The 113,241-nt window shown below is 61.9% G+C and carries 108 protein-coding genes and 1 pseudogene (2 of these 109 only partly in view); 67 read left to right on the forward strand and 42 right to left on the reverse strand.

The window, feature by feature from the left end:
- Positions 1 to 503, reverse strand: partial view of a DEAD/DEAH box helicase gene (locus M5B42_RS20365; RefSeq protein WP_248746826.1) — the beginning only. Its footprint begins 3,808 nt before the window's first position; only the first 503 of its 4,311 coding nucleotides appear in the window; the start codon lies at positions 501 to 503; its stop codon lies off the left edge, out of view.
- Positions 504 to 683: 180 nt separating this feature from the next.
- Here M5B42_RS20365 and M5B42_RS20370 point away from each other — a divergent pair, with 180 nt between their 5' ends.
- The gene (locus M5B42_RS20370; protein ID WP_103495546.1) at positions 684 to 1,568 is read left to right on the forward strand and encodes a sugar nucleotide-binding protein; all 885 of its coding nucleotides are present in this window, start codon (positions 684 to 686) and stop codon (positions 1,566 to 1,568) included.
- A complete protein-coding gene (locus tag M5B42_RS20375) occupies positions 1,561 to 2,490 on the forward strand; it encodes an NAD-dependent epimerase/dehydratase family protein (RefSeq protein ID WP_248746827.1) in 930 nt (309 codons plus the stop codon). The genes M5B42_RS20370 and M5B42_RS20375 overlap by 8 nt, the downstream gene beginning before the upstream one ends.
- 74 nt (positions 2,491 to 2,564) lie before the next feature.
- Here the strand turns inward: M5B42_RS20375 and M5B42_RS20380 are convergent, their stop codons facing one another.
- The 5 genes from M5B42_RS20380 to M5B42_RS20400 form a co-directional block, all read right to left on the reverse strand.
- Positions 2,565 to 3,248 carry an OmpW family outer membrane protein gene (locus tag M5B42_RS20380; RefSeq protein WP_248746828.1) on the reverse strand — a complete coding sequence of 228 codons (684 nt, stop codon included), beginning with the start codon at positions 3,246 to 3,248 and terminating at the stop codon, positions 2,565 to 2,567.
- Positions 3,249 to 3,414: 166 nt separating this feature from the next.
- Entirely contained in the window at positions 3,415 to 3,948 is a 534-nt protein-coding gene (locus tag M5B42_RS20385) for a DUF3299 domain-containing protein (protein WP_152742137.1), read from the reverse strand.
- Positions 3,949 to 3,956: 8 nt separating this feature from the next.
- Positions 3,957 to 5,222, reverse strand: a complete 1,266-nt coding sequence (locus M5B42_RS20390) for an ABC transporter permease (RefSeq protein WP_100944381.1) — start codon at positions 5,220 to 5,222, stop codon at positions 3,957 to 3,959.
- 1 nt (position 5,223) lies between these two features.
- Positions 5,224 to 5,934 (reverse strand): ABC transporter ATP-binding protein, encoded by a 711-nt coding sequence (locus M5B42_RS20395; RefSeq protein ID WP_100944382.1) that lies wholly within the window; start codon positions 5,932 to 5,934, stop codon positions 5,224 to 5,226.
- Positions 5,935 to 6,064: 130 nt separating this feature from the next.
- On the reverse strand, positions 6,065 to 6,676 hold the full coding sequence (locus M5B42_RS20400) for a DUF2796 domain-containing protein (RefSeq protein ID WP_103495550.1): 612 nt from the start codon (positions 6,674 to 6,676) through the stop codon (positions 6,065 to 6,067).
- A gap of 135 nt (positions 6,677 to 6,811) precedes the next feature.
- Between M5B42_RS20400 and M5B42_RS20405 the strand changes: the two genes are divergently transcribed.
- A complete protein-coding gene (locus M5B42_RS20405; RefSeq protein ID WP_177101698.1) occupies positions 6,812 to 7,162 on the forward strand; it encodes a hypothetical protein in 351 nt (116 codons plus the stop codon).
- A 97-nt stretch (positions 7,163 to 7,259) separates the two neighbouring features.
- Here M5B42_RS20405 and trxA read toward each other — a convergent pair whose 3' ends face one another.
- The 3 genes from trxA to M5B42_RS20420 are packed head-to-tail and all read right to left on the reverse strand — an operon-like array spanning position 7,260 to position 9,304.
- Positions 7,260 to 8,132: a thioredoxin gene (gene trxA / locus M5B42_RS20410; RefSeq protein ID WP_103495551.1), complete on the reverse strand. Its 873-nt coding sequence runs from the start codon at positions 8,130 to 8,132 to the stop codon at positions 7,260 to 7,262.
- Between the two features lie 30 nt (positions 8,133 to 8,162).
- Positions 8,163 to 8,849, reverse strand: coding sequence for a 50S ribosomal protein L11 methyltransferase (locus M5B42_RS20415; RefSeq protein ID WP_177101696.1), 687 nt, complete (start codon positions 8,847 to 8,849; stop codon positions 8,163 to 8,165).
- Complete coding sequence (locus M5B42_RS20420; RefSeq protein WP_177101694.1) at positions 8,846 to 9,304, reverse strand: hypothetical protein; 459 nt, start codon at positions 9,302 to 9,304, stop codon at positions 8,846 to 8,848. Before M5B42_RS20420 ends, M5B42_RS20415 begins: the two co-directional genes overlap by 4 nt.
- A 141-nt stretch (positions 9,305 to 9,445) precedes the next feature.
- Here M5B42_RS20420 and nrdR point away from each other — a divergent pair, with 141 nt between their 5' ends.
- From nrdR to M5B42_RS20480, 12 genes are all read left to right on the forward strand, one after another.
- Positions 9,446 to 9,910, forward strand: coding sequence for a transcriptional regulator NrdR (gene nrdR, locus M5B42_RS20425; RefSeq protein WP_177101692.1), 465 nt, complete (start codon positions 9,446 to 9,448; stop codon positions 9,908 to 9,910).
- On the forward strand, positions 9,907 to 11,046 hold the full coding sequence (ribD, locus tag M5B42_RS20430) for a bifunctional diaminohydroxyphosphoribosylaminopyrimidine deaminase/5-amino-6-(5-phosphoribosylamino)uracil reductase RibD (RefSeq protein ID WP_248746829.1): 1,140 nt from the start codon (positions 9,907 to 9,909) through the stop codon (positions 11,044 to 11,046). The genes nrdR and ribD overlap by 4 nt, the downstream gene beginning before the upstream one ends.
- Before the next feature lie 45 nt (positions 11,047 to 11,091).
- Positions 11,092 to 11,754, forward strand: coding sequence for a riboflavin synthase (locus M5B42_RS20435; protein ID WP_152742132.1), 663 nt, complete (start codon positions 11,092 to 11,094; stop codon positions 11,752 to 11,754).
- A 31-nt stretch (positions 11,755 to 11,785) separates the two neighbouring features.
- Positions 11,786 to 12,877 carry a bifunctional 3,4-dihydroxy-2-butanone-4-phosphate synthase/GTP cyclohydrolase II gene (gene ribBA, locus M5B42_RS20440; protein WP_100944390.1) on the forward strand — a complete coding sequence of 364 codons (1,092 nt, stop codon included), beginning with the start codon at positions 11,786 to 11,788 and terminating at the stop codon, positions 12,875 to 12,877.
- Between the two features lie 91 nt (positions 12,878 to 12,968).
- Complete coding sequence (gene ribE / locus M5B42_RS20445; protein WP_040071241.1) at positions 12,969 to 13,445, forward strand: 6,7-dimethyl-8-ribityllumazine synthase; 477 nt, start codon at positions 12,969 to 12,971, stop codon at positions 13,443 to 13,445.
- Positions 13,442 to 13,942 carry a transcription antitermination factor NusB gene (gene nusB, locus M5B42_RS20450; RefSeq protein WP_177101688.1) on the forward strand — a complete coding sequence of 167 codons (501 nt, stop codon included), beginning with the start codon at positions 13,442 to 13,444 and terminating at the stop codon, positions 13,940 to 13,942. The genes ribE and nusB overlap by 4 nt, the downstream gene beginning before the upstream one ends.
- 18 nt (positions 13,943 to 13,960) lie before the next feature.
- Positions 13,961 to 14,926: a thiamine-phosphate kinase gene (thiL, locus tag M5B42_RS20455; protein ID WP_248746830.1), complete on the forward strand. Its 966-nt coding sequence runs from the start codon at positions 13,961 to 13,963 to the stop codon at positions 14,924 to 14,926.
- Positions 14,923 to 15,426, forward strand: a complete 504-nt coding sequence (locus M5B42_RS20460) for a phosphatidylglycerophosphatase A (RefSeq protein WP_248746831.1) — start codon at positions 14,923 to 14,925, stop codon at positions 15,424 to 15,426. The genes thiL and M5B42_RS20460 overlap by 4 nt, the downstream gene beginning before the upstream one ends.
- A 10-nt stretch (positions 15,427 to 15,436) precedes the next feature.
- Positions 15,437 to 16,219: a transporter substrate-binding domain-containing protein gene (locus M5B42_RS20465; protein ID WP_248746832.1), complete on the forward strand. Its 783-nt coding sequence runs from the start codon at positions 15,437 to 15,439 to the stop codon at positions 16,217 to 16,219.
- 99 nt (positions 16,220 to 16,318) lie between these two features.
- The gene (gene ribA, locus M5B42_RS20470; RefSeq protein ID WP_248746833.1) at positions 16,319 to 16,936 is read left to right on the forward strand and encodes a GTP cyclohydrolase II; all 618 of its coding nucleotides are present in this window, start codon (positions 16,319 to 16,321) and stop codon (positions 16,934 to 16,936) included.
- A complete protein-coding gene (locus M5B42_RS20475) occupies positions 16,933 to 17,352 on the forward strand; it encodes an MFS transporter (protein WP_248746834.1) in 420 nt (139 codons plus the stop codon). The genes ribA and M5B42_RS20475 overlap by 4 nt, the downstream gene beginning before the upstream one ends.
- A gap of 192 nt (positions 17,353 to 17,544) precedes the next feature.
- The gene (locus M5B42_RS20480) at positions 17,545 to 17,901 is read left to right on the forward strand and encodes a transcriptional regulator (protein ID WP_103497111.1); all 357 of its coding nucleotides are present in this window, start codon (positions 17,545 to 17,547) and stop codon (positions 17,899 to 17,901) included.
- A gap of 50 nt (positions 17,902 to 17,951) precedes the next feature.
- Here M5B42_RS20480 and dxs read toward each other — a convergent pair whose 3' ends face one another.
- The 3 genes from dxs to M5B42_RS20495 form a co-directional block, all read right to left on the reverse strand.
- Entirely contained in the window at positions 17,952 to 19,850 is a 1,899-nt protein-coding gene (dxs, locus tag M5B42_RS20485) for a 1-deoxy-D-xylulose-5-phosphate synthase (protein WP_248746835.1), read from the reverse strand.
- A 112-nt stretch (positions 19,851 to 19,962) separates the two neighbouring features.
- Positions 19,963 to 20,850: a (2E,6E)-farnesyl diphosphate synthase gene (gene ispA, locus M5B42_RS20490; protein ID WP_248746836.1), complete on the reverse strand. Its 888-nt coding sequence runs from the start codon at positions 20,848 to 20,850 to the stop codon at positions 19,963 to 19,965.
- Positions 20,847 to 21,089, reverse strand: coding sequence for an exodeoxyribonuclease VII small subunit (locus M5B42_RS20495; protein ID WP_100944400.1), 243 nt, complete (start codon positions 21,087 to 21,089; stop codon positions 20,847 to 20,849). The genes ispA and M5B42_RS20495 overlap by 4 nt, the downstream gene beginning before the upstream one ends.
- A 273-nt stretch (positions 21,090 to 21,362) precedes the next feature.
- On the opposite strand from M5B42_RS20495, the gene M5B42_RS20500 reads away from it, so the two are divergent.
- From M5B42_RS20500 to M5B42_RS20535, 8 genes and pseudogenes are all read left to right on the forward strand, one after another.
- On the forward strand, positions 21,363 to 22,817 hold the full coding sequence (locus M5B42_RS20500; protein ID WP_248746837.1) for an MFS transporter: 1,455 nt from the start codon (positions 21,363 to 21,365) through the stop codon (positions 22,815 to 22,817).
- Positions 22,818 to 23,013: 196 nt separating this feature from the next.
- Positions 23,014 to 23,118, forward strand: a pseudogene (locus tag M5B42_RS20505) (transcriptional regulator); the annotation flags it as partial.
- Positions 23,119 to 23,456: 338 nt separating this feature from the next.
- Positions 23,457 to 24,248, forward strand: coding sequence for a DUF2135 domain-containing protein (locus M5B42_RS20510; protein ID WP_100944404.1), 792 nt, complete (start codon positions 23,457 to 23,459; stop codon positions 24,246 to 24,248).
- Between the two features lie 35 nt (positions 24,249 to 24,283).
- Positions 24,284 to 26,008: a DUF2138 domain-containing protein gene (locus tag M5B42_RS20515; RefSeq protein WP_248746838.1), complete on the forward strand. Its 1,725-nt coding sequence runs from the start codon at positions 24,284 to 24,286 to the stop codon at positions 26,006 to 26,008.
- Entirely contained in the window at positions 26,005 to 26,655 is a 651-nt protein-coding gene (locus M5B42_RS20520) for a DUF1175 family protein (protein ID WP_248746839.1), read from the forward strand. Before M5B42_RS20515 ends, M5B42_RS20520 begins: the two co-directional genes overlap by 4 nt.
- Positions 26,652 to 31,223, forward strand: a complete 4,572-nt coding sequence (locus tag M5B42_RS20525) for an alpha-2-macroglobulin (RefSeq protein WP_248746840.1) — start codon at positions 26,652 to 26,654, stop codon at positions 31,221 to 31,223. The genes M5B42_RS20520 and M5B42_RS20525 overlap by 4 nt, the downstream gene beginning before the upstream one ends.
- Before the next feature lies 1 nt (position 31,224).
- Positions 31,225 to 32,871, forward strand: a complete 1,647-nt coding sequence (locus M5B42_RS20530; RefSeq protein ID WP_248746841.1) for a DUF2300 domain-containing protein — start codon at positions 31,225 to 31,227, stop codon at positions 32,869 to 32,871.
- A 3-nt stretch (positions 32,872 to 32,874) separates the two neighbouring features.
- Positions 32,875 to 33,693, forward strand: a complete 819-nt coding sequence (locus M5B42_RS20535; protein WP_248746842.1) for a DUF2135 domain-containing protein — start codon at positions 32,875 to 32,877, stop codon at positions 33,691 to 33,693.
- A 221-nt stretch (positions 33,694 to 33,914) separates the two neighbouring features.
- On the opposite strand, the gene M5B42_RS20540 is transcribed toward M5B42_RS20535, so the two are convergent.
- The 3 genes from M5B42_RS20540 to M5B42_RS20550 all read right to left on the reverse strand — a co-directional run bounded on the left by M5B42_RS20540 (position 33,915) and on the right by M5B42_RS20550 (position 37,551).
- Positions 33,915 to 35,057 carry a DUF3883 domain-containing protein gene (locus M5B42_RS20540; RefSeq protein WP_248746843.1) on the reverse strand — a complete coding sequence of 381 codons (1,143 nt, stop codon included), beginning with the start codon at positions 35,055 to 35,057 and terminating at the stop codon, positions 33,915 to 33,917.
- A 214-nt stretch (positions 35,058 to 35,271) separates the two neighbouring features.
- Positions 35,272 to 35,619 (reverse strand): hypothetical protein, encoded by a 348-nt coding sequence (locus M5B42_RS20545; protein WP_248746844.1) that lies wholly within the window; start codon positions 35,617 to 35,619, stop codon positions 35,272 to 35,274.
- Positions 35,620 to 36,096: 477 nt separating this feature from the next.
- Complete coding sequence (locus M5B42_RS20550; RefSeq protein WP_248746893.1) at positions 36,097 to 37,551, reverse strand: leucine-rich repeat domain-containing protein; 1,455 nt, start codon at positions 37,549 to 37,551, stop codon at positions 36,097 to 36,099.
- A 388-nt stretch (positions 37,552 to 37,939) separates the two neighbouring features.
- On the opposite strand from M5B42_RS20550, the gene M5B42_RS20555 reads away from it, so the two are divergent.
- Both M5B42_RS20555 and M5B42_RS20560 read left to right on the forward strand, forming a co-directional pair.
- The gene (locus tag M5B42_RS20555) at positions 37,940 to 38,206 is read left to right on the forward strand and encodes a helix-turn-helix transcriptional regulator (protein WP_248746845.1); all 267 of its coding nucleotides are present in this window, start codon (positions 37,940 to 37,942) and stop codon (positions 38,204 to 38,206) included.
- A complete protein-coding gene (locus M5B42_RS20560) occupies positions 38,203 to 39,540 on the forward strand; it encodes a type II toxin-antitoxin system HipA family toxin (RefSeq protein WP_248746846.1) in 1,338 nt (445 codons plus the stop codon). Before M5B42_RS20555 ends, M5B42_RS20560 begins: the two co-directional genes overlap by 4 nt.
- Before the next feature lie 49 nt (positions 39,541 to 39,589).
- Here M5B42_RS20560 and M5B42_RS20565 read toward each other — a convergent pair whose 3' ends face one another.
- Entirely contained in the window at positions 39,590 to 40,276 is a 687-nt protein-coding gene (locus tag M5B42_RS20565) for a response regulator transcription factor (protein ID WP_100941570.1), read from the reverse strand.
- Entirely contained in the window at positions 40,251 to 43,628 is a 3,378-nt protein-coding gene (locus tag M5B42_RS20570) for an ATP-binding protein (RefSeq protein ID WP_248746847.1), read from the reverse strand. Before M5B42_RS20570 ends, M5B42_RS20565 begins: the two co-directional genes overlap by 26 nt.
- Positions 43,629 to 43,945: 317 nt before the next feature.
- Between M5B42_RS20570 and urtA the strand changes: the two genes are divergently transcribed.
- The 9 genes from urtA to M5B42_RS20615 all read left to right on the forward strand — a co-directional run bounded on the left by urtA (position 43,946) and on the right by M5B42_RS20615 (position 52,788).
- Positions 43,946 to 45,190, forward strand: a complete 1,245-nt coding sequence (urtA, locus tag M5B42_RS20575) for an urea ABC transporter substrate-binding protein (protein WP_248746848.1) — start codon at positions 43,946 to 43,948, stop codon at positions 45,188 to 45,190.
- 93 nt (positions 45,191 to 45,283) lie between these two features.
- On the forward strand, positions 45,284 to 46,201 hold the full coding sequence (gene urtB / locus M5B42_RS20580) for an urea ABC transporter permease subunit UrtB (protein ID WP_248746849.1): 918 nt from the start codon (positions 45,284 to 45,286) through the stop codon (positions 46,199 to 46,201).
- Positions 46,202 to 46,211: 10 nt separating this feature from the next.
- The gene (gene urtC, locus M5B42_RS20585) at positions 46,212 to 47,399 is read left to right on the forward strand and encodes an urea ABC transporter permease subunit UrtC (protein ID WP_103497668.1); all 1,188 of its coding nucleotides are present in this window, start codon (positions 46,212 to 46,214) and stop codon (positions 47,397 to 47,399) included.
- Positions 47,396 to 48,154 (forward strand): urea ABC transporter ATP-binding protein UrtD, encoded by a 759-nt coding sequence (gene urtD, locus M5B42_RS20590; protein WP_152742110.1) that lies wholly within the window; start codon positions 47,396 to 47,398, stop codon positions 48,152 to 48,154. The genes urtC and urtD overlap by 4 nt, the downstream gene beginning before the upstream one ends.
- Before the next feature lie 10 nt (positions 48,155 to 48,164).
- Entirely contained in the window at positions 48,165 to 48,854 is a 690-nt protein-coding gene (gene urtE, locus M5B42_RS20595; protein WP_248746850.1) for an urea ABC transporter ATP-binding subunit UrtE, read from the forward strand.
- 253 nt (positions 48,855 to 49,107) lie between these two features.
- Positions 49,108 to 50,337 (forward strand): formamidase, encoded by a 1,230-nt coding sequence (gene fmdA, locus M5B42_RS20600; protein ID WP_248746851.1) that lies wholly within the window; start codon positions 49,108 to 49,110, stop codon positions 50,335 to 50,337.
- A 30-nt stretch (positions 50,338 to 50,367) separates the two neighbouring features.
- Positions 50,368 to 50,712: a zinc ribbon domain-containing protein gene (locus tag M5B42_RS20605; RefSeq protein ID WP_248746852.1), complete on the forward strand. Its 345-nt coding sequence runs from the start codon at positions 50,368 to 50,370 to the stop codon at positions 50,710 to 50,712.
- 15 nt (positions 50,713 to 50,727) lie between these two features.
- Positions 50,728 to 51,771 carry an aliphatic amidase gene (locus M5B42_RS20610; protein WP_248746853.1) on the forward strand — a complete coding sequence of 348 codons (1,044 nt, stop codon included), beginning with the start codon at positions 50,728 to 50,730 and terminating at the stop codon, positions 51,769 to 51,771.
- A gap of 3 nt (positions 51,772 to 51,774) precedes the next feature.
- Positions 51,775 to 52,788, forward strand: a complete 1,014-nt coding sequence (locus M5B42_RS20615; protein WP_248746854.1) for an AAA family ATPase — start codon at positions 51,775 to 51,777, stop codon at positions 52,786 to 52,788.
- On the opposite strand, the gene M5B42_RS20620 is transcribed toward M5B42_RS20615, so the two are convergent.
- Positions 52,785 to 53,939 (reverse strand): GGDEF domain-containing protein, encoded by a 1,155-nt coding sequence (locus M5B42_RS20620; RefSeq protein WP_177104644.1) that lies wholly within the window; start codon positions 53,937 to 53,939, stop codon positions 52,785 to 52,787. The genes M5B42_RS20615 and M5B42_RS20620 overlap by 4 nt on opposite strands.
- Positions 53,940 to 54,283: 344 nt before the next feature.
- Here M5B42_RS20620 and M5B42_RS32195 point away from each other — a divergent pair, with 344 nt between their 5' ends.
- The 8 genes from M5B42_RS32195 to M5B42_RS20660 all read left to right on the forward strand — a co-directional run bounded on the left by M5B42_RS32195 (position 54,284) and on the right by M5B42_RS20660 (position 64,956).
- Positions 54,284 to 55,711 (forward strand): colicin D domain-containing protein, encoded by a 1,428-nt coding sequence (locus M5B42_RS32195; RefSeq protein ID WP_248746855.1) that lies wholly within the window; start codon positions 54,284 to 54,286, stop codon positions 55,709 to 55,711.
- Positions 55,708 to 55,986, forward strand: coding sequence for a colicin immunity domain-containing protein (locus M5B42_RS20630; protein WP_152742104.1), 279 nt, complete (start codon positions 55,708 to 55,710; stop codon positions 55,984 to 55,986). Before M5B42_RS32195 ends, M5B42_RS20630 begins: the two co-directional genes overlap by 4 nt.
- 124 nt (positions 55,987 to 56,110) lie before the next feature.
- Positions 56,111 to 57,169, forward strand: coding sequence for a PDDEXK nuclease domain-containing protein (locus M5B42_RS20635; RefSeq protein ID WP_248746856.1), 1,059 nt, complete (start codon positions 56,111 to 56,113; stop codon positions 57,167 to 57,169).
- A 478-nt stretch (positions 57,170 to 57,647) separates the two neighbouring features.
- Positions 57,648 to 58,730 (forward strand): hypothetical protein, encoded by a 1,083-nt coding sequence (locus M5B42_RS20640; RefSeq protein ID WP_248746857.1) that lies wholly within the window; start codon positions 57,648 to 57,650, stop codon positions 58,728 to 58,730.
- A gap of 582 nt (positions 58,731 to 59,312) precedes the next feature.
- Positions 59,313 to 60,416, forward strand: coding sequence for a hypothetical protein (locus tag M5B42_RS20645; protein ID WP_248746858.1), 1,104 nt, complete (start codon positions 59,313 to 59,315; stop codon positions 60,414 to 60,416).
- Between the two features lie 21 nt (positions 60,417 to 60,437).
- Positions 60,438 to 60,926: a hypothetical protein gene (locus tag M5B42_RS20650; RefSeq protein ID WP_248746859.1), complete on the forward strand. Its 489-nt coding sequence runs from the start codon at positions 60,438 to 60,440 to the stop codon at positions 60,924 to 60,926.
- Between the two features lie 39 nt (positions 60,927 to 60,965).
- On the forward strand, positions 60,966 to 61,784 hold the full coding sequence (locus tag M5B42_RS20655; protein WP_248746860.1) for a sulfotransferase: 819 nt from the start codon (positions 60,966 to 60,968) through the stop codon (positions 61,782 to 61,784).
- 40 nt (positions 61,785 to 61,824) lie between these two features.
- The gene (locus tag M5B42_RS20660; RefSeq protein WP_248746861.1) at positions 61,825 to 64,956 is read left to right on the forward strand and encodes an autotransporter domain-containing protein; all 3,132 of its coding nucleotides are present in this window, start codon (positions 61,825 to 61,827) and stop codon (positions 64,954 to 64,956) included.
- A 609-nt stretch (positions 64,957 to 65,565) separates the two neighbouring features.
- On the opposite strand, the gene M5B42_RS20665 is transcribed toward M5B42_RS20660, so the two are convergent.
- The 9 genes from M5B42_RS20665 to M5B42_RS20705 form a co-directional block, all read right to left on the reverse strand.
- On the reverse strand, positions 65,566 to 66,321 hold the full coding sequence (locus M5B42_RS20665) for an XRE family transcriptional regulator (protein ID WP_177099259.1): 756 nt from the start codon (positions 66,319 to 66,321) through the stop codon (positions 65,566 to 65,568).
- A gap of 228 nt (positions 66,322 to 66,549) precedes the next feature.
- Complete coding sequence (gene ppa / locus M5B42_RS20670; protein ID WP_100941554.1) at positions 66,550 to 67,077, reverse strand: inorganic diphosphatase; 528 nt, start codon at positions 67,075 to 67,077, stop codon at positions 66,550 to 66,552.
- Positions 67,078 to 67,275: 198 nt separating this feature from the next.
- Positions 67,276 to 68,115 carry a zinc-dependent peptidase gene (locus M5B42_RS20675; RefSeq protein ID WP_178129989.1) on the reverse strand — a complete coding sequence of 280 codons (840 nt, stop codon included), beginning with the start codon at positions 68,113 to 68,115 and terminating at the stop codon, positions 67,276 to 67,278.
- 4 nt (positions 68,116 to 68,119) lie between these two features.
- Positions 68,120 to 68,776: a DedA family protein gene (locus M5B42_RS20680; protein ID WP_152741720.1), complete on the reverse strand. Its 657-nt coding sequence runs from the start codon at positions 68,774 to 68,776 to the stop codon at positions 68,120 to 68,122.
- 284 nt (positions 68,777 to 69,060) lie between these two features.
- A complete protein-coding gene (locus tag M5B42_RS20685; RefSeq protein WP_152741721.1) occupies positions 69,061 to 69,519 on the reverse strand; it encodes a GNAT family N-acetyltransferase in 459 nt (152 codons plus the stop codon).
- Between the two features lie 103 nt (positions 69,520 to 69,622).
- Positions 69,623 to 70,453 carry an ethanolamine ammonia-lyase subunit EutC gene (gene eutC / locus M5B42_RS20690; RefSeq protein ID WP_152741722.1) on the reverse strand — a complete coding sequence of 277 codons (831 nt, stop codon included), beginning with the start codon at positions 70,451 to 70,453 and terminating at the stop codon, positions 69,623 to 69,625.
- Positions 70,450 to 71,844, reverse strand: coding sequence for an ethanolamine ammonia-lyase subunit EutB (locus M5B42_RS20695; protein WP_152741723.1), 1,395 nt, complete (start codon positions 71,842 to 71,844; stop codon positions 70,450 to 70,452). Before M5B42_RS20695 ends, eutC begins: the two co-directional genes overlap by 4 nt.
- Positions 71,845 to 72,024: 180 nt before the next feature.
- The gene (gene eat / locus M5B42_RS20700; RefSeq protein ID WP_248746862.1) at positions 72,025 to 73,395 is read right to left on the reverse strand and encodes an ethanolamine permease; all 1,371 of its coding nucleotides are present in this window, start codon (positions 73,393 to 73,395) and stop codon (positions 72,025 to 72,027) included.
- 245 nt (positions 73,396 to 73,640) lie between these two features.
- Entirely contained in the window at positions 73,641 to 75,161 is a 1,521-nt protein-coding gene (locus tag M5B42_RS20705; RefSeq protein ID WP_103497281.1) for an aldehyde dehydrogenase family protein, read from the reverse strand.
- A gap of 293 nt (positions 75,162 to 75,454) precedes the next feature.
- Between M5B42_RS20705 and M5B42_RS20710 the strand changes: the two genes are divergently transcribed.
- The 4 genes from M5B42_RS20710 to M5B42_RS20725 all read left to right on the forward strand — a co-directional run bounded on the left by M5B42_RS20710 (position 75,455) and on the right by M5B42_RS20725 (position 79,699).
- Complete coding sequence (locus tag M5B42_RS20710) at positions 75,455 to 77,371, forward strand: sigma-54-dependent Fis family transcriptional regulator (RefSeq protein WP_248746863.1); 1,917 nt, start codon at positions 75,455 to 75,457, stop codon at positions 77,369 to 77,371.
- A 69-nt stretch (positions 77,372 to 77,440) separates the two neighbouring features.
- Positions 77,441 to 78,790, forward strand: coding sequence for a UDP-N-acetylmuramate:L-alanyl-gamma-D-glutamyl-meso-diaminopimelate ligase (gene mpl, locus M5B42_RS20715; RefSeq protein ID WP_248746864.1), 1,350 nt, complete (start codon positions 77,441 to 77,443; stop codon positions 78,788 to 78,790).
- Positions 78,787 to 79,419, forward strand: coding sequence for a flavin prenyltransferase UbiX (ubiX, locus tag M5B42_RS20720; protein WP_103495795.1), 633 nt, complete (start codon positions 78,787 to 78,789; stop codon positions 79,417 to 79,419). Before mpl ends, ubiX begins: the two co-directional genes overlap by 4 nt.
- A complete protein-coding gene (locus tag M5B42_RS20725; RefSeq protein WP_103495796.1) occupies positions 79,412 to 79,699 on the forward strand; it encodes a YceK/YidQ family lipoprotein in 288 nt (95 codons plus the stop codon). The genes ubiX and M5B42_RS20725 overlap by 8 nt, the downstream gene beginning before the upstream one ends.
- Before the next feature lie 60 nt (positions 79,700 to 79,759).
- Here the strand turns inward: M5B42_RS20725 and M5B42_RS20730 are convergent, their stop codons facing one another.
- The 3 genes from M5B42_RS20730 to M5B42_RS20740 all read right to left on the reverse strand — a co-directional run bounded on the left by M5B42_RS20730 (position 79,760) and on the right by M5B42_RS20740 (position 82,705).
- A complete protein-coding gene (locus tag M5B42_RS20730) occupies positions 79,760 to 80,401 on the reverse strand; it encodes an NAD(P)H-binding protein (protein ID WP_103495797.1) in 642 nt (213 codons plus the stop codon).
- A 27-nt stretch (positions 80,402 to 80,428) separates the two neighbouring features.
- A complete protein-coding gene (locus M5B42_RS20735) occupies positions 80,429 to 82,147 on the reverse strand; it encodes a C13 family peptidase (RefSeq protein ID WP_103495798.1) in 1,719 nt (572 codons plus the stop codon).
- A gap of 102 nt (positions 82,148 to 82,249) precedes the next feature.
- Entirely contained in the window at positions 82,250 to 82,705 is a 456-nt protein-coding gene (locus M5B42_RS20740) for a MaoC family dehydratase (RefSeq protein WP_103495799.1), read from the reverse strand.
- A gap of 163 nt (positions 82,706 to 82,868) precedes the next feature.
- Between M5B42_RS20740 and M5B42_RS20745 the strand changes: the two genes are divergently transcribed.
- The 5 genes from M5B42_RS20745 to M5B42_RS20765 all read left to right on the forward strand — a co-directional run bounded on the left by M5B42_RS20745 (position 82,869) and on the right by M5B42_RS20765 (position 85,314).
- A complete protein-coding gene (locus M5B42_RS20745) occupies positions 82,869 to 83,225 on the forward strand; it encodes a CidA/LrgA family protein (RefSeq protein ID WP_103495800.1) in 357 nt (118 codons plus the stop codon).
- A gap of 2 nt (positions 83,226 to 83,227) precedes the next feature.
- Positions 83,228 to 83,944 (forward strand): LrgB family protein, encoded by a 717-nt coding sequence (locus M5B42_RS20750; RefSeq protein WP_103495801.1) that lies wholly within the window; start codon positions 83,228 to 83,230, stop codon positions 83,942 to 83,944.
- A gap of 10 nt (positions 83,945 to 83,954) precedes the next feature.
- Positions 83,955 to 84,545 carry an LON peptidase substrate-binding domain-containing protein gene (locus M5B42_RS20755; RefSeq protein WP_103495802.1) on the forward strand — a complete coding sequence of 197 codons (591 nt, stop codon included), beginning with the start codon at positions 83,955 to 83,957 and terminating at the stop codon, positions 84,543 to 84,545.
- A gap of 184 nt (positions 84,546 to 84,729) precedes the next feature.
- Positions 84,730 to 84,978: a cold-shock protein gene (locus tag M5B42_RS20760; protein WP_152741731.1), complete on the forward strand. Its 249-nt coding sequence runs from the start codon at positions 84,730 to 84,732 to the stop codon at positions 84,976 to 84,978.
- Positions 84,979 to 85,080: 102 nt separating this feature from the next.
- Positions 85,081 to 85,314: a cold shock domain-containing protein gene (locus M5B42_RS20765; RefSeq protein ID WP_152741732.1), complete on the forward strand. Its 234-nt coding sequence runs from the start codon at positions 85,081 to 85,083 to the stop codon at positions 85,312 to 85,314.
- Here M5B42_RS20765 and M5B42_RS20770 read toward each other — a convergent pair.
- Together M5B42_RS20770 and M5B42_RS20775 are read right to left on the reverse strand one after the other, a co-directional pair.
- Positions 85,308 to 86,624, reverse strand: coding sequence for a bifunctional DedA family/phosphatase PAP2 family protein (locus tag M5B42_RS20770; RefSeq protein ID WP_248746865.1), 1,317 nt, complete (start codon positions 86,622 to 86,624; stop codon positions 85,308 to 85,310). The genes M5B42_RS20765 and M5B42_RS20770 overlap by 7 nt on opposite strands.
- A gap of 146 nt (positions 86,625 to 86,770) precedes the next feature.
- Positions 86,771 to 87,457: a DNA-3-methyladenine glycosylase gene (locus M5B42_RS20775; protein WP_248746866.1), complete on the reverse strand. Its 687-nt coding sequence runs from the start codon at positions 87,455 to 87,457 to the stop codon at positions 86,771 to 86,773.
- Positions 87,458 to 87,638: 181 nt separating this feature from the next.
- Between M5B42_RS20775 and M5B42_RS20780 the strand changes: the two genes are divergently transcribed.
- From M5B42_RS20780 to M5B42_RS20840, 13 genes are all read left to right on the forward strand, one after another.
- Positions 87,639 to 88,910, forward strand: coding sequence for a glutamate-5-semialdehyde dehydrogenase (locus M5B42_RS20780; RefSeq protein WP_248746867.1), 1,272 nt, complete (start codon positions 87,639 to 87,641; stop codon positions 88,908 to 88,910).
- Between the two features lie 16 nt (positions 88,911 to 88,926).
- Entirely contained in the window at positions 88,927 to 89,601 is a 675-nt protein-coding gene (gene nadD / locus M5B42_RS20785) for a nicotinate-nucleotide adenylyltransferase (RefSeq protein ID WP_247263181.1), read from the forward strand.
- A gap of 70 nt (positions 89,602 to 89,671) precedes the next feature.
- Positions 89,672 to 90,166 (forward strand): ribosome silencing factor, encoded by a 495-nt coding sequence (gene rsfS / locus M5B42_RS20790; RefSeq protein ID WP_103495809.1) that lies wholly within the window; start codon positions 89,672 to 89,674, stop codon positions 90,164 to 90,166.
- Between the two features lie 9 nt (positions 90,167 to 90,175).
- Complete coding sequence (gene rlmH, locus M5B42_RS20795; protein WP_040071182.1) at positions 90,176 to 90,643, forward strand: 23S rRNA (pseudouridine(1915)-N(3))-methyltransferase RlmH; 468 nt, start codon at positions 90,176 to 90,178, stop codon at positions 90,641 to 90,643.
- Between the two features lie 9 nt (positions 90,644 to 90,652).
- A complete protein-coding gene (gene mrdA, locus M5B42_RS20800; protein WP_248746868.1) occupies positions 90,653 to 92,539 on the forward strand; it encodes a penicillin-binding protein 2 in 1,887 nt (628 codons plus the stop codon).
- Between the two features lie 38 nt (positions 92,540 to 92,577).
- Complete coding sequence (gene rodA, locus M5B42_RS20805; protein ID WP_177099602.1) at positions 92,578 to 93,681, forward strand: rod shape-determining protein RodA; 1,104 nt, start codon at positions 92,578 to 92,580, stop codon at positions 93,679 to 93,681.
- 17 nt (positions 93,682 to 93,698) lie between these two features.
- Positions 93,699 to 94,709, forward strand: a complete 1,011-nt coding sequence (mltB, locus tag M5B42_RS20810; RefSeq protein ID WP_152741736.1) for a lytic murein transglycosylase B — start codon at positions 93,699 to 93,701, stop codon at positions 94,707 to 94,709.
- Positions 94,709 to 95,725: a septal ring lytic transglycosylase RlpA family protein gene (locus M5B42_RS20815; RefSeq protein WP_248746869.1), complete on the forward strand. Its 1,017-nt coding sequence runs from the start codon at positions 94,709 to 94,711 to the stop codon at positions 95,723 to 95,725. Before mltB ends, M5B42_RS20815 begins: the two co-directional genes overlap by 1 nt.
- Positions 95,726 to 95,906: 181 nt before the next feature.
- Positions 95,907 to 97,070 carry a D-alanyl-D-alanine carboxypeptidase family protein gene (locus tag M5B42_RS20820; protein WP_103495813.1) on the forward strand — a complete coding sequence of 388 codons (1,164 nt, stop codon included), beginning with the start codon at positions 95,907 to 95,909 and terminating at the stop codon, positions 97,068 to 97,070.
- A gap of 96 nt (positions 97,071 to 97,166) precedes the next feature.
- Positions 97,167 to 97,442, forward strand: coding sequence for a DUF493 domain-containing protein (locus M5B42_RS20825; protein ID WP_103495864.1), 276 nt, complete (start codon positions 97,167 to 97,169; stop codon positions 97,440 to 97,442).
- A complete protein-coding gene (gene lipB, locus M5B42_RS20830) occupies positions 97,442 to 98,092 on the forward strand; it encodes a lipoyl(octanoyl) transferase LipB (RefSeq protein WP_248746870.1) in 651 nt (216 codons plus the stop codon). The genes M5B42_RS20825 and lipB overlap by 1 nt, the downstream gene beginning before the upstream one ends.
- Position 98,093: 1 nt before the next feature.
- On the forward strand, positions 98,094 to 99,119 hold the full coding sequence (gene lipA, locus M5B42_RS20835) for a lipoyl synthase (RefSeq protein ID WP_248746871.1): 1,026 nt from the start codon (positions 98,094 to 98,096) through the stop codon (positions 99,117 to 99,119).
- Between the two features lie 3 nt (positions 99,120 to 99,122).
- Positions 99,123 to 100,079, forward strand: coding sequence for an LD-carboxypeptidase (locus M5B42_RS20840; RefSeq protein ID WP_248746872.1), 957 nt, complete (start codon positions 99,123 to 99,125; stop codon positions 100,077 to 100,079).
- A gap of 82 nt (positions 100,080 to 100,161) precedes the next feature.
- Here the strand turns inward: M5B42_RS20840 and M5B42_RS20845 are convergent, their stop codons facing one another.
- From M5B42_RS20845 to leuS, 5 genes are all read right to left on the reverse strand, one after another.
- Positions 100,162 to 101,472 (reverse strand): lytic murein transglycosylase, encoded by a 1,311-nt coding sequence (locus tag M5B42_RS20845; protein ID WP_248746873.1) that lies wholly within the window; start codon positions 101,470 to 101,472, stop codon positions 100,162 to 100,164.
- A gap of 79 nt (positions 101,473 to 101,551) precedes the next feature.
- Positions 101,552 to 101,713: an alternative ribosome rescue factor ArfA gene (arfA, locus tag M5B42_RS20850; protein ID WP_103495818.1), complete on the reverse strand. Its 162-nt coding sequence runs from the start codon at positions 101,711 to 101,713 to the stop codon at positions 101,552 to 101,554.
- A gap of 90 nt (positions 101,714 to 101,803) precedes the next feature.
- Positions 101,804 to 102,841, reverse strand: coding sequence for a DNA polymerase III subunit delta (gene holA, locus M5B42_RS20855; protein WP_248746874.1), 1,038 nt, complete (start codon positions 102,839 to 102,841; stop codon positions 101,804 to 101,806).
- A gap of 40 nt (positions 102,842 to 102,881) precedes the next feature.
- Positions 102,882 to 103,487: an LPS assembly lipoprotein LptE gene (gene lptE / locus M5B42_RS20860; RefSeq protein ID WP_152741740.1), complete on the reverse strand. Its 606-nt coding sequence runs from the start codon at positions 103,485 to 103,487 to the stop codon at positions 102,882 to 102,884.
- Positions 103,488 to 103,575: 88 nt separating this feature from the next.
- Entirely contained in the window at positions 103,576 to 106,182 is a 2,607-nt protein-coding gene (leuS, locus tag M5B42_RS20865; protein WP_248746875.1) for a leucine--tRNA ligase, read from the reverse strand.
- 223 nt (positions 106,183 to 106,405) lie between these two features.
- Between leuS and M5B42_RS20870 the strand changes: the two genes are divergently transcribed.
- Positions 106,406 to 106,723, forward strand: coding sequence for a hypothetical protein (locus M5B42_RS20870; RefSeq protein WP_152741742.1), 318 nt, complete (start codon positions 106,406 to 106,408; stop codon positions 106,721 to 106,723).
- A gap of 121 nt (positions 106,724 to 106,844) precedes the next feature.
- Positions 106,845 to 107,606 carry a YdcF family protein gene (locus M5B42_RS20875; RefSeq protein WP_152741743.1) on the forward strand — a complete coding sequence of 254 codons (762 nt, stop codon included), beginning with the start codon at positions 106,845 to 106,847 and terminating at the stop codon, positions 107,604 to 107,606.
- Between the two features lie 127 nt (positions 107,607 to 107,733).
- Here the strand turns inward: M5B42_RS20875 and lnt are convergent, their stop codons facing one another.
- The 5 genes from lnt to miaB form a co-directional block, all read right to left on the reverse strand.
- Positions 107,734 to 109,257, reverse strand: a complete 1,524-nt coding sequence (gene lnt / locus M5B42_RS20880; protein ID WP_248746876.1) for an apolipoprotein N-acyltransferase — start codon at positions 109,255 to 109,257, stop codon at positions 107,734 to 107,736.
- An 8-nt stretch (positions 109,258 to 109,265) separates the two neighbouring features.
- Positions 109,266 to 110,105 carry an HlyC/CorC family transporter gene (locus M5B42_RS20885; protein WP_103495824.1) on the reverse strand — a complete coding sequence of 280 codons (840 nt, stop codon included), beginning with the start codon at positions 110,103 to 110,105 and terminating at the stop codon, positions 109,266 to 109,268.
- A gap of 34 nt (positions 110,106 to 110,139) precedes the next feature.
- Positions 110,140 to 110,598 (reverse strand): rRNA maturation RNase YbeY, encoded by a 459-nt coding sequence (ybeY, locus tag M5B42_RS20890; protein WP_103495825.1) that lies wholly within the window; start codon positions 110,596 to 110,598, stop codon positions 110,140 to 110,142.
- Positions 110,591 to 111,592, reverse strand: a complete 1,002-nt coding sequence (locus M5B42_RS20895; RefSeq protein WP_152741744.1) for a PhoH family protein — start codon at positions 111,590 to 111,592, stop codon at positions 110,591 to 110,593. Before M5B42_RS20895 ends, ybeY begins: the two co-directional genes overlap by 8 nt.
- Before the next feature lie 73 nt (positions 111,593 to 111,665).
- Complete coding sequence (gene miaB / locus M5B42_RS20900; protein WP_103495827.1) at positions 111,666 to 112,994, reverse strand: tRNA (N6-isopentenyl adenosine(37)-C2)-methylthiotransferase MiaB; 1,329 nt, start codon at positions 112,992 to 112,994, stop codon at positions 111,666 to 111,668.
- Between the two features lie 133 nt (positions 112,995 to 113,127).
- On the opposite strand from miaB, the gene M5B42_RS20905 reads away from it, so the two are divergent.
- Positions 113,128 to 113,241: the beginning of a DUF1820 family protein gene (locus tag M5B42_RS20905; RefSeq protein WP_103495828.1), read on the forward strand. It continues 213 nt past the right edge of the window; 114 of the gene's 327 nt are visible here — the first part of the coding sequence; the start codon lies at positions 113,128 to 113,130; its stop codon lies beyond the right edge, outside the window.

Here is a 113,241-nt window from a genome sequence, read left to right on the forward strand (position 1 = left end):
AGCATGCGTCGGCCGGAATCGGAACCGAGCAGCACATAAAGCGATTCCGGCGTGGTCACCAGGATATGCGGCGCGGTCTTGCGCAGGCGCGTACGTTCGTTCTGCGGGGTGTCGCCGGTGCGCACCGCGGTGGTGATGGATAGCGGCGGCAGGCCCAGGCGTTCAAGCTGCGCGGTAATACCCGCCAGCGGGTCCTGCAGGTTGATGCGGATATCGTTGGACAGCGCCTTGAGCGGCGAGACATAGACGATCAGGGTTTCGTCCGGCAGTTCGCCGCCCTGGGCCAGACCCTGCTGAACCAGGTCGTCGATTACCGCGAGAAAGGCCGTCAGGGTCTTGCCCGAGCCGGTGGGCGCGGCGACCAGCGTCGAGCGGCGCTGGCGGATCAACGGCCAGGCGCGGGCCTGGGCGCCGGTCACGTCCGGGAAGGTGTTGCGAAACCAGGCGCTGACGGCCGGGTGGAAACCTGCCAGGGCGTCATGGGCCGATTCGGGAAGATTCATGGGTTTATTTATGCGGTCGTCCGGCCCAAGTTGCAAGCCGATGGGCGCTCTCTGGCACTTTATCCGTGACGGTTGCGCGCAAAACCCGCAAAATGCAAGGATTCTGGCTATTGCCAGCGGTCGGCCACAAGCTGGCCGCCAATCACCATCGTTCTGAACAGACCTGGGCCTGCTGACTCTATGCGAATGCGCCTTATGTTACTGGGCGGCGGAAATGCCCTTGGGCAGGCGCTGATTCGCCTCGGTGCGGAGGAAGACATCGGTTTCCTCGCCCCCCGTCCGCCACAAGATGGCTGGGATGCCGCGAGCCTCACGCAACTGCTCGACGACACCCGTCCGGATGCGTTGATCAACCTCGCCTTCTACTTCGACTGGTTCCAGGCGGAGACGGTCGGCGAGGCGCGCCTGGCCGACCAGGAGCGTGCGGTCGAGCGGCTGGCCGAACTTTGCCAGCACCACAACATCATCCTGCTGCAACCTTCCAGTTATCGGGTGTTCGACGGCTCGCGGGCCACCGCCTACAGCGAAAAAGACGAACCCGTTCCTCTGGGGCTGCGTGGCCAGGCGTTGTGGCGGATCGAGCAGAGCGTGCGCGCCACCTGCCCGCAACATGTGTTGCTGCGCTTCGGCTGGTTGCTCGACGACAGTACCGAGGGCACCCTCGGACGTTTCCTGGCCCGGGCCGAGAAACCCGACGAACTGCTGATGGCCGATGACCGACGTGGCAACCCGACGCCCGTGGACGACGCGGCCCGGGTGATCATCTCGGTGCTCAAGCAACTCGATTGTGCCGCGCCGCTGTGGGGCACCTACCACTACGCCGGCCACGAGGCGACCACGCCGCTGGCCCTGGGCCAGGCGATTCTCACCGAAGCCCGGCAGTTGCACCCGCTGGCGATCGAGGCGCCTACCGCCCAGGCTCATGCCGCGCGTCCAGATGCGGCGGAAGAGCCGCAGCACGCGGTGCTGGCCTGCAAGAAAATCCTCCATACCTTCGGCATCAAGCCGCGTGCCTGGCGTGCGGGGTTGCCGGCGCTACTCGACAGGTTCTATCGTCATGGCTGATGCCCCCATTCTTATCACCGGCGGCGCTGGCTTCATCGGCTCGAACCTGGCCGAAGCACTGCTGGAGCAAGGCTACTCGCTGCGTATCCTCGACGACCTGTCTTCCGGCAAGCGCAGCAACCTGGCCCTGGACAATCCCCGGGTCGAGCTCATCGAAGGCGATGTGGCCGATGCCGCCCTGGTGGCCCAGGTGATGCGCGGTTGTCAGGCCGTGGTGCACCTGGCGGCGGTGGCTTCGGTGCAGGCTTCGGTGGAGGACCCGGTGCGGACCCACCAGAGCAACTTCATCGGCACGCTGAATGTCTGCGAGGCCATGCGTCAGGCGGGCGTCAAGCGGGTATTGTTCGCCTCCAGCGCGGCGGTTTACGGCAATAACGGCGAGGGCGAGTCGATCATCGAGGACACCGCCAAGTCGCCGCTGACACCCTATGCCTCGGACAAGCTGGCCAGCGAGCAGTACCTGGACTTCTACCGCCGCCAGCATGGCCTGGAACCGGTGATCTTCCGTTTCTTCAATGTCTTCGGGCCGCGCCAGGATCCGTCCTCGCCGTATTCCGGAGTGATCAGTATTTTCTGTGAGCGGGCCTTGAAAGGTTTGCCGATCACCATTTTCGGCGATGGCGAGCAGACCCGGGACTTTATCTACGTCGGTGATCTGGTGCAGATCCTGCTGCAGGCGCTCAAGGCTTCGCAGGTGCAGGAAGGCGCGATCAACGTTGGCCTGAACCGGGCGACGACGCTCAAGCAGATGCTGCTGGCGCTGGGCGAGGTGGTGGGTGCGCTGCCGCCAGTGACCTACGAACCGGCGCGCTCTGGGGATATTCGTCATTCGCGGGCGAATAACCAGCGGATGCTGGAACGTTTCGAGCTGGCCGAGCCGACGCCCATGAGTGTCGGCCTGGCGCGTTTGCTGGGGCGTTGAGGTCGATCATCTGAAATGAGAAAGGCGCCTGATCCCGGCGCCTTTTTCATGGGGTGATGGAAAGCGGGTTCTGCCTAGAACTTGTAGCCGATGCCGACCATGTAGACCCACGGATCGACTTTCACATCCACCTTGGTCTGGCCGACGCCCAGGGCGGTCGGGCCGTCGACGGTGGCCTTGGTGTCGATGTCCACGTACCAGACCGAGGCGTTGAGCAGCATGCGATCAGTGAGCATGTAGTCGAAGCCCAGTTGGCCGGCCAGGCCTACCGAGTTCTGCAGCTTCAGGTTGCTGAAGCCTTCATCCTTGCGCTTGCTGGTCAGGTCTTCACCGAAGAACATGGTGTAGTTGATGCCGACACCGGCGTAAGGCTGGAATTTCGAGGTGGCATCCAGTGGGTAGTACTGCAGCGACAGGGTCGGTGGCAGTTGCTTGATATCCCCCAGCTTGCCGTCCAGCGCCGGGCCGAGGCCCTTGACGGCGACTTCGTGGTGGAAAGGCGTCGCGGCCAGCAGTTCCAGGCCGATATGGTCGGTGAACATGTAGGCGAAGGCCAGGCCCAGTTGGGTGTCGCTGTCCACCGTGGCCTTGGTGCCGGAGATTCGAGTGCCGTCGAGCTTCAGGTCGCCGCTGCTGTCGTTCGGTGCGACGGTGGCGGTACCGGCACGGACGATGAAATCACCGGCCTGGTGGGCGTGGGCAAGGGGCGCGGCGAGGGCGAGCGCAACGAGAGAGGCGCTGAGCAGGGACTTGTGCATGGGGGCTCCAAAGGACGTTTTGAATTTACTGTGTCCAATGGTAAAGAGCGCCCCGGGTCGGTCGTTGACTCAGCTCAATGAAAGGCCAATGGCGGGGGCGAGTCGGGAACTTTTGTGGGGGCTTGCCCGCGAAGAGGTCCGACCAGGCACCGCTGAGCGACCAGTCTTACTCCGGTAATTCGTACACGTAGATCTTCTGCGCCTCCATGCTGTACCCCGCATCCGCCAGGTCGCTGGTGCTCTGCTTGACCTGCATGTCACCCTCGATCCAGTACGGCTGGTACAACTCGTCGACCTTGACCCCCAGCTCGCTGGTCACATGCACGATCTGGTTCGACGGCGGCGGCGGCACATGGATGCAGGCGCCGAAGTACGGCACCAGCAGAAACTCCGTGGTCCGCCCTTCCTCGCTCACTTCCAGCGGCACGATATACCCCGGCAGGCGTACATGCTGGCCGTCCAGCGCCTTGACCACTGGCGCATCGGGCAGCGACTGCTTGGCCGCCGGTGCCGCTTCGATGTTCATGCTGCCGATCTTCGACAGATCATGCAGCGGCGTCATCTGCGGGATTTCCGGCGGCGCATCGGGCGGAATCATGTCCTGCCAGGCCAGTTCCTTGGGCTTGTCATCGGCCCACGACGGCGTGGCCGTCACCACGGACAGCGCCAGTAGCACAGCGGCCAGGACTTTATTCTTCATCGCAACACTCATAAACGGATGGACAGGCCATCGGCCAGGGATTGTCGATAGGCGCGCCACGCCGGCACGCTGCCCATCAACAGGGCGGCGACGAGGATACCGCCGAGCAGCGTCCATTCATATTCGCTTGGCCAGGAGAGTGGCAGGTACAGCCCGTAATTCGACTGCACATATCCCTGGGCCAGGGCGATGCACAGGTACAACAGGCCGACCCCGGCCACCACCCCGGACAACGCCAGGGCAAAGGCTTCCAGTATCAGCAGACTGGCAATATGCCAAGGCCGCGCGCCCACCGAGCGCAGGATCGCCATCTCCCGGCGCCGCTCGTTGAGGCTGGTGAGGATCGCCGTGAGCATGCCGATCAACCCGGTCAGGACCACAAACAGTGACACCACGAACAACGCCTTTTCCGCCGTGCCCATCAGGCTCCACAGCTCCTGCAAGGCCACGCCCGGGAGGATCGCCAGCATCGGCTCGCCCCGGAATTCATTGATCTCCCGTTGCAGGGCGAAGGTCGAGACCTTGTTGTTCAGGCCGAGCATGAAGGCGGTGATGGCTTGCGGCGTCAGGTCCATATTGCGGGCCTGATCGGCACTGATGCGCCCGGCACCGTGGGCCGGTACACCATCGTGCCAGTCGATATGGATCGCCTCCATGCCGCCGAGGCTGATATGCAGCGTGCGGTCCACCGGCGTGCCGGTGCGCTTGAGGATGCCGACCACGGTGAAGGGCTTGTCGTCATGCTTGACCAGGCTGATGGCGGCCACGCCATGGGCCAGCACCAGCTTGTCGCCAAGCTTGTAGTGCAGGGCGTCGGCCACTTCGGCGCCGAGCACCACCTCGAACGGATCGGTGGCGAACGGGCGGCCTTCGGCCAGTTGCAGGTTCTGCTGGTGGCCGTACTGGTAATGCTCGAAATAGGCCTCGCTGGTGCCCAGTACGCGGTAGCCGCGGTGGGAGTCGCCGAGGGACATCGGGATCGCCCACTTGACTTTCGGGTTATTGGCGAAGTGCTCGAAGCTGTCCCAACGGATGTTGTTGGTGGCGTTGCCGATGCGAAACACCGAGTACAGCAGCAGGTTCACCGAACCCGAGCGGGCGCCGACAATCAGGTCGGTGCCACTGATGGTGCTGGCGAAGCTGGCGCGGGCTTCGGTGCGCACGCGCTCCACGGCCAGCAGCAGGCAGACCGACAGGGCGATGGCGAAGGCCGTGAGCAGGGCGGTGAAGCGGCGGTTGGCCAGGCTGGCCAGGGCCAGACGAAACAGATACATCTCAGACCTCCGCGGGCGTGGCCGCGCGATTCAATTCGGACAGCGACAGGTGACGATCGAACAGCGGCGCCAGGCTCTGGTCATGGCTGACGAACAGCAGGCTGGAACCGGCTTCGCGGCATTCGGCGAACAGCAGTCGGATAAAGGCTTCGCGGGCATCGTAGTCCAGCGCTGAAGTCGGTTCGTCGGCGATCACCAGTTCGGGTTGGCCGATCAGCGCGCGGGCGGCGGCGACCCGTTGCTGCTGGCCGATGGACAGCGAGTCGGCGCGCCGTTCCAGCAGGGCCGGATCGCTCAGGCCGAGGTGGGCGAGCAGGGTCGCGGCGGCCTGGTCGGCACTGCCGTGGCGCTGGATTGCGCGGCTGGCGCGCAGTTTGGAAAAGTGGCAAGGCAGCTCGACGTTCTCGCGTACCGAGAGGAACGGCAACAGGTTGAACTGCTGGAAAATATAACCGGTGTGATCGACGCGAAAACGGTCGCGGGCACCGGCGCCCAGTTCGGTGAGTTCCTGGCCGAGCAGGCGGATGCTGCCGCGGCTGGGTTTCTGCACGCCGCCGAGCAGGCCGAGCAAGGTGGTCTTGCCGCTGCCGCTGGGGCCTTTGAGGAACAGCGTTTCGCCCGGTTCCAGGCGGAACGCCGGGATGTCCAGCAACTGCGGATGACCGGGCCAGTTGAAGCCCAGGTCGGACAGTTCGATAAGTGCTTGGGTCATAAAGGCCGATTCACAGGTGGTGTGCTCTTGTAGGAGCCGGCTTGCCGGCGATGCGGGCGGCGCAGTGCTTCATGCAGACCGCGTTATCGATCATCGCCGGCAAGCCGGATTCCACAAGGATTGAGGTCGATCAGAATTTCAGGGTGGCAGCCTCAGGCGTGACGTCAACCCCTTGTTGACCACTGCCGGAAATCAACTGCACCTGGATCTTGTGGGTAGCCGGGAACGTCTTGAACACCTGGCCCAGGTCCAGGGTCTTCAGCGCGGCCGGGGTGGTGCAGGTGAACTGGTAGTGGGCGTGGATCTCGCTGTGATCGTGATGATGCTCGGCCACGGCGGGTTGGGTGCCGGCGGCGGCCTCCGGAGCGTGATCGTCGTCATCATCGTCATCGGCCTCTTCAGGCGCCGGATCGCCGAACAGCGGGCTTTCCAGTTCCTGGTTGGCCACTACGCAACCGGCGCCTTTCGGCAGGTTGAACAGCTCCAGCGGCTTGTCCAGCAGCGCGCGTACGGCGGCGACCTTGGCCTTGTCGGCGTCGCTGGTGGCCGGGTGTTCGAAGCCCACCAGGTTCATCGCCGGGCTTTGCAGTTCGAGTTCCAGGGTCTGGCCGTCCAGCGCGGCGTTCAGCCGGCCAACGCCGTGCTCGTGGGCGCCGAGGCTGCCATGTTCGTGGGCTTCATGGGCCTGGGCGGCAACCAGCGGGAGCAGGGCAAAAGGCAGGGCGAGCAGCAGGTGGCGCATGGCGTTTCTCCAGGAACGGCAATAAGGGTGTTTTGTTATGTGATCTTATAACAATTTATGGCTTGTTCGGCCACTGACTTGGCGTCTCGGGTGGCGCGTGGGAGCATGGGTGCCTGCAATCGCGAGGTGAGCATCATGGTGCGAATTCGAGGCACCATTGGCCAATGGCCGGTGGATTTGACGTTGGAGCTGGATGAGAGCGACTGGGCGCGCTTGGGGGCGCAGTTGCAGGTGACGGTGCCGGCCGAGGCGGGCGCTACGGTAGCGGCAAGGCCGGTGAGCCAGGACGACGCGCTGTGGCAGACGGCCAGGGACCTGGTGCGCCAGGCCGGGCAGATCGACGGGCCGCAGTTGCTCGGGCAGTTGGAAGCGTTGGCGGGGAGCACGGCGGCGGCCAAGCGCCTGTTGGTGCGCTTGCGTCATTGCAGCGAGGTCAAGGTGCTGAGCGGAACGGATTCGCCGCTTTACAGCTGGGCTGAGGTCTGAGGGCGGAACAGTCTTTGAGTGTGGGAGCGGAGCTTGCCCGCGAAGCTGTTGACGGCCTCAAGGGCCTCTTCACAGACAAAGCCAGCTCCCCACAAGGTCAGTACAACGCAGCAAACAGCCGGCGACGGTAGGTGGTCACCAACGGATGGTCGTTGCCCAGCAGGTCGAACACCTGCAACAAGGTCTTGTGCGGCAGGCCTTCGCTGTAGCCGCGATTACGGGTAAACAGCTTGAGCAAACCCTCCAGTGCCGCTTCGTACTGCTGGCGCGACAGTTGTTGTACCGCCAACTGATAAGCCGCTTCGTCATCCTGTGGGTTTTGCGCCAGGCGCGCTTTCAAGTCAGCGACCTCCGGCAGGTCAGCCGCCTGACGCAAGAACGTCAACTGCGCCTTGGCCCCGGCCAGCGCGGCCTTGTGCTCGTCGCTCTTCACTGCGTCCAGCACTGCCTGGGCTTCACCCAACTCACCGCGCTCGGCCAGGCAACGGCCATAAAGGATCAGCGCCTTGGCGTTGCTGTTGTCTTCACCCAGCAGTTCCTTGAGCACAGCTTCGGCATCGCCGATCCGACCGTCGGCAAACAGCGCCTCGGCCTGTTCAAGAGGATCGGCCTCCGCCGGCGGTGGCATCTGCACATGGGGTTCAAGCAGTTTGCGCACCGCCGATTCCGGCTGGGCACCCGCAAAACCGTCCACCGGCTGGCCGTCCTTGAACAGCACCACGGTGGGCAGGCTGCGAATGCCGAAGCGGGCGACGATGTCCTGCTCGGCATCGCAATCAACCTTGGCCAGCAGCAGTTCGCCCTGATAGCTCTCGGCAATCTGTTGCAGCATCGGCATCAGGGCCTTGCAGGGGGCGCACCACTCGGCCCAGAAGTCCACCAGCACCGGCTTGTGGAACGAGTTCTCGATTACCGACTGGTCGAAGTCAGCGGTGGTGGCGTCGAAAATGTAGGGGGAGGGCTGAGTCATCGGAATCTCGGAAAACGGGGAATGGAGCCACTATAAAGCCTGGGCCCGATGGCCGGAAGCAGGCTGACGCTGAGCATGGTAAAGGCTGACATGGCGAAACTCTTCCGGCTCCGCCAGGTCCGGCAGGGTGAAGGCTTCGAGCATTTCCAGGCGGCGATACAGCGGATGACGGAAATCCCGTACCCGTGAATCGGCCACCAAGGCCTCCTGGCCGCGACTGAGAAACTGATCGAGCAACGGCAGGTTTTCCCGGTCATAGAGCACATCCGCCACCAGGATCAGGTCGAAGCGATCGCTCTCGGCAAAGAAGTCCTCGCTGTAGCTCAGCTCCACGCCGTTGAGCGTGGCATTCGCCCGGCAGGCCGCGAGGGCCAGCGGGTCGAGGTCGCAAGCCACCACTTCGATTGCCCCGGCCCGGGCTGCGGCAATTGCCGCCACGCCGGAGCCGGCGCCGAAATCCAGCACCCGCTTGCCCGCCACCCAGTGGGGGTTTTCAGCCAGGTAGCGGGCCATGGCCAGGCCGCTCGCCCAGCAGAAGCTCCAGTAGGGCGGCTCATGGAGGATTCGCCGGGTTTCCTCGGGGGTAAAAGCGCGATCCATGTTGTGCGCGTCGATCAGCCACAACTGCAATGCGGTCCCTGGCAACTCACAGGCCACCAATTGCGCATCGCCCAGCAACTCGCTCAAGGAGTGTTGCAGGCTTGGCGGTGCACTCATGGCGCGGTAAAAAATTGCAACTGGCCCAGGGCCTGGGTGGTCGGTTCGGTGATACTTCGCGATGGCAGATGCAGGATCAATTGCCCGGACAGGCTGGCCCGCCCGCGCAATTCCACGCGGCTGCCCACCGGGAACACTTCCGGGTTGAAGCGCAGGCGAAACGGCAGGATCTGGCCGGTGCCGTTGATCTTGCTGCTGGCCAGCAATTGCTGCGGACGACCGCGTTCGTCGATCACCAACAGCGCCAGTTCCACCTCCGCGCCCTTGGGCACGCCCTGCAAGGTGCCGCTCAATTCACGCTGAAAAGCGGGCAAGGGCCCGAGCTCTTCATAGGGACTGACCGGTTTGCTCGCCTGCTGTTGGGCCGGTGCCACCGGAGCAGGCTTGGGCGGCGGGCTGCCGCAAGCGGCCAGGAGGCCGGCGAGACTGAGCAAAACAAGCGGTCGTACTGACATGAACGGCTCCAACGCAAGACGAAATCCGGTGCATCTCTATGGATAAAAGGTAGTCGGGCGACTGTATACCGTAAACCCTATGGCTTGTCTTGCCACGGGGATGCGCTACCATGGCCCTCCCATTTTTTGTTGCCTGCCACCATGCACTGTCCCTTCTGCGGTGCCAACGACACCAAAGTCATCGACTCGCGTCTGGTCGCCGAGGGCGAGCAGGTGCGCCGCCGGCGCGAATGCCTGGCCTGCGGTGAACGTTTTACCACCTTCGAGACCGCCGAACTGGTCCTGCCACGCCTGATCAAACAGGACGGCAGCCGCCAACCCTTCGACGAAGAAAAACTCCGCGCGGGCATGCAGCGCGCGCTGGAAAAGCGCCCGGTCAGTGTCGAACGCCTGGAGGCCGCACTGGTGCACATCAAGCACAAGCTGCGGGCCACCGGCGAGCGCGAGGTCAAGTCGCTGGTCGTCGGTGAACTGGTGATGACCGAGTTGCAGAAACTCGATGAAGTCGCCTATATCCGTTTCGCTTCGGTCTATCGCCGCTTCCAGGACCTCAACGAGTTCCGCGAAGAGATCGACCGCCTTGCCCGCGAGCCCGCCAAAGAATGAGCCTTTCCACCGAGCAGGCCGTCCTCGACGCCCACTACATGGCCCGTGCCCTGGAGCTGGCCCGCAAGGGCCGCTACTCGACGCACCCGAACCCACGGGTCGGCTGTGTGATCGTGCAGGCGGGCGTGGTGGTCGGCGAAGGCTGGCACGTGCGCGCCGGCGAACCCCATGCCGAGGTGCATGCCTTGCGCGAGGCGGGCGAAAACGCTCGCGGGGCCACGGCCTACGTGACCCTGGAGCCGTGCAGCCACTTCGGCCGTACACCGCCGTGTGCCGATGCGCTGGTCAAGGCCGGCGTGGGGCGGGTGGTCGCGGCCATGCAGGACCCCAATCCGGAAGTTGCCGGTCGCGGCCTCAAGCGCCTGGCCGATGCCGGCATCGCCGTACACAGCGGTGTGCTGGAAGGTGAAGCGCGGGCGCTGAACCAGGGTTTTCTCAAGCGCATGGAACACGGCGTGCCGTTTGTGCGGGTCAAGTTGGCGATGAGCCTGGACGGTCGCACCGCCATGGCCAGCGGCGAAAGCCAGTGGATCACCGGCCCCGAGGCGCGTTCCGCCGTGCAGCGCCTGCGGGCCCAGGCCAGCGTGGTGCTGACCGGCGCCGACAGCGTGCTGGCGGACAATGCGCGGATGACCGTACGCCCCGCCGAGCTGGGCCTCGATCCCGAACTGACCGCCCTGGCCGAACGCCGTCCACCCCTGCGGGTGTTGATCGACGGTCGCCTGCGGGTGCCGCTGGATGCCCCGTTCTTCACGGCAGGTCCTGCCTTGGTGGTGACCTGCGTTCCGGGCGCCGCCGAACGCTATCAAGCCCTGGGCCATGAATTGCTGGAAGTCCCCGGCGCCGAAGGTCATGTCGACCTGCGCCGGTTGCTGACGGAACTGGCCGCCCGTGGCATCAACGAAGTGCTGGTGGAAGCCGGCCCACGTCTGGCGGGCGCCTTTGCCCGGCAAGGCCTGGTGGACGAATACCAATTGTTTGTCGCCGGTCAGTTTCTCGGCTCCACGGCGCGCCCATTGTTGGACTGGCCGTTGGAGCGGATGAACCAGGCGCCGCGGCTGAAAATCACCGAAATGCGCGCTGTCGGTAGTGACTGGCGAGTCACCGCAATACCTGATCCCGCACCCGGCGTATAATTTTTGGCTTGCGCCACGCGCGGGCCTGTTCTCGAGGAGGACTTCATGTTTACCGGCATTATCGAATCCATCGGCAGTATCCGTGCCCTGAACCCCAAGGGCGGCGACGTCCGCGTCTACGTGGAAACCGGCAAGCTGGACCTGGCCGACGTCAAGCTCGGCGACAGCATCGCGGTCAACGGCGTCTGCCTGACCGCCGTCGAGCTGCCGGGCGACGGCTTCTGGGCCGACGTCAGCCGTGAAACCCTGGACTGCACCGCCTTCAACCAATTGAAGGCCGGCAGCCGGGTCAACCTGGAAAAAGCCCTGACCCCGACCACCCGCCTGGGTGGGCACCTGGTCAGCGGCCATGTCGACGGTGTCGGCGAAGTCGTCGCCCGTGAAGAAAACGCCCGGGCCATCCAGTTCCGTATCCGCGCGCCGAAAGACCTGGCCAAGTACATCGCCCACAAGGGCTCGATCACCGTCGACGGCACCAGCCTGACGGTCAACGCCGTGAACGGCGCCGAGTTCGAACTGACCATCGTCCCACACACCCTGGCTGAAACCATCATGGCCGACTACCGTCCTGGTCGTGAGGTCAACCTCGAAGTCGACCTGCTGGCCCGTTACCTGGAGCGCCTGCTGCTGGGCGACAAGGCCGCGGAACCGTCGAGCGGCGGTATTACCGAAAGTTTCCTGGCCGCCAACGGCTACCTCAAATCCTGACACTCAAATTTTGAAAGAAGGAGGGTGCCGCGTGGCGCTCAACACGATTGAAGAACTGGTCGAAGACATTCGCCAGGGCAAGATGGTCATTCTCATGGATGACGAAGACCGCGAGAACGAAGGCGACCTGATCATGGCCGCCGAATGCTGCAAGGCCGAACACATCAACTTCATGGCCAAGCACGCCCGTGGCCTGATCTGCATGCCGATGAGCCGCGAGCGTTGCGAACTGCTCAAGCTGCCGCTGATGGCGCCGCGCAACGGTTCCGGTTTCGGCACCAAGTTCACCGTGTCGATCGAAGCCAGCGAAGGGGTGACCACCGGCATCTCCGCCGCCGACCGCGCCCGCACCGTGCAAGCGGCCGCGGCCAAGGACGCCAAGGCTGAAGACATCGTCAGCCCTGGTCATATCTTCCCGCTGATGGCCCAGCCCGGCGGCACCCTGGCCCGCGCCGGCCACACCGAAGCCGCCTGCGACCTGGCGCGCATGGCCGGTTTCGAGCCAAGCGGGGTGATCTGCGAGGTGATGAACGATGACGGCACCATGTCCCGTCGCGCCGAACTGGAAACCTTCGCCGCCGAACACAACATCAAGATCGGCACCATTGCCGACCTGATCCACTACCGGATGATCCACGAACGTACCGTTCAGCGGATTGCCGAGCAGCCGCTGGACAGCGAACTGGGGCATTTCAACCTGGTGACCTATCGTGATTCGGTGGAAGGCGACGTGCACATGGCCCTGACCCTGGGCAGCTTCTGCGCCGAAGAGCCGACCCTGGTGCGGGTGCACAACATGGACCCGCTGCGCGACCTGCTGATGGTCAAGCAACCCGGGCGCTGGAGCCTGCGCGCGGCCATGGCCGCGGTGGCCGAGGCCGGCAGCGGTGTGGTGCTGTTGCTCGGTCATCCGCTGGATGGCGACGTCCTGCTGGCGCATATCCGTGAGACCGCCGAGCAGGTGCCGGCGAAAAAACCGACCACCTACAGCATCGTCGGTGCCGGTTCGCAGATCCTGCGGGACCTGGGCGTGCGGAAAATGCGCTTGATGAGTGCGCCGATGAAGTTTAATGCGATATCCGGTTTCGACCTGGAAGTAGTAGAATACGTGCCCTCCGAATAAAGACTGGCTGCTCGCGGCCCTTGATTCGCGGTTCAAATATCCCTGAGGGGCGCGTACTAGGCGCGCCCCGGCTCTTTAAGAGAATTGTCGAATGACCCTGAAGACCATCGAAGGTACCTTCATCGCCCCCAAAGGCCGTTACGCCCTGGTGGTCGGCCGCTTCAACAGCTTCGTTGTCGAAAGCCTGGTGAGCGGCGCCGTTGACGCCCTGGTTCGCCACGGTGTCAGCGAAAGCGACATCACTATCATCCGCGCACCGGGTGCCTTCGAAATCCCACTGGTTGCGCAGAAAGTCGCCCAGAAAGGCGACTTCTCGGCGATCATCGCCCTCGGCGCGGTCATTCGTGGCGGTACTCCGCACTTCGAATACGTGGCCGGCGAATGCACCAAGGGCCTGGCCCAGGTCTCCATGGAATTCGGCGTGCCAGTGGCCTTCGGCGTGCTGACCGTTGACTCCATCGAACAAGCCATCGAACGTTCCGGCACCAAAGCCGGCAACAAAGGCGCCGAAGCCGCCCTTTCCGCCCTGGAAATGGTCAGCTTGCTGGCGCAATTGGAGGCTGTGTGATTAGCGACGAAAGCGATCGTTTCAACCCGCGCGATCCGAAGCCTGAAGGCGCCGGCAAGCCTTCCAAAAGCGTCAAGCGTCGCGAAGCCCGTCAGCTCGCGACCCAGGCCCTGTACCAGTGGCACATGGCCAAGCAGTCGCTGAACGAGATCGAAGCGCAGTTCCGGGTCGACAACGATTTCAGCGACGTCGATGGCGCCTACTTCCGTGAAATCCTCCACGGCGTTCCGCAGTTCAAGAGCGAGATCGACACTGTTCTCAAGCCGTGCCTGGATATCGAGATCGAGGAACTGGATCCGGTTGAGCTGGCGGTATTGCGCCTGTCCACCTGGGAACTGCTCAAGCGCGTCGACGTGCCCTACCGCGTGGTGATCAACGAAGGGATCGAACTGGCCAAGGTCTACGGTTCCACCGACGGTCACAAGTTCGTCAACGGCGTGCTCGACAAACTGGCGCCGCGCCTGCGTGAAGCTGAAGTGAAGGCGTTCAAGCGCTGATCCGCGCTTGACCTGTGCATGGGCGAGTTCGAGCTGATCCGCAATTTCTTCGCCGCCGCGCCCTGTGCGCAGGCCGGCGAGGGCGTTGCCCTGGGCATCGGCGACGACTGCGCCCTGCTGAGCGTCCCCGCCGGGGAGCAACTGGCGATTTCCACCGACACCCTGGTGGCCGGTGTGCATTTCGCCGATCCCTGCGACCCTTTCCTGCTCGGCCAGCGCGCGCTGGCTGTGGCCGCCAGTGACCTGGCCGCCATGGGCGCCACGCCCCTGGCCTTTACCCTTGCCCTGACCTTGCCGCATAACGATGCCGGTTGGCTGCAAGGCTTTGCCCGTGGTTTGAACCTGATGGCGCAACACTGCGACTTGCGCCTGGTGGGCGGCGACACCACCCGTGGGCCGCTGTGCTTGACGCTGACGGTATTCGGCCGTGTGCCGACGGGCCAGGCGCTGACCCGCAGCGGCGCACGGGTCGGCGACCTGCTGTGTGTCGGCGGCGAGCTGGGCAATGCGGCGGGCGCCTTGCCGCTGGTGCTGGGGCAGCGTACGGCGGAGCCAGCGATTGCCGGGCCGCTGCTGGACCACTACTGGTCGCCCAAGCCGCAACTGGCCCTGGGTCAGTTCCTGCGCAACAAGGCGACCTCGGCACTGGATATCTCCGATGGGCTATTGGCCGACTGCGGGCATATCGCGGCGGCATCCTCCGTCAGATTGCAGGTGGAACGCGACGCGCTGCCCTTGTCTTCGGCGCTGCAGGCCTTTCTCGGCCAGGACGACGCCCGCGAGGCGGCCCTCAGCGGTGGCGATGACTACGTATTGGCCTTCACCCTACCACCTGTCGAGTTGCCCGGGTTGCTGGCGGTGCACGGCTCGGTGCGGGTAATCGGACAGGTGCTGGCCGGGCAGGGCGTGGTCCTGGTGGACAGCGTCGGTCGCGATATCACGCCGGCACGCCGGGGCTACCAACATTTTCCGGAGACACCGTGACAGATCATCCCAAGCAGGTCCCGGCCGAGTTCGTGCCGCCCTCGGTGTGGCGCAATCCCTGGCATTTCCTGGCCTTCGGCTTCGGTTCCGGGACCTTGCCCAAGGCGCCGGGCACCTGGGGGTCGCTGGTTGCGCTACCCTTTATACCGTTATGGCAGATGTTGCCCGACTGGGGCTACTGGCTGATGCTTGGCGTCACCATGCTGTTCGGCTTCTGGCTGTGCGGCAAGGTCGCCAACGATCTGCGGGTACACGACCACGAAGGCATCGTCTGGGACGAGATGGTCGGGATGTGGATCACCCTCTGGCTGGTGCCGGACGGTTGGTACTGGTTGCTGGTGGGTTTTGCGCTGTTCCGCTTTTTCGACATCCTCAAGCCCTGGCCGATCCGCTGGATCGACCGGCATGTCCATGGCGGTGTCGGCATCATGCTCGACGACGTCCTGGCCGGGGTTTTTGCCTGGTTGGCCATGCAAGGGCTGGTGCACCTCTTTAGCTGAGGATTCAGGCATGTCTGGCTGTCGGTTGTGGGTCGTGCTGCTCTGTCTGTGGGCGGGTAGCGTTGTAGGCAATGTCGTTCAGGCCCGTGAGGAAACCTCTCTGCCAGGTGTGATCCATCTTGCCAGTGAGGAGTGGGTCGATTACACCGGCGCCGACGGACGTGGCATGGCCTGGGATATCATGCGCGAGATCTTCGAGCCCAAGGGCGTCAAGGTGCTGATCAGTACCGAGCCCTACGTTCGGGCCATCGGACTGGTGCAGCGGGGGGAGGCGGACGCCTGGGTCGCGGCTTATCGGCGCGAGGTGAAGGGCGCTCTTTATCCGCGCTGGCATTTCGACGTCGATCATCTCTATGCCCTGGGGCTGGCGAGCAACCCGCAGCCGAGCCTGGAAACCCTGGGTGTTTATCGTCTGGCCTGGATGCGCGGCTACAAATACCAGGATTACCTGCCCAACGTCCGCCATTACAACGAAATCGTGCGGCGTGACGGTGTCCTGTCGATGCTGGCCCACAGTCGTGCCGACTATTACATCGATGCGTTGTCCGAGGTGAACGAGGTACTGGGGCATGCCGCGCACCCTGAAATGTTCCGGAGCAGCCATGTGCTCGACCTGCCGCTGTACCTGGGGTTTGCCGACAATGCGCGGGGGCGTGCACTGATGGCCCTGTATGATCAGCGTATGGAAGAACTGGTCAAAAGTGGCGAGTTGCGGGCCATTTTCAAGCACTGGACGCAACCTTATCCGTTTGACACCCTGCCGGCACCGGTGCCGACGAATCAAACTTATTGATAGTTATCATGGACAATTCAGCCTAAGCGTCTGTAGGAACCTACTGTTACAATGCGACCTCTGCGAATTTCCAGTCCTCATACTGATCAGGAGCACACGGTGCCCGTCGTTTTCGTCGCCGCTTCCAAGCTGCCAACCCCCTTTGCGACCTTCACCATGAATGGCTTTCTCGAAGAAGCCACCGGCCGTGAACACGTCGTGCTGACCCTCGGGAATGTGGCGGATGGCGCACCGGTTCTTGGCCGCGTGCATTCCGAATGCCTGACTGGCGATGCCTTGTTCAGCCAGCGCTGCGATTGCGGCTCCCAGCTCGAGGCGGCCCTGCGAGCGATTGCCCGTGAAGGTCGTGGTGTCTTGCTGTACCTGCGTCAGGAAGGGCGTGGCATCGGCTTGATGAACAAGATCCGCGCTTATGAATTGCAGGACGGCGGCGCCGACACCGTCGAGGCCAACGAGCGCCTGGGCTTTGCTGCCGACCTGCGGGACTACGCTATCTGCCGGCCAATGCTCGAACATCTGGGCATCCAGTCCCTGCGATTGATGACCAACAACCCGCGCAAGGTCAAGGCCTTGACCGATATGGGCATCACCGTGGCCGAGCGCGTGCCGCTGCAAACCGGACAGAACCCGCACAACAAACTCTACCTGGCGACCAAGGCCGGCAAGCTCGGCCATATGATGGGCAACGAGCACCAGAGCGAGGCCGACCCGGCGTGACCCGCGGCCAGGTGAAGCGTCGGCTGTCGGTGGGCTGGTGGAAACAGCTGGTGCTGAGTGTGTTGCCGCTGTTTGTCGCCAACTGGCTTTTTGGTCAGGCCGATCCCTTGCTGCCAGTGCTGGCGATGCCGTTTTTCATTACCGGCGTGGCCTCGATGTTTGTCAGCTTGCGGTTTTTCGGGGCTTACAAGCGCTCGTTGATCGCGACGCAGGCGGCGCTGGATAGCCCGGAAGAGCCGGCGGCCTGGATCGAGCTGGCCAGCGTGCGGCGCAAAGCCCTGGTGGTAGCCGCCTTGCCGACCTGGATCGGCACCCTGGCGGTGTTCGTCGGGCTGGAAGCAGTCCCGTTGATGTTGCTGGTGTTATCCAGCGTGGTGCTGTTCTACCTCTATCGCATTCCGCGCCAACTCGGCTGATGCTTCGCTGGCGGGTGGCTGCTCTCGAGCCATTGGCAGGCACACATCAGCCGCTCTTCTGCCAATACTCCTACTTGATACTCAGAGGCGTCCGTCAATACGCTTTGAGAAGGTTTCCCTAAAATTCTTCTGCTCAAGCCTTGAGCTCTGTTTGCATGCAGACAGTCATTGAGTTTGATCAGGAGGGAAACCATGCGTCTGATATTGGCGGGAGTGGCTGCGATATTGACACTCAGTGGTTGTTTAGGCGGTATCTCGACGTTGCTCGACTTCGGCGATCATCCGGTTACGAGCAAGGCAGCCCAAGGTAGTACCGTCAGCAAACAAGACATGCTGGCAATACAAAACCCCTCGCAGATCACGGCTATTCGGGGTGGAACCGCGCAATGCTTTGACTACGACCTGCAAAATGAAAGTGGCAAGCGCCAACCGCTCTATGTCGGCTTCACGTCAACGGGCTTCGTCAATGCCTATGGTTTTTCCACTTGCGGGGACGCCATTCGCGCGGGCTATCTCAACTCGGACGGCCCGATGAAGCGCAATAACTGACGTTGGTTTGAGACCTGTACCCAGCGAGGCAGGCTCTCGCTGGGTATGAGTCAAAGATTCAAAAGCTGCATGCGTTCGCTGACCGATGCTTCGATCCCCGCCACATCCAGCCCGCACTCCGCCAGCATCTGCGCTGGCTTCGCGTGTTCGACATAAGCATCTGGCAGACCCAGGTGCAGTACCGACTTGAGCAGGTTGTCCCGCGCCAGGAACTCGCTGACCGCCGCGCCGGCACCGCCCATGATGGCGTTTTCCTCGATGGTCACCAGTAGCTCATGGCTGCCGGCCATCTCGCGTACCAGGGCTTCATCCAGGGGTTTGACGAAACGCATGTCGACCACGGTCGCGTCGAGCTTCTCGGCGACGATCAGGGCTTCGGTCAACTGCACGCCAAACACCAGCAAGGCCACTTTGCTGCCCCGACGGCGAACCACACCCTTGCCGATCTCGATCGGTTCCAGGTCTTTCTCGATGGTCGCGTTCGGTCCGGTGCCGCGCGGGTAACGCACTGCCGCCGGACCGTTGTACAGGTGGCCGGTGGTCAGCATCTTGCGCAGTTCGTTCTCGTCGCTCGGCGTCATCACCAGCATGCCGGGGATGCAGCGCAGGTACGACAGGTCGAAACTGCCGGCGTGGGTCGGGCCGTCTTCGCCCACCAGGCCCGCACGGTCGATGGCGAACAGCACGTCGAGGTTCTGCACCGCGACGTCATGCACCAACTGGTCGTAACCGCGTTGCAGGAAGGTGGAGTAGATCGCCACCACCGGCTTGGCGCCTTCGCAGGCCATGCCGGCGGCGAAAGTTACCGCATGCTGCTCGGCAATCGCCACGTCGAAGTAGCGCAGCGGGAAACGCTCGCTGAAGGCCACCAGATCGGAGCCTTCCTTCATTGCCGGGGTAATGCCCACCAGGCGCGGGTCGGCGGCGGCCATGTCGCACAGCCATTCGCCAAACACGCCGGAGTATTTCGGTCCGCTGGCCTTCTTCGGCGCGGCGGCCGGGGCGTCCAGGGGTTCGAGCTTGGTGATCGCGTGGTAACCGATCGGGTCGACTTCCGCCGGGGCGAAACCCTTGCCCTTCTTGGTCACCACATGCAGGAACTGCGGGCCCTTGAGGTCACGCATATTGCGCAGGGTGGCGATCAGGGTCGGCAGGTCATGGCCGTCGATCGGGCCGATATAGTTCCAGCCCAGCTCTTCGAACAGGGTGCCGGGGACCAGCATGCCCTTGGCGTATTCTTCGGTACGACGGGCGATTTCCCAGGCACCGGGCAGGCGCGACAGCACTTTCTTGCTGCCTTCGCGCATGCTCGCGTAGGTGCGGCTGGAGAGAATCTTCGCCAGGTAGTTCGACAGACCACCGACATTGCGCGAAATCGACATGTCGTTGTCGTTGAGGATCACCAGCATATTGGCGTCGACTTCCGGCGCGTGGTTCAGCGCCTCGAAGGCCATGCCGGCGGTCAGCGCGCCATCACCGATCACGGCGATGGCCTTGCGATCACTGTTCTGCAGGCGAGCGGCGATGGCCATGCCCAGGGCGGCGCTGATGGAGGTGCTGGAGTGACCGACGCCAAAGGTGTCGTACTCGCTCTCCGAGCGGCGCGGAAAGGCGGCCAGGCCGCCTTTCTGACGCAGGGTGTGCATGCGCTCGCGCCGACCGGTGAGGATCTTGTGCGGATACGCCTGATGACCCACGTCCCACACCAGCCGGTCGTCCGGGGTGTCGAAGACATAGTGCAACGCGATGGTCAGTTCGATCACGCCGAGGCCGGCACCGAAGTGCCCGCCGGTCTGGCCGACCGAATAGAGCAATTCCAGGCGCAGTTCATCGGCCAGGGTTTCCAGCTCGGCTTCACCTAACCGGCGCAGGCCGGCCGGCGTGTCGGCACGGTCCAGCAGGGGCGTGGTCGGGCGCTTGCGGGGAATCTCATGGAACGTCGTGGGCATCAGGCGAATCGTTATAGGTATAGAAGAGGCGGCAGTTTACCTGATGCATCGCACGCTGCCCACGCGGAGCGTCGAAGTTGGCCGATATGCGGCCTTGGGCGCGGCGTTTGGCTCAGCTGCGACGTTCGACGATATAACGGGCCAGCTCTCTCAACGGCTCGGCGCACGCGTCAAACGGTCGCAGGGCGTGCAGCGCCTGGTCGCGCAGTTCCAGGGCGTAGGCCTTGGCCGCGTCCAGTCCGAGCAGGGCCGGGTAGGTCGGTTTGTCGCGGGCGATATCGGCGCCCTGGCGTTTGCCGAGGGTGGCGGTGTCGCTTTCCACGTCGAGAATATCGTCCTGCACCTGGAAAGCCAGGCCGATGGCCTGGGCGTAGGTCTGCAGCGAGCGCAATTCGTCTTTTTGCGCCAGGCCGCTGGCCAGGGCGCCGAGCTTGACGCTGGCTTCGATCAGCGCGCCGGTCTTGTGCCGGTGCATGGTTTCCAGGGCTTTCTGGTCGAGCTTGAGACCCACCGCACCGAGGTCGATGGCCTGGCCACCGACCATGCCGGCCGGGCCGGCGGCCTGGGCCAGGGCGGTGACCATGTTCAGGCGGATCTCGGCGTTCAGGTCGCTCAGGCTCGGGTCGAGCAAGGCGCTGAAGGCCAGGCTTTGCAGGCCGTCGCCGGCGAGGATCGCGCAGGCTTCGTCGAAGGCCTTGTGGGTAGTCGGCTGGCCGCGACGCAGGTCGTCGTCGTCCATGGCCGGCAAATCGTCGTGGACCAGCGAGTAGGCGTGGATCAGCTCCACCGCGCAGGCCGCGCCGTTGGCCTGTTCCGGCTTGCCGCCGAGGGCTTCGCAGGCGGCGTAGGCCAGTAGCGGGCGGACGCGTTTGCCGCCATTCATCACGCTGTAGCGCATGGCTTCATAGAGACGGGCGAGTTCGGGACTGGGGGCGCTGAACAGGGTATCGAGTGCGGCGTTGACCCGGGCCTGGCTGCTGGCCTGATAAGCTTTGATCATTCTGCTTGTTCCGCGTCGAAGGGCTCTTCGGCCAGCTCGCCGTCGCGCTCGAGGAGGATCTGCACCTTCTGCTCGGCCTGAGCCAGGGCGCCCTGGCAGTCACGGGTCAGGCGGATGCCTTGTTCGAAGGCGGTCAGCGAGTCTTCCAACGACAATTCGCCGTTCTCCAGGCGTTCGACCAGGGTTTGCAGGTCGGCAAGGGATTGCTCGAAGTCCAGGGAAGCTTTTTTGCGGGCCATGGCGGCGATCTCGGTAGGCGTTGAACGGGCGCGACACTAGCAGACGGCGGGTTTAGGGGCAAATGCGAGGGGTTGGCAATCATGGGTCAAGTGTTGACCCGTGCTGGATGATTATCCTGATTTTCGATGATGGGTATCCCTGTTTGTCCTGCTAGTCGGCACAAAGTTGTCTCTTTTATAGTAGTTCATCGATCAAGGATGAATGATCGATACGGACCTCCCTCTCGTCGCCTCCGATGTTCTCCTGCGCTTCTACCCATAAGGCTGTGATCCATGGCGTCTTCTTCCGCTCGTATTCCCGGTTCCGGCGTACTGCTGCTGATCATCCTGGCCTGCCAGTTGATGATCGTGCTCGACGTTACTGTGCTCTATACCGCTTTGCCGCATATTCAGAAGGCCCTGGACCTGTCGCTTCCCGACCTGACCTGGGTGCAGAACGCCTACACCCTGGCTTTTGGCGGCATGATGCTGCTCGGCGCCCGGGCCGGCGATCTGTTGGGCCGGCGCCGGGTGTTCCTGGTGGCGGTGACGGTGTTCACCCTGGCCTCGTTGCTGGGCGGCCTGGCCCAGTCGGCCCATGAACTGTTGATCGCTCGGGGCGTGCAGGGGATTGCCGCGGCATTTCTCGCGCCCTCGACCCTGGCGCTGATGATGACCTACTTCCCGCCGGGGCCTCAGCGTCTGCGGGCCATCAGCTTCTACACCGCCGTGTCCGGTGGTGGCGGTGCGCTGGGGCTGGTGCTTGGCGGGGTGCTGACTGACCTGCTGTCCTGGCGTTGGGTGATGTTTATCAACCTGCCGGTGGGCATTGCGCTGCTGGCCCTGGCTTGGCGCTATCTGAAGGAAACCGAACGGCATACCGGTCACTTCGATCTGGCGGGGGCGTTGACCGTTACCTTTGGCATGAGCGCGCTGGTCTACTGTTTCGTCCGGGCCGGAGCCCAGGGCTGGGATGATGCGCTGACCCTCGGCGCGCTGGCCTGCGCCCTGGTGTTGCTGAGCCTGTTTGTCTGGATTGAACGGCGCGCCGAACAACCGATCATGCCGCTGCATCTGTTCGCCAGTGCCGAGCGCTCCGGCGCCTATATCAGCCGCATGCTGTTGGTGGGAGGGATGGTCGGCACCTACTTCTTCCTGATCCAGTATGTGCAGGAAGTGCTGGGCTACACCGCGCTCAAGGCCGGTGAGGCGTTTCTGGCGCTGACCCTGACCCAGTTCGCCATGTCGGTGTATGGTGTGAAATGGCTGGCGCGGTACATGAGTTCGGCGGTGATGCTGTTCTGCGGGCTGGCGACGGCGCTGGTGGGGATGGCATTGCTGACCGGGCTGGGCTCGGACGTGGCGTACTTTCCACATCTGATGCTGCCGTTGATCATCCTCGGGATCGGTTGCGGCGCGGCGTTCGTGCCGCTGACCAGCGCCGGGATCGCCGGGGTGGAACCACAGAATGCCGGGGCCGCGTCGGGCTTGGTCAATGTTGCGCATCAGGTCGGTGGTTCGCTGGGGACGGCGGTGATCGTGGCGATTGTCGGCATGGCTGCGCGTTTGTCGCCGGCTCCGGTGGGGCTGGATGCTGACGCCCAGGCGCGCTTTGCCTTGAGCCATGCGCTGTCCGTGGGCGCCACCAGTTCGGCGACGTTTTTTGGGTTGGCGCTGCTGGTGGTGTTTTTCACCTCGCGCCATGCCCGTCGGCGGGAGCGCCTTCAGGCGGCTGACGCGGCGTCCTGAAGTCGTTCGGCGCCCGCGTCCAATTTGAGTGCCGATAAGGGCTGATGCTGTCGCGATTGTAATAATGCGATACAGGCACAGGTTTGTCCTGAGGTACGGCAATGTCGTATTTTTTATTCATGCACGCCATTACAAATGGCTTAATCCAACAACTTGCCTTCCGCGGTTTTGAAGCCATGGAAAGAGGAACTCAGTGATGAGTGATGAGCGGGAGCAGTTCCAGAAGGATCTGCTGGCCTCAGTCCGGCAGATGAAAGCGGGTAAAGAAGCGCGCGTCACCGGGGTGACATTGACTGCAGCTACCAATGTCGAACGGCCGCTCCGGCAGGTTGATTGGGTGGCATCGTCTACCTGTTTCCTATTGATGCAAGTGCGACGGGGCGATCAGGAAATCCTGCAAGGATAATGGCCTTTCGCCTTGTTTTTCGGCGATTTTTGGTTCAAAAACGACGATCTAGGCTCATTTGATGAGCCACCTCACAAATACCGCTTTGTCTCCATTGTCTAACAACCTTCGAATCGCTAACCTCTGCGGCTTCCCCTACCTGTCATCGACAGGTCTTCTCTGACCGATACCGTGTCGGGGGGGCGCTGTGGATTCCGCGCAGGGTTTTATAAAGCATGGCAAGGAGGCTGTTGATGCGCCGGTTTTTTCCCATCCTGATTGCCCTCTGGGCCACGACCGCCTGGGCCGAGCCCTCGGCCGAGCTTCAGGAACCGACCGGCGGCTGGCGTTACGCAGGTCTCCTCGACCGCAAGGATGCGCCGCAAGTGGCCTATCCCACTCCGCCCATCGACCGTGGCATCCAGCGCAGCCGCACCCCCATCGAAGGCCGGATCAATCCGCCCTCCGGCCCGCGTGAGCCCCATATCCTGTCGGTCAACGGCAACCCCTTGAATCTCTACACCGACGACGCCGGCCGCTTCGTGCGCCCCTATGCCTTCGGTGCCGGCTCCAACAGCGTCGAAGTCCGCAGCTCCACGGGCAAATCCCTCAAGCGCGTGCAGTTCTACGAAGCCAACAAGCAGATCACCCCGGCGCGTATCCGCGTGGTCCTCGGCTGGGACGACCCCAAGGCCGAACTCGACCTGCATATCATCACCCCCGACGGCCAGCACGCCTTCTACGCGCATCCCGCGTTGACCAATGGCGGCGGCCTCGACCCGGACGGCGTCGACGGCCCGGGCCCGGAAATGTTCACCATGACCGCGCCGCTGCACGGCACCTACCTGATTTATGTGAACTACTGGGGCAACTACAGCGCCAGCGACGGCTATAACTTTACCGAGCGCGCCAATCAGAACGAGGTCATCACCTCGCAGATCAACCTGGTGCTCAACGAAAACACCGTCGATGAAAAGCGCGAGAGCTTCACCGTGCCCCTGCGAGCCATCGGCGACCTGCTGCTGGTCAAGACCTTCAACTATTGAACATCCCGCTCCACGGATGAATGGGCTTTGCGAACATGAGCGATAACACAGCTTCCCCGGACGCCGCTGTACCGGCTGCCCCTCAACCTGCCGGCTCGCGCCGTTGGCTGGGCCTTGTGCTCGGGCTTTGCGTGGCCGGTACGGTGGCGGGCGGCCTGGGCTGGTTTTTCCACCACAAGCCGGCCGCCCCGGCGCCGGAACTGGCCCTGGAAAAGCTCGGCGTCAGTCGCCCGGATGCGCTGCTGGAAACCGCGTCGCTGAGCCAGTTGCCCAAGGACCTGCTCAGCGTGCCGTTCCTGCGCGACACCCTGACCGAGGATTTCGTTTTCTACTACGAAACCCACGGCGACCGTCTCGGCCTGATCGGCAGCCTGCGGCGGATCATCTACGAGCATGACCTCAAGCTGCAGGACAACCTGATCGAGCAACTCTTCGACCAGCCGGCGGATATCGCCCTGTGGCGCGGTGCCGATGGTCGGCTCAAGGACTTCCTGCTGGTGATGGACCGCGGCGGCCTGGCCAAACTGCTTGAGCCCCTGGCCCATGTCGCCCTGGACGACACCCAGTTGACCAAGGTCGGCGAAGTGAAAGTCGGCGGCGACAGCGTGCCGCTCTATCGCCTGGCCTACAACGCCAGCAAAGCCCTGCTGTTCGCCTCCCGTGGCGACAAGCTGGTGGTGCTGTCCAACCCGGACAGGCTCTATGAGCAAACCAGCGACGACAGCGAAGTGGCACCGGGCGAGGTTTCGACCCAGGCCCTGGCGGCGTTGCTCAATGGCGACAAACTGTTCCCCGAAGCCTTCGGTCTCAAGCCCCGCGAAACGGTCGTGAAGCAGCGCATCTCGATTGCGTCCAGCGTCCTGGCCATGGGTTACCAGCGCTTTATCCCCAACTTCGCCGGCCTGCGCCTGGATATGGACGACAAGGGCTGGCACAGCTTTCTCGCCCTGGATGAGCAGGACAAAGCCGCCGACTTCGATTTCAAGCCGATCTGGCAAGCCATGCCGGTAGGCGCCAGCGCCTGCGTTGCCCTGCCACTGGCCGCCGAGCAGCAACAACCGCTGTTGGTCAAACTCGGTGCCGACGAGGCCACCGCGAAGAAGCTCACCGAACACATGAGCGGTGCCGCCGGACTCTGCTGGTACGCCGACTCGCGCCTCTATACGCCGTTGCTGGTGGCCAACCTGACCAAGGACAACGACAGCCTCGACGCCGACCTGGGCAAACTCTTCGGCTCCATGGTCGGGAGCAAGGAAAGCAATGTCGACGGCGGTCTGTTCCCTATCGCTGAGCAACAGAAAGACGGCGTCCATGAGTGGAAGCGCCAGGTCAGTTCGAGCTTCGGCCAGTACGCCGCCAAGGAAGCCGAGAACCCCGACGCCATCACCGGCAAGGGTTTCTTCCGCGTAAGCCTGGCGCGACACGGTTCGACCTTGCTGTTCTCCCTGGACGACAAGCTGGTGGACAAGGCCCTCGGCACCCTCGACAAGCACTTCCCGCCGCTGGCCGACGTGCTGCCCAAGGACGTGCTGATGCCGGTCTACCTGGGCCCGGACTCCCTGGCGCAACTGATGCAGCAGGAAACCCTCGACAGCCTGCCCCAGGACATGGAACCGGTGTTCCGCAACGCCGCCCAGACCCACCTGATTCCCAAACTGCAAAAGCTCGCCGGTTTCGGTAAGTATGCCCTGACCCTGCCGGAAGGCAGTGAGCCGGACGGCCACTGGCAGTGGTTGCCTTTGCAATGGCGTGCAATGTGATTCCTCTGTTCAAGAGGTTGGGCTTGCTGGCGCTACTACTGAACACCGCGTTCAGTGCGCCCGCGTTCGCCCTCGAAACACCGCCCCTGGATGTCGAGCAGTCCCAGGTGTTCCGCGCCTGGTTCGTACGCATCGCCCAGGAGCAACTGACCCAGGGCCCGAGTCCGCGCTGGTACCAGCAGGACTGCGCCGGCCTGGTGCGCTTCGCCGCCAACGAAGCGCTGAAAACCCATGACGACAAATGGTTGCGGGCCAATGGCCTGTCCAACCGCTACCTGCCGCCCGAACTGGTCCTGAGCGAGGGCCAGCGCAACCTGGCCCAGCAATGGCAGCAGGGCGGCGGCAAGGTCGGGCCCTACGTCAATGCGATCAAGCTGATCCAGTTCAACAGCCAACTGGTCAGCCGCGACCTCAACCAGGCGCGGCCTGGTGACCTGCTGTTCTTCGACCAGGGCGACGACCAGCACCTGATGATCTGGATGGGCCGCAACATCGCCTATCACACCGGCACCACCACCCCCACCGATAACGGCATGCGCTCCGCCAGCGTGCAGCAACTCATGACATGGAAGGACACCCGATGGATACCCGATGCAACGAACCCCAACTTCATCGGCGTCTACCGGCTGAACTTCCTCTCTCGATGAACGGGTCTCCCATGAAGCGTCTGTTTTCCCGAATGGTTTTCGCCCTGGCCGTGCTGCTGCCGGTTGTCGCCGGCGCCGCCGATGACTCGGTGCCGCCGAGCAACTACACGCCGGTGGCCGGTGAGAGTTTCTTCCTGTTGGCCGACAGCAGCTTCGCCAGCGACGAGCAGGCGTTGGTCCGCCTCGAAGCACCGGGCCGCGACTATCGGCGTTTCCGCATGGAGCCCTACGGCGGCGCGGATATCCGCGTGTACCGCATCGACCAGCCGCTGGAATTCCTCAAGCGCCAGAAAAATCTGCATCGGGTGGTCAGCGACGGCCAGTTCAAGGGTGAAGGGCTGTCCAACACCCTGGCCTACCTGTGGGACAACTGGTACCGCAAATCCCGTCGGGTGATGCAGCGGGCGTTCTCCTACGAGTCGCGCAAGCAAGTGACCGAGGAAGTACCGGAACTGAAAATGGGCCAGGCCATCGCCGCGCCGACCCCGTATGACAACCACCCGCAATACGCGCCGCTGCCCGGCCTGCCACTGGTCAGCCAGTTCCGCTACCCGCTGTGGGACGCCAAACCGATCCAGCCGCCGAAGGGCGTCGACCTGGCCGGCTCCTCCAGCCAGTTCATCAGCGTCGCACCCGGCAACGTCTATATCCCGCTGGGTAAACTCAAGCCGGGCCTGTACCTGGTGGAAGCGCTGATCGGCAAATACCGTGCGACCACAGTGGTGTTCGTCTCCAACACCGTGGCTGTGAGCAAAATCGCCGGCGACGAGTTGCTGGTGTGGGCCGCGCGCAAGCATGAAGGCAGCTCGGTGCCCAAGGTCAAAGTGCTATGGACCGACGGCCTGGGCGTGATGAGCAGTGGCGAGACCGATGCTGATGGCCTGCTGCGCCTCAAGCACGTCAGCCCGGAGCGCTCGTTCATGATCGGCGAGGACGACGAGGGCGGTGTGTTCGTCTCCGAGAACTTCTACTACGACAGCGAAATCTACGACACCAAGCTCTACGCCTTCACCGACCGGCCGCTGTACCGGCCGGGGGATTGGGTATCGATGAAGATCGTCGGTCGCGAATTCAAGAACGCCCGCGACTCTGTCAACCCGACCACCGCCCCGGTGCGCGTCAGCGTGCTGGATGCGACCGGCACCACCTTGCAGACGTTGGACCTGAACCTGGACGCCAAGTCCGGTACCCAAGGCCGCTTCCAACTGCCGGACAACGCCGTGGCCGGCGGTTACGAGTTGCGTTTCAACTACCGCGACCAGACCTACAGCAGCGCCTTCCGCGTCGCCGAGTACATCAAGCCGCACTTTGAAATCTCCATGGACCTGGCCAAGCAGGACTTCCGCACTGGCGAGCCGATCAAGGGCAAATTGCTGCTGCTCTACCCGGACGGCAAGCCAGTGGCCGATGCCCGTGTGCAACTGAGCCTGCGTGCCCAGCAACTGTCCATGGTCGACAACGAGCTGCAATACCTCGGGCAATTCCCGGTGGAACTGACCAGCGCCGAGCTGACCACCGACGACAAGGGCCAGGCCGTGCTTGACCTGCCGGCGGCGGAAAAACCGAGCCGCTACATGCTCACCGTGTTCGCCAGCGATGGCGCGGCGTATCGGGTCAAGACCACCAAGGAAATCCTCATCGAGCGCGGTGCGGCTCGCTATCGCCTGTCGGCGCCGCAGCGTTTCAGTGCGACCGGCGAGAAGGTCGCGTTCAGCTACGCCAGCGAATCCACCGTCGCTCAGCCAAACGCTGGCACGCCGAGCACCTACAGCTGGGTCCGCCTGGAAGACCAGTCCACCGGTAACGGCAAACTCGCTGCCGGCGACAAAGGCTTCAGCGTCACCTTCGACCGTCCCGGCACCTACAACCTGTCGCTCAAGGATGACCACGAACGCATCCTCGGCGCCACCGGCCATTCGGTGACCGGCGATGGCGTGAAAGCCGTGCCCGGCACTGTGGAAATCCTTCTCGACAAACCCGAGTACCAGACCGGCGACGAAGCCCTGGCGCTGATCACCTTCCCGGAGCCCGTCACCGACGCGCTGCTGTCTCTGGAACGCGACAAGGTCGAGGCCACCGCGTTGCTGTCCAAGGGCGGCGACTGGTTGCGCCTGGAAAAAATCAGCGACACCCAATACCGTGCGCGGATTCCGGTGAAGGACAACTACGCCCCCAACCTGACCTTCTCGGTGCTCTACACCAAGGGCGGCGAATACAGCTTCCAGAACGCGGGCCTCAAGGTCACCACGCCGCAGATCGACGTGGCCATCGCCACTGACAAGGACAGCTACCAGCCGGGCGACACCGTCTCGGTGGACCTGACCACCCAGTTCGCCGGCAAGCCGATTCCGGCGCACCTGACCGTCAGCGTGGTGGATGAAATGATCTACGCGCTGCAACCGGAAGTGGCGCCGAGCATCGACCAGTTCTTCTATCACCCACGGCGCAACAACGTGCGCACCAGCGCCAGCCTGTCGTTTATCAGCTACGACGTGGCATTGCCGGGCAGCCCAGGCGCGCCGGGCAAGGCCAACCGTAGCGAGCGTGGTGTGAAAGTGCTGGAGCGGCCGCGTCGTGAAGACGTCGACACCGCCGCCTGGCAGCCGGAGCTGGTGACCGACGCCAACGGCAAGGTGCGTTTCACCTTCCGCATGCCGGACTCCCTGACCCGCTGGCGCATCACCGCCCGGGCCATCGCCGATGCCGGGCAAGTGGGGCAGAAGAACCAGTTCATCCGTTCCGACAAACCGCTGTACCTGAAATGGAGCGGCCCGACCCACTTCCGCAGCGGCGACCAGCCCAAGCTTGGCCTGTTCGCTTTCAGCCAGGCCGACAAACCGGTCAAGACCGAACTGGTGATTCGCTATGCCGGCCAGGAACAGCGCCTGCCGTTGTCCCTGAACAAAGGCATCAACTACATCCCGCTGCCGGCGACCCCGTTGAGCAGTGGCGACTGGAGCGCCGAGCTGCAACAGGATGGCAAATCCCAGGATGCCCTGGCGGTACGCCTGAGTGCAGTGGGTGACGGCTGGCAAGTGACACAAAGCCAGAGCCTCAGCGTAGCCAGCGGCGACACCCCGCTGAGCCTGCCGGCAGATGCCAGCGATATTCGCCTGCGCCTCGACGACAGCCCGCAAGCGCTGTTCCGCGCCAACCTCGACGACCTGCTCAGCTACCCCTACGGCGGCGTCGAGCAGACCGCCAGCCAACTGCTGCCGTTGAGCATCGCCTACCCGGCGCTGTCGGCCAACGCCCAGGTCCGCGATCGTCTGCGCCTGATCATGCAGAACAGCCGCCTGCGCCTGGTCTCGATGGCCGGGCCGGATGCCTGGTTTACCTGGTGGGGTGAAGACGTCACTCCGGATGCTTTCCTGACCGGTTACGCCTATTACGCCGACTGGCACGCCAGCAAGGCGCTGGGCATCAGCCTGCCGCCGGATCACTGGCAGCGGGTGCTGGATGTCTACGGCAAACAGGCTTCGGTCACGCCGTTGCTGCAACGGGCGCTGGTGCTGTCGTTCGCCAAGGACATGCAACTGCCGGTGAACACCCTGCTGAGCGGCCTGATGGACGAACTGGCGAAAGCCGGCGAGGGCGCCGACGCCAACCTGATGGACGATGGCCAGGACAGCGTGATCATGAGCGCACCGGATTCGGCTCTGGGCCTGGCCAGTGCGCGAGTGCTGACCGCCGCCCTGGCCCGCCAGAGCAAAGTTGCCTTGCCGGATGCCTTCAGCAAACAACTGCCCACGGCGGAACAGCGCCTCGGTGCCAGCTCGCAACCGTTCGCCAGCGCCTTGAACCTGTCGATCAAACCGTTCAACGCCGATCTGGCCCAGGACCTGTTGCAGCGCCTGTTGCCGCAGCAATCGACCCTGGAACGCGCCCTGGCTCTGACCTGGCTGCAACGCAGCGTCGAGCAGACTCCGAAAACGCTCACCCTGACCCCGGGCGAAGGTTGGCAAGCGCGGCAGGGCGGGACCGGTGAAAACTACTGGCAATGGCAGGGCGCGGGTATCCCGAGCGTGCTGACCGTGAGCGGTGCACAGGAACGTCCATTGCGGGCCAAACTGAGCTACCTCAGCCAGCAGAAAGTCCCGGACGATCTGCCGGTGCAGATCAAGCGCCGCCTGCTGGAACTGGTGCCGGGCGATGACGCCTACACCTTCAGCCTCAAGGCCGTGGGCGACAAGCCGTTGTCCAGCGACAGCCTCTACCTGGACGAAGTGATCCTCACTACCAAGAGCCCTAAACCGCTGCGCTACGGCATGCTGGAAGTGCCGTTGCCGCCAGGTGCGGACGTTGAGCGCACCACCTGGGGTGTCAACCTCGCTGGGTTGGCCGGTGCTGAAGCGACGCCGTTGGAGAAGGCGCATTTCGAACCGGGGCAGATGGCCTACGGTGTGCCGGTCAACAGCCTCAACGGCGAAGTGCGTCTACGCCACCTGATCCGCTTCTCGCAGAAGGGCCAGTTCAAGCTGCCGCCAGCGCGTTTCAGCCAGATCTATGCGCCAGAGCATCAGGCCCAGGAACAGAAGCCGGCCCTTGGGCAGATCACGGTCGAATGACATGACCCGCCCACTGGCCTGGCTACTGTTGTGCATCGTTCCTCTGCTGGCGACGGCAGAGGAAGCGCCCTTGCGTCTGGCCTGGAAAACCGTCGACGGTTATGAGCTGGTGCAGTTGAACACCACCCAGGTGCTCAATCGCGAGCCGTTGCCGGTGGATCTGCAAACGCCGTTGGGCAGCCTGTGGAAACTCTTCGTCTACGCCTGGTTGGTGGACACCAACCAGCAGGAGCCGGCCTACGACTGTCACGGCCAGGATCACGAGGAAGTCTATTGTTGTACTCCGGGCGGCAGCATTGCCCGGGATGCTGCGTTGGTCCGCTCCTGTGGTTTGTACTTTGATCCCAAGCGTTTGAAGATCGATGACGGCCAATGGCGCGACTACTGGCAAGCACGCCAGGCGCCTAGCTGGCTGCTGAGCTTCAACCAGCTGCAACCGCAAACCCGTGTGCCCGTGGTGCAATTGCTGGAAGCGCTACGCACGCTTCCGGCTCAGGGGACTGCGCGCAAACTGCTGCTGGACGTGGTGCTCAATGCCGCCGATGGTCAGGCTGTGGGACTGTTGGGCGGGCGCGTGCGGATCAAGACCTGGAGCTGGCTTGGCGACCATGACTCGCAGTCACGCCAGGGCGGTTTTGCCGGTTGGCTGGAAGACGGCACGCCGCTCTGGGTGGGTGGTCGTGGTACCAGCCAGATGGTGCTGCGGCATTACTCGGATGTGCTGGGCGGCTTCCTGCCGTCGCCGTCGTCCGAGGATGCCGGGCGTTGCGTGCAGGTCGACTTGTTCTCCCGCTATCCACTCAAAGGCGTCACTCGCGCCGACGGCCAAGCCGCTCCCAGTGGAGCTTTGCAAGGTCACTATAGGGTCGACTTCGCCAACGGCAACCAGTTGGAGATTGAAAGCGCGGGCGAACTCTTCCTGTTGCAGAACGCCGGCCAGCCGCAACTGGTGGCGCGGCTGGATCGCGAGGAATACGTCGCCCGCGTTCTGCAACGCGAAGCCAAGACCGAACCCGTCGAAGCCGCCAAGGCCCTGGCCGTGGCGATCCGCACCTACCTGTTGCAGAACGCTGGCCGTAGTGGCGACTGCCTGAGTATCGACGACAGTAGCGGACGTCAGCGCGTTGCTCCACGTCCGGCCACTGCCGAAGCTCGGGGCATCGCGGCCTGGACCAGCGACCTGGTGTTGGCGGGCAGTCCGGTGACCTATCACTCTGACCAGCCCGGCCCGGACAAGCTGTCCTGGCAACAGGCGGTGGAACAGGCCAACGGCGGCGAGCGTTACGACCAGATTCTCCAGCACGCTTACCCGCGCGCGAGCCTGAGCCGTTGGGACAACCCGGTGGCTTCGTGCGAGCCCTTGCCGGCAGCGCAGGAATGGTTGCTCAAACAGCGTCGCGTGTGGCGTCAGCGTCTGGACCAGGAAGTCGGCTATAACGAATTGAGCCAGTTTGCTGTTTGTCGGGTGTCTTACGGTCGGCCTTACGTCGACCGCGAACGCCAGCGCATCTATGTGCGCGGCGTACTGACCCAACAGGACCGCCTCGACCTGACCCATGAATACCTGCACCTGGCGTTCGAGGCCCATCCGAATGGCCAGGACGAAGATTACGTCGAAGGGCTTGCCCGTCACCTGTTACTGGAATAGGCCATGAAATTGCGCATCTCCACCGTTGTCCTGTTCCTCGGCGCCCTGGTTGTGCTGAACGCGGCCCATGCCGACAGCGGCATCCAGCTCGACACGCCCAAGGGCGGCTGGCACGCCGGCTCCCCGGACGGCGAACATTTCCGCCAGACCGTCAACTACCCGGCCTCGTCGGTCAACACCCCGGCGGGCCAGGCGGACACGGCGCGGATCCGGGGCATGATCAAGGGCGCGCCGAAGAGCGCCAGGGTGCCAGGGAACCTGATCATCAATGGCGTGAGCATGCCGTTGAAGATCGATGAGTCGGGGAATTTTGATCGGCCGTTTTCGTTTCCCACTGGGAGCAACAGCGTTGAAGTACGTAGCCCGGATGGGCAGCAGCGCAAGCGGGTGCAGTTTCTGAATGTGGGCGGTGGGGCTACACCGGCCAAGTTGCGGATTTTGTTGTCTTGGGATACGGATGGCACTGACCTGGACCTGCATGTGGTGACGCCGGATGGCGCGCATATCTGGTACGGCGATCGGGTCGCTCCCAATGGCGCGGCGTTGGATGTGGACGTGACCACGGGTTACGGCCCGGAGATTTTTTCCATGCCCGCACCGATCAAGGGCCAGTACCTGATCTATGTGAACTACTTCGGTGGCGGTTATCGCAGTGACGATGACGAGAGCGGCGGGCAGGAGAATGCCGTGCAGCCACTGACCACGGCGAAGGTCACGGTGATTACGGAAGAGGGGACGGTGAACGAGAAGATGGAGTCGTTCATTGTGCCGATGCGAGCACCGGGGGAGCTGACGTTGGCTCGGCGGTTTAGTTATCCGTAACCGGCCTAATAATCCCTAATCTCTGAAAGGTCTGATATGCAACCGCGGAAGTGACCGCGGAACTCACCGCGGAAGTCGAGGGGAATGTCTTTCGGTTTGTGTTGCTCGTTCAGGGGGAGGGGATAGGCTTTTTCACCATGGAAGTCACCATGGAAGTCACCATGGAAGTCACTGCTAGAGCTGTTTGAAAATTGATTCAGTGCGATTGGCCGGCTGAAAATTTAGCCAACGTAATTTCGAAAGCTCGCCCTGAAATCCAAAGGCTTCAGGTACAACTGATCCGACAGGTCCCCGCGCAGAATGAAGAGCTTTGGCGCGTTACGCAGCTCAAACACCCGATAGAGAAAGAACTGTTGATCCATCTCTTTTGAGAACTGCAACTCGTTGTGGCTGATGATGAAGGGCGCCGCTATTCCATTGTTGGTGGTTTTGACTTCGATGTACCGATGGTCCACTGGTGTATCGAACGACAAAATGTCGAATCCAGCGCCGTCGCCTCGGGTGTCCGATATCCATTCCAGTTGCTGAATCAGATCCGGGTAGCCAGCTTCCTGCAATCGCTGGTGCTCGTAGCCGATGACCCATTCTTCTCCGCTGCGACCCAGTTGTCGGTTGGCTTCGTCACGTGCCGCGAAATTGAGCTTACGGGGTATGCGGATGCGCGATGCGGCTTCGGATGCCTGAAGTAAAGCTTCCTTCTTGGGCGCATCCACCAGCACGGTGCCGGTGTAGGTCTTTTCCCCGGGCGCCTTCACTTCCTCCAGTGCATCAACAACTTTGTGCATGACGCTGCGGTTGTCTGTGACATAGGCCTGAACCGCTTGACGCAGCAAAAGCTGGCTGTTGCCTCGGGGCTTGTAGCCCTGAATAAATGGCAATTCCAGACCGGCCAAAATGGCGCTGATGTTCGAATGCTTGAGCTCCACCGAACCTTTGCTTCGTCCGTTGAGGCGGGTGCGCAATGCGCTGTTGTGTTCGGTTTTGTTGTAGGGGCGCTGTTCCGCTTCAAGCCTCAGCATCTCAAAGTAATCGGCTACGGTCGCATCGACTTCGTCCTGGGACCAGTCCTCTCCGATTCGGATCACCTCGAACCCGAGCGACTGCAATTTGGCCGCGACGGTCGCTTCATTTTCCACAAGTGCTGTCGCGCTCAGTGGGCCGTCAGATGGGAATTGCACTCCGTAGGCAACCGCCACAACGGCTTTGATATCGCACTGTTCGCCATTTCGCGGATTGCGTACCAGGAAGTACCTCGATTTTCCGAAGCCATACCGCTTCAGAAAGGCAGAGCGTCCCAGGGTTGAAAACTCGTCAAAGGCGGCTTGGACGGCGGCAGGGCTTTGCAGTCTGGAGAGATCATTCATTTCGCGTCATGCGCCACTATGTAAGCCAAATCCTGTGAATTTGCAGGAGAGTCTCACATAAAAAGCGAAGTCTTAGAAATGGCTGTCCAGAGAAGGAAAAATATCCTGTTGGCTCGACGAAAAATCTTACGAGCACCTGATGGGGAGAGCTTTCTAGTCGTCAGTAAAAAGGGGGAGCACAGCTCCCCCCTAAATGGTACTGGGCTTGTACCTGTCAGTTTGTTATCCCAGCGGGCTGGTTCTCAATCACGGAATCAACTTGTCGTTGAGCCAACTCAATCAGATGCACCACACCCATCGCCACCTTGCGGTTCGCACCCGTGAGGTTGTCGGCATTTTCATAGGCGGTGGCGGCAGCGGAGTCCAGTATTGAACTGGCGTTGAAGAGGGCTTCTTCGCGGCTTTGCGAGGCAGGGGGCTTGCCTTGTGGTCCTGCGATACCAGGGCGTTTTGGACCGCCGCCCTGAGGCAGCATGTAGTACGCCAAGGCGCGATCAGCGGCTTGGGGGTCAATGCTTTCGATTCCGGAGGTTCCCGGTGGGTTGGGTGTGACTTTGTACATGGCAAATCTCCAATCTCACGGATGGAGCCGTCACCAGTATCGCTACCAAACGATTGGGGTGGCGGCTGTACACAGGTTGGTAGACCGGAAGATTGGAGAAACCGGCGCGCCCGAAGGTGCCCTGCGCACAGCCACCATAAAATGCAGGCAATAAAAAACGCCTGATTCCAAGGGGGCGCTGTGCGCCAATCTATACCGGGCTACCAAACCCGATCACTGATATGCAGTGACGGACTGAAGACTAGCCAGCGAAATTGGCAGGCACAAGCGCTCAGGATTTTCTAGGAAACTTCATTCAAAGGAAAGCGAGTTGTCTTGCTGGCACTGCAAGATCACTGAAAAAACGCAGCTGATTTGACGGTGTTAAAACGCTGAAAGGGCAGTTGGCCGGGAGCGCGAATTCTCCTGCTGGGCCCTCGATTTTCCAGGTACTTAGGACTGATACGACTCAGTGGTTATGTGGATTTCCACGACCTGTCAAATACCAGGCCCAGTCACATGGGCCGGCAATCTGGCCAAGCGATCCCATCCTTCTGCGCTGATCCCTGAGCTGTTCGGCAACCACAATTTTTGTAGCGGCAACTGCTCCAACACGGACACCACGGCTGAAGTGAGCTGCGATTCCCCCGGACCTGCCGCGAGTGTCAGATCTCGCAGTGGCAAATGCGCCAGGTGGGCGACTCCGGCGTCAGTGAGCCAAGGACTTTCATACAACCCGAGACGCTGCAGCGGCAGATCGCGCAGGCAGGCCAAATCGGCGTCGCGTAGATCCAGACCGCTTATCTCCAGTTGCTCCAACGGCAGTCCCAATTCGACGAGCATTCGCAAAGCCTTGCCGTCAATGCCGTGACAAAAACTGAGATTAAGCCGCTTCAGCGGCAGACCCGCCAGTTGTTTCAGTTCCTTCCCGGTGATGTCGTTCAATGAAAGGTCCAGCGATTCCAGCTCCAAACCGCGCAGGTCGGACAATGTATGCGCGTCGATGCCTTGCACATCGGAGAGCCCCAGGCGCTTCAGTGGAAACGCGTGCAGCACATCGAGCCGCTCGATCATTTGCTGTGAAGATTTAAGATCCAGATCGGCGAGTGGCATGCCTTCCAGTTCGGCAATGTCGTCCTCGCCGATATACGAAGATTGCAGCGAAAGCCGTTCGATCGGCAGGCCCTGGATGGCGTGGAGCATGGTGTCGGTTGCGTAACAGTAATCGAGGCTCAGCGAGCGCAATGCGGTCAGGCCGCGGAGCCAGGAAGGGTCCTTCAGGATTGCGCCATTCCAGCCTAGCGATAGCTGCTCGAGTGGATGATGACCCAAGTGCTGCATTCCACGTGAAGTGAGTTCCCCCGCGCGTTCGAATGTGAGTGAACGCAACTTGAGTCGTGACAGTCCGAGCAGGCCGTCGTCGGTGACCTCATCACAACGGTTCAACGACAACTCCTGCAGCGTGCCACTGCCGAGTTGGTGGAGGAAACGGTCGTCGAAGTCTTCGCCGTAGGTTTCCAACTTCAGTCGGCGCAACCGTTCGAGTGACGGGAGGCTGCTGGCGTTGTCATCGCGCGAAAAGCCACTGATTTCCAATGTATCGAGGGCAACGGCTGGCAAACGTTGCCATACAGTCTGATCAAAGCTGAATTTCGGGCTGTTGAGTACCAGCGTACGCAGTGGCAGCCCAGCCAGGGCATCAAGCCCGTCAGGCTCGGCATTCTCCAGCTCGACATGGTCTACGGGCAGTCCACGAAGCTGCGACAACAATGCCTTGGGGCGATTGGTATGCGCGGTGGCGTTCAACTGCGCAACAACAGCGATAGCAGCCGGATCGCGCAGGCCGGCGGCTACTCGTAGACCATCCAGTGAAGCCTCTCCGCTGTCGAGCAGAGCGCGATAAAGCGAAGCACGCGCGGCAATGTCATCGGGTGTGGCAGAGAGTTGGGCCATCAGGGCGTTGCGGTTCAGCACTATTGACGAGTCCGGAGTGAGTGAGCCGAAAGGATTGATGGAAGTATTAGCCAGTGAAGTCAGTCATGTGTCCAGAGGCGGGTGTGAAAAAAGGAGCAACAGCTTCCCTTCATATCATGCTTTTTCGTCAGCTTGCTGCCCCTGAGGGCAGCTCCTCAATCGCCGAAGACTCCAGTCTCCGGGGCGTGATGCTCACGGGCCACATTTTCAAGGGTTTTATGCATTTTTGAGTCTCCTGGGCTACAGTTTATCGCTCAGTCTTGATGTCCAATTAAATCTGCCAGAGCTACTATGAATATTGCGAGCTTGTGCCTTCAGGGCTACAGTAATTGAATGTTTTATCCTTTTTGAGGCTCGGGGGCTACAAATGAGCACCTTGTACGATGTGGCGCATATGCTGAAGGAAGCTCGTCGTGAGGCACATCTCAGCCAGGAGGCGATCGCGAGCCGTGCAGGCGTGGCGCGTTCAACTGTCGCTCGCATGGAAACCTTGGCCAAAGGCGATATGAGTGTTTCGGCTCTGGTGCGATTGCTGGAGGCGGCGGGTTATGACTTGAAGCTGGTGAAGGCAGGCCATCAGCGCACGGTCGAGGATATTCTCGCTGAGCAGCGACAGGGAGTGTTTGAGCGATGATCCTGGATGTCCATGTCAGTGGGAGAGCGGTAGGCAAGCTGTACCGTGAACGGGACGAATACGTGCTGAAGTATTTTCCCGGTACAGACGCGGCAGACTTTGTCAGTTTGACCCTGCCTGTGCGCGAAGAAGCTTGGCGTTGGCCGCGTGACCTCTTTCCGTTCTTTCGGCAAAACTTGCCTGAAGGATATTTGCTGGGCGTTATTCGTGAAGAGTTCGGGCCGCTGCTTGACGGTACTGACTTGTCTCTGTTGGCGGTCATCGGCGGTGCGGGTATCGGTCGGGTTGCGGTGACACCTGAAGGGCTAAAGCCGGGGCTGGAAGCGGATCCGCTGGATATCGGCCACCTTTTGACAGCTGAAAATACCTCCGAACACTTCGCCAAACTGGTCCGTCGCTATGCTCGGGCGGCGATCTCGGGAGTGGTCCCCAAGTTCATCGCCCAACAGGCCCGGGCAGGCGATCTACCTTTGGGTAAACCCACGTTGCGCACCGGATTTCACATCATCAAAGGATCGGATGACAACACGCCTTATCTGGGCTTCAACGAGTTTTACACCATGCGGGTACTGGAACGTCTGAATACCGTTCCGGTTGCTAAATGCCGTATGTCAGATGACGGCCGCGTGCTGGTCGTGGATCGCTTCGATGTTGATGAATACGGCGTACCGCAATGGGGATTGGAAGATGCCTGTGGGCTGTTGGGCTTGCCACCCCACGAGAAGTACGCAACCACGATGGAAAGAGTCTGGAATGCCACCCGGGCCTATGTTGATGCACAACACTTGCGTGAGCAGCGAGAGCATTTCGGTTGGCAACTGCTGAGTAACTATGTAGTACGTAACGCAGACTGCCACGCCAAGAACATCGCGCTTTATTACACGTCGCGAACCGATGTGGCCTTTACGCCGGTCTATGACCTGGTCACGACTCAGGCCTATCCGCGTTTCGCGGATAATGCGCCCGGGCTATCTATCGGTGGGCGTCAGACCTGGACTCCAGGGCGAACACTGGAGATGTTCTTCAATGCTCGCCTTGGCATCGCCCCGCGTCGTTACGCCGAAATGGTCGAGCCGCTGTGTGAGTCAGCAGTCGCGGTGGGGGTCGAAGTTATCGAGGCGGCGAAGAACGAGCCCGCGTGGCGAGATGTTGCCAAGCATATGGTGCATGCCTGGAACGATGGCATGGAGTCATTACGTAGTCAGAAATCAGCTCCGCACTTGCGAGGGTTGGAGGCAGCCATTACGGGCGCGGGATTCTCAGGTCCTCGGCCGCCAGAGCGACATCGGGAACAGATTGGCCGCTCTGAGTTGTTGGCGCCTAAAAAGCGTTAGGGATATTGGGTTCACTGGCCTCGGTCTCCGGGTGACTGTTGTCAGAGCCCTACATCCGCCGATGCTCAGTCATCGCCGACAGCACCACCGAAGTCGCCGCCGTACGTGTCTCCACCCCCAGCTTGATATACACATGTTCCAGATGCTTGTTCACCGTACGCGGGCTCAAGTCCAGGATGGTGCCGATATCGCGATTGGTTTTCCCACAGGCCACCCAGCGCAACACTTCCACCTCACGACCGGTCAGTTGAAAGCGCGCCGACAACACCTGGCTGGCCGGTCCATCGTTCAGGCTCAAGGCCGCCACTGGCTGTGACGCCGCCCGCGCCGAATGCAGAATGCGTGAGGTGCGCAAATGCGCCGCAACCCGAGCCAGCACCTCATCGATCTGAATAGGCTTGGTCACGTAATCACTGCCACCCACCTCAAACCCCTGCACCACATGCCGACTCTCCGTCAGCGCCGTCATAAACAGCACCGGAATATCAGCACTCTCCGGCTGCGCCTTGATCCGCCGACAGGTCTCAAACCCATCCAGCCCCGGCATCATTGCATCCAACAGAATCAAGTCCGGACGCCGCCGCTCAATCCGGTTCAACGCACTCAACCCATCCAGCGCCACCAGCACCATATAACCGGCATCGTTAAGCGCATCGGAGAGCAGGGCGAGGTTATCCGGCGTGTCATCCACAATCAGCACGACACCGGGTTCAGCGACTGTGGTCAGTGCATTCATCTTCTGCCTCCTTGAGGGTGCGGTTGATTTCGTCCAGGCGAAAGTTCTTCAGCAGTTTGCGGATCGACCCAATAAAAGCCGCTGTGTCCGGCGCTTCAGCCTGGATGCTGTCGAGCTTTTCCTGCAAGCCACGGACATAGCCGATGGCGCTGAGTTCGCCGAGGGCAACAAGGTCAGGGTGTGAGGGCAAGACCCAGGGTTCGGGGAGTGCCACCGGCGCCGGCTTTTCACGCCGCACCCAATGCAGATCAAGTTGCTTCTGAATCCTCTCCAGCAACTCCGGCGTGCGCACCGGTTTGGCCAGGTAGTCATTGCAGGCGCTGGCCAGGTTGCGCTCGTCGCTGAAGGCATTGGCCGAGATCACGATGATTGGCACCGTGGACAGCGCATTGCGGCGGATCAGGCGGCTGGTTTCCCAGCCATCCATGGTCGGCATCGACAGGTCCATCAGAATCAGGTCCGGCCCCAGCAACGCCACCTGACGAATCGCTTCCTGGCCGTTGCTGGCCTGCACTACTTCGAAGCCCAACGGTGTGAGCATGCCGTTGAGCACCTTGCGATGGTCCACATGATCGTCCACCACCAGCACCCGGCGTCGTGGTCCCTGGTAGCCGATGATGTCGTGCTCGACATGGACCACGGCCTGGGGCGCGCGTACCTGGGAGAGAAACAGCCGCACCTGGAAGCAGGTGCCCTTGTCCTGCTGGCTCCTGACCTGCAATTCGCCGCCCATCAGCGAGGTGAGCATGCGGGTGATGGTCAGGCCCAGGCCGACGCCCTTGTCCTGGCGCATCAGGTCGCCGCGTTCGAACGGCTGGAAGATCCGCTCGATATGCTCGGGATCAATGCCGATACCGGTGTCGATAATCTCGAAGTTCGCGGTTTCGCGCATGTAGCTGACCCGCAGGCAAACCTCGCCGCTGTCGGTGAAGTTGACCGCATTGCCCAGCAGGTTGATCAGGATCTGTCGCACACGTTTTTCATCGCCACGCACCACCGCCGGCATCTTGCCGATCAGTTCCAGGCGAAAGCGCAGACCCTTTTCCTGGGCCTGAGGAGTGAACATCAGTTCCAGGTCATGGATCAGTTCCGGGAAAGGAATTTCCGTCAGTTCCAGGCGCAGTTTGCCGGCCTCGATCTTGGCCACATCGAGCAGTCCGTCGATCAGTGACAGCAGGTGCGAACCACTGCGCAGAATGGTCGCCAGGGCATCCTGGTGCTGTTCCGGCATGGCCGCGTCGCGCTGCAGGTTCTGGGTAAAACCGAGGATGCTGTTGAGCGGCGTGCGCAGTTCATGGGACAGCCCGGTGATATAGCGACTCTTGGCCGCATTGGCTGCCTCGGAGGCTTCCTTGGCATCTTGCAACGCCTGGTCGGTGACACGGTGGGCGGCGATTTCCTGCATCAGTAATTGGGTCTGGCGAGTCGATTCTTCCTGGGCCACATGGCGGCTTTCCCGGGTCAGGACGATCCACCAGGCGAGGATAGCCGCCAACATCGAGAGGGTCAGGAAGGCCTTGAAAAACGCCTGGTACAAGGTCGCCGAATGAGGCAAACCCTGGGAAGCCTGGCCGTAAATCAGCGCCAGGGCGCCGCTGAGCATCAGGATCAGTACCAGCAGTAGACCGAGGTAATGCATCAACCGGGTGTGCAGGCGCGGCACCATGGTGCTGGGCAATAACCATCGCAACAGCGACTCGAACTGCGCGGACAGGCGCCCCTGGGGTTTGCAGCGATCGCCGCAACGCGCATCCAGCGAACAGCACAGCGAGCAGATGGGCGTGCTGTAGGCCGGACAGAACGCCATATCCGCGACTTCAAACGGATTACTGCACAGACCACAGGTGACCTGCGTACTCGGTTGCACCGGCCGCAGCAGCAATGGGTCGCTGGTGCGGGCGATGTAATAGCGGCTGCCGGTGCCCCAGGCCAGCAGCGGAACCATGATCAGCGCGGTACCGAGGGCGACAAAGGGTGGCGCGGCCTGGGCCAGGGCACCGAACAGTCCGAAGTGGGCAAGGATCGACAGCAGCGAGGCAATCACCATCGAGCCGACGCCCACCGGGTTGATGTCGTAGAGGTGGGCGCGCTTGAATTCGATATGTTTCGGTGACAGTCCCAGGGGCTTGTTGATCACCAGATCCGCGACCACCGAACCAATCCAGGCGGTGGCGATATTGGCGTAGAGACCGAGCACCTGGTCGATGACATCGAACACCCCCAGCTCCATCAGCATCAGTGCAATCGCCACATTGAACACCAGCCACACCACGCGGCCGGGATGACTGTGGGTGACCCGGGCGAAGAAGTTCGACCAGGCCAGGGAGCCGGCGTAGGCATTGGTCAGGTTGATCTTCATCTGCGAGACGAACACGAACAGCACCATCGCGCCCAGTGCCCACTCCGGCGAGGAGAACACATAACGGAAAGCCACCAGGTACATCTGCGTCGGTTCGGCGGCGCGCTCCATGGGGATTTCGTGTTGCAGGGCGAGAAAGGCCAGGAAGGCCCCAGCGGCCATTTTCAGGGCACCGGGGATGATCCAGCCGGGGCCGGCGCAGAGCAGGGCGGCCCACCAGCGTTTGCGGTTGGCCGAGGTTTTCTCCGGCAGAAAGCGCAGGTAGTCGACCTGTTCGCCGATCTGCGTCACCAGCGAAAGAGCCACGGTACAGGCCGCACAAAACTCCAGCAGATTGAAGTCACCACCGCTGGAGCTGCGACCGAGGAAGCTGGTCCAGTCGCTGAAGGCCTGGGGATTTTTCACCAGCACAAACAGGTAGGGCAGCACCAGCAACACCAGCCACAGCGGTTGGGTCCAGAGTTGCAGGCGGCTGATCAGCGTCACCCCGTAGGCCACCAGCGGGATCACCAGCACGGAGCAGATCACATAGGCGAAGGCCAGCGGGATATGGAAATACAGCTCCAGGGCCAACGCCATGATCGCCGCCTCCAGGGCGAAAAACAGGAAGGTGAAGCTGGCGTAGATCAGCGAGGTGATGGTCGAACCGATATAGCCGAAGCCGGCGCCGCGGGTCAGCAGGTCCATGTCGACGCCGTAGCGGGCGGCGTAGTAGCTGATGGGCAGGCCGGTGAAGAAGATCACCAGGCTCACCGCGAGAATCGCCCAGAAGGTGTTGGTGAACCCATAACTCAGGGCCAGCACTCCGCCGATCGCCTCCAGGGCGAGGAACGACACCGCGCCCAGGGCGGTGTTGGCAATGCGCAGTTCCGACCACTTGCGAAAGGACTTCGGCGTGTAGCGCAGGGCGTAGTCCTCCATGGTCTCGTCGGCGACCCAGCTGTTGTAGTCGCGGCGGATCTTGGCGATGCGCTGGGTGCCGGGTGGTAGCACGGTGAAAGACTCCTGCGGTCAAGGCGCTCCGTGCCTGGCGTTGTAGTGGTGAAAAATTGAGCAATTTTCATGCCCCAGGCTGGCGGGCCGCACCAGCGGTTACCCGTGCGCGTGCCTGCGCGTGAGGCGGTCAGGTGGCACGGGCCTGGGGCGCTAGCCTGCGCCAGCTTGGTGCGAATTTCCCTACGTCAAATGACGTATGCCTTTACGTCAGGCTGCGTATACCGGCCACCGTCGCTCGCCGCCATGCTGATGCCATCACCGTTGCTGGCCGCCCTCCCAGGCGAACCGCAGCGCCACCGCAGAGGAGTAGCAGCATGGAACCACGATTGATCCGCACCCAAGGTCTGTTGCCGCGCCGTCTGGCGCTGGGAGCGGCGGCCCTGTCGTTACTGGCCGCCAGTGTGTTCAGCCAGGGGGTGATGGCGGACGAGGCCAACACCACCGGCCTGGCCGTGACCCCGACTGAAGTCACCGTCGGCCAGTTGCACTCGGCCACCGGCACCATGGCGATTTCCGAAACCGGTTCGATCCAGGCCGAACGCCTGGCCATCGAGCAGATCAACGCTTCGGGCGGCATCCTCGGTCGGCAGATCAAGGTGATCCAGGAAGACGGCGCCTCCGACTGGCCGACCTTCGCCGAGAAGGCCAAGAAGCTGCTGGTCAACGACAAGGTGGCGACGGTGTTCGGCTGCTGGACCTCGGCTTCGCGCAAGGCCGTGCTGCCGATCTTCGAGAAGGAAAACGGCCTGCTCTACTACCCGACTTTCTATGAGGGGCTGGAGCAGTCGAAGAACGTGATCTACACCGGCCAGGAAGCCACCCAGCAAATCCTTGCCAGTCTCGACTGGATCGCCAAGACCAAGGGCGCCAAGACCTTCTACCTGGTGGGTTCGGACTATATCTGGCCACGCACCTCGATGAAGATCGCCCGCAAGCATATTGAAAACGTGCTGCACGGCACCGTGGTCGGCGAAGACTACTACCCGCTGGGCAACACCCAGTTCGGCTCGCTGATCAACAAGGTCAAGCTGAAGAAACCTGATGTGGTGTTCGCCGCCGTGGTCGGTGGTTCCAACGTGGCGTTCTACAAGCAACTGAATGCGGCGGGCGTCAACTCGACCAAGCAGACCCTGCTCACCCTGTCGGTAACCGAAGACGAACTGCTGGGCATCGGCGGCGAGAACATGGCCGGCTTCTATGCCTCGATGAAGTACTTCCAGAGCCTAGACAACCCCAACAACAAAGCCTTCGTCGAAGCCTTCAAGGCCAAGTACGGCAAGGATGCGGTGATTGGCGATGTGACCCAGGCGGCTTATCTCGGCCCGTGGTTGTGGAAAGCAGCAGTGGAGAAGGCCGGCAGTTTCGACGTTGACAAAGTGGTCGCGGCCTCGCCAGGCATCGAGCTGAAAACCGCACCTGAAGGCTACGTGAAAGTGCACGACAACCATCACCTGTGGAGCAAGACCCGTATCGGTGAAGTGCAGCCCAATGGCCAGTTCAAGGTGGTCTACGAGTCGGGTCTGATCGAGCCGAATCCGTTCCCTAAAGGTTACCAATAACGTTCGGGCCCTATCGTCGGCAAGCCGGCTCCTGCAGGGGGCTGGTTTGCCGGGGATGCGGTTTTTTTACTTCCACCGCAGGAGACCATCATCATGGAATGGCTATCGGAATTTGGTGCCATCGCGGCCATGCAGGGGTTCAACGGTTTGTCCGTGTTCTGCGTGCTGTTGTTGATGGCGCTGGGGCTGGCGATCATCTTCGGGCAAATGGGGGTCATCAATATGGCCCACGGCGAGTTCCTCACCATCGGTGCTTACACCACCTATGTCTGTTCGAGCCTGACCAGCCATTTCGCCCCGGCGTTCCAACCCTACTATTTTTTCTTCGCCATCGCGTTGTCGTTTCTGATCGCCGGCGCCATCGGCTGGCTGGTGGAGTGGGCGATGATCAGCCGACTCTACAAGCGGCCGCTGGACACGCTGCTGGCGACCTGGGGCCTGTCCTTGGTCATGCAGCAGATCTTCCGCTCGGTGTTCGGCGCCCGTGAAGTCAGCGCCACGCCACCGGAGTGGCTGATGGGGTCGTTCAACCTCACGGACTCCATCGAGATTCCGCGCAACGGCCTGTTCATGATGGCCCTGACCTTGCTGCTGACGGCAGGCATTTTTGTCCTGCTCTATCGTTCGCGCTGGGGCCTGCATGTGCGCGCCACGGTGCAGAACCGGTTGATGAGCCGGGCCGTGGGCATCAATACCCGCAAGGTCGACCGCATGACCTTCGCCCTGGGTTGCGGTGTGGCCGGTGTGGCCGGCGCGGCCTTCACCACCATCGGTTCCACCGGGCCCACCGCCGGCTCGCAGTACATCGTCGACACCTTCCTGGTGGTGGTCTTCGGTGGTGCGCAAAGCCTGTTCGGCACCATCGCGTCGGCGTTCGTGATTGCCCAGACCCAATCGATCTCGGAGTTTTTCCTCAGCGGTTCGATGGCCAAGGTGCTGACCCTGTCCGGGGTCATCCTGATCCTGATGTTGCGCCCCCAAGGGCTGTTCTCCATCAAAGTGCGCAAGTAGAGGCGAGCCGATGAACGTTCTAGACAAGATGCTGGCGGGCAAGCCGAACCTGCTCGGCGTGGCGCTGTTGGCGCTGCTGATTTTCGTGGTGTTTCCGCTGACCCTGGATGCCTTCCGGTTGAACATGGTGGGCAAGTATCTGACCTATGCCTTCGTTGCCGTCGGCCTGGTGTTGTGCTGGGGGTATGGCGGCATTCTCAGCCTGGGGCAGGGAGTGTTCTTCGGTGTCGGCGGCTACTGCATGGCTATGTTTCTCAAGCTGGAAGCCTCCGATCCGGTCAGCACCAAGATCCAGACCACGCCGGGCATTCCGGACTTTATGGACTGGAACCAGATCACCGAACTGCCCTGGCTCTGGGTGCCGTTTCACAGTTTCAGTTTCACGCTGCTGGCGGTGATTGTGGTGCCGGTGTTGCTGGCCTTCATCATCGGCATTGCACTGTTCAAGCGACGGGTCGGGGATGTGTATTTCTCCATCGTCACCCAGGCCATTGCGCTGATTCTCACAGTGCTGATTGTCGGTCAGCAGGGCCTGAGCGGTGGGGTCAATGGCATCACCGATCTCAAGACGCTGCTCGGCTGGGACCTGCGCACCGACAGCGCCAAGCTGGTGTTGTACTTCATCAATGCGGCGCTGCTGTTCGGCTGCATTTTTATCGGCCGTTTTGTCCTCGCTTCCAAGCTGGGGCGCTTGCTGATGGCGATGCGCGACAAGGAGGAGCGGGTGCGCTTCTCCGGTTATGACGTGGCGACCTTCAAGATATTCGTGTTTTGCATCGCCGCCGGGTTCTCGGCCATTGGCGGCGCGATGTTCGCCTTGCAGGTCGGCTTTATGTCACCCACATTCGTCGGCATCGTGCCGTCCATCGAGATGGTGATCTTCACCGCGGTCGGCGGGCGTATGTCGCTGCTCGGCGCGGTGTATGGGGCCCTGCTGGTGAACTACGGCAAGACCTATTTCTCCGAGTCCTTTCCCGAGTTATGGCTGTACCTGATGGGCGGGCTGTTCATTGCCGTGGTCATGTACTTCCCCAATGGGTTGGCCGGGCTCTGGGACAGTCATGGTCGCCAGGCGCTTGCTCGATTGCTGCGACGTTCTCCTCGCTCACAACCGGTGGCTGCGTCCTTGCCACAGGCCGTACGTGTCGAACCGAAAGCTCCAGCCCCTGAACGTCCTTCCCTGGAGACACAGCCATGACCGCCATCGGTTTTCAGATGAACAAACCGGTATTGGCCATCGAGGGACTGACGGTGTCCTTCGATGGTTTCAAGGCGGTGGACAACCTCAACCTGTATATAGACCGCAATGAAGTGCGGGTGGTGATCGGACCCAACGGCGCGGGCAAGACCACGGTGCTCGACCTGATCTGCGGCAAGACCCGCGCCACCAGCGGCAGCATCCAGTTCGACGGGAAAGAGCTGACCAGGATGCACGAGTACAACATCGTCCGTGCCGGCGTCGGGCGAAAATTCCAGAACCCGTCGATCTACGAAAACCTCACGGTGTTCGAGAACCTGGAGATGTCCTATCCGGCCGGACGCAAGGTGTTCAGCGCGTTGTTCTTCAAGCGCAGCGCGGCGGTGATTGCGCGGGTGGAAGAGGTGGCCCGGGAGATATTTCTCGGCGATCTGCTGGAGCAACAGGCCGACCTGCTGTCCCACGGCCAGAAGCAGTGGCTGGAGATCGGCATGCTGCTGATGCAGAACCCCGACCTGCTGATGCTCGACGAACCCGTCGCCGGGATGAGCGTCAACGAGCGCGTGCAGACCGCCGAGTTGCTCAAGCGCATCAGCCAGGGCCGTTCGGTGCTGGTGATCGAGCACGACATGGAGTTCGTCAAGAGCATTGCCCACAAGGTCACGGTGCTGCACCAGGGCAAGGTGCTGGCCGAGGGCAGCATGGAGTCGGTGCAGAACAACCCGAAAGTCATCGAAGTCTATCTGGGCCATTGAGGAAGCAGGCATGTTCAACGTCAACAAGCTGTCCTGTGGCTACGGCCAGAGCCAGATCCTCCACGACCTCGACCTGGCCGTGGCCAAGCAGGAAATCGTCGCCGTGATGGGGCGCAACGGCATGGGCAAGACCACGCTGTTCAAGAGCCTGATGGGCATTCTTCCGCAGTGGGGTGGGCAGGTCAGTGTCGATGGGCACGAGGTGTCCAGTCTCGAGACCCATGAGCGGGTCGAGCACGGCATTGCCTATGTGCCCCAGGGGCGGATGATCTTTCCCAGCATGACGGTGCTGGAAAATATCCAGACCGGCTTGCCGGCCTCGGCCCGGGGTCAGGTGCCGGAAGACCTCTATGCGTTGTTCCCGGTGCTCCACGACATGCGCTCGCGCAAGGGCGGCAACCTCTCGGGTGGGCAGCAACAGCAACTGGCGATTGCCCGGGCGCTGGCGACCAATCCCAAGGTGTTGTTGCTGGACGAACCCACCGAAGGCATCCAGCCGTCGATCATCAAGGACATCGCCCGGACCCTGAAGGAAATCCGCACCCTGCGGGATTTGACCATCGTGGTTTCCGAGCAGGTGCTGTCCTTCACCCTGGAAATCGCCGACCGCTTTCTGGTGATCGAGAAGGGACGTTTCGTCATCGAGGAAACCCGCGACAAGGTCGACGAGGCGACGATCAGCCGTTACCTCTCCGTATAGACATCTACCCTCTGTAGGCACCGCTTTGACCCGGACTCGAAACCCCGGTCAACGCGGTCCCCTGTAGGAGCCAGCTTGCTGGCGATGAGGCCCTTGAGCCTTGCATCGCCTGTTCGGCCGCTATCGCCAGCAAGCCAGCTCCTACAGATTGCGGTGTTGCGAGGGGCTACGTCATCCGACGTATTGGCCGATTCGCGCCGCCATTCGAGACTGCCAGCAACGCTGTACATCCCTACTGTCCAGGAGCTTTGCCATGACCGATACCTTGATCAAAGTCGACCTCAACCAGCCCGCCACCGAGAACGAACAGATCCACAATCGCTGGCATCCGGACATTCCGATGGCCTGCTGGGTCAAGCCGGGGGATGACTTCATTCTCGAAACCTACGACTGGACCGCCGGGGCGATCAAGAACAACGACGACGCTTCCGACGTGCGCGATATCGACCTGTCCACCGTGCACTACCTCTCCGGCCCGGTCGGCGTGCACGGCGCCGAACCTGGCGACCTGCTGGTGGTCGACCTGCTGGACATCGGCGCCAAGGCCGAGTCCCAGTGGGGCTTCAACGGTTTCTTTTCCCGGCAGAACGGCGGCGGCTTCCTCACCGATCATTTCCCCAGTGCGCAGAAAGCCATCTGGGATTTCAAAGGCATGTTCACCAGCTCGCGGCACATTCCCTGTGTCAACTTCGCCGGCTTGATCCACCCCGGCCTGATCGGTTGCCTGCCCGACCCGGTGATGCTCGCCGACTGGAACCGCCGTGAACAGGAACTGATCGACACCAACCCGACCCGCGTGCCACCCCTGGCCAACGCGCCGCTGGCCGCCACCGCACACATGGGCAAACTCAAGGGCCAGGCCCGCGATGACGCCGCCGCCACCGGCGCCCGCACCGTGCCGCCGCGCGAGCATGGCGGCAACTGCGATATCAAGGACCTGTCCCGCGGCTCGAAGATCTTCTTCCCGGTCTACGTCAACGGCGCCGGCCTGTCGGTAGGCGATCTGCACTTCAGCCAGGGCGACGGCGAGATCACCTTTTGTGGCGCCATCGAGATGGCCGGCTGGGTACACATGAAGGTCGAGTTGATCAAAGGCGGCATGGCCAAGTACGGGATCAAGAACCCGGTGTTCAAGCCAAGCCCCATTACCCCGAACTACAAGAACTACCTGATCTTCGAAGGCATCTCGGTGGACGAGAGCGGCCAACAGCACTACCTGGACGTCAACGTCGCCTACCGCCAGGCCTGCCTCAATGCGATCAATTACCTGACCAAGTTCGGTTATTCCCCGGCCCAGGGTTATGCCCTGCTGGGATCGGCCCCGGTGCAGGGCCATATCAGTGGCGTGGTGGATATCCCCAATGCCTGCGCGACCTTGTGGCTGCCGACCGAGATCTTCGACTTCGATATCAACCCCAACGCCAGCGGCCCGATCAAGCACCTGGACGGCAGTATCGACCTGCCTATCGCCCACGATCTGTAAGGCGTCATCAAGATTCCGGGAGTTCGAACCATGCCGACTTACGAATACCAGTGCCAGGCCTGCGGCACCTTCACCATGCTGCGGCCCATGAACCAGCGCCATGAACCTTGCCAGTGCCCCTATTGCGGCGGCGCGGGCGGTGGTTTGCAGTTATCGGCGCCGGCCTTGAACTGCCTGTCGAGCAGCCAGCGCCAGGCCATCGCCACCAACGAGCGCAGCGCCCATGCGCCGCAGACCGTCGCCGAGTACCAGCAGCGGCGCCATCCGGCGGGCTGCGGTTGCTGCGCGCCAAGCAAACCGGTGCTGCCGACCAAGGCCAATCCCCTGGGACTCAAGAGCAAGACCGGGCCACGGCCCTGGATGATCAGTCACTGACAGAGGTTTTTCTCCATGCGCCATGGCGACATTTCCAGCAGCCCGGATACCGTGGGTGTTGCTGTCGTGAACTACAAGATGCCGCGCCTGCACAGCAAGGCCGAGGTCATCGACAATGCCCGCAAGATCGCCGAGGTGATCAAGGGCGTGAAGCAGGGGCTTCCCGGGATGGACCTGGTGGTGTTCCCCGAGTACAGCACCATGGGCATTCTCTATGACCATGACGAGATGATGGCCACCGCCGCGACCATTCCCGGCGAAGAGACCGCGATCTTTTCCGCGGCCTGTCGCGAGGCCAATACCTGGGGTGTGTTTTCCCTGACCGGCGAACGCCACGAGGAGCATCCGCACAAGGCGCCTTACAACACCCTGGTGCTGATCGACAATCAGGGGCAGATCGTCCAGCGCTATCGCAAGTGCATTCCCTGGTGTCCTATCGAAGGCTGGTACCCCGGCGACCGCACCTATGTCTGCGACGGCCCCAAAGGCATGAAGATCAGCCTGATCATCTGCGACGACGGCAACTACCCGGAGATCTGGCGCGATTGTGCGATGAAGGGCGCGGAGCTGATCGTCCGTTGCCAGGGCTATATGTACCCGGCCAAGGAGCAGCAGGTGCAGATGTCCAAGAGCATGGCCTGGGCTAATAACTGTTATGTCGCGGTGGCCAACGCCGCCGGTTTCGACGGGGTGTATTCGTACTTCGGGCACTCGGCGATCATCGGCTTCGACGGCCGTACCCTGGGTGAGTGTGGCGAAGAGGAAATGGGTATTCAGTACGCCCAGTTGTCGATCTCACAGATCCGCGATGCGCGAGCCAACGACCAGTCGCAGAACCATCTGTTCAAGTTGCTGCACCGTGGCTACACCGGCATCTACGATTCCGGCGATGGCGACAAGGGCATCGCCGACTGCCCGTTCGAGTTCTACCGCACCTGGGTCCTGGATGCAGAGAAGGCCCGGGAGAATGTGGAGAACATCACCCGGCGCACGGTCGGCGTGGCGGACTGTCCGGTGGGGCAATTGCCCCACGGCGGTAAAGAAAAGACCGCGGGCTGAAGCATGTCATCGATCCAGCAGGTCCCGGCCCCGGGACAGCCCCAGGTGCACCGGCTGACTTCGCGGTTCACCTTCGAGCCGCAGCAGGTGATGGCGCTGCTGCGTAAGCGCATCGTCGGCCAGGACGCGGCACTGGCGGCGGTCGAGGCACAGCTCAAGGTGCTCAAGGCGGACATCGGTGATCGCGAGCGACCGCTTGGGGTCAACCTGTTCATGGGCCCGACTGGCGTTGGCAAGACCGAGATCGTGCGCCTGCTGGCCCTGGCCATTCATGGTCGTAGCGATGCGATGTGCCGCATCGATATGCAGACCTTGGCCCAGGAACATTACGCGGCGGCGCTGACCGGTGCGCCGCCGGGTTATGTCGGTAGCAAGGAGGGTGTCAGTCTGTTCGACAGCGAATTTATCGAGGGCACTTACAGTCGTCCGGGCATCGTCCTGTTCGATGAGCTGGAAAAGGCCAGCGACGAGGTGTTGCGTAGCCTGTTGGGGATTCTGGAAAGCGGCAGGCTGACCCTGGCGGGCGGTAGCCGTACCCTGGATTTTCGTAACAGCCTGATCTTCATGACCAGCAATATCGGCGCACGGCAGGCCAACGCTCGACGGCAGCGTTTGAGTGGGGTCTGGAGATGTTTGCTGGGTTGGTTCGTCGAGGCTGAATCGCGGCTGCTGGAGCGGTCGTTGCACAACCGTTTCGAACCGGAGTTTCTCAATCGGATCGATCGTATCCTGGTGTTCGAACGCATCGAGGGTCGCTGGCTCGACACATTGTTGGATATCGAACTGAGCAAGCTCAATCAGCGCCTGGGGCCGCAACGTCAGTTATCGGTGGATGAGTTGGCCCGTGCCTGGCTGGGACGCGATCACGATCCGCGCTTCGGCGCCCGCGCCCTGGTGCGCAGGGTGCGGGTCGAGTTGGAACCGGCGATTGCCGATTGCCTGCTGGCCTGTGCCGACGCCGGGCAGATGACGGCGACGGTGCGGGGGCAGCGGTTGGTGGTGTTGCCGCAGGGCTAGCTTTCTGCGATCTCTACTCGATTGCGGCCCTTACCCTTGGCTGCGTAAAGTGCCTCATCCGCCACCGACAGCAATCGCGAGAGTTCGTACCCGGATTCCCCCGTGGTGACCAGCCCGATACTCACGCTGAGAAAGCCGGGTTCCAGCAGCGTCAGCCCGGCAAAGCCGGCCCTGATCCGCTCCGCCACTTCCATCGCGCGGGCTTTGTCGCTATCGCCCAGCACACAGGCAAACTCTTCGCCGCCAATGCGCCCGAATACATCCGCCGGGCGCAGGATCTGTGTCGTTACCCGGCCGAAGGCGATCAGTGCCTGGTCGCCCACGGCATGGCCGAAGGTGTCGTTCAGACGCTTGAAGTGGTCCAGGTCGCAGAGCAGCAGCGCCGCCGCCGTGCCCTGACGCCCGCAGTCGGCCAGCAGCTTTTCACTCTTGAACATGAACGACCGCCGGTTGCCGACGCCGGTCAGGGGATCGCTATAGGCCGCCGCCTTGAGCTGGCGCTCGGCGCGCTCCTTGACCATGGCCAGGGTGACGTAGCCGATCCCGACCACGTAGAGCATGGACTCGAACAGCATGAAGGAGAAAAACGGCACGCCTTCGCCGCTACCCGCGAGGGCCTGGTCCAGGCCCATGCCGGCGTCAGTAAAGGCCCGCACGCAGTAGAACAGAGTATTCAGTGCTGTCAGTGTCAGCGCGGGCAGGTAGGAGGCTTCGAGGCTGTGGCGACTGCGCCAGAACTCCAGCAAGGTCAGCACGCCGTAGCCGACCGTCAGCACCGAATAGGCGGCCACCCGCAATGGCAGTGACTCCAGGAAGGTTGGCACCAGGCACAGCGCGAGCCAAGTCAGCGCGCCAGCGAGCATGCCTGGGACCGAGGGCGCGCGCCCGGCAAACACGCGCATGGCCGTCCAGTTCATCGCTGCGCTCAGCAACAGCACCACGTTGCCCACCACCAGCGGTACAAAGTCGACGCCCAAGCCACGCAAGCTCACCAGCAGGATGCCGAGGGATGCCAGCAACATCATGCTGCCCAGGTAGGCGAGGCAGCGTTCGCGGGTTTCCCGCAGCCAGGCGTGCAGGCTCAAGAGCCCCATCAGGCAGAAGATGAAGACCGAGACCAGCAGCAGGGTGGGGATGTGCAGCAGCGTCATGTTCGGGCAACCCTGTTCAGCCGGCTACCGGGGGGCGCCCGGGACGGCGGCGGTGGGTGCCAGGGCACACCGCGAGTTGGAAAGCAGGACTTGGCACGTGAGCGAGCATCTTGGCAATCACTCGGCGGGATTGTAGCGGGATCTCCGTGGGGTTGCCTGCTTGTTGAAAGGGGGCTGTTGGCCAGGGTCCTACAGATGGCGTTGAGTTGTCTGGCATCCAATGCGGTCACTTCCTTTCGGCCTCGACCGTAAGCTTCGGTAACTGGGCCGAGCAGCTGATTTTCTGTTTTTGTCGGTCCTTCTCGAAGGAGCGAACGACTGTTGAAACAGGGATCTCGTTAACCGTGGGCCATTACGATTCCAGGGGCAATTACTCACCCACGCCGGGCCCGTGTATTCCTTTGCCGTCGCGCAATCCCGAGCGTCGCGTGCCGCCTCCAGAGCCTTATAACGGCGACTTCTACAGCCAGGTAAAGCGGACCATTGAGCGCCAGATTCCGACCAGCACCTGCCATGTCGGTTTGAAGTTCATCTGGGATAACGGCGAAGGCTTGGGGTGTGATTTGCCTTGCGTGCTGACCCCGGCCAGCGGCGAGCCCATTCGGACTCGGTTGGATGAGTACAGTCGGTTTGTCGGCAGTATTCCCGATGGAGCTTATCAGGCGCAGATGCTGGCTTCGGTCGACACCGAAGATCTGGTGGTCCGCAGCCGCGCCGAGGTGCAGGCCGCGCTGGAGGCGATTCTCGAAGCAGAGCGTGCCGAAGCGGCGGCGTTGCAGGCTATCCAGGATGAGCGTGGTGTTGTCACCAATGCATTCCATACCCATTTGGCGATTGGCAAGGGCGCGCTTTATGGCGCTTGGGGATTGGTCAAGAGCGCCAAGGAATATGGCGACCTGATCAATCCCTTCGTTACCTTTTCCAATGTCGTGGTGTCCGCCTGGAACGCCGACGCTTCCAATGGTGGCAGTTGGATCGCTTCCTTTCGCGACAACTTTTCCCAGGCGCAGCATCGTGAACTGATTGAGGCGCTGGGCTTCGACCCAAGCAAGATCACCCGTGAACAACTGGCCGAAAGCTACGAAACGGCGTGCTTCGTGATGGAGGACGGGCCGAGCCGGGACCTGCTGGCGCGATTTGCCGTTGACTATGTAAAAGCCCAGAACCGCGAAGAAATCGCCGAGTTCGGTGGTGCCGTGGTCTTCGAGATAGTGCTGATCGCGCTGTTGGTCATGTATACCGGTGGTGCTGGTTTGGCGGCGAAAGGCGCAGTGTCGGTGCGAAACCTGGCATTGACCCAACGTTTGGGCAATGGGCTGAAACGGCTCGGCCAGGGCCTCAAGAACGCTAGAATAAAAAAGGCGGGAAGGGCCGAAGGGATGGGGGCTGGGGCTCGGATTGTTGAGCTTGAACGACCGAGGCAGGTACAACCAGGAAGGGTTGATAAAAAACTACCTGTTGCATCGATAGTTGTTTCTCAGAGGCAGCTTGATCGAAAATTCAAACATGCAGTTGATTTCGGTGTTGTGACAACGAAGAAAAATGCTCAGACGCTTCGGGCGTATGAGTTAGGTATCATGAAACATATGAGTGCTCCAGAAACTGTTCGTAAAGGTACTTACGGTTTTGTTAAAGGTTCGAAGGTGTACTTTAATCCGACCACAAATAATATTGTGGTGGTGAGTGAGGCTGGAGAATTTGTGACGGGGTTCAATTTGAAGGCGCAGACGCCTCAGTTGATAAACTACATTGAAAATGGAGTGTTGCGATGAGTCTTGAGCTTTTGGCTTTTGCAGAGTCTTTTGTTGCTGGAAAGCTATCCGCAAATGAGTTTTGCGATGTTTATATTGAACGTTGGCGAGTCGAGAGAGACACCGATGTGATTCTGCAAGACGCTCCTGCTTTAAGCGGATGTCTATCTAGCGTGTTTTGTGCGGCTGATATGTATAGTCCAGATTCTGATAGATTGGAGTATGAGTTTGATGGTGAGCGGCTGCGAACTGAAGTAGTAAAGCTAATTGAAGCTTATCGGCGCGGCGACTACTGAAGGACGTAACGCTGTAGCTGGACTAATCCAGGTATTGGTTACCGCTAAGGGCTGTTTGACCTTATATCAATATGCGTTGTAAACGCAGTGAAGGCCGAGCCGAAAAAGCACGAGAGAAAAAGGCATGAGCGATACTCCTGTTAGCCTGAGCACGCCACCTGAAGGTTACAGCGACTGGCTGGCCGACCTCAAAGGCCGTATCCATAACGCCCAGCAACGCGCCACGCTGGCGGTGAACCGTGAGCTGGTTCTGCTCTACTGGCAGATCGGTCATGATATTTTGACCCGGCAGGCACAACAGGGCTGGGGCACCAAGGTCGTTGAGCGCCTGTCGCAGGACTTGCGCGCCGCCTTTCCCGATATGAAGGGGTTTTCACCACGCAACCTCAAGTACATGCGCGCGTTTGCCGAGGCGTGGCCGGACGCCGAATTTGTGCAAGGGGTGCTTGCACAATTGCCCTGGTATCACCAACTGGCGTTGCTGGACAAGCTGCCGGGCCCCGAAACTCGCCGCTGGTATGCCGCCAAGGCCATAGAACACAACTGGTCGCGCAACATTCTGGTCATGCAGATCGAGAGTGGTCTGCTGGAACGCAGTGGCAAGGCCGTCAGTAACTTCGAGAGTCTCCTGCCCCAACCGCACTCAGACCTGGCACGTGAGTCGCTGAAGGATCCTTACCGCTTCGACTTTCTCGGCCTGACCGTCGATGCGCAGGAACGCGAGATCGAAAACGCTCTGATCAAGCATGTCACCGAGTTCCTTCTGGAATTGGGCGCAGGCTTTGCGTTTGTTGGCCAGCAAGTGCTGCTGGATGTGGGCGGTGACGAGTTCTTCATCGACCTGCTGTTCTACCACCTGAAGCTGCGCTGCTACGTGGTCATCGAACTCAAGGCTGGCAAGTTCAAGCCTGAGCACCTGGGCCAGTTGAGCTTTTACCTGACGGCGATGGATGCCCAGGTCAAGCACCCGCAGGACGGTCCCACCATTGGCCTGCTGTTGTGCAAGAGCAAGAACAAGGTCGTTGCCGAATACGCGCTGCGTGATAACGCCCGTCCCATTGGTGTGGCGGAATATCAATTGGTGGAGTCGCTACCGGCAGAGCTGCAAACCAGCCTGCCCAGCATCGAACAGATCGAGCGCGAACTGGCAAGTGATGATGCATCCATGGGAGACGACTCGTAATGACCGAACTGACTCATAATCCTACCAGCACTTAGGTTGGAGTACGAATTTGAGAGTGAGCAATTACGGGCGGAAATGATAAAACTAATTGAGGTATATCGGTGCGGCGAGTATTGAGTCAGCCAATGCTATTTATAAAGTAGTACGCTTTCGAAATGCGAGATTATTCTGGTAGTGAGTCAGATATAGAAAGTCTGTGTCGTGAATAGTGTAAGTGGGAATGCTTCCTAAAAATCGCATCATCGGTACGCAAGTCTCTCTAATGTTGACATTGTGGATGCATCTAGCCGAGATTGATTCTGCGGTCGAGATCGTCTCGTGGGCCCTCCTTTTCTGAGGTCAAAGTGCCATGGTCGCAGCAGTGACGGCCAAGGCCGTGTATCTCTGAACGAATGTGAAAGGGTTAGGCGCCCCGGTTGGTCGGGGCGGTTTATGAACACGAATAAAAAAATACCCGAAGATCTTCAGGAGAAAACACATGGTGCAGCGAAAGTTGTTAGGTTCCGCGACGGCAGTATTGGTGCTGAGTCTCGCTGCTTCGGTCAGCGCGGCTGAACTGAAACAGATCGGCACATTGGAGGTTCCAGGCGAGCCTCTCAACGGCTTCGACATCAGCTATGTCGATCAGGCGACCAACCGTTATTATCTGGCCGATAGAAGCAACAAGGCTATCGACGTGTTCGATGGCGCCAGCGGCAAGATGGTCGACCGGTTGCCCGGCGGATTCGCAGGACAATTAAAGACCAGTAGTGTGTCCGGCCCGAACGGCGTCGTCGTGGTTGGCGGCGAGGTGTGGGCCAGCGACGGCGACAGCACTGTGAAGGTCATCGACCTCAAGACGAAAAAAGTCTCGGATAGCCTTTCCACCGGCGGAAAATTCCGAGTTGACGAGATGGCCTACGATCCGAAGGCCCACGTTGTGCTTGTCGCCAACAATGCCGACGAGCCGCCGTTCCTGACGCTGATTTCGACCAAACCCGACCACAAAATCATGGCCAGGATTTCCCTTGAGGACGCCACGGACGGGATCGAGCAGCCCGTCTACGATGTGGTGACAAAAAGGTTCTATGTTTCGATTCCCGAGTTGAAGAAGGATAAGGCCAAGGGTGCCGTCGCGGTCATCAACCCGGCCAGCGGCAAGCTCGAGAAATTGCTGCCAGTCAATGACTGCCATCCCAACGGCCTGGTGCAAGGACCAGGTGCAAACCTGCTGTTAGGTTGCGACGCCGGCGGCAAGGACAGCGGTCTGCCGCCGGTATTCGTCGTGATGAAGACCGACGGTTCGGTGGTCAAGGTCATTCCAGGCCTCGGTTCCGCCGACATGGTCACCTACAATCCGAAGCTCAAGCAGTATTACACCGCTTCGCGCGGCATGCCGGACGGCCCGGAGCTCGGTGTTATCGACGCAAAATCCAATACGCTCATCCAACGCATAAAGCTGCCCGGCGGCAATCCGCATTCGGTCGCCGTCAGCGAGAAGAATAACCACGTCTTCCTGCCGCTCAGCGCCAAGGACGGTGGCTGTAATGGCTGCGTGGCGGTCTTCGCGCCAGGCAGCTAGCAGGACAAGTGCTTTTGGCGCTGCATGACCGGGCGTGGAGTGTGTGCAGCAGGACCGGCACACTCTCCGTCCCCGCCAGCCATTCCCTCTGTGATTGTGTTGTAAAAATATAGTTTGGAAACTTGGACGCACGGTCAAGCCTGTGACCGCGGATCACATATGCTCGGCGAATTTAATGCTCATTTAGCAGCAATGAGCCGGGGAAGAAAAAAATGCACTGCACGCATCGCACGACCCTACGCAAATCCAGGCATCGGCAGCCATCGACAGCCGGTCGCCTGACCGTATTAAGCCTGGCCTTGACGTCCGCGCTGGCGGCAATGGAACGGCTGTCAGTTTTTTGGCTAATAAGAATGCGAAAAAAACGGCGTATTAATGGCGTTATGTGCCTATTTTCAGTGAACACGCAGCCTTCCAGCGGAAATATTATGAAACACACATGTAAGGGTTGGCAGGCTGATGTCAATTAGGCATTGTTTCGCCATTACTTTGACTTTGCCGCTTCCTCCCGGCGGATTGTCGTGGACTCTGGCCCCCAGAGTCGTCCCCCAACCTCTTTGAATCATTTCTGGAGCCATCCGCATGGCCGTCCTTGACGTTGCTCGTGGGCAGCAATCAGGTGCCCGATCGCTGAGTGATAGCGAATTCTGGAGGCTCTTGCGCCAGGAAGTGTTGCCTCTTCGTCCGAGCCAGTACGACATCACCTCGATCTGCAACCTGACCTGCGAAGGGTGTCTTTTCTTTTCAGGCGATGACTATCTTGGGCACAAGGATGTGAAGGACCTGCAGAGCATCGAGCGGTTCTTCGCCGACGAAGGCGCACGAGGCGTGCGCTACGGCTACTTCGGCGGGGCGGAGCCGTCGCTGGCGGAGAACAAGTTGCTCATTGCCAGCCGGCACATTCCTTACGGCGTGGTGTTCACCAACGGCATCAAGCGCTTGAGTGCCGAGATCGACTATCGCGTGCATGTGTCGCTCTGGGGCAACCCCGAGCGCAGCCGCGAACTGCGCGGTGCCGACACCATGAACAAGCAGATCAGAAACTATCGCAATGACCCCAGGGCGGTCTTCGTCTTCACCCTGACCGCACGCAACCTCGACGATATTCCGTATATTGCCCAGCTCTGCGCGGACAACGGTCTGGCCCTGACCTTCAATCACTACAGCCCGACCAGCAAGTACCTGGACTTTATCGACAGCGGAGCCGGCGCCGATCAATACCACATCACCAGCACCGCCGCCGACAACCTGGTCCTGAGCGCCGACGATCTCCTGCGTGCCCGGGACAGTATCGGGCTGCTGCTGCAACAACCGGGGCAGCGGATTCTGTATGACGATGATTTCAATGCGCTGATTCACGACCCGGCGGGCCTGTATCCCGATGCCCAGGGTGCGGGCGCCGTGACCCGCGATTGTGGCGTACTGCTGACCCCCTCGCTGCGCCACTACAACACCGACCTGAGCCAGAGCGCCGGCAAATGCTGCACGCCGAACATCGATTGCCGCAGCTGCCGGCTCTACGCCCAGTCCTTTGCCAGCGTTCTGGCCCGGGCCACTCGGGATCTGCGCCAGGAGGGTGGTCAGCAACGACTGATCAAGCTATGGCGCCTGTGGTGCGAGTTGTTCCTCAACGACACTCGCCTGCGCACGCCTTACCCGTGCAATGGCAGCCAACCTTCACTCTGACCTTCAACACGAGAAGCTGCCATGTCGGCCATCAGCTTATTCAAAAATCACCGGATCGTCTGGGTATGGGGGCAGGTCACTGCCCAGATGCGCAGCGAACTCATCGCGTTCTGGGGCGAAACCGGCGCGATACCCGATCCCGCCGAGGCCTGGCGCAGAACCTTCGAGGTGGCGTGTGTGGTCCTGGACCCCGAGGGGCGGATCGTTGGGGTCAGCTCGGTGTATTGCGCCTCTCCCGGCGCCGGGGCGCTCTATTGGTTCTATCGCACCTTCATTCGTGAGGACCACCGTGAAGTTGGCCTGGCTCCCAGGTTGTTTACCCATACCTACGAGCAACTGGCGCTGGCCTATGCCGGCGACGCTCAGGCGCCCGTGGGGATGATGATCATTGTCGAGAATCCGAAGCTGGAGACCGCCGCTGGTATCCGTGTGATCCAGCGCGCCGGGTTCCAGCACCTGGGTATCGATGAGAGCGGTCAAAGTGTCTGGCATCGGCTGTTCCTGTCATGAGCCAGAGCGTTATCACCTACGTCACCAGGAACCCAGTCCATGGCTGAGCGCACTCTGCATTTCATTTCCGGCCTGCCCCGTTCCGGCTCGACCTTGCTGTCGGCCCTGTTGCGCCAGAATCCGCGTTTTCATGCGCACATGAGCAGCCCTGTGGCAGGCCTGGTCGATGACCTGCTCAATGGCATGAGCGGCAAGAACGAGTATTCACTGTTCATCTCCGATCAGCAGCGTGAGCGCATTCTGCGTGGGTTGTTCGAGCAGTTCTACGGTGACGAATTTTCCGCGCCGGTGATCTTCGACAGCAACCGTGCCTGGTGTTCGCGCATGGCCTTGCTCAAAAGCCTGTTCCCCGCCAGCAAGGTGATTGCCTGCGTGCGCGACGTGCCCTGGATCATCGACAGTATCGAGCGCCTGGTCCAGAACAACCGCCTTTCGCCCTCGGCGATTTTCAATTTCCACGCCGGTGGCACGGTCTATAGCCGCGCCGATGCTCTGGCGAATGCCGAGGGCATGCTCGGTTATCCCTACAACGCCCTCAAGCAGGCTTTTTATGGCGAGCACGCCGCCAGCTTGCTGCTGGTGCGTTACGAGAGCCTGGTCAGCGACCCGCAAGCGGTGCTCGACGGCATTTACGACTTCATTGGCGAGCCGGCTTTCAGTCACGACCTGCATAACGTCCAGTTCGAAGCGCAGGAGTTCGACCGGCGGGCCGGTACGCCAGGGCTGCACGATGTGCGGCCGAGCGTACAGGCCGTCCCCCGGCCGACGCTGCTGCCGCCCGATGTGTTCGCGCGGTTTATCAACGACGCTTTCTGGCAACACCCTCAACACAACACTCAAGGGGTCAGGATTCTTTGAAGAGCCCCCATAAAAAAATCAAACCATTGGAGCGCACGAGATGAACAAGGGGATTTATCGATTGGTCTGGAACAGCGGCCTGGGAGCGCTGCAAGTCGTTTCCGAAGCCGCCAAATCGAAGAGCTGCGGCGGCTCGGGCACGCGCCTGGCGGGGGGGCGCGGTAAAGCAGCGGTCTGGCCGCTGGCACTGCTGTCGCTGGGCATTGCCTCGTCGGCCTGGGCAGGTGCGCCCATCAACATCACTTCCAATGCCGATTCCGGTACGGGTTCCTTGCGCGAGCAATTGTCCATCGGTGGGACGTTGCGGGTGGACCCTTCCGTCAACACGATCAACCTCGGTTCGGATGCCACGATCAACAGTGGGCTAACGACGCTGACAGTGACTGCTCCCCTGACCGTCACCGGTGCCAATCTGGTGGGGAACAACGGTTCTCTGGGGTTGAGCGGGACGAGTGGTGGGATCATCACCACCGCGATCGCGGGGCAGTTCACCGGCGCTGCGGGGAGCGGCGGCCCATCGTTTCCGGGAGCCGTGGGCGCAGCCGGCTCGAACGTCAGCTCGGGTACCGGCGGCGTCGGCGGCACGGGCTCCACCGGCCAATACTCCACCCCGAACAATGCTTCGGCAGCCGTCAACGGGAGCTTTTTTACGCTGACCAACAATGCGACCCTCACCGGTGGTCAAGGTGTTGCCAGTGTCCCCGGCAACGGTGGCAATGGGGGGGTTGGCGGGTCCACCAGTTTAGCATCCGGTAACACCGGGGGCTCCGGTGGCACCGGCGGGGCCGGAGCGAACGGAGGCGCCGGCTCGGCCGGTGGGGCCGGCATTTCAGGCAGTTTCTTTACCGTTACCAATAACGCCAGCATCATCGGCGGCAATGGTGCCACCGGTGCCACCGGTGCCACAGGCGGTCAGGGTGGGGCCGGCAGCTCTTCCGGTAAATATGGTGGTAGCGGTGGCAATGGTGGTCGCGGTGGGAACGGTGGTAATGGCGGGCTAGGTGGTGCCGGCATCAGCGGTTTCAACATTCAGGTGATCAACACCGGCACGATTCAAGGCGGTAACGGTGGTATCGCCGGTGCTGCGGGCGTGGGTGGCGCAGGCGGTGCGAGAGGTACGGGCTTTAATCTCGTCGGCACGGCCGGGGTCGCGGGCGCCAACGGTGTTGCCGGCTTCGCGGGAGTAGGTGGCGCGGGTGTGGTGGTGACGGGCAACTCGACGGTCTTCAACGCCGGAACCATTTCTGGTGGTTTTGCCAATGACGGCAGTGGCGCCCGGGCCAATGCGATCGAGCTCAGTGGTGGTGGTAACCAGCTGACGCTCGCTGCCGGTTCGGTGATCAATGGCAATGTAGTCAGCTCCAGCGGTGGCAGCGATGTACTGGCCCTTGGCGGCGACAGCAACACTGGTTCCACCACGTTCGACCTCGCTTCGACCGGCCCTCAAGGGAGCCCGCTGCAGCAGTATCAGGGCTTCGGCAGCTTCGAGAAAATCGGCAACAGCACCTGGACCCTGACAGGCACTGACACCTATGGCCAGAATTGGGCCGTCAACAACGGCACCCTGGTCATGGCCAGTGGCGCGAGCCTGCTGGGTTCGGTGGCTGTCGCCAGCGGTGCCACGCTCAACACGAGTGACGCTTCGATCGCCGGAGGGGTGAGCAACGCCGGTGCGCTGGTGATTGGTAGTGCGGCCACGCCTTTTTCCACGCTGTCGGTGGGGAACACCTTCAGCCAGAGCAGCAGTGGCACGTTGCAGGTCAGCGCCCTTAGTTCATCGCAGTACAGCAAGCTCAGCGTCAATGGCAACGTCGCCCTGGCCGGCACCTTGAACGTCGACGTCAAAAGTGGCAATACCCTGGCCGCCGGTAATCAGTTGACCCACGTGATCAGTGCGACCGGCACGGTCACTGGCCAGTTCAGCCATGTCACCGATAACAGCCTGCTGTTCGACTTCACGCCGACCTACAACAGCAGCAGTGTCGACCTGAATGTGGTCGCCACCTCTGGCAGCGCCAACACCGTTCTGGGCAGCGTCCAGGCCCTCGGCAATTCTCCGGCCCTGGGTGCCGCGGCAGCCTTGGACCAGATCATTGCCAGCGATCCAAATGGCAAGTTGGCCAGTCACTTTGTCGCGCTCAGTAACCAGGGCGAAGTGTCCAAGGCCGCCAGCGAAGTCTTGCCGCTGATGACCGGAGGATCCACCACTGCGGCGCGAGCGGCATTGAGCAGCATCAACGGCGTGGTGCAGGCGCGCAGCGAATCGGTCCTTGGCGGCCAGTCTTCCGGCGACAGCGGCCAGTCTTCCGGCGACAGCGGCCTGTCTTCCGGCGAGAGCGTGACTGAGCAGCACCTCTGGATCAAGCCGTTCGGCTCCTGGGCCAACCAAGCAAGCCACGATGGCGTTGCCGGGGTCAACTCCAGTGTGGGCGGTATGGCCTTTGGCCTCGATGCCAACCTCAATGATCGCTGGATGCTGGGTACAGCCTTCATCTACGCCAAGGCGGACACCCACAACAGTGGTGACACCGCCAGTCAACAGCTGACCACCGACGTCTATCAATTGGTGGGCTACGGTGCGTATCACCTGGACGACACCACTGACCTGAGTTTCCAGCTCGATGGCGGCCAGAACCACAACGATGGCAAGCGCAACCTCGACTTCGCCGGGCTGCAAGCCAAATCCAACTACGACTCCTGGACCGCCCATGCTGGTGTTGCCCTGGAACGGACCTTCAGCCTGACGCCCGCCACGCGCTTCACCCCCTCGGTACGGGCGGACTACACCTGGATCAAGGATGAGGCCTACAACGAAAAAGGTGCCGATGAGCTGGACCTGCAGGTCAAGAGTCGCAGCACCAATCAGTTCATTCTCGGTGTGGATGGCAAGCTGGCCCATGACCTCACGCAACAGCTGACCTTGAGTGGCAAGCTGGGCGTCGGTTATGACTTGCTGGCGAGTCGTGACTCGCTGACCAGCAGCTTTGCCGGTGCGCCGGGAACGGTCTTCACCACTTACTCCAGCAGTCCGCAGCGCTGGCTGGCTCGCGGTGGCACCGAGTTGAGCTACGCGGTCAACGGCCAACTGCAACTGGCCGTGCGTTATGACGTGGAGGAGCGCAGCCACTTCGTCAACCAGACTGCTTCTGCCCAAGCACGCTGGGCCTTCTAAAGGTCGGGTAGGCCGGGAGGCCGACCACGGGGGCTTGATGTTCCCGTGTGCAGTCATCCGGTGATACGCAAAAGGCCCCTGAAGTCGAGAGACTCCAGGGGCCTTTTGTGTTCTCGATTCCGAAGCGGTTGCGCCGCTCTATTCCCCCGCCCGTCTTTATGGGGGCGCTAGGTGCTCAGTCTCGGAGTGAAGAACGAAAGCCGTGTCGAGTGATGTGTTCGTATCCCATGGCGTGCAGGAGAGTGCGTATGGCGTTGAACACCATCGGACAGGGGAATGCCTGAAGCCCCGGAATAGCTAGGCTGTCGGCAGGATTCTCGGAGGGCACAGGATTATTTCGGACAATTAAAAAGCCGGCTTGTGGCCGGCTTCTCGGGGACGGGTTTGGCTTATTTTTGGTAAGCCTCGCTCGCCTTCAAAATGTACATCCAGAGCAAATCTGGTTGTGGGACACCACGCAGTTGTCTCGCGCCGTGTCGTGGGCAATGTGGCCTGCTGGAAGCAGGACGCTGCCCAAATGTGCCGCGCAGGATACCGGCATTTACGACAGATTCCCAGCGAAAACCACACGCCAGAGCTGTCGTTTTCAGACAAGAGATGTCTTGTCCCCTATTTTGAGGGCACCGGCGGCCGTCGCTTGTTCAATGTCGACCACCAGAACACCCAACCCAGTACCCGGATGTTCTGCTCGTCGATCTGTTCCGCCGTGAACACTTCGTCCGGGTACTCGGCGCTGTTATGGCTGCGCAGCCGCAAGGCCCCCGCCGGCAGGCGATAGACATACTTCACCCGCAGCATGCCGTCGTGCTCCAGCGCGTAGATTTCGCCGTCCACCACCTGGGTCAGGCTGCGGTCGATGGCAATGGTGGAGCCGTCCTGGATCTTTTCCGCCATGCTGTTGCCGGTCATGGGCGCGCAGATGGCCTGGTCCGGCTCGACACCCATGGCCTGCAGGATGCGATAGGGCAGGCGTACCTTGCGCCCAGGGATGATCGCAACCTGGGTCAGGCTTGATCCGGGGGCCGTTGGCGTCTCCTTGTACAGCGGCACTTGCACATCGTTGCGCTCGGTTGCTGCCAGCTCGTCACGGGCCGAGTAGGGCTCCTTGCCATGGAGAGGCTGCGCTTCTTCATCCTGCGCCTCATTGCTCGAGCTGCCGGGGTGCTTGGGTCCGTCGCCGTTGCGCAGCCAGCGGCTATTGACGCACAACAGCTCGGCTATCTCGTCCAGTCGCGCCATGGGAATGCCGCGCTTGAACCAGTTGTTGACGTGCTGCGGCGTCACTTGCCGGTTGGCAGCGAAGTCCGAAGCAGATAGGTGGCACTCCCGCAGGAGGGCCCTTAAGCGATCGCCTGATGTATTCATGAACACGGAGTTTACTGGCGTGCTACACCTGTTTAAATAAACGAGGTGTTCAAAAATCGCCCTGGTCAGCACACGAGCTGATTGGGTTTGTTCAGAATTCCTACACTCAAATAGCTGAACCTGAGTCGTTGTGTTTATTCATTAAAACTCTTGTTTGTTTATTGGTAAACAGGCACAAAAAAACCCCGGCAAGCCGGGGTTTTTCAGTTCGCGCCAGGGCGCGGCGGATCAGCCCTTGTAAGCGGCGACCGACTTCATGATTTCGGCGCGGGCGGCTTCGGCATCGCCCCAGCCTTCGATCTTCACCCACTTGCCTTTTTCGAGATCCTTGTAGTTCTCGAAGAAGTGCTTGATCTGCTCCAGCAGCAGTGGTGGCAGGTCGGTGTATTCCTTCACGTCGACGTACAGCTGGGACAGTTTGTCGTGTGGGACCGCGAGGACCTTGGCGTCGCCGCCGCCGTCGTCGGTCATGTGCAGGATGCCGACCGGACGGGCACGGATGACCGAGCCTGGGGTGACCGGGTACGGGGTCACGACCAGCACGTCGAGGGGGTCGCCGTCGTCAGCCAGGGTATTGGGGATGAAACCGTAGTTGGCCGGGTAGAACATCGGGGTAGCCATGAAACGGTCAACGAACAGGCAATCGCTGTCTTTGTCGATTTCGTATTTGATCGGCGCGTGGTTGGCCGGAATCTCGATCGCGACGTAGATGTCGTTCGGCAGGTCTTTGCCAGCCGGAATCTTGCTGTAGCTCATTGGGCGATGCCCCCGTTGGTTGATCAGAAAACTTGGCCGGTTTGACCAAAAAGTGGCGGGGATTATAGGCATATTCCGGGGCCGATGCCACGGGCGGCGGGACGTGTGGAATACCACCTTGGTCGGGGGCTGCTGGGTAGTGTGAGGTCCTGAAGTCCTGTGCTGTGCCGACGACCGCTATCGCCGGCAAGCCGGCTCCTAGAGGCGGGGAGTGGCGCTCGGGCCTTGTGCTTCGGGCTGGTAGCGTGGGTCGTGGGCTTGCAGATGCTGCAGCCGCGCCAGCGGGTCCTGGCGGTAGAACGCGCGCAATTGCTCGTACACCTGCGGGTAGGCCGTGGCCAGGATATCCGGGGCACTGAAGAAATATTCGCTGGTCACCGCGAAGAATTCCGCCGGGTTTTCCGCGGCATAAGGATCAATCGCGGTATCGGCGTCGGGGTTGCGGTCCAGTTGGCGATTGAGGTCGTCGTAGGCGTGTTGCATGACCTTGGCCCATTCGCCTACGCGCATGTCGCCGTGCAACGGTGGCAGGCCGTTGGCGCTGCCGCTGAGCATATCGAGCTTGTGCGCCAGTTCGTGGATCACCAGGTTGTAGCCTTCCCAGCCGCCGCTGGCCTGTACGCCGGGCCACGCCAGGATGATCGGGCCCTGTTGCCAGGCTTCGCCGCTGTGCTCGGCATCCCATTCGTGCTCCACGCCGCTGGCGTCACGATGGCGCTGGGGGCTGAGGAAGTCGTCCGGGTAGAGGACGATTTCATGGAAGCCCTGGTACCAGTTCAAGTCCCCCAGGTGCAACAGGGGCAGTTGTGCCTGGGCCGCCAGCAGCAGGCGGCGTTCCTGGTTCAGCTCGACGCCCGGCAAGGCGCTCAGGTGCTTGTCGTCGAGGAACAGCACGCTGTGTTCTCGCAGCCAGCGATCCTCGGCATCGCTCAGGCCGTCGAGGAAGCTCAGGTGTTCGCGGACCCGTTGCCAGGTTTCATCGGCAACGGGGTGGCGGGCCAGGGTTCGCCGGCGACGCCAGGCACTCAGCGACCACACGGGATCAGTGGGTGCCGGCTTTGGACGCGGCGTTGCCGAAGCGGCTGCGGACCACGCCGATGATCATCGGCAGCAGCGACAGCAGGATGATGCCAACGACCAGCAGCGACAGGTTTTTCTTGATGAACGGTACGTTGCCGAAGAAATAACCCAGGGTGACCAGGCCGCCGACCCAGAAAATGGTGCCGAGGATGCTGAACATGAAGAAACGCGGGTAAGGCATTTTGCCAACGCCGGCGACGAACGGTGCGAAGGTCCGCAGGATCGGCAGGAAGCGCGCCAGGGTCACGGTCTTGCCGCCATGGCGATCATAGAAGTCGTGGGTCTTCTGCAGATAGTCGCGGCGGAAGATCTTCGAGTTCGGGTTGCTGAAGAGCTTCTCGCCCGCCGTTCGGCCGATGATGTAGTTGGTGCTGTCGCCGAGAATCGCCGCCAGCATCAGCAGGCCGGCCAGCAGTACCGGGTCCATGCCACCGCCCGCGGCCACCGCGCCGGCGATGAACAGCAGCGAATCGCCCGGCAGGAACGGCATCACCACCAGGCCGGTTTCGCAGAAGATCACCAGGAACAGGATGGCGTAGATCCAGAGCCCGTAGTTGTTCACCAGCATGTCGAGGTAGACATCGAGATGCAGGACTATGTCGATCGGGTTGAAATCCATGGGTGGCACCTGTGTGGATGGTCCGACTCGGCGGACCCGTGCAAGGAAAATAGATAGGCGTAGTTAACTACAAGGAATGTAGTTTTTTCGTACATTCCGTGGGAAAGCGGGATTATAAGAGTTGGGGAGATTTCTGCCTGCTGAGTTTGTAGCGGGGGATGTCGGGCGAAGATTATGCACGGGTCCGTGAGAGCGTCGGTCGACGCTCGACTGCCAGTGATGGCGATGTGGTATTCACTACCGCTATCGCTGGCAAGCCAGCTCCTACAGAGCGCGTGTGATGATCACTTTTCGTCGATCGGCAACACGTAGTTCTTGAATTCGCTGTCTTCGCGAAAACCAATGGATTCGTAGGTTTTCTGCGCCACCAGGTTGTTGCTGCTGGTGGACACGCGCAGACGAACGGCGTGGGTGTCACGGGCCATTTTCTTCGCCGTGCGCATCAGGTTGTCGGCCACCAGCTGGCGACGGGCGTCCTCGGCGACGTAGATATCGTTGAGGATCCACACGCGCTTGAGTGAGAGCGAAGAAAAGCTTGGGTACAGCTGGCAGAAACCGAGCACCTTTTTGTCGTCATCGTCGGCCAACGCCAGGTAAATCACCGACTCTTTGCGGCGCAGGCGTTTTTCCAGGAAGCTACGGGACGAATCAGGGAAGGGCAGTGCACCGTAGAATTCACGGTATTTGACGAACAGGGGCGTCAGCAGGTCCAGGTGTTCCAGGGTCGCTTGAGTAATCCGCATAGATCAGGCCTCAACTTCGTAGATATGACGGCAAACGGTTCACTCGGGCAGCCGCAGCGTCGATGCTGCCCAAAGCGCGGGAAAAGCGCAATCCGGATGACGGTCAGTCTTGGGGCGGGCCCAGTAGGAAGTTGCCGTTTGAATGGACATCCGAATCACTCTCCAGCGTTTGCACTTGAGCCTCGTCCTTGAGATTGACCCCCGATAATTGTCGGCGGCAGGCTTCTTTCATCAGGTACAGCAGTTTGTGCGCGGCCATGCCGTAACTCATGCCCTCCAGACGCACGTTGGAGATGCAGTTGCGGTAGGCGTCGGTCAGGCCGACTTTTGGATTATAGGTGAAATACAAACCCAGGCTGTCCGGCGAACTCAGACCGGGGCGTTCGCCGATCAGGATCACGGTCATTTTCGCACCGAGCAATTCGCCGATTTCGTCAGCCACCGCGACTCGTCCCTGTTCCACCAGGATCACTGGCGACGTCGACCAGCCTTCGGCCTGGATCTGCTCCTCCAGGCGGTTGAGGAAGGGCAGGGTATGCCGATGCACCGCCAGCGCCGAGAGACCGTCGGCCACGACAATGGCCAGGTCGATACCGCCGGGATGGGCCAGGGCATGCTCGCGTAGCTGTTGGGCCGACGCGCTGTTGAGCTTGCGACCCAGATCCGGGCGTTGCAGGTAGCTGTGGCGGTCGTCGGCAGCACTGTGCAGCAGCAGTGTTTCCCGCCCACGCTCGGCGAGTTGGGCGCTCAAGCCGGCGTGGTCGAACGGCAGGTGCACGGCGTCGCGGGCCTGGGCGTGGGCGAACTGGAAATCCAGTTGTGCGCGGGTGGGCAGGCTGGTGCCGGTACGTCCCAGGGCAATACGCGCCGGGGTCAGGCGACGCAGTTGCAGCCAGGGGTTGTCGTTGTCGATCTCGTTGGCCATGTCGTTCATCCAAGCTGCGCCAGTGCCTGGCGAAACGCCGGGGGCAGGCTGTTGCCAAAGTGCACCTTGCCGTCGGCCTGGGTAAAGATGCCCATCTTCGCCAGCCACTGTTCGAACTCCGGCGCGGGCTTGAGGCCCAGGGTCTGGCGGGCATACAAGGCGTCGTGGAACGAGGTGGTCTGGTAGTTGAGCATGATGTCGTCGGAGCCGGGAATACCCATGATGAAATTGATCCCGGCCACCCCCAGCAGGGTCAGCAGGGTGTCCATGTCGTCCTGGTCGGCTTCGGCGTGGTTGGTATAGCAGATGTCGCAGCCCATGGGCACGCCCAGCAGCTTGCCGCAGAAGTGGTCTTCGAGGCCGGCGCGGATGATCTGCTTGCCGTTGTAGAGGTATTCCGGGCCGATAAAACCGACCACGGTGTTGACCAGGAAGGGTTTGAAGTGTCGGGCCACGGCATAGGCGCGGGTTTCGCAGGTCTGCTGGTCGACGCCGAAGTGGGCGTTGGCCGACAGCGCGCTGCCCTGGCCGGTTTCGAAATACATCAGGTTTTGCCCGAGGGTGCCGCGATTCAGGCTCAGGCCGGCGTCGTAGCCTTCCTGCAGGACGCTCAGGCTGATGCCGAAACTGGCGTTGGCCGCTTCGGTGCCGGCAATCGACTGGAACACCAGGTCCAGGGGCACGCCACGGTTGATCGCCTCGATGGAGGTGGTGACGTGGGTCAGCACGCAGGCCTGGGTGGGGATTTCGTAGCGCTTGATGACCGCGTCGAGCATGTTCAGCAGGTCGCAGATCGAGCTCAGGCTGTCGGTGGCCGGGTTGATGCCGATCATCGCGTCGCCGTTGCCGTAGAGCAGGCCGTCGAGGACGCTGGCAGCAATGCCGGCCGGGTCGTCAGTGGGGTGGTTGGGTTGCAGGCGGGTCGACAAGCGACCGCGCAGGCCCAGGGTGCCGCGGAATTTCGTCACCACGCGGATCTTCTGGGCGACGAGTATCAGGTCCTGCACACGCATGATCTTCGACACGGCGGCGGCCATTTCCGGGGTCAGGCCCGGGGCCAGGGCGCGCAGGCTCTGTTCGTCGGCGGCGTCGCTGAGCAGCCAGTCGCGCAGGCCGCCGACGGTCAGGTGGCTGACGACGGCGAAGGCCTGTTTATCGTGGGTGTCGACGATCAGCCGGGTGACTTCATCGGATTCGTAGGGGATCAGCATTTCCTCGAGGAAATGCTTGAGGGGAATATTGGCCAGGGCCATCTGGGCCGCGACCCGTTCGCCGTCATTGAGGGCGGCGACCCCGGCCAGGAAATCACCGGAGCGGGCGGGGCTGGCCTTGGCCATGACATCCTTGAGGCTGTCGAAGCGGTAGGTCTGGGCGCCGACGGAATGGGCGAATGTGGCCATGGGGCGGTGTCCTCCTGAACTTTAACGATAACCCTTCCTTGTAGGAGCCGGCTTGCTGGCGATGGCAGCCGACCAGGCGATGCATGTCTTGCTGGCCTCATCGCCAGCAAGCCGGCTCCTACAGTTCAGCGGTGTTCATATGTACAGCGCCGGGGCGCAGGGCGCCCCGTGCTGGTGCAATCAGTTACCTGTGAGCATAGCGTCCGCCGGTGCGTCCGAGCGCTGGCTGGCGGTCAGCTGGAAGTAGATGAAGCCCACCGCCATGAAACCGAGGAAAATCAGGCCGATCAGGGTGTTGAACCAGGCCATCGCGATCAGGCACACCACCGCCAGGACCAGCGCGATACCCGGGATGATCGGGTAGCCCGGCGCGCGGAAGCTGCGCTCCAGGTTCGGCTCGGTTTTACGCAGCTTGAACAGGCTCAGCATACTGATGATGTACATCACAATGGCACCGAATACCGACATGGTGATCATCGCGGCCGTCAGACTCATGCCTTGCAGGTTGACCAGCCCGTCGCTGTAGATCGCCGCGATGCCGATCACACCGCCGGCCAGGATGGCCCGGTGCGGGGTCTGGAAGCGCGACAGCTTGGCCAGCGAGCGTGGCAGGTAACCGGCCCGGGCCAGGGCGAAGAACTGCCGTGAGTAACCGAGGATGATCCCGTGGAAGCTGGCCACCAGGCCGAACAGGCCGATCCACACCAGCATGTGCATCCAGCTGGAGTTATTGCCGACCACGGCTTTCATTGCCTGGGGCAACGGGTCGTTGATGTTCGACAGCTGGCGCCAGTCGCCGACGCCGCCGGCCATCACCATCACGCCGAGGGCCAGGAACACCAGGGTCAGAATGCCGCCGACATAGGCCTTGGGAATGGTGCGCTTGGGGTCCTTGGCCTCTTCGGCGGCCATGGCCGCGCCTTCGATGGCGAGGAAGAACCAGATCGCGAAGGGGATCGCGGCGAAGATGCCGGGGATCGAGTCGATGCTGAAAGTGCTCGAGCCGGACCAGCCGTTGAGCACGAAATTGCTGAAGCTGAAGCCCGGCGCGACCACGCCCATGAACACCAGCAACTCGGCCACCGCGAGCACCGTCACCACCAGTTCGAAGGTGGCGGCGATGCTGACGCCGAGGATATTCAGGCCCATGAACACCACATAGGCGCCGACGGCGGCGAGACGTGGGTCGAGGTCCGGGTACTGGACGTTGAGGTAGGCGCCGATGGCCATGGCGATGGCCGGCGGGGCGAAGACGAACTCGATCAGGGTGGCGATCCCCGCGATCAGGCCACCGCGTTCGCCAAAGGCCCGGCGGCTATAGGCAAAAGGCCCGCCGGCATGGGGAATCGCGGTGGTCAGTTCGGTGAAGCTGAAGATGAAGCAGGTGTACATGGTCGCCACCAGCAGGGTGGTGACGAGGAAGCCCATGGTGCCGGCGGTCCCCCAGCCATAGCTCCAGCCGAAGTATTCGCCGGAGATCACCAGGCCCACGGCGATGCCCCAGAGGTGCAGGGTGCCGAGGGTGGGTTTGAGTTCGGTTTGGGTTGTCATAAGTCCTCGCTTGTCATTTTTATTGTTTGGGTGTTGGACTTGCGGGTATCGATTTTCGGTACAGCGTGCACGCAAAGCCCGTGCCAGAGCGGCCAGGCGTTATTTTCAGGGTGTCAGTGACGGCCTCTTCGCGGCGGTTCGGCGCCCCGACAAGCCCTGCTCCTACAATGTAGTGTCGTACCCGAGAGGGCGTACAACACGAAACCTGTAGGAGCCTGGCTTGCCCGCGAAGGCGGCCTCAGGGTTTAGAAGAACCCAAGTGGATTGATGTCATAGCTCACCAGCAGGTTCTTGGTCTGCTGGTAATGATCGAGCATCATTTTGTGGGTTTCGCGACCCACGCCGGACTTCTTGTAGCCGCCGAACGCGGCATGCGCCGGGTACAGGTGGTAGCAGTTGGTCCAGACGCGACCGGCCTTGATCGCCCGGCCCACGCGGTAGGCGCGGTTGATATCACGGGTCCACAGGCCCGCACCGAGACCGAACTCGGTGTCGTTGGCAATCGCCAGGGCCTCGGCTTCGTCCTTGAAGGTGGTGATGCTCACCACCGGGCCAAAGATTTCTTCCTGGAACACGCGCATCTTGTTGGTGCCCTTGAGCAGGGTCGGTTGGATGTAATAGCCGGTGGCCAGATCCCCTTCGAGCTTCTGCACCTGGCCGCCGGTCAGCAACTGCGCGCCTTCCTGCTTGGCGATTTCCAGGTAGGAGAGGATCTTGTCGAACTGCTGCTCGGAAGCCTGGGCGCCGACCATGGTGTCGGTGTCCAGCGGGTCGCCACGTTTGATCTGCTCGACTTTCTTCATCACCACTTGCATGAACTCGTCGTAGATCGACTCTTCAATCAGGGCGCGGGATGGGCAGGTACAGACTTCGCCCTGGTTGAAGAAGGCCAGGACCAGGCCTTCGGCGGCCTTTTCGATAAAGCTCGGCTCGGCTTTCATGATGTCGGCGAAGAAGATGTTCGGCGACTTGCCGCCCAGCTCCACGGTGGACGGGATGATGTTCTCGGCCGCGCATTTCATGATGTGCGAGCCGACCGGAGTCGAGCCGGTAAAGGCGATCTTGGCGATGCGCTTGCTGGTGGCCAGGGCTTCGCCGGCTTCTTTGCCGAACCCTTGCACCACGTTCAGCACGCCAGGTGGCAGCAGGTCGCCGATCAGTTCCATCAGCACGGTGATGCCCAGCGGGGTCTGCTCGGCCGGCTTGAGTACCACGCAGTTGCCGGCGGCCAGGGCCGGAGCGAGTTTCCAGGCGGCCATCAGGATCGGGAAGTTCCACGGGATGATCTGCCCGACCACGCCCAGGGGTTCGTGGATGTGATAGGCCACGGTGTTGCCGTCGATTTCCGCGGCGCTGCCTTCCTGGGCCCGCAGGCAACCGGCGAAGTAACGGAAATGGTCAGCGGCCAGAGGGATGTCGGCGTTGAGGGTTTCGCGCACGGCCTTGCCGTTGTCCCAGCTTTCGGTGATGGCCAGCAGTTCGAGGTTCTGTTCGATACGGTCGGCGATTTTCAGCAGGGCCAGCGAGCGCGCCTGGACCGAGGTGGCGCCCCAGGCATCGGCGGCGGCATGGGCGGCGTCGAGGGCCTTGTCGATATCCTTGGCGTTGGAACGGGGGAATTCGGCAATGGCCTTGCCATTGACCGGGGAGGTGTTGGTGAAATACTGGCCGTCGACAGGCGCGACGAATTCGCCATTGATGTAGTTGCCGTACTTGGACTTGAACGTAACGATGGCGCCGGCAGTACCAGGGTGGGCGTAACGCATGGTGTGTGTCTCCTTGGCTATTGTGCTTATAAGGGAGTACGCGCTTGAGCGCTTCATAAGCGTAGAGCAAAGGTCGGGCCAGTGCGTCGAGGTCCGGGTTCCAGAGCGGTTGCCGGGTGTCTCCGGTGACAGATGGCGGGGGTGTTGCAACAGGGATGACACAGCCAGGGTGACAGTTTGTACCGTGATTGGCACAGCCTGTGACTCGGCGGTCGCGGGGTGATTGCATTGCTCGTGGCGCTGGAGGATGCTGGTCATCCATCCGCACCTACAGGTCGGGAGAATAATAAGAAATGCAGAACAACCATCTGAGTCGCCATGCCCAGCAGGTGCTGACCGTGACCCAGGGCAAGGCCCTCCCGGGCGGTCCCGGCAGTGATCCGTCCATTGCCCGCTCCTGGCTGCGCTGCCTGGAGGACTATCACCTCGACCCCTCGCTGAGCATCGCGCCCACCGTGCTTGAACACGGTCGCCTGCTGGAAAGCCGCGAGCACCTGCGTCAGGTCCTGCAGATTGCCGGTAATGAAATGACCAGCCTGCACCAGCAACTCTCCGGTGCCGGTCACGCGGTGCTGCTCACCGACGCCCGCGGGGTGATCCTCAATTGCGTCACTGCCCCCGCCGAACGCAAGATATTCGAACGCGCCGGCCTCTGGCTGGGCGCCGACTGGAGCGAGGCCTGCGAAGGCACCAACGGCATTGGCACCTGTCTGGTGGAGCGCCAGTCCCTGACCATCCATCAGGATGAACATTTCCGTGGCCGCCACACTGGCCTGACCTGCTCCGCCAGCCCGGTCTTCGATCCCCATGGCGAATTGATGGCGGTGCTCGACGTGTCCTCAGCCCGTCCGGACGTGTCGCGCCAGAGCCAGTTCCACACCATGGCGCTGGTCAATCTCTCGGCGAAGATGATCGAGAGCTGCTATTTCCTTCGGCATTACGACAACCATTGGCTGCTGCGTTTTCATTTGCAGGCCGAGTCGGTGGGGCTGTTCAGCGAAGGGTTGTTGGCGTTCGACGGCGAAGGTCGGATCAGTGCCGTCAACCAGAGTGCCCTGAACCTGCTGGGGCAGGGGCGCAGCGGTTTGTTGGGCCAGCCGGTGGAGGCGTTCTTCGATTGCTCGCTGGATGAACTGCTTGGTCGTGCCAGTGCCCAGGCCAGTGCCAGTTGGCCACTGCGTACCCGTGACGGCCGTGCCCTGTTCGCGGTGTTGCGCGGTCAGCCACGCAGCGTGCCCAAGGTGCTGGCGCCGACCCCGGCACCACTGGAGCGGCCGAAGCCGTCCAACATCTGCCTGGGCGATCCGGCCTTGCAGACGGATTTTCGTCGGGCGCTACGGGTCTTCGAGCGCGATGTGCCCTTGCTGATCAATGGCGAAACCGGTTCGGGCAAGGAGGCCTTCGCCAAGGCGGTGCACCAGGCCAGCCAGCGTGCCGAGAAAGCCTTTGTCGCCCTCAACTGCGCGGCGATTCCCGAGAGTCTGATCGAAAGTGAACTGTTCGGTTATCGCGGCGGCAGTTTTACCGGCGCGCGCAAGGAGGGCATGCGCGGCAAGCTGCAGCAGGCCGATGGTGGCACGCTGTTTCTCGATGAGATTGGTGATATGCCGTTGGCCTTGCAGACCCGCTTGCTGCGGGTGCTGGAGGATCGCCAGGTGGTGCCCATCGGCGGCGAGCCGGAGGCGGTCAATGTACGGATTATCAGCGCCACGCACCGTAACCTGATGGAGCGGGTCGGCGATGGCAGTTTCCGCGAGGATCTGTACTACCGGCTCAATGGGCTGGAAGTTGCCTTGCCGGCGCTGCGCGAGCGCTGCGATAAATCGCAGTTGCTGGATTTCCTGCTGGCGGAGGAGGCTGGCGATCAACCCGTATTGATTGACGCCGCCGCGCGTCAGGCGCTGCTGGCATTCGAGTGGCCAGGCAATGTGCGGCAGATGCGTACGGTGTTGCGCACGCTGGCGGCGTTGTGCGAGGACGGTCGGATCGGGCTTGAGGACCTGCCGGTGCTGATCCGTCAGGCGCGGCCGAGTCTGGTCGCGGTGGCGGTTGATGAGCCGTGCGGACATCCCCTCGAAGACGCCGAGCGCCTGGCCCTGCTCAATGCCCTGGAACAGCAGCGCTGGCACATGACCCATACGGCCGAGCAACTGGGGGTCAGCCGCAACACCCTGTATCGCAAGCTGCGCAAGCACGGGATCGCCCGCTAGACCCTGAAACACCAGGTGCGATTTCCCCCGCCCTGGGCTAACCTGCGACCACGTTTTACGAGGTCGACTATGCACATTCATATTCTGGGTATCTGCGGTACGTTCATGGGTTCGATGGCCGTGCTGGCCAAGGAACTGGGCCATCACGTCACCGGTTCCGATGCCAACGTCTATCCACCGATGAGTACCCAGCTCCAGGCCCAGGGCATTGAACTGACCCAGGGCTACGATCCGGCACAACTCGATCCGGCCCCGGACCTGGTGGTGATCGGCAATGCCATGTCCCGTGGCAATCCGGCGGTCGAATACGTCTTGAACAAGGGCCTGCCCTATGTGTCCGGCCCGCAGTGGCTGGCGGACCATGTGCTGCAAGGCCGCTGGGTCCTGGCCGTGGCCGGCACCCACGGCAAGACCACCACCAGCAGCATGCTGGCCTGGGTGCTGGAGCACGCCGGCATGAGCCCGGGGTTCCTGATCGGCGGCGTGCCGCAGAACTTTTCGGTATCGGCCCGCCTGGGCAGCACGCCATTCTTCGTGATCGAAGCCGATGAGTACGACAGCGCCTTTTTCGACAAGCGCTCCAAGTTCGTCCACTACCGCCCGCGCACTGCGATCCTGAACAACCTGGAGTTCGATCACGCGGATATTTTCCCGGACCTGGCGGCGATCGAGCGGCAATTCCACCATCTGGTGCGGACCATCCCGAGCGAAGGCCTGGTGATTCACCCGACCACCGAGCCGGCCTTGCAGCGCGTGATCGAAATGGGCTGCTGGACCCCGGTGCAGACCACCGGCGCCGGCGGTCAGTGGCAGGTCAAGCTGCTCAGTGAAGACGGCTCGCGCTTTGAAGTGATGTTCGAAGGCGTGGCCCAAGGCACGGTCGAGTGGGACCTCACCGGCCAGCACAACGTTGCCAATGCCCTGGCCACCCTGGCGGCGGCGCGGCATGTCGGTGTGGTGCCGGCCATGGGTATTGCCGCCCTCAGCGTGTTCAAGAGCGTGAAGCGGCGGATGGAAAAGGTCGCCGAGGTCCACGGCGTGACGATCTACGACGACTTCGCCCACCACCCGACGGCCATCGCCACCACCCTGGATGGCCTGCGCAAGAAAATCGGCGACGCGCCCTTGATCGCCATTATCGAGCCGCGCTCCAACTCGATGAAGCTCGGTGCCCACCGTGATGGTTTGCCGGACAGCGTGGTCCAGGCCGATCAGGTGATCTGGTATGCGCCGGCCAATCTCGGTTGGGACCTGGGTGCCACCGCGGCGCTGTGCTCGGTGCCGTCCATCGTCAGCGATTCCCTGGAAGGCATTATCGAACGGGTGAAAAGCCAGGCCAAACCCGGCACCCACGTGGTGATCATGAGCAACGGCGGCTTCGGCGGCCTGCACGGCAAACTGGCCGAGGCGCTGCAATGAACAACGGACCGGAACGCATCACTTTGGCGATGACCGGCGCTTCCGGCGCGCCCTATGGCCTGCGCCTGCTCGACTGCCTGGTGCGCGAGGACCGCGAGGTGCATTTTCTGATCTCCAAGGCCGCGCAGTTGGTCATGGCCACGGAGACCGATGTGGCGCTGCCGGCCAAGCCGCAGATGATGCAGGCTTTCCTCACGGAATATACCGGCGCGGCGGCCGGACAGATCCGGGTGTATGGCAAGGAAGACTGGATGTCGCCGGTGGCCTCGGGCTCCGGCGCGCCGGCGGCTATGGTGGTGGTGCCCTGTTCCACCGGGACTTTGTCGGCGATTGCCACGGGGGCCTGCAACAACCTGATCGAGCGGGCGGCGGATGTCACTCTCAAGGAGCGCCGTCAGTTGATCCTGGTGCCGCGCGAGGCGCCGTATTCGAGCATTCATCTGGAGCATATGCTCAAGCTGTCGAATATGGGCGTGACCATCCTGCCGGCGTCGCCGGGCTTTTATCATCAGCCGCAGACCATCGATGACCTGGTGGATTTTGTCGTGGCGCGGATTCTCAACCTGTTGAATATCCCCCAGGACATGCTGCCGCGTTGGGGCGAACACCATTTGAGCAGTGATGAGTAGGCCGCTGCTGTACCTGCTGCTGGCGCTGCAACTGGCCGGCTGTGCGACCGCGCGGACCCTGGACGCCGGCAAGGCCGGAGCACCCATAGTGTATTCGGGGATGCGCCTGGATCTGTATGCGTTGCAGGGTGGTTGTTGCGCTTATGACCGCTTTGGGGCAGAGGCGCCGAGTTATCCCGGGGTGGATCTGCCTGCCAGTGCGTTGCTGGATACGCTGTTATTGCCGCTGTCGGTGTTGACGGTATTGGGCGTGGGGTATCAGGCGACGGGCGGGTTGTAGCACCGAGTGACAACCGCTCCCACAGGGTATGCATTCCATTGCTCTTCATGCAGGGTGGTGCTATTTGCCCAGCCGACGCAATTCGTCCGACTCGACAATCCGCACCCCATCCTGCTCTTCCAGCGCCAGGCGCCACAGCGCTCGCGCCAACTGGCAGGCCTCGATACCGCGATATTTCCCCGGAATCAGTTTCGACAGCGGTGCCGCCAACTGTTCCGCCAGGCGCGGCTCGACCCGCTCTCCCAGCAGCAACGAAGGACGGGCGATGGTCAGCTGCGGCCAGTTCTGCGCCCGCAGTGACTGTTCCATCTCGCCCTTGACCCGGCTGTAGAACACCTTGGATTTTGGATCGGCATCGATGGCACTGACCACGATCAGGTGCCGCGCGCCCATTTCCCGTGCGCGCTTGCCAAAGGCCACGACCATGTCATGGTCCACGGCGCGAAACGCTTCCTCGGAACCCGCCAGCTTGATGGTGGTGCCCAGGCAGCAGATGGCCAGATCCACGCGGCCACTCAACTGCGGCAGGAAAATCGCTGGATCGCCCACCGGATTTTCCAGGTGCGGATGTTCGGCCAACGGTCGGCGCGAGGGTGCCAGTACACGGGTAACCGTCGGCTCGTTGAGCAGGCGGTCAAGCAGATGTTCACCGGTCAGGCCGGTGGCTCCAGCGAGCAGGATATGCTGAGGCGTCAAGTACATAAAAGACCTCCCTTGATACAGTTCAGCTTAGTTGCTCTTGGCAGTCTTGCTGTCTAGCGAAGCGCTTTGCAACGCTTTTCGTGCCTGTTGTTTACGCAACGCCTGCCAATGTGCCAGCACGCCCTTGGGGGCCCAGATCTGCGGTTCCGACGCCTCGAAATTATCCGCCTGTTCGCGCTCGGCGACATGGGCCTTGGCCAGGGCGAAGGCTTGCTGCAGGTCGTCGGTCTGGTTCAGCGCCTGGGCGAACAGGGCGTCACCGAAATAGGTGAAATCCGCTTCCTCGGAACAGCCGAAGGAAACCCGGTCCTCGCGGGACGCGGTCATGATCAAGGTTCTTTCATCCTTGAGCGCCGGGATGAAGCCGCCGGAGTAACAAGCGGAAATCACGATGACCTTGTCGCGGTTTTTCAGCGGTGCCAGCGCCGAGGCCAGTTCATCGGCCGGCAGGTCGGCCAGTTCCAGGCGTGGCTGATCCAGCACGAACTCGTGTTCATGGGTGCCATGACTGGTCAGGTAGATGAAGATCAGGTCTTCCGGCCCGCTGCGCTCGGCCAGGGTCTGGGCGGCGCGGCGCAGGTTCTCGCGGGTGGCCATCGGCCGATCGCCCAGGTGGTCGCGATGGTTCACCAGGCTGATCTGGCCATAGGCGCCGAAGCGGGTGGCGAGCATCTGGTTGACGTAATCGGCCTCGCGCATGAATACGCTTTGCTTGCCGTCGCCGGCCAGTACCAGGCTGTAGAGTTCGATCGCCGGGGTAGAGGCCGGCACGGCGGCCAGGGCTTTGTCCAGCAGCGGGCCCTGGGCCAGCAGGCCAAGCTCCAGCAGGTCGGGCAGCAGCTTGCCGTCGGCATCGCGGACCCGCTGGCCGTTGGTCCAGGTGCCGCTTTGCACACTGCCGTCGGCCAGGGTCAGGCTGCCACGACCGTTATAGGTGTCGCTGGCGAATTCGCCGATATAGACGCTGCCGTCGCCCAGGGTCAAATGCCCCTGGCCGTTGAAGCGCCACTCGCTGAACTCGCCGCGATAGTGGCTGCCGTCGACGCCGATCAGTTGGCCCTTGCCGCTGAGTACGCCGTCCTTGAATTCACCGATCCAGACATCGCCATCGGCATTTTCGTAGCGGCCCTTGCCATTGAGCTGGTTGCGCTTGAAACCGCCGGCATACTGGTCGCCGTCGGCGCTGTTGAAGGTGCCAACCCCTTCCAGTTGACCGTTGACGAAGTGGCCGGTGAACAGGTTGCCGTTGGCATCGCTGCGCTGCCCCTCGCCGTTGGGCTTGCCGTGGGCGAACTCGCCCTGGTATTGGCTGCCGTCTTCCAGTTCCAGATGGCCGAGGCCCGAGTACTGGTCGTCCTTGAATTCGCCGCGGTAGGTCATGCCGGCTTCTTTGAGCGTGCCTTCGCCATCGCGCCGGCCCTGCTTGAAGCCACCGGTGTAGACGCTGTCGTGCACGGTCAAGGTGCCCTGGCCGTGGAACAGGCCCTGCTGGAACTGACCCTTGTAGACCTCGCCATTGCTGCCGTGCCACTCGCCGTCGCCTTGCCACTGGCCATGGTCGAACTGGCCGGCGTACCAGCTGCCGCTGGGGTAGTCGATGCGACCCTGGCCTTGCAGCAGCCCATTGATCACTTCGCCGCGATAGCGACCGCCGTCCGGCAGACGAGCGTCCGGCGGCAATAGCGATTCGCCATCACCGCAGGCGGTGAGCAGCAGGGTCAAAGCAAGGGGTACGAGTGGGCGCATAACGGGATCCGGATAATTAGGGGACCGAGTATGCCGTAGCAATATGGCGTGTCCAGTGTCCTGCACGAAACAGAGTGCACTCTGTTTCGTGAGTACGGGGTATCAGACGAAGCAGAGTGACAGGGGTTCAGCGATATAGGCGGGTTTTTCCTGGCCTTCGATTTCCAGTGTAGCGGTAGCCTTGAGCAGCCATTGGCCGGGTTTCTTCTCGGTGACTTCGGTCAGTTCGACCTTGAGACGCACCCGCGAGTCGACCTTCACCGGCTGGATGAAGCGCACGCTGTCCAGGCCGTAGTTGACCGCCATCTTCAGGCCTTCGGGCATGATGAAGATGTCTTCCATCAGTTTCGGAATCAGCGACAGCGACAGGAAACCGTGGGCGATGGTACTGCCGAACGGGGTTTGCGCGGCCTTGACCGGGTCGACATGGATGAACTGATAGTCGCCGGTAGCTTCGGCGAACAGGTTGATCCGCGCCTGGTCGATGGTGAGCCATTCGGAATGTCCGAGTTCCTTGCCGACATAATCGTTGAGCTGCGCTACAGGTACATAGGGCATTGACACACTCCTTGGTCTATCGAGTTATCGGGCCTCGGGTTGCAGCCCTTGGCATCCACTGTAGATCATCATGGGACATGTGCCCGGTCAAGGCACCCTACCTTTGGTGAATGGCGCTATATGGGCGTGCTTATAATGCTGGCATCTTCAGGGGAGAGTTCGGATGTTGTTACGCGGCCTGACCTGGCTGGTGCTGTTTCAGTTGCTCGGCACCGCCCTCAATCATTTGTGTGTGCCTGTGTTGCCGGGGCCGATTATCGGCCTGTTGTTCCTGCTGGGGTTTCTGATGGTGCGTGGCGAAGTCAGTGCGCCGTTGAGTGAGGCGGCCTCCAGTTTGTTGCGTTATCTGCCGCTGTTGCTGGTGCCGCCGGCGGTGGGCGTGATGGTCTATGCCAGGCAGATCGCCGCGGACTTCTGGGCGATTGCTGGGGCACTGGTGTTGTCGGTGTTGATCTCCATGGCGTTCGTCGGGGTATTGATGAACGCCCTGATCAAGCGCCACGCCCGGCGCGGAGAGTAACCATGAACTTCGACTGGCAGGGGGCCTGGGCGTCGGTGATCCATCATCCGCTGTTCGGTATCGGTATTACCCTGGGCGCCTATCAACTGGTGCTGGCGGGTTTCGAGAAGACCCGCTGGGTGTTCCTGCAACCGGTCCTGGCCTCGATGGTGCTGGTGGTCGCCATCCTGTTGCTCTGTGGCCTGGAGTATGCCGAGTACCGCAAGAGCACCGAGATTCTCGGTATTCTGCTGGGACCGGCCACGGTGGCGCTGGCCGTGCCGCTGTACCTGAACTTGCGGCGGATCCGGCAGTTGTTCTGGCCGATTTTTACTACGCTGGTGATTGGCGGGATACTGGCGACAGGCCTGGGGGTGTTGCTGGGCTGGCTGTTCGGGGCCGATCACATGATCCTGATGACCCTGTTGCCCAAGTCGGTGACTTCGCCCATCGCCATGCTGGTGGCCGAGCAGATCGGTGGCGTCGCGGCGCTGGCGGCGGTGTTCGTGTTGATCACCGGGGTCATCGGCGCCATTGCCGGGCCCTGGTTGCTGACGCGGTTGGGTGTGCATGCAGCGGAAGCCCGGGGCATGGCCCTGGGCATGACCGCCCATGCGGTGGGGACCTCGGTCGCCTTGCAGGAAAGTGAAGAATGCGGCGCCTTCGCGGCGCTGGCGATGAGCCTGATGGGCGTGGCCACGGCAGTCTTGCTGCCGTTGGCGGTAACTTTGGTGGTTTAAGGAAATCGTTATGAGCCTGGCGTTGTTTCCCCTGAACACCGTGCTGTTTCCCGGTTGTATCCTCGATTTGCAGATTTTCGAGGCGCGGTACCTGGACATGATCAGTCGCTGCATGAAACAGGGCAGCGGTTTTGGCGTGGTCTGCATTCTCGAGGGGCAGGAGGTCGGCGATGCGCCGGAGGGCTTTGCCCTGGTCGGTTGTGAAGCGTTGATCCGCGATTTCCAGCAGCAGGACAACGGCTTGCTGGGCATTCGGGTCGAAGGCGGCCGGCGTTTCCGCGTGCTGAGCAGTGAGCTGCAACGCGATCAACTGACGGTCGCCGAGGTCGAGTGGCTGGATGAGGTTCCCGAGCAGCCATTGCAGGACGAGGACGAAGACTTGGTGGCCCTGCTCAAGGCGCTGGCCGAACACCCGATGGTCGCGGCCCTGAACATGGGGGCCGAAGCGACCGGGCAGCAATCGTTGGCCAATCAGTTGGCCTATCTGCTGCCGTTTTCCGAGTTGGACAAGATCGACCTGTTGGAACTGGATGATCCTCAACAGCGCCTGGATGCGATTCAGGTGTTATTGGACGAATTGCAAGGCGAGTTGTTTGCTTGAGTGGGCCCATGTAATGACATGGAATAACCGTTATATAAAAATAATCTGAAAACCTGTCAGAAATGACAGTAGCGCCGACAGGCGCAATGGATCCAGGATTGAACGGCAGAAATATGGAAAGCTCGCAGGACGAATGTTGTCCACGGACGAGCTTTTCGTCATTCAGTGACTGGGAAAATTTGAAATGTCAGAGCATACGGAACACAAGGAACCCTCGTCGCACTCCGGGCCCAGAAAAGGTACGGTCAAGTGGTTCAATGATGCAAAAGGGTTCGGGTTTATCACGCCGGACGATGGGGCAGCAGATGTTTTTGTGCATTTCAGAGCCATCCAGGGCAGTGGTTTTAAAAGTCTCGCTGAAGGGCAGAAAGTGAGCTTTAAAACTACCCAGGGGCAAAAGGGTCTGCAAGCGGACGAAGTTCAAATACTTTGAGGTTCTGCTGCGTGGAAACAGCTGTCCAAGTATCCCTTGGATGACCGAACCTTATTCAGTTCGGCGCCACGGCGTGCGTCTTCCTTTTTGGGATAAGCAATCATGGATAAGCACGGCGAAGAACGTTACGACTCCGCCCGGGGCGGAGTAGGCGTGATCACAGCGCATGTGGACGGACGAGAGCTTTTCTTTCACGTGAAATCCGTTGCCGACGGTGGGCCGAAGTTGAAGGCCGGCGACACCGTGACCTATGAAGTCGTGCAGGGCGAAGACGGCCGGTTTTATGCCATCAATCTTGAAGTCGTGGAAAGTGATCCCCCCGAAACGCCTCAATAGGCATATCGGCCGATTGCATGCTGCAAATGCCACATTGCATAAAAGCCATAGATCGCCACTGCGGCCGGCAGGATCAGCCACCAGGCCCTGGGGGGCATGGCCGGTAGCGGCATGAAACGCTCGCTGAGACTCAGGCTGGCGGCGAGCACCGTGATGGCGAGCAGGGCGCCGGCCAGGACGTCGGTGGGCCAGTGTGCGCCCAGGTATACCCGTGATGACGCTACCGCTAGTGCTGGCAGGCAGCCGAGCAATAGCCAGGTCATGCGCATCCTTGGCGGTTGTTCGCGCCCGGCCAGTATCGCCAGCATCAGGAAAAACGCGAACGAGCCCGAACTGTGGCCGCTGGGCATGCTGAAACTGGTGATCGGCTCGGACAGCACTTCCGGGCGGATCCGCGCGAAGAAGTATTTGGCGGCGGTGTTGCCCAGCGCCGTCACCGCCAGGGTGGCGCCGAAAAACAGCCCGTGACGCCATTGGCGGGCGAGAAACAGCAGGGTGGTCAGAGTCCCGGCGACGATGAACTGGATACGGAAATCGCCGAGGCGGGTGGCGATCACCGCTGCCACGTCCAGTGCCTGGTCGCGATGTTCCTGGACCAGCGCCATCAGGCCCTGGTCGAAGGCCTTGAGGTGCGGGTAGCCGATAAACAGGCTGACCAGCAACGCCAGGCTCAAGCCTGAAATCAGCAGTGTGGTTTTGGGGTGACGCTTCACGCTGCAATGGATGCACAGCCCGATCAGGGCGACGAGCCCGAGGGCGACCACGGCGGCCTGTGACCAGAACCCTTCAGGCAAGGGCAGGCGGATAGCCGCGCCGGTGGCCCAGCCCGGCAGCAGGTAGACCACCGACCAGCCGGCGCCGGCGATCAGGCTGACGCCGATAAAGCGCGGAAACGGCATGTCGCACATGCCCGCGATCATGGGCAGCATCGGGCGCAGGGGGCCGATAAACCGTCCGACCAGCAGGCTGGCGATGCCGTAGCGCTGGAAATAGCTTTCGGCGCCGCCGATCCACTGCGGGTGACTGCGCAGGCCGGGCAGGCGCCGGATGTTCTGGTGGAAACGGCGGCCCAGGGTGTAGGAGATCACATCGCCCAGCAAACCACCGATGAACCCCAGCAGCAGGGTTTCGCCCAGGGGCAGGGCGCCGCTGCCGGCCAGCACGGCGATGGCGAACAGCGTGACCGTGCCTGGCACGATGCTCCCGACGATGGCCAGGCATTCGAGGCAGGCGACGATGACAATCGCCAGGCCCAGCCATTGTGGGTTGGCGGTCAGCCAGCCGGTGATGCTATCGAGCCATGGGCCCATGAAGAATTTCCTTTTTCAGGCCAAACAAAAACATTGAGTCATGCACTCCCCATGTGGGAGCTGGCTTGCCAGCGATGAGGCCCGCAAGTCTTGCACCGACTGTCCGGCCGCCATCGCCAGGTCATGTGCCTGCAGGAGGCGCGCTCTCAGGTATGCAGCAAGTAATCGCGACCTTCGACCTGCCCCCGCCGCAGCGGGTTGCGCGTGCAATACGGCGCATGGCTGGCATCGACGAAGCGGTACATCAGTTGTTCGTCACGCCCGTCGGGAATGCCCAGGCGGGTGGTCTGGATAATCTGTGTCACCTGGGTGCCGACATCCTCGACCACCAGTCCCTGCGGGTCGAAGCGCTTGGCATCCCACATCGGCACCTTGAGCCCGAGGGCCTTGCACAGCAGGGTCTGCCCCGCGCACAGCTTCTGTGTCGGGCGCGCGGAGCCATTGGCCGCCGGATTGTTCAGCAGCATCTGCGCCAGGCTGGCTGGCCCGGAGAGCTCGTCGACCCACGGATAAGCGGATTTGATCAGCACCGCGTTGCCAGGCCCGTGGGCGCTGAAGTTCAGCGAATCGCCGCCACGGGAGTAATACATATAGATATGTCCGCCATCCAGAAACAAAGCCTTACGCTTTTCTGTATAGCCGAGGGAGGCATGGCTGCCTTTTTCCTCGAGGTAATAGGCTTCGGTCTCGATGATCCGCGCTGCCAGCCAGAGATCGCCGACCTTGTGGCGGACGACTTTGCCCAGCAATTCACGGGCGAGCAGCTGCGCATCACGGTCGAAAAAGGCGTCGGGCAGGGCGTTCGGCAAGGGCGCAGGGGTAAGGCTGGACATCGTGGGCGCGAGACTGTTGATGGCTGATCGAGGGGCAAGCATAACGTTTTATGCCTTAATCGCGTCTGAACAGCGACTATTTGCCCTCCATTTCGACCATCCGCCCGGCACCGCTGTCCGTGAGGCGGCGCGACAGCTATAATCGGCCGCTTTCCTCTTTGCCAAGTCCCCCTTAAGAGCCATGACTGAGTCCGTTCTCGACTATATGACCCGTCTGGGTCGCGCTGCCCGCGAGGCTTCCCGCGTGATCGGCCGTGCCAGCACCGCGCAGAAGAACCGCGCCCTGCTGGCCGCCGCCGCCGCGCTGGACGCTGCCCGCGCCGAGCTGAGTGCCGCCAACGAACTCGATCTGGCCGCCGCCCGTGCCAATGGCCTGGAGCCAGCGCTGGTTGAGCGTCTGGCCCTGACCCCTGAACGCATCGACGGCATGATCGTCGGCCTGCGCCAGGTGGCGAGCCTGCCGGACCCGGTGGGGGCGATTCGCGACATGAGCTACCGGCCTTCGGGGATTCAGGTCGGCAAGATGCGCGTGCCCCTGGGCGTGATCGGCATCATCTACGAGTCGCGGCCGAACGTGACCATCGATGCGGCCAGCCTGTGCCTCAAGTCAGGTAACGCGACCATCCTGCGCGGCGGCTCCGAGGCCATTCATTCCAACCGCGCCATTGCCGCCTGTATCCAGCGCGGCCTGGACGAAGCCGGTCTGCCGGCGGCCGTGGTGCAGGTGGTGGAAACCACCGACCGCGCCGCCGTCGGGGCGCTGATCAGCATGCCCGAGTACGTCGATGTGATCGTGCCGCGCGGTGGCAAGGGCCTGATCGAGCGGGTCAGCCGCGAGGCGCGGGTGCCGGTGATCAAGCACCTGGACGGTATCTGCCATGTGTATGTCAGCGCCCACGCCGACCTGGCGAAGGCCCGCGACATCGCTTTCAACGCCAAGACCTACCGTTATGGCATCTGCGGCGCGATGGAAACCTTGCTGGTGGATAAGGCGGTCGCCGCCGAATTCCTCCCGGCCATGGCCGAGCGCCTGCGCGCCAAGGGCGTCGAGCTGCGCGGTTGCGAGCGGACCCGGGCGGTGATCGAGGCCATCGCCGCCAGCGAAGAGGACTGGAGCACCGAATACCTGGCGCCGATCCTGTCGATTCGGGTGGTCGACGGGCTGGACGCGGCCATCGAGCACATCAACCACTACGGCTCGCACCATACCGACGCCATCGTCACCGAAAACCTGGCGCAGTCCCGGGCCTTCATGGCCGAAGTCGACTCCAGTTCGGTGATGCTCAATGCCCCGACCTGCTTCGCCGACGGCTTCGAATACGGATTGGGTGCCGAGATCGGCATTTCTACTGATAAGCTGCACGCCCGCGGCCCGGTAGGGCTGGAAGGCCTGACCTGCGAGAAGTACATCGTGGTCGGCGACGGGCAGTTGCGCGGTCAGGCCGCGGTCTGAGCGAGTGAGTAAACGTCTGCCAGCCGTCGTCAGCCCGCGCCAGGTTCCGCCCCGGCGCATTGGCGTGCTCGGCGGAACCTTCGACCCGGTGCACATCGGCCATTTGCGCAGTGCCCTGGAAGTCGCGGAGCTGATGGACCTCGATGAGTTGCGCCTGACCCCCAGTGCCCGGCCGCCCCATCGGGATACACCGCAGGTCTCGGCCATTGATCGATTGGCCATGGTCGATTGCGCGGTGGCCGGCGTCAGCCCGCTGGTGGTGGACGACCGCGAGCTGCAACGGGACAAACCGTCCTACACGATCGACACCCTGGAACTGATGCGCGCCGAGCTGGCCGCCGAGGACCAGTTATTCTTGTTGTTGGGCTGGGACGCATTTTGCGGCCTGCCCACGTGGCACCGCTGGGAAGAATTGCTCCAGCATTGCCATATCCTGGTGCTGCAACGCCCGGATGCCGACAGCGAACCGCCGGATGCCTTGCGCAACCTGCTGGCCGCGCGGTCGGTCAGCGACCCGAAGGCCCTGCCGGGGCCTGGCGGGCATATTACATTCGTCTGGCAGACACCTCTCGCGGTGTCGGCCACCCAGATCCGTCAACTGCTGGCCAGCGGTAAGTCGGTACGTTACCTGGTGCCTGACGCGGTCCTGGCCTATATCGATGCGCACGGGCTGTACCGTGCGTCGAACTGAAACGGCGCGCTTGAAAGCACGAATAGTCGTGTATTGAAGCGCCCGAACATATGAGCAAAACGAGTTTTTTATGACCAACAACGACGTAAACAAAGTAAAGCGCAAAGGCACGTTCAAGAGTGCTCCGCTGCCGGAGAAAGTCCTCAGCGGTGAGCCCCTCAAGGGTGAAGAGCTGGTCAAGATTGCCGTAGCCGCCCTGGAAGACGTCAAGGGCCAGGACATCCTGGTGATCGACGTTCGTGAAAAGCAGAGCATCACCGACTTCATGATCATCGCCACCGGTACCTCCAACCGCCAGATCGGCGCGATGCTGGACAAGGTCCGCGAAGCGGTCAAGGCCCTGGGCATCAAGCCGCTGGGTGAAGAAGGCAAGGGCGACAGCGACTGGGTACTGTTGGACATGGACGACGTGATCGTCCACATGATGACCGCCAGCGCTCGTCAGTTCTATGACCTGGAGCGTTTGTGGCAGGGTGCCGAGCAGAGCCGTTCGGCCAGCGCCGCGCACCACAGCCCGGAAAACACCCATGAGCATTTCATCAAGCTCAACAAAGACCAGGAATAAGGTGGCGTTGTGCGCCTGCGCCTGATTGCTGTCGGTTCACGCATGCCCAAGTGGGTGGAAGAGGGTTGGCACGAGTATGCCAAGCGTCTGCCATCCGAACTGGCGCTGGAACTGGTGGAAATTCCGCTCAATACCCGGGGCAAGAACGCCGACGTGACGCGTTTTATCCGTCAGGAAGGCGAAGCGATGCTGGCCAAGGTCGGTCCGAACGAGCGGATCGTCACGCTGGAGGTCCATGGCAAGCCGTGGAGCACCGAGCAGTTGGCGGTCGAGCTGGATCGCTGGCGGCTGGATTCGCGCACGGTCAACTTCATGGTCGGCGGTCCCGAGGGGCTGGCGCCGGAAGTCTGTGCGCGGGCCGATCAGCGCTGGTCGCTGTCGCCGCTGACCTTGCCGCACCCCTTGGTGCGGATCCTGATCGGTGAACAGCTGTATCGCGCCTGGACCGTGCTGTCCGGGCATCCTTACCATAAATAAGCCTGCCGAATGACCCAGCCGATTCGCCTCAAGGACCACGAGAAAGACGCCCGTCTGGTGCGTAACCGTGTCGTGGTCGGCGCAATTGTGGTGGTGGCGCTGATCGGTGTGCTGATCGCCCGGTTGTATTTCCTCCAGGTGATCCAGTACGACTATCACTCGACCAAGTCGGAAAACAACCGCGTCCATGTCCAGTCGATTCCGCCCAGCCGCGGCCTGATCTACGACCGTAATGGCCTTGTAGTGGCGGATAACCGGCCCAGCTTCAGCCTGAGCGTGACCCGTGAGCGCTCGGGTGACTGGCGCCAGGTGCTGGACGTGCTGGTGGAGGTCCTGCAGCTCACCCCGGAAGATCGCGTCCTTTTCGAAAAACGCGTGCGCCAGGGTCGGCGGCCGTTCGAGCCGGTGCCGATCCTGTTCGAGTTGACCGAAGAGCAGATCGCCCGGGTGGCCGTGAACCAGTTCCGCCTGCCGGGCGTCGAGGTGGTCGCGCAATTGGTTCGCCATTATCCCCAGGGTGCGCACTTCGCGCACTCGGTGGGCTATATGGGGCGGATCAACGAAGCGGAGCTCAAGGCCCTGGACCCGGTGAACTACAGCGGCACCCACCATATCGGCAAGACCGGCATCGAGCGTTTCTACGAGGCCGAGCTGCATGGCCAGGTGGGTTACGAGGAGGTCGAGACCAACGCCCGTGGGCGTATCCTGCGGGTGCTCAAGCGCACCGACCCGGTGCCGGGCAAGGACATTGTCCTGAGCCTGGACATCAAGCTGCAGGAAGCCGCCGAAGAGGCCCTCGGCGGCCGTCGTGGCGCCGTGGTGGCCTTGAACCCGGCCACCGGCGAGGTGCTGGCGATGGTCAGCCAACCGAGTTTCGACCCGAACCTGTTCGTCACCGGGATCGGCTTCAAGGCCTACGCCGAGTTGCGCGACTCCATCGATCGGCCGCTGTTCAACCGGGTGCTGCGCGGCCTTTATCCGCCCGGTTCGACCATCAAGCCGGCGGTGGCGATTGCCGGGCTCGACAGCGGCGTGGTCAACGCTACGACGCGGGTTTTCGACCCCGGTTACTACGAACTGCCCAACTACGATCACAAATACCGCAACTGGAACCGCACCGGCGATGGCTGGGTGGACCTGGACACGGCGATCATGCGTTCCAACGACACCTACTTCTATGACCTGGCCCACAAGCTGGGCATCGACCGGCTGTCCAACTACATGAACAAGTTCGGCCTGGGCCAGAAGGTCTCCCTGGACATGTTCGAGGAATCGCCGGGGCTGATGCCTTCGCGCGAATGGAAGCGCACCACCCGGCGTCAGGCCTGGTTCCCCGGCGAAACCCTGATCCTCGGGATCGGCCAGGGCTATATGCAGGCCACACCCCTGCAACTGGCCCAGGCCACGGCGTTGGTGGCGAACAAGGGCGTGTGGAACCGTCCGCACCTGGCCAAGACCATCGAAGGCCAGAAACCGCTGGATAAAGACCCGATGCCGGATATCGTCCTGCGTAACCAGGCGGATTGGGACAAGGTCAGCCATGGTATGCAGCAAGTGATGCACGGTGCCCGTGGCACCGCGCGCAAGGCGGCCGTCGGTTCGCAGTACCTGATCGCCGGCAAGAGCGGGACCGCCCAGGTCGTGGCGATCAAGCAGGGCGAGAAGTACGACCGCTCGAAAGTCCAGGAACGTCATCGCGACCACGCCCTGTTCGTCGGCTTCGCCCCGGCCAACAACCCGAAAATTGCCGTGGCGGTGATGGTCGAGAACGGTGAATCCGGTTCCGGCGTCGCCGCGCCGGTGGTTCGCCAGGTCATGGACGCCTGGTTGCTCGGCCCGGATGGCAAGCTCAAACCCGAATATGCCGACTCAACCCCCTTGCAGGTGATGCCTTGATCGCCAATTTCGACCGCATCCTCTCCAGTGAAGATGTGATGCGCCGCCGGGCCACCTTGTTGCAACGCATGCACATTGATGGCCCCTTGCTGGTCCTGCTGCTGACCCTGGCGGCCGGCAGCCTGTTCGTCCTCTATTCGGCCAGCGGCAAGAGCTGGGACCTGCTGATCAAGCAGGCCACCTCCTTCGGCATCGGCCTGGTCTCGATGTTCGTCATCGCCCAGCTCGAACCGCGCTTCATGGCGCGCTGGGTGCCACTGACCTACGTGTTGGGGGTGATGCTGCTGGTGGTGGTGGATGTCATGGGGCACAACGCCATGGGCGCCACGCGCTGGATCAATATTCCCGGGGTGATCCGCTTCCAACCGTCGGAATTCATGAAGATCCTGATGCCGGCGACCATCGCCTGGTACCTGTCCAAGCGCACCCTGCCGCCGCAGCTCAAGCACGTGGCCATCAGCCTGATGCTGATCGGCGTGCCGTTTATCCTGATCGTCCGCCAGCCCGACCTCGGCACCTCGCTGCTGGTCCTGGCCGGCGGTGCGTTCGTGCTGTTCATGGGCGGCCTGCGCTGGCGCTGGATCATCAGCGTACTGGCGGCGGCTATACCGGTGGCGGTGGGCATGTGGTTCTTTATCATGCACGACTACCAGAAACAGCGGATCCTGACCTTCCTCGACCCGGAAAGCGATCCGCTGGGCACCGGCTGGAATATCATCCAGTCCAAGGCCGCCATCGGTTCCGGTGGTGTATTCGGCAAGGGCTGGCTGCTGGGCACCCAGTCGCACCTGGACTTCCTGCCGGAAAGCCATACCGATTTCATTATCGCGGTGATGGGGGAAGAGTTCGGCCTGGTGGGTATTTGCGCCTTGCTGCTGCTCTACCTGCTGCTGATCGGGCGCGGGCTGGTGATTACCGCCCAGGCCCAGACGCTGTTCGGCAAACTGCTGGCCGGCAGCCTGACCATGACGTTTTTTGTGTATGTTTTCGTCAACATCGGTATGGTCAGCGGTCTGCTGCCGGTGGTGGGGGTGCCGTTGCCATTCATTAGCTATGGCGGAACTTCGCTGGTGACACTGCTGTCAGCGTTTGGGGTTTTGATGTCGATCCATACCCACCGCAAGTGGATCGCACAGGTTTGAGCAAGGTGAACAATTCAATGCAAGTATTGCGCGGTTGGGCGGCTCGGTGTGCGCCCTGGATAGGCCTGGTCGGCTGTCTGGGGGCCGGAACGGGGGCGCTGGCCGGTGACTACGAAGGTTCGCCGCAAGTGGCCCAGTTCGTCGCGGAAATGACCCGCGACTACGGCTTTGCCGGTGAGCAACTGATGGAGGTGTTCCGTCAGGTCGAGCGCAAGCAGAGCATTCTCGACGCGATTTCCCGCCCGGCGGAACGGGTCAAACCGTGGAAGGAATACCGGCCGATCTTTATCACCGAGGCGCGGGTGGCCCGCGGCGTCGATTTCTGGCGCCAGCATGAAGCGGCCCTGGCCCGTGCCGAGCAGGAATACGGCGTGCCGGCCCAGGTGATTGTCTCGATCATCGGCGTGGAAACCTTTTTTGGCCGTAACACCGGCAATTACCGGGTAATCGACGCCTTGTCGACCCTGGGTTTCGACTATCCGCCGCGGGCCGATTTTTTCCGCAAGGAGTTGCGTGAGTTCCTCCTGCTGGCCCGTGAAGAGCAGCTCGACCCGCTGAGCCTCAAGGGCTCCTACGCCGGAGCCATGGGCTTGCCGCAGTTCATGCCGAGCAGTTTTCGCGCCTATGCGGTGGATTTCGACGGCACCGGCCATATCAATATCTGGACCAACGCCGACGACGCCATCGGCAGCGTGGCCAGCTATTTCAAGCGCCACGGCTGGGTCGCCGGGGAACCGGTGGTCAGCCGCGCGGATGTGCGCGGCGACCAGGTCGACCAGGGCCTGAGCCCGGGTCTCGAGCCGGTCAAGACCGTTGGGGAGTTGCGGGCGCTGGGCTGGTCGAGTCATGATGCGTTGCGCGATGATATGCCAGTGACGGCGTTTCGCCTGGACGGCGACAATGGCCCGGAATATTGGATGGGCCTGAAGAATTTTTATGCGATCACGCGCTATAACCGCAGCGTAATGTACGCCATGGCCGTGCATCAGCTGTCTGACCTGTTGGTCCAAGCACGGGGCGTCAAGTAATGCAGGCTTTGCCGATTCCAAAACCACTGAAGCTGTTGGCTTACACCGCGTTGGCGGTGCTGGTGGTCAGTTGTTCGACCAGCCGCTCGCCCTATCAGTCGTCGTCCTCCTCCAATACCATCCGCGCCAAGCCGGGCCTGGACATCAACCGTGCCCATAAAGACGGCGCGCCGTGGTGGGACGTCGATGTGTCGCGGATCCCGGATGCCACGCCGACCTTGCACACCGGGCCGTACAAGGCCAACCCCTACACGGTGCTGGGCAAGACCTATTTCCCGCTGACCGACTCCAAGCGCTACGTGGCCCAGGGCACGGCGTCCTGGTACGGCACCAAGTTCCATGGTCAGAACACCGCCAATGGCGAGGTCTATGACCTGTACGGCATGAGTGCCGCGCACAAGACCCTGCCGTTGCCCAGCTATGTGCGGGTGACCAACCTGGACAACAACCGCAGCGTGATCCTGCGGGTCAACGACCGCGGGCCGTTCTATTCGGATCGGATCATCGACCTGTCCTACGCCGCCGCGAAAAAGCTCGGTTATGCCGAGATCGGCACGGCGCGGGTCAAGGTCGAGGGCATCGACCCGCAGGAATGGTGGGCCCAGAAGGGGCGGCCGGCGCCGCTGATGCTCAACGAACCGCAAGTGGCGCAGTCCCAGGCTCCAGCCCTGACCGCGTCCACCGGGACGATCGAGCAGTGGACGCCGCCACCGCAGCAACACGCCACCGACGTTGTGCCCGTACAGGCTGACGCAAAAAAAAACGGTTCTGCACCAGCCTCTGGCCAGTATCTCCAGGTGGGCGCCTTCGCCAACCCGGACGCTGCCGAACTGTTGAGGTCGAAGCTAAGCTCGATGGTGAAAGCGCCGGTCTTCGTCAGCTCGATCGTGCGCAACCAGCAGACCCTGCATCGGGTACGGATGGGGCCGATCGGCACGCCGGGTGAGGTCCAGCAAGTGCAGAACAGCGTACGTCTGGCCAATCTCGGTTCGCCAAGTCTGGTGACGTCGGAGTAACACAGGCACAATTGTGGATTAGGCTGCTTTTCAGGGGCCGGGTCCTGGGTTGTTGGTTCGTTTGATAATAAAAGCCTGGAAAGGGTGGTGGAGCGAGCAACCTGACACGGGGCAGTTGGAAAACTGCCGGATTTATTTTTGCCCGCGAGGGCAAGTTTCCATTAGCGATTTCGAGAGACGGATGAACATCACCACCTTTGCCAAACGTTTGTGCCTGCTTGTACCCCTGATCGTTGCGCCTGCCGCCTGGGCCGCCGATGACATGGCCCTGCCGGCTTCGCCGCAACTGGCCGCCAAAGCCTATGTACTCATGGATGCCGCCAGCGGCAACGTGCTGGTCGAGAACAATGGCGACCAGCGCCTGCCCCCGGCCAGCCTGACCAAACTGATGAGCGCCTACATCGCGACCAAGGAAATCCGTCGCGGGCAGATCGGCGAGAACGATATGGTGACCGTCAGCGAAAACGCCTGGCGCACCGGCGGCTCGCGGATGTTCATCAAGGTCGGTTCCCAGGTGACCGTCAGCGACTTGCTGCACGGCATCATCATCCAGTCCGGCAACGACGCCACGGTGGCGCTGTCCGAGCACATCGCCGGCAGCGAAGACGCGTTCGCCGACATGATGAACAAGACGGCTGGCGAACTGGGCATGACCAACAGCCACTTCATGAACCCGACCGGCTTGCCGAACCCGGATCACTACTCCTCGCCTCACGACATGGCGGTCCTGGCTCGGGCGATCATTCGTCTCGACCCGGTGCACTACGCGATCTACTCGCAGAAAGAGTTCTTCTGGAACGGCATCAAGCAGCCTAACCGCAACCTGCTGCTGTGGCGTGACAAAACGGTCGACGGCCTGAAAACCGGCCACACTGAAGAGGCCGGCTACTGCATGGTGGCCTCGGCGGTACGTGACGGCCAGCGCCTGATCGCCGTGGTGTTCGGTACCAACAGCGAATCGGCACGTGCTTCTGAAACCCAGAAGCTGCTGACCTACGGTTTCCGTTTCTTCGAAACCCAGACCTTCTACCAGAAGGGCACCGAACTGGCCCAGGCACCGGTCTGGAAAGGCACCACCCACCAGGTCAAGGCCGGCCTGGCCGAAGACCTGACCATGACCATGCCTAAAGGCCAGCTGAAGAAGCTCGCCGCCAGCATGACCATGAACCCGAAACTGGTCGCACCGATTGCCAAGGGTGACGTGATCGGTAAAGTCGAAGTCAAACTGGACGACAAAGTGGTACACAGCGCCGATCTGATCGCGCTGGACGCGGTCGAGGAAGGTGGTATCTTCCGTCGCCTGTGGGACAGCATCCGTATGTTCTTCTACGGCATGTTCAACTGAGGTCGACCGCTAACAGAAAGTGTCGATTTGCGTACCTCGCGCCTGACCCGGGCGTGAGGTATGTCCGTTGCCTGGGCTTACGAGGCCGTTATTGTCATGACAGACACTGAAGTAAAAGCACCGAAAATCGAATTCCCCGTTACCGACTACCCGGTCAAGGTCATCAGCGACACGGGTGTGGGCAACAAGGACAAGATCCTCGAGATCGTCAAGAAACACGCCACGATCAACGATAACCGGGTGGACGAGCGCCAGAGCACCAATGGCAAGTACACCACGATCCAGCTGCATATCGTGGCCACCGGCCAGGACCAGCTGTACGACATCAACAGCGAGCTGCGAGCTACCGGCTTCGTGCACATGGTGCTGTGATGGGCGGTGTGCTGGGCTTTCGCGAGCTCGGCCAGACCCCTTACGAGCCGGTCTGGCATGCCATGCAGCGTTTTACCGATGGGCGCAAGAGCGCGGACGCACCGGACGAAATCTGGCTGGTGCAGCATCCGTCGGTGTTCACCCAGGGCCAGGCCGGCAAGGCCGAGCATGTGCTGCTGCCGGGAGATATTCCGGTGGTCAAGGTCGATCGCGGCGGCCAGGTGACTTATCATGGCCCCGGCCAACTGGTGGCCTATCTGTTGCTGGATGTTCGCCGCCTGGGTTTTGGCGTGCGCGAACTGGTCAGCCGGATGGAGCGTTGCCTGATTGATTTGCTGGCCGAGTATGGCGTGAGCGCCGAGGCCAAGGCCGACGCCCCCGGCGTGTATGTCGACGGGGCGAAGATCGCCTCCCTGGGCCTGCGGATTCGCAACGGCTGTTCGTTCCATGGCCTGGCGCTGAATGTCGACATGGACCTTGGGCCGTTTCGACGGATTAACCCCTGCGGTTATGCGGGGCTGGCGATGACCCAGCTGCGCGACCACACAGGACCGATTGAATTTGCCGAGGTAAGTGCCCGGCTGCGCGCGCAGCTCGTCAAACACCTCGACTATGCTGAGCAGACGACCCTCACGGGCGGAATCGATTGATATGACTACTGCGCAAGACGCTGTGCAAACCCTGATCCCGGCGCTGGACGTTTCCGAGCGCCCGGCCCGTGCGAAAGTCGAAACCGGCGTCAAGCTGCGTGGCGCCGAGAAAGTCGCACGTATCCCGGTAAAGATCATTCCGACCACCGAACTGCCGAAGAAACCCGACTGGATTCGCGTGCGCATCCCGGTTTCGCCGGAAGTCGACCGTATCAAGCAATTGCTGCGCAAGCACAAGCTGCACAGCGTCTGCGAAGAGGCTTCCTGCCCGAACCTGGGCGAGTGCTTCAGCGGCGGTACCGCGACCTTCATGATCATGGGTGATATCTGCACCCGTCGTTGCCCGTTCTGCGACGTCGGCCACGGCCGGCCGAAGCCCCTGGACATCAACGAGCCGCAAAGCCTGGCCATCGCCATTGCCGACCTGCGCCTGAAGTACGTGGTGATCACTTCCGTGGACCGCGACGACCTGCGTGACGGCGGTGCCCAGCACTTCGCCGACTGCATCCGCGAGATCCGCAAGCTGTCGCCGAACGTGCAGCTCGAGACCCTGGTCCCCGACTACCGTGGGCGCATGGACATCGCGCTGGAAATCACCGCCGCCGAGCCGCCGGATGTGTTCAACCACAACCTTGAAACCGTGCCACGCCTGTACAAGGCCGCGCGTCCGGGTTCCGACTACCAGTGGTCGCTGACCCTGCTGCAACGCTTCAAGCAGATGATGCCGCACATTCCGACCAAGTCCGGCTTGATGCTGGGCCTGGGCGAAACCGACGAGGAAGTTATCGAAGTCATGCAGCGCATGCGCGAGCACGACATCGACATGCTGACCCTCGGCCAGTACCTGCAGCCGTCCCGCAGTCACTTGCCGGTGCAGCGTTTCGTGCACCCGGACGTCTTCGCCTGGTTCGCCGAGGAAGGCTACAAGATGGGCTTCAAGAACGTGGCTTCCGGGCCGTTGGTGCGTTCGTCCTATCATGCCGACGAGCAGGCCAAGCTGGTCAAGGCTGAACTGCTGGGAGCGTAACCCTTGAACCGTCGTCGACCCGTGCAGGCTTCCTATCAGGTCCAGAGCGCGGTGCCGGCGCTACGGCAGGGCGGGGTGATCGGTTTGATCGCCCCGGCCGGTCCTGCTGCCCTTGACGTGCTCAAGGCGCAGGCGTGGGTGCAGGCCCGTGGCTACGAGCTGCGGATCTTTCCGGGTGTCTCGCAACGGGACGGTTACCTGGCCGGCAGTGATGAAGTCCGCCTGCGCGACTTGCACGACGCCTTTGCCGATCCTGAAATCGATGTGATTCTCTGCCTGCGCGGGGGGTATGGTTGTCCGCGTCTGTTGGACGACATTGATTTCGAATTGCTCAAAAAACATCCAAAAGCCTTGGTCGGTTACAGCGATATCACTGCGCTGCACCTGGCGATTGCCCGTTATGCGGGGTTTATGACCTTTCATGGACCGTTGTTCAATGCCGATCTGCTCGGGGACAAGCTGCCGCCGACCGAGTCCTCGTTGTTCAACCTGCTGACCGGGCAGGTGCGCGCGGGTAGCGTGTTCGAGCATCCCGCGGCGTTTCCACTGATCACCGTGGTTCCGGGCGCCGCCTCGGGGCGCTTGCAAGGCGGCAACCTGTCGTTGATCTGCTCCACGCTGGGCACGCCCTATGAAATCGACACCAATGGCTTGATCCTGCTGATCGAGGACGTCAATGAGCCGCTGTACCGGGTTGACCGGCTGCTCACGCATCTGCGCCTGGCGGGCAAGCTGGAGGGCCTGAACGGCGTGTTGGTGGGGGATTTTGCCGGGGTCGACTCGGATGCGCTGGCGCGCTTGCTCAAGCAGGAACTGGGGCCCTTGGGCATTCCGGTGCTGGCGGGTTGGCGCAGCGGGCATTGCGACCCGAACCTGACGTTGCCGCTGGGGGCGCAGGTGAGGTTGGATGCCGATGCGCGGCAGCTGGTGTTGGAGCAGGATGTGGTGCGCGCCGAATAACCTGGTTTTATCCACAATCTCACGGCTGATCAGATTCCTTGTAGGAGCCGGCAAGCCAGCTCCTACAGGGGGCAGTGCGCTTCTACCGGCTACGCAAGCTCTCCAGCAGCTTGTGATTCGGATAGCCATCCGCCGGCCAGCCCAACACTTGCTGGGCCCCACGAATCGCCTTGCGGGTATTCGCCCCGATAATCCCATCGGGATTGCCGGCGTCATAACCCTTGGTGCTGAGCAGGGTCTGCAACTCGATCCGCTCGGAACGGCTCAACGGCAGGTCCTCCTTCGGCCAGTCGCCACGAATCAGACCCGCACCACCGAAGCGTTGGGACAACAAGCCCACCGCCAGCCCATAGGACGACGAATTGTTGTACTTGAGGATGGCGCGGAAGTTATCCAGCACCAGGAACGCCGGGCCGCGATAACCGGCCGGCAGCAGCAGGGCCGCTGACAGTGACGCCGAGCCATTTGGCAATACGGCGCCGGCTGGCAAGCGAATGCCCATTTGCAGCCACTCGTTCACCGTCTTGCGGATCGTGCCATCGGCCTGGGCGTAGTCGAAGGCCTGTGGCAGCACCACTTCCAGTCCCCACGGCTGCCCACGCTGCCAGCCGGAGCTTTGCAGGTAGTTGGCGGTGGAGGCGAGCGCATCGGCCGAGTCGTTCCAGATATCGCGTCGGCCGTCGCCGTCGAAGTCCACCGCATAGCTGTTGTAGGTGGTGGGGATGAACTGGGTCTGGCCCATGGCTCCGGCCCAGGAACCGAGCATCTGCTCAGGCTGGATATCGCCATGCTGGATAATCTGCAGCGCCGCCAGCAACTGGGCCTGGGCGAATCCCGGGCGACGGCCTTCATAGGCCAGGGTCGCCAGCGAACGGATCACCGACTTGTCGCCCTGGAACTGGCCGAAATTGCTTTCCATGCCCCATACCGCCACCAGGGCCTCACGGTCGACGCCATAACGTTGTTCGATGCTCGCCAGCAGCGCGCTGTTCTGTACCAGCAGGGCCTGGCCCTTGCGCACACGCACGGGAGACAGGGCGCCGTCGAGGTATTCCCAGACCGGACGGGTGAATTCCGGCTGGCTGCGGTCGGCCTTGATCACGCTCATGTCCGGGGTGACACCGGCAAAGGCGGCGTCGAAGATGGCGGGCGTGATGCCGGCTCTCAGGGCTTCGATACGGAAGGCGGACATCCATTCATCGAAGCTTTGCGCAGGCTGGATCGTCAGGTCGTCATTGACCTGTGGTTGAGTGGTGACCGGGGCTGCGGGGAGGGTTTGCAGCGGCTCGGCGTCGGCGGCGGTCGGCTTTTCCGCGCAGGCAACTAACAGGATGAAGCTGGTGGCGGCGAACAGTCGACGTAGGGGACGACGAAGGGTAAGGCAAAAGGGCATGCGCGGGTCCGGATAATGCGAATCAGGTGCTGACCTTACCATGCTTGAGGGGGTGGAGTCGTGATGGCGCTCTATGCTTTCAGGCCGCCAGAAAGTAAGAAGCCTCCCAGCTTTTAGACTGGAAGGCTTCGCGGCGGTAGCTGCCTTTGCCCTTCGCCGGTTGTTCCTGACGGCTGCGGAACAGTGGCTGGGCGATGATGGATTTGGCTTTATTGGGACGCTGCCGGGACGGCTTGCTCATGGACGTGCACTCTTGAGGTGTGTTGAAGAGTGCGAATCATCGGGCAGATGTGGCTGTCTGTCCAGTGGGGGCATTTGGCTATGCTGGCGGTTATTCCGCTGGCAATGCCAGGCGTTGTCCACACATCAACAGGCTCAGCCGAGTCAGGCTGCTCCATGGGGAGCCCGCCGCCTGGCCCTTGATCTGCGCGTCGATGCGTTGCGCGTCCAGCAACAGCTGGCTCCAGCGTTGCGCCGAGTGCCGTTGCAGGGCCTTGCTCATCAGCGGCTTGCGTTTGTCCCAGACCGGAGGGCGGGCCTGGCTGAAGGCCTTGTCCAGCGGTGTGCCCTGGCTGTATTGCAGCGACAGGTTGGCCAGCAGCCGCAGTTCCCGGGCCAGGGCCCAGAGAATCACCGGTGGCTCGACCCCTTCGCCACGCAACCCTTCGAGCATCCGCAAGGCATGGGCCGCTTCGCCGTTAAGCACCGCATCCACCAGGCCAAACACATCGAAACGAGCACTGTCGGCCACAGCCGCCTGCACCGTTTCCACAGTGATCTGTCCACCCTCGGCCATCAGCTTGAGCTTTTCGATTTCCTGGGCAGCGGCCAGCAGGTTGCCTTCGACCCGCGCGGCAATCAGTTCCACCGCGTCCTGCTGGGCCGAAAGGCCGGCCTGGGACAGGCGCTGGCGAATCCACTGCGGCAGCTGCGCGGCGTCCACCGGCCAGATCTGAATGAACTGAGTGTCCTGGCCTTCGACCAGGGCCTTGCCCCACTTGGTCTTCTGCGCGCTACCATCGAGCTTGGGCAGGCTGATCAGCAGCAGGGTGTCTTCGGCCGGACGCGAGCAGTATTCGATCAGTGCCGCGGCGCCCTTGTCCCCGGGCTTGCCCGAAGGCAGGCGCAGTTCCAGCAGGCGTTTTTCGGCGAACAGCGACATGCTGGCACCGGCTTGCAGCAGCGTGCCCCAGTCGAAGTTGGCGTCGGCGCTGAACACCTGGCGTTCGTCGAAACCCTGTTGGCGAGCGGCACTACGAATGGCGTCGGCGGCTTCCTGGCACAGCAGCGGATCGTCGCCGCTGATGACGTAGACCGGCGCAAGGCTGCCTTGCAGGTGTTTGGCGAGTTGGGCAGGGGCGAGTTTCATAGGCGGGCAACGGCGGGGCGCCCAGGGCGCCCCGACAGGCTTATTGCTTAGGCAGTTGCAGCGGCGATTGCTGCGGCTGCGACGCTTCGTACTTGCGCGCGGCTTCCAGGGCGTCGGCATCGGCCTTGGCCTTGTTGTCGGCGGTCTGTTGCAGGGCGTCCAGTTGCTCCGGTGTCAGCAGTTGCAGGCGCAGGACCATCTGTTGAATCAGGTCACGACGCATTTCCTTGCGCAGCTGACCCGCCTCGGCGTCGCCGGCAGTGATGTTGTTGCCGTCGTGCACGTAGTACTTCTGTATTTGCAGCTTGCCGGTCAGCAGTTGCAGGTCGTGGTCGCCACGGATTTCATAGTACAGCGCGGTATTGAGCTCGTACTCGGCGTTGCGGCCGGAGCCCGAGTAGGTCGCGTCACGCTGGGTTTCCTGCTCGTCGGTCAGGACCAGCTTGTAAGGCGCGCCGCTGTAGACCTTGACGCCGCTGTGCTCGAGGACCTGGGTCAACTGCTTGACCGTGTCGCCATAGGCGTTACGGGCACTGACCGACAGTTCCTTGATGGTCAGTTGGTTGGTGCCGGTGCCGCGCAGCTGGAAGCCGCAGGCGCTCAGCAGCACGGCGAGGCCCATTACCAGCAAATTGCGTTTGATCATCTTGTTGCTCCCCTTGAAACCCTGTGGGTCGACGGTGCGACCGCGGAAGTCTTGCAAGGCGCCCGCAACAGCAGGCGCCCGATCCTGTTCAGCTGGCGACAATATTGACCAGTTTGCCGGGCACGACGATCACTTTACGAATCGTCAGTCCATCGGTGAAGCGCAGTACGTTTTCGTTGATCCGCGCCGCCGCTTCGATTTCTTCACGGCTGGCGCTGGCCGGCATGTCGATCTGGCCACGCAGCTTGCCGTTGACCTGGATCACCAGTTGCAGGCTGTCCTGGACCAGCGCGCTGTCATCCAGCACCGGCCAGCCGGCATCGATGATGGCGCCATCGTGCCCCAGGCGGTTCCACAGCTCGTGGCTGATGTGCGGGGTGATCGGGGCCAGCAACAGGGCCACGGTTTCCAGACCTTCCTGGACCAGGGCTCGCTCCTGCGCGGTGCCTTGCGGGGCTTTTTCCAGCACGTTCATCAGCGTCATCACCTGGGCGATGGCGGTGTTGAATTTGTGGTGCTGGCCGACATCCTGGCTGGCTTGCTTGATCGCCAGGTGGATCGAGCGACGAATGACTTTCTGCTCATCGCTCAGTGTTGCCAGCTCCAGCTTGCCCGGCAGGCCCTGGGTCACATGGGCCTGAGCCAGGCGCCAGACGCGCTTGAGGAAGCGGTGCGAGCCTTCGACGCCTGAGTCGGACCATTCCAGGCTCATGTCGGGCGGCGAGGCGAACATCATGAACAGGCGGCAGGTGTCGGCGCCATACTGCTCGATCATCGACTGTGGATCGACGCCGTTGTTTTTCGACTTGGCCATCTTCTCGGTGCCGCCGATTTCCACCGGCAGGCCATCGCTGATCAGCTTGGCGCCAATGATCTTGGCCTTGCTGTCGCGCTCGAGTTCGACGTCCGCCGGGTTGAACCAGGTGTAGCCGCCGTTGGCTTCGCGACGGTAGTAGGTCTCGGCGACCACCATGCCCTGGGTCAACAGGTTCTTGAACGGCTCGTTGGAACTGACCAGCCCTTCGTCGCGCATCAACTTGTGGAAGAAGCGCGCGTAGAGCAGGTGCAGGATCGCGTGTTCGATACCGCCGATGTACTGATCCACCGGCAGCCAGTGGTCGGCGGCTTTCGGGTCGACCAGGCCACCCTCGTAGTGCGGCGAGGCGTAGCGGGCGTAGTACCAGGACGACTCGACGAAAGTGTCCATGGTGTCGGTTTCACGCTTGGCCGGTGCGCCGCATTTCGGGCAGCTGCACTCGTAGAACTCGGGCATGCGCGCCAGTGGCGAACCGGCGCCGTCCGGCACCACGTCTTCCGGCAGTACGACCGGCAGCTGGTCTTCCGGGACCGGCACGTCACCGCAGGTGTCGCAGTGGATGATCGGGATCGGGCAGCCCCAGTAGCGCTGGCGGCTGATGCCCCAGTCGCGCAGGCGGAACTGGGTGCGCGAGGTGCCGAGGTTTTTCTTGATCAGCGCGACTTCCATGGCGTCGAAGGCGCCGGCGAAGTCCAGACCGTCGAACTCGCCGGAATTGATCAGGCTACCATGTTCGGCGTAGGCGTCCTGCCACGGTGCCGGGGTGGTATCTCCCGAGCTGGTGCGCACCACCGACTTGATCGGCAGGTTGTACTTGTGGGCAAACTCGAAATCACGCTCGTCGTGGGCCGGTACGGCCATGACGGCACCGTCGCCGTAGTGCATCAGCACGTAGTTGGCAACCCACACCGGCAGTTGCTCGCCGGTCAGCGGGTGCTCGACGAACAGGCCGGTCGGCAGGCCTTTCTTTTCCTGGGTGGCGACGTCGGCTTCGGCGACGCTGCCGCCCTTGCATTCGGCGATGAACGCCTGCAGCTCGGGGTTGTTGCGCGCGGCCAGGCTCGCCAGCGGATGCTCGGCGGCCACGGCGACGTAGGTCGCGCCCATCAGGGTGTCCGGACGGGTGGTGAAGACTTTCAGGCTGCCGGCTTCGCCGATGGAGTCGACGTGGTACGGGAACTGGACTTCCATGCCACGGGACTTGCCGATCCAGTTGCGCTGCATGGTCTTGACCTGTTCAGGCCAGCCCGGCAGTTCGTCGAGGCCTTCCAGCAGCTCATCGGCGTAGGCGGTGATCTTGAAGTAGTACATCGGGATTTCGCGCTTTTCGATCAGCGCGCCGGAACGCCAGCCGCGGCCGTCGATCACTTGCTCGTTGGCCAGTACGGTCTGGTCCACCGGGTCCCAGTTGACGGTACCGTTCTTGCGGTAGATCACGCCTTTTTCGAACAAGCGGGTGAACAGCCATTGTTCCCAACGGTAGTAATCCGGCTTGCAGGTGGTCACTTCGCGGGACCAGTCCACCGCCAGGCCCAGGCTGCGCAGCTGGGTCTTCATGTAGGCGATGTTTTCGTAGGTCCACTTGGCCGGTGCGACATTGTTCTTCATCGCGGCGTTTTCCGCCGGCATGCCGAAGGCGTCCCAACCCATGGGTTGCAGGACGTTCTTGCCTTGCATGCGCTGATAACGCGCGATCACGTCACCAATGGTGTAGTTGCGCACGTGCCCCATGTGTAGCTTGCCGCTGGGGTAAGGGAACATCGACAGGCAGTAGTACGTCTCCTTGCCTGGCTGTTCACTGACTTCAAAGGACTTTTGCGCATCCCAGAACGATTGGGCGGCGTTTTCGATTTCACGGGGCTGATAGTGTTCGTGCATGGCTACTTGTACTGGAAAGGGTGGCCTAATCCTCTTCAACGCATCCGTCAGGCGGTGCTGGAAGTGGAGTTACAGGAAGCGCCGTAGCATACATGACGCCGCTCTATCGAGGGAAACCCTGATTGCACCGCCCAAGCCGTTGGTCGCGGCGGTCGGCTGGTTTGCCGGACACCGCTAAGCTTGGAAGAGGGGGAGTGATTCTTATCTTCAATGAGGTGAGCGGATGGTGGAGTCGCAGCGATATGTCATGAAACCCGAGTTGTACGAACGTTTGATCGTCCGTCTGGGGCATGCCCTGGACGCAGCCAGTACGGCGGCGCGCTTGCGTGATGAGCGGCCCGCCGAGTTGGAGTTGCGTGGCTTGAGCCATGCCGAGTTTGAATTGATCAGGGCCTATCTGGATCTCAGTGGGCAGGATGTGCCTGTGCCGTTTTCCGTTTTGGAGTACAAGGTGCCACCCCGTTCGGCCGAGATCATCTGGTTGAAAGACAAAATGCCCAATCCCGGTTCGGCGAAGTTCAAGTCCGCGGGGGTCAAGTAAGGTTCGCCCGGCGGCGTGCTGTTGTCTGTCGCTAACCTGGCTTCGGTTTGAAGTCAGTGTTCCAGAGGTTGTTGATTGACCCCGATGCACTTAGGCTTCGGGCATCTTCTGGAGGTGCCCGATGCCTGTTCGTTACATCCTTAAACAATTGTTCATGCCTCCCGGCCTTCTGTTGCTGTTGCTGTTGTGCGCCTGGTGGTTTCGACGCACTCGGCCGCGCCTGGCGGGTGTGTGTTTTGCACTTGGCCTGGGCGGGTTCTGGTTGATGAGCCTGCCGGTGGTGGTGGAGTGGGGCGCGCGGGCACTGGAGACGGTGCCGCCGCTTGAGCGCAGTGAGTGGGCGGGGCTGGCGCAGCGGGCCGATGCCATTGTGGTGTTGGGGTCGGGGCGTGAGCGCGGTGATCCGGCGTGGGGCGACGATCAGCCGACCGGCATCGGTCTGGAGCGCCAGCGTTATGCAGCGCGGTTGGCGAAGGCTTCGGGGTTGCCGGTGCTGACCAGTGGTGGTCTGCACTACGGTACGCCGCCGAGTGAGGCGGCGTTGATGGCGGCGTCGATGCAGAGTGATTTCGACGTGGCGGTGCGTTGGCAAGAAGGGCGCAGCACCACGACCTGGGAAAATGCCCAGTTCAGTTATGAGCTGCTGGCACCGCTGGGGATCAAGCGCGTGGTGGTGGTGACCCATGCCGCGCATATGTCGCGGGCGATGTGGAGCTTTGAAAAGGCCGGCTTTACCGTGGTGCCGGCGCCGGTGGGCTTTTTCGGGCAGGACAATGCGAGGCCGGCAGGAGGCTGGATGCCGGAGTTCAAGGCGATCTGGCGCAGTGGGCAGTTGATCAATGAAGCGGTGGGGCAGGTGGGATACAGACTGTTCTACCGTTAGATCGCAGTATTGAAGAAAACACCGAACCTTGTAGGAGCAGGGCTTGCCCGCGAAGCTTTCAGCGGTCTTGAGGCCGCCTTCGCGGGCAAGCCCTGCTCCTACAAGGTTATGCGGTGTTTGGTCGGGTTCAGACCGTCTTGGCAATGCGGTTGGCCAGCAAGGCCCAGCCGAACAGCAAGCCACACAGGATGATCAGCGGCCACGAACGCCACTGCAGGTAAGGCGTCAGCTCGTGCATCGGCACCACTTCGCCGTACAGGATGCCCTGTTCGAACTGCGGGATGCGCGTGGTGATCTCGCCAAATGGGTTGATCAAGCCGGTGACACCGTTGTTGGTCGCCCGAATCATCCAGCGTCCGGCTTCCAGGGCACGCATCTGGGCCATTTGCAGATGCTGCAAGGGGCCGATCGAGGTGCCGAACCAGGTGTCGTTGCTGATGGTCAACAGCAGGTCGCTGCGCGCCGACAGGCTGGCGGCGAACTCCGGGTAGACCACTTCGTAGCAGATGAACGGGGCGACCTGGTAACCCTTGGCCTGCAACAGCGGCTGGTCAGCCGGGCCACGGGCGAAGTCGGACATCGGCAGGTTGAAGAAGTCGATCAACCCACGCAGCAGCTCCTGCAGCGGCACATATTCACCAAACGGCACCAGCTTCTGCTTCAGATAGGTGCCATCACCTTCGCCGGTCACGGTGATGCCGTTGTAGTAGCGCTTCTCGTTGTCCACCACCTGGCGGATCGGTACGCCGGTGATCAGCGCCGAATGCCGGTCCGCGGCAAAGCGGCCCATCATCGCCAGGTAACCCTCGGCCGACTCCTTCAGTATCGGCACGGCGGTTTCCGGCCAGACCAGCAGGTCCACGCGCTTGGAACGAAAGCTCAGGTCGCGGTATAGCGCCAACTGGGCATCGACCTGTGCAGGATCCCACTTCATGCTTTGCTCGATATTGCCCTGCACCGCCGCCACCGTCAGCGGTTCGCCCGCCGGGCTGGTCCAGGCGTGATGCTTGAGCGCGATCCCCGCCACCCAGGGACCGAGCAGCAGCACCACACCCACGGCGATAAAGCCCATGCGTCCGGCCTGGAGCAGTCGGCGGGCGTTGTACAGCAGCGCCGCGGTCAGGGCCAGGGCAAAGGAGATCAACCAGATGCCACCCAGCGGCGCGAGCCCCGCCAGCGGGCCGTCGAGCTGGCTGTAGCCGGAATAAAGCCAGGGGAAACCGGTCAGGAACCAGCCGCGAAAGGCTTCCTGGCCCACCCACAAGGCGGCGAAGGCCAGGGCATCGGCCAGCGGCGCTTCGTTGCGGCGTATCCAGCGTGCCCAGAGCCAGGCGGGCAGGGCAAAGAACCAGGCAATGGCCGCGGTGAATGCGAGCATCAGGAAACCCGCCAGCAACATCGAAGCATCGCCGTAGGTATGGATACTCACGTAGATCCAGCTGGTACCGGCGCCGAACAGGCCGAACCCGAAGCACCAGCCGCGCCCCAGTGCCTGGCGCGGCGACAGCTCGCGCAGGCCGGCGTAGAACACACCCACCGCCAGCAACGCCAAGGGCCAGATATCGTACGGCGCCAGGGCCAGGGTGGTCAGTGCGCCGGCCACCACGGCCAGCAGATTACCGGGCCAGCCGGGGCGGGTTAAGCGCAGCATGTGAATCCTTAGCGGCTAATGGGGGTCAGGCGGATCAGGTGGATGCGACGGCTGTCGGCATTCAGGATGCGGAAACGATACGCGCCGATTTCGGTGATTTCATTACGCTTGGGCAGGTGCCCGAACGCACTCATCACCAGGCCGCCAACGGTGTCGAACTCATCATCGGAGAATTCGCTGTCGAAGAACTCGTTGAAGTTCTCGATCGGCGTCAGCGCCTTGATCAGGAAGTCGCCACTGGGCAGGGGCTTGATGTAGCTGTCTTCCTCGACATCGTGCTCGTCCTCGATATCGCCGACGATCTGTTCCAGCACGTCCTCGATGGTCACCAGGCCCGCCACGCCGCCGTACTCGTCGATGACGATGGCCATGTGATTATGGTTGGCGCGGAACTCGCGCAACAGCACGTTCAGGCGCTTGGACTCGGGGACGAAGGTCGCCGGGCGCAGCAGGTCCCTGATGTTGAAGGCGTCGCCGTTTTCCTGCAGCACCAGCGGCAACAGGTCCTTGGCCAGCAACACACCCATGACATCGTCATGGCTTTCGCCGATCACCGGGTAGCGTGAGTGCGCGGCGTTGATGACCGACGGGAGGAATTCGCGGGGTGTCTGGGTCGCCTTGATGCTGATCATCTGCGAGCGCGGGACCATGATGTCCCGGACCTGCAGGTCTGCGACCTGGATGGCGCCTTCGACGATGGCCAGCGCTTCGCTGTCCAGCAATTTGTTCTGGTGGGCTTCGCGCAGGAGCTCCAGCAGCTCCTGGCGGTTTTTCGGCTCATGGGCAAAAGCCTGGGTCAGTTTACCCAGCCAGGACTTCTGCCCGTTGCTCGATCGATCTTCGCTCATAGCGATTTACTCGTATCCCTTGGTGGTGGAGTGATCAGTGTTCATCATCGATATAGGGGTCGGGATGACCCAATTCGGCAAGCAACGTTCGTTCCAGTGCTTCCATTTCCTCGGCTTCCTCGTCATCTATGTGGTCGTAGCCCAATAGATGCAGGCAGCCGTGAATGACCAGATGGGCCCAATGGGCCTCCAGTGCCTTGCCTTGTTCGCCGGCTTCACGCGCGACCACCGGAATGCAGATCACCAGATCGCCCAGCAGCGGGATATCCAGCAATTCGTCCGGTACGTCGGCGGGAAAGGACAGCACGTTGGTCGCGTAGTCCTTGTGCCGCCAGGTGTGGTTGAGCTCGCGGCCTTCGGCTTCATCCACCAGGCGGATGGTCAGCTCGGAGTCGGCCGTGCGCTGGCGCAGGGCCAGTTCGCACCAGCGGCGAAACTCGGCGTCGGTCGGAGCGGGGGCGTCAGAGGCCCGTTGCAGATCAAGCTCAAGCATCGCGGCGGGCACCCTGGGTGTCTGCTTCGGCACTGTTTTCAAAGCGCTCGTAGGCTTCGACAATCCGCTGCACCAACGGGTGGCGGACCACGTCCTTGGGCATGAAATGGGTGAAGCTGATGCCCGGTACGTCCTTGAGGACCTTGATCACGTGGGCCAGCCCGGATTTCGTGCCCTTGGGCAGGTCGACCTGGGTGATGTCGCCGGTGATCACCGCCGTGGAGCCGAAGCCGATACGGGTCAGGAACATTTTCATCTGTTCGACGGTGGTGTTCTGGCTTTCGTCGAGGATGATAAAGCTGTTGTTCAGGGTCCGGCCACGCATGTAGGCCAGCGGCGCGACCTCGATGACCTGGCGTTCGATCAGCTTGGCCACGTATTCGAAGCCGAGCATTTCATACAGGGCGTCGTAGAGCGGGCGCAGGTACGGGTCGATCTTCTGGGCCAGGTCGCCGGGCAGGAAGCCGAGTTTTTCACCGGCTTCGACCGCCGGGCGCACCAGCAGGATGCGGCGTATCTGCTCGCGCTCCAGGGCATCCACGGCGCAGGCCACGGCCAGGTAGGTCTTGCCGGTACCGGCCGGGCCTATGCCGAAGTTGATGTCGTTGCCGAGGATTTCCTTCACGTAGAGCTGCTGATTCAGGCCGCGGGGGCGAATCATGCCTTTCTTGGTGCGCAGGGCCACGCTGGCTTCGGCCACCGGGTTGTTGCGCAGGTCTTCGTCGCCCGATTCCTGCAGGAACAGGTGGACCATGTCCGGCGACAGCTCGGTACCCTTGGTTTCCCGGTACAGGCGGCGCAGCAGGTTTTCCGCGGAGGAGGTGAGCTTGGGTTCGCCGATCAGTTCGAACTGATTGCCGCGATTGCGGATCTCGATGGCCAGGCGTTGTTCGATCAAGCGCAAATGCTCGTCGAACTGCCCGCACAGATTGGCGAAGCGGCGAGCCTCGAAAGGCTCGAGGATGAAACGATGAGGTTCGATGGGTGCGTTCAAGGTCGTTTTTAGCCGCCCGACGGCAATTGAGATGAAATCAAGGATAACGCTAGCAGCCCGGGGGTGAAAGCTCTCATTGCAGCATCGAGCCGCGCAGTGAATGGGGTTGTGCCGCATCGATGTGCACGTCGATAAACTGCCCGATCTGCTGGGGATTGTCGCAGCGGAAGTTGACGATACGGTTATTCTCGGTGCGGCCCTGCAATTCTCCGGGGTCTTTCTTCGAATAATCGGTCACCAGGATGCGCTGGATCGTACCGACCATTTGTCGGCTGATCTCGAATCCCTGCTGGTTCAGGCGATGTTGCAGGGCGTTGAGGCGCTCTTTCTTCACCGCTTCCGAGGTTTCGTCCGGCAAATCCGCCGCAGGCGTACCGGGGCGCTGGCTGTAGACGAACGAATAGGAGAAGTCGAAACCGACGTCTTCGATCAGTTTCATGGTCTGCTGGAAGTCTTTCTCGGTTTCGCCGGGGAAGCCGACGATAAAGTCCGAGCTGATGCAGATGCCCGGCACGGCGGCGCGCAATTTGCGCAGCTTGGACTTGTATTCCAGTGCCGTGTGGTTGCGTTTCATCGCCGAAAGAATCCGGTCCGAGCCCGACTGCACCGGCAGGTGCAGGTGCTTGACCAGCTGCGGAACCTCGGCGTGGGCCTGGATCAGGCTGTCGGAGAACTCCAGCGGGTGCGAGGTGGTGTAGCGGATCCGCTCGATACCGTCGACGGCGGCGACCACGCGGATCAGCTCCGCCAGGTCCGCCAGGCGGCCGTCATGGGTGGTGCCGCGATAGCCGTTGACGTTCTGTCCCAGCAGGGTCACTTCGCGCACGCCGTGTTCTGCCAGGTGGATGATCTCGGCGATCACGTCGTCGAACGGTCGGCTGACTTCTTCGCCACGGGTGTAGGGCACCACACAGAAGGTGCAGTACTTGCTGCAGCCTTCCATCACCGAGACATAGGCGCTTGGGCCGTCGATGCGCGGTTCGGGCAGGTGGTCGAACTTTTCGATTTCCGGGAACGAAACGTCCACTTGCGGCAGCCTGGTCAGGCGCGCGGCGTCGATCATTTCCGGCAGACGGTGCAGGGTCTGCGGGCCGAAGACCACGTCGACATAGGGCGCGCGGTCGCGAATGGCGGCGCCTTCCTGGCTGGCGACGCAGCCGCCGACGGCGATCACCATCTCCGGGTTCGCCAGTTTCAGTTCGCGCCAGCGGCCCAGCTGGGAGTAGACCCGGTCCTGGGCACGCTCGCGGATCGAGCAGGTGTTGAGCAGGATGACGTCCGCGTCTTCGGCGCGGGCGGTGACTTCCAGGGCCTGGTGTTCGCCCAGCAGATCGACCATGCGCGAGCTGTCGTACTCGTTCATCTGGCAACCGTGGGTTTCGATGTAAAGCTTCTTGGCCATGGAGTTTCATCAGGTGGTTCAAAGAACCGCGCATTATAGTGGTCATCGCGCTTGCTTCCTAGCGCTGTGCGTTCGGCGGCTATGCTATAGTTCGCGCCCTCTTTTTTATCCCCCGATGTGTTGCCCGCCCACCATGACCAAACGTGAAGCCCCCATCTACAAGGTGATTTTCCTCAACCAGGGCCAGGTGTTCGAAATGTACGCCAAGCAGATCTATCAGAGCGATCTGTGGGGCTTCCTGGAAGTC

The organism is Pseudomonas sp. MWU12-2037 (assembly GCF_023242345.1).
Taxonomy (GTDB): Bacteria; Pseudomonadota; Gammaproteobacteria; order Pseudomonadales; family Pseudomonadaceae; genus Aquipseudomonas; species Aquipseudomonas gingeri_D.

Coding starts and splice junctions, on each gene's coding strand:
- M5B42_RS20370 (WP_103495546.1), top strand. CDS start 684: ATGCGAATGCGCCTTATGTTACTGGGCGGCGGAAATGCCCTTGGGCAG.
- M5B42_RS20375 (WP_248746827.1), top strand. CDS start 1,561: ATGGCTGATGCCCCCATTCTTATCACCGGCGGCGCTGGCTTCATCGGC.
- M5B42_RS20380 (WP_248746828.1), bottom strand. CDS start 3,248: ATGCACAAGTCCCTGCTCAGCGCCTCTCTCGTTGCGCTCGCCCTCGCC.
- M5B42_RS20385 (WP_152742137.1), bottom strand. CDS start 3,948: ATGAAGAATAAAGTCCTGGCCGCTGTGCTACTGGCGCTGTCCGTGGTG.
- M5B42_RS20390 (WP_100944381.1), bottom strand. CDS start 5,222: ATGTATCTGTTTCGTCTGGCCCTGGCCAGCCTGGCCAACCGCCGCTTC.
- M5B42_RS20395 (WP_100944382.1), bottom strand. CDS start 5,934: ATGACCCAAGCACTTATCGAACTGTCCGACCTGGGCTTCAACTGGCCC.
- M5B42_RS20400 (WP_103495550.1), bottom strand. CDS start 6,676: ATGCGCCACCTGCTGCTCGCCCTGCCTTTTGCCCTGCTCCCGCTGGTT.
- M5B42_RS20405 (WP_177101698.1), top strand. CDS start 6,812: ATGGTGCGAATTCGAGGCACCATTGGCCAATGGCCGGTGGATTTGACG.
- trxA (WP_103495551.1), bottom strand. CDS start 8,132: ATGACTCAGCCCTCCCCCTACATTTTCGACGCCACCACCGCTGACTTC.
- M5B42_RS20415 (WP_177101696.1), bottom strand. CDS start 8,849: ATGAGTGCACCGCCAAGCCTGCAACACTCCTTGAGCGAGTTGCTGGGC.
- M5B42_RS20420 (WP_177101694.1), bottom strand. CDS start 9,304: ATGTCAGTACGACCGCTTGTTTTGCTCAGTCTCGCCGGCCTCCTGGCC.
- nrdR (WP_177101692.1), top strand. CDS start 9,446: ATGCACTGTCCCTTCTGCGGTGCCAACGACACCAAAGTCATCGACTCG.
- ribD (WP_248746829.1), top strand. CDS start 9,907: ATGAGCCTTTCCACCGAGCAGGCCGTCCTCGACGCCCACTACATGGCC.
- M5B42_RS20435 (WP_152742132.1), top strand. CDS start 11,092: ATGTTTACCGGCATTATCGAATCCATCGGCAGTATCCGTGCCCTGAAC.
- ribE (WP_040071241.1), top strand. CDS start 12,969: ATGACCCTGAAGACCATCGAAGGTACCTTCATCGCCCCCAAAGGCCGT.
- thiL (WP_248746830.1), top strand. CDS start 13,961: ATGGGCGAGTTCGAGCTGATCCGCAATTTCTTCGCCGCCGCGCCCTGT.
- M5B42_RS20465 (WP_248746832.1), top strand. CDS start 15,437: ATGTCTGGCTGTCGGTTGTGGGTCGTGCTGCTCTGTCTGTGGGCGGGT.
- M5B42_RS20480 (WP_103497111.1), top strand. CDS start 17,545: ATGCGTCTGATATTGGCGGGAGTGGCTGCGATATTGACACTCAGTGGT.
- dxs (WP_248746835.1), bottom strand. CDS start 19,850: ATGCCCACGACGTTCCATGAGATTCCCCGCAAGCGCCCGACCACGCCC.
- ispA (WP_248746836.1), bottom strand. CDS start 20,850: ATGATCAAAGCTTATCAGGCCAGCAGCCAGGCCCGGGTCAACGCCGCA.
- M5B42_RS20495 (WP_100944400.1), bottom strand. CDS start 21,089: ATGGCCCGCAAAAAAGCTTCCCTGGACTTCGAGCAATCCCTTGCCGAC.
- M5B42_RS20500 (WP_248746837.1), top strand. CDS start 21,363: ATGGCGTCTTCTTCCGCTCGTATTCCCGGTTCCGGCGTACTGCTGCTG.
- M5B42_RS20510 (WP_100944404.1), top strand. CDS start 23,457: ATGCGCCGGTTTTTTCCCATCCTGATTGCCCTCTGGGCCACGACCGCC.
- M5B42_RS20515 (WP_248746838.1), top strand. CDS start 24,284: ATGAGCGATAACACAGCTTCCCCGGACGCCGCTGTACCGGCTGCCCCT.
- M5B42_RS20525 (WP_248746840.1), top strand. CDS start 26,652: ATGAACGGGTCTCCCATGAAGCGTCTGTTTTCCCGAATGGTTTTCGCC.
- M5B42_RS20530 (WP_248746841.1), top strand. CDS start 31,225: ATGACCCGCCCACTGGCCTGGCTACTGTTGTGCATCGTTCCTCTGCTG.
- M5B42_RS20535 (WP_248746842.1), top strand. CDS start 32,875: ATGAAATTGCGCATCTCCACCGTTGTCCTGTTCCTCGGCGCCCTGGTT.
- M5B42_RS20540 (WP_248746843.1), bottom strand. CDS start 35,057: ATGAATGATCTCTCCAGACTGCAAAGCCCTGCCGCCGTCCAAGCCGCC.
- M5B42_RS20545 (WP_248746844.1), bottom strand. CDS start 35,619: ATGTACAAAGTCACACCCAACCCACCGGGAACCTCCGGAATCGAAAGC.
- M5B42_RS20550 (WP_248746893.1), bottom strand. CDS start 37,551: ATGGCCCAACTCTCTGCCACACCCGATGACATTGCCGCGCGTGCTTCG.
- M5B42_RS20555 (WP_248746845.1), top strand. CDS start 37,940: ATGAGCACCTTGTACGATGTGGCGCATATGCTGAAGGAAGCTCGTCGT.
- M5B42_RS20560 (WP_248746846.1), top strand. CDS start 38,203: ATGATCCTGGATGTCCATGTCAGTGGGAGAGCGGTAGGCAAGCTGTAC.
- M5B42_RS20565 (WP_100941570.1), bottom strand. CDS start 40,276: ATGAATGCACTGACCACAGTCGCTGAACCCGGTGTCGTGCTGATTGTG.
- urtA (WP_248746848.1), top strand. CDS start 43,946: ATGGAACCACGATTGATCCGCACCCAAGGTCTGTTGCCGCGCCGTCTG.
- urtB (WP_248746849.1), top strand. CDS start 45,284: ATGGAATGGCTATCGGAATTTGGTGCCATCGCGGCCATGCAGGGGTTC.
- urtC (WP_103497668.1), top strand. CDS start 46,212: ATGAACGTTCTAGACAAGATGCTGGCGGGCAAGCCGAACCTGCTCGGC.
- urtD (WP_152742110.1), top strand. CDS start 47,396: ATGACCGCCATCGGTTTTCAGATGAACAAACCGGTATTGGCCATCGAG.
- urtE (WP_248746850.1), top strand. CDS start 48,165: ATGTTCAACGTCAACAAGCTGTCCTGTGGCTACGGCCAGAGCCAGATC.
- fmdA (WP_248746851.1), top strand. CDS start 49,108: ATGACCGATACCTTGATCAAAGTCGACCTCAACCAGCCCGCCACCGAG.
- M5B42_RS20605 (WP_248746852.1), top strand. CDS start 50,368: ATGCCGACTTACGAATACCAGTGCCAGGCCTGCGGCACCTTCACCATG.
- M5B42_RS20610 (WP_248746853.1), top strand. CDS start 50,728: ATGCGCCATGGCGACATTTCCAGCAGCCCGGATACCGTGGGTGTTGCT.
- M5B42_RS20615 (WP_248746854.1), top strand. CDS start 51,775: ATGTCATCGATCCAGCAGGTCCCGGCCCCGGGACAGCCCCAGGTGCAC.
- M5B42_RS20620 (WP_177104644.1), bottom strand. CDS start 53,939: ATGACGCTGCTGCACATCCCCACCCTGCTGCTGGTCTCGGTCTTCATC.
- M5B42_RS20630 (WP_152742104.1), top strand. CDS start 55,708: ATGAGTCTTGAGCTTTTGGCTTTTGCAGAGTCTTTTGTTGCTGGAAAG.
- M5B42_RS20635 (WP_248746856.1), top strand. CDS start 56,111: ATGAGCGATACTCCTGTTAGCCTGAGCACGCCACCTGAAGGTTACAGC.
- M5B42_RS20640 (WP_248746857.1), top strand. CDS start 57,648: ATGGTGCAGCGAAAGTTGTTAGGTTCCGCGACGGCAGTATTGGTGCTG.
- M5B42_RS20645 (WP_248746858.1), top strand. CDS start 59,313: ATGGCCGTCCTTGACGTTGCTCGTGGGCAGCAATCAGGTGCCCGATCG.
- M5B42_RS20650 (WP_248746859.1), top strand. CDS start 60,438: ATGTCGGCCATCAGCTTATTCAAAAATCACCGGATCGTCTGGGTATGG.
- M5B42_RS20655 (WP_248746860.1), top strand. CDS start 60,966: ATGGCTGAGCGCACTCTGCATTTCATTTCCGGCCTGCCCCGTTCCGGC.
- M5B42_RS20660 (WP_248746861.1), top strand. CDS start 61,825: ATGAACAAGGGGATTTATCGATTGGTCTGGAACAGCGGCCTGGGAGCG.
- M5B42_RS20665 (WP_177099259.1), bottom strand. CDS start 66,321: ATGAATACATCAGGCGATCGCTTAAGGGCCCTCCTGCGGGAGTGCCAC.
- ppa (WP_100941554.1), bottom strand. CDS start 67,077: ATGAGCTACAGCAAGATTCCGGCTGGCAAAGACCTGCCGAACGACATC.
- M5B42_RS20680 (WP_152741720.1), bottom strand. CDS start 68,776: ATGGATTTCAACCCGATCGACATAGTCCTGCATCTCGATGTCTACCTC.
- M5B42_RS20685 (WP_152741721.1), bottom strand. CDS start 69,519: ATGCGGATTACTCAAGCGACCCTGGAACACCTGGACCTGCTGACGCCC.
- eutC (WP_152741722.1), bottom strand. CDS start 70,453: ATGAACGACATGGCCAACGAGATCGACAACGACAACCCCTGGCTGCAA.
- M5B42_RS20695 (WP_152741723.1), bottom strand. CDS start 71,844: ATGGCCACATTCGCCCATTCCGTCGGCGCCCAGACCTACCGCTTCGAC.
- eat (WP_248746862.1), bottom strand. CDS start 73,395: ATGACAACCCAAACCGAACTCAAACCCACCCTCGGCACCCTGCACCTC.
- M5B42_RS20705 (WP_103497281.1), bottom strand. CDS start 75,161: ATGCGTTACGCCCACCCTGGTACTGCCGGCGCCATCGTTACGTTCAAG.
- M5B42_RS20710 (WP_248746863.1), top strand. CDS start 75,455: ATGCAGAACAACCATCTGAGTCGCCATGCCCAGCAGGTGCTGACCGTG.
- mpl (WP_248746864.1), top strand. CDS start 77,441: ATGCACATTCATATTCTGGGTATCTGCGGTACGTTCATGGGTTCGATG.
- ubiX (WP_103495795.1), top strand. CDS start 78,787: ATGAACAACGGACCGGAACGCATCACTTTGGCGATGACCGGCGCTTCC.
- M5B42_RS20725 (WP_103495796.1), top strand. CDS start 79,412: ATGAGTAGGCCGCTGCTGTACCTGCTGCTGGCGCTGCAACTGGCCGGC.
- M5B42_RS20730 (WP_103495797.1), bottom strand. CDS start 80,401: ATGTACTTGACGCCTCAGCATATCCTGCTCGCTGGAGCCACCGGCCTG.
- M5B42_RS20735 (WP_103495798.1), bottom strand. CDS start 82,147: ATGCGCCCACTCGTACCCCTTGCTTTGACCCTGCTGCTCACCGCCTGC.
- M5B42_RS20740 (WP_103495799.1), bottom strand. CDS start 82,705: ATGCCCTATGTACCTGTAGCGCAGCTCAACGATTATGTCGGCAAGGAA.
- M5B42_RS20745 (WP_103495800.1), top strand. CDS start 82,869: ATGTTGTTACGCGGCCTGACCTGGCTGGTGCTGTTTCAGTTGCTCGGC.
- M5B42_RS20750 (WP_103495801.1), top strand. CDS start 83,228: ATGAACTTCGACTGGCAGGGGGCCTGGGCGTCGGTGATCCATCATCCG.
- M5B42_RS20755 (WP_103495802.1), top strand. CDS start 83,955: ATGAGCCTGGCGTTGTTTCCCCTGAACACCGTGCTGTTTCCCGGTTGT.
- M5B42_RS20760 (WP_152741731.1), top strand. CDS start 84,730: ATGTCAGAGCATACGGAACACAAGGAACCCTCGTCGCACTCCGGGCCC.
- M5B42_RS20765 (WP_152741732.1), top strand. CDS start 85,081: ATGGATAAGCACGGCGAAGAACGTTACGACTCCGCCCGGGGCGGAGTA.
- M5B42_RS20770 (WP_248746865.1), bottom strand. CDS start 86,624: ATGGGCCCATGGCTCGATAGCATCACCGGCTGGCTGACCGCCAACCCA.
- M5B42_RS20775 (WP_248746866.1), bottom strand. CDS start 87,457: ATGTCCAGCCTTACCCCTGCGCCCTTGCCGAACGCCCTGCCCGACGCC.
- M5B42_RS20780 (WP_248746867.1), top strand. CDS start 87,639: ATGACTGAGTCCGTTCTCGACTATATGACCCGTCTGGGTCGCGCTGCC.
- rsfS (WP_103495809.1), top strand. CDS start 89,672: ATGACCAACAACGACGTAAACAAAGTAAAGCGCAAAGGCACGTTCAAG.
- mrdA (WP_248746868.1), top strand. CDS start 90,653: ATGACCCAGCCGATTCGCCTCAAGGACCACGAGAAAGACGCCCGTCTG.
- rodA (WP_177099602.1), top strand. CDS start 92,578: ATGCGCCGCCGGGCCACCTTGTTGCAACGCATGCACATTGATGGCCCC.
- mltB (WP_152741736.1), top strand. CDS start 93,699: ATGCAAGTATTGCGCGGTTGGGCGGCTCGGTGTGCGCCCTGGATAGGC.
- M5B42_RS20815 (WP_248746869.1), top strand. CDS start 94,709: ATGCAGGCTTTGCCGATTCCAAAACCACTGAAGCTGTTGGCTTACACC.
- M5B42_RS20820 (WP_103495813.1), top strand. CDS start 95,907: ATGAACATCACCACCTTTGCCAAACGTTTGTGCCTGCTTGTACCCCTG.
- M5B42_RS20825 (WP_103495864.1), top strand. CDS start 97,167: ATGACAGACACTGAAGTAAAAGCACCGAAAATCGAATTCCCCGTTACC.
- lipB (WP_248746870.1), top strand. CDS start 97,442: ATGGGCGGTGTGCTGGGCTTTCGCGAGCTCGGCCAGACCCCTTACGAG.
- lipA (WP_248746871.1), top strand. CDS start 98,094: ATGACTACTGCGCAAGACGCTGTGCAAACCCTGATCCCGGCGCTGGAC.
- M5B42_RS20845 (WP_248746873.1), bottom strand. CDS start 101,472: ATGCCCTTTTGCCTTACCCTTCGTCGTCCCCTACGTCGACTGTTCGCC.
- arfA (WP_103495818.1), bottom strand. CDS start 101,713: ATGAGCAAGCCGTCCCGGCAGCGTCCCAATAAAGCCAAATCCATCATC.
- holA (WP_248746874.1), bottom strand. CDS start 102,841: ATGAAACTCGCCCCTGCCCAACTCGCCAAACACCTGCAAGGCAGCCTT.
- lptE (WP_152741740.1), bottom strand. CDS start 103,487: ATGATCAAACGCAATTTGCTGGTAATGGGCCTCGCCGTGCTGCTGAGC.
- leuS (WP_248746875.1), bottom strand. CDS start 106,182: ATGCACGAACACTATCAGCCCCGTGAAATCGAAAACGCCGCCCAATCG.
- M5B42_RS20870 (WP_152741742.1), top strand. CDS start 106,406: ATGGTGGAGTCGCAGCGATATGTCATGAAACCCGAGTTGTACGAACGT.
- M5B42_RS20875 (WP_152741743.1), top strand. CDS start 106,845: ATGCCTGTTCGTTACATCCTTAAACAATTGTTCATGCCTCCCGGCCTT.
- lnt (WP_248746876.1), bottom strand. CDS start 109,257: ATGCTGCGCTTAACCCGCCCCGGCTGGCCCGGTAATCTGCTGGCCGTG.
- M5B42_RS20885 (WP_103495824.1), bottom strand. CDS start 110,105: ATGAGCGAAGATCGATCGAGCAACGGGCAGAAGTCCTGGCTGGGTAAA.
- ybeY (WP_103495825.1), bottom strand. CDS start 110,598: ATGCTTGAGCTTGATCTGCAACGGGCCTCTGACGCCCCCGCTCCGACC.
- miaB (WP_103495827.1), bottom strand. CDS start 112,994: ATGGCCAAGAAGCTTTACATCGAAACCCACGGTTGCCAGATGAACGAG.